The organism is Exiguobacterium sp. KKT215 (assembly GCF_055635335.1).
Map to the genome: position 1 here is coordinate 371342 of NZ_CM145756.1, position 113976 is coordinate 485317.

Sequence of the window (113976 nt, forward strand, 5' to 3'; positions counted from 1 at the left end):
TTCCCGCACATCCCGCTCGGTCCGCTCTATCCAATTTTCACGTTCATGCAAGAAATCGTCATGCTCATGATTCTTGTCGCGGTCGTTTGGGGATTCTACCGCCGTTACATCGAGAAGCTCGTGCGCTTGAAACGAAACTTCTTGGCCGGCCTCGCCCTCATCTTCATCGGTGGGCTGATGGTATCGGTCTTGTTCGGGAACGGGTTCTACCTCGTCTATAAGGAAGAACTTCCGATGTGGGGTGAACCGGTCGCGACGCTCATCGGTTCGGCGTTTGCTTGGGTACCGGGAGGGGTCGCCTTCGCCTTGTTCGTCGTCTTCTGGTGGCTTCATCTCTTGTTCTTGCTCAGCTTCATGATTTATATCCCGCAAGGCAAGCACGCCCACTTGATCGCCGGGACGCTCAACGTCTGGCTCGGACGGACGCACCAGGTCGGTCGTCTCGCTCCGGTCGATTTCTCGGCGATGGAAGAAGCCGAGGAGTCGGACGAAGAAGTCGTCTTCGGGGTCAATAAAATCGAAGACTTCAACCAAAAACAACTCGTCGATTTGTATGCCTGTGTCGAGTGCGGACGCTGTACGAACGTCTGCCCGGCGACCGGGACCGGTAAGATGCTGTCGCCGATGGACCTCATCGTCAAGCTGCGCGACCATATGAACATGAAAGGGGCCGCCGTCACCCGGAAGTCACCGTGGGCACCGGCGCTCTTGTTCCAAAACACACAAGGGGCCGAGATTGCCGCCGCGGCCCAAGACGGGCATATGCTCGTCGCCGATGAGTTGATTGGCAACGTCATCACCGAAGAAGAGATTTGGGCATGTACGACGTGCCGCAACTGTGAGGACCAATGTCCGGTCATGAACGAGCACGTCGACAAGATTATCGATTTGCGCCGTTACCTCGTCATGATGGAAGGCAAGATGGATCCAGAAGCGCAGCGTACAGTCGCCAATATCGAACGTCAAGGCAACCCGTGGGGGATGAACCGGAAAGAGCGCGAGAATTGGCGCAAAGACCGGGAAGAACTTGTCATCCCGACGGCAAAAGAGAAGAAAAAGGCCGGCGAAGAGTTCGAATTCCTCTTCTGGGTCGGGGCGATGGGCTCATACGACAGCCGTAGCCAAAAAGTCGCGCAAAGCTTTGCGAGCGTCTTGAACAAGGCCGGCGTCTCATTCGCCATCCTTGGTAACGAAGAGAAGAACTCAGGGGATACGCCACGCCGCATCGGGAACGAGCTGTTGTTCCAAGAGCTCGCCGAAGCGAACATCAAACTGTTCGAGAAGTATGGGGTCACGAAAATCGTCACGGTCGACCCGCACGCGTATAACACGTTCAAAAACGAGTATCCGGACTTTGGACTCACGGGTGTGAAAGTGTATCACCATACCGAGCTCCTCGCCGAGCTGCTCGATACGGGCCGTGTCAAACCGGACTTCTCCGTGAACGAGCGTGTCGTCTATCACGACTCATGTTATCTCGGACGCTATAACGGTATTTACGACGCCCCACGTTTCGTCTTGGAACGCATCCCAGGTGTCGAACTCGTCGAGGCGGAGCGGAACCGTGAGAACGGCATGTGCTGCGGCGCCGGTGGCGGTCTCATGTGGCAAGAAGAGAAAGTCGGGACGCGCGTTAACGTGGCCCGGACCGAGCAGTTGCTCGAGACGAAACCGACGGTCATCGGGTCGGCATGTCCGTACTGTTTGACGATGCTCTCGGACGGGACGAAAGCGAAAGAAGTCGATGAGACGGTCGGTACGTTCGACGTCGTCGAATTGCTTGATCGCTCCCTCGCTCCAATCGAAGTACCAGAACCGATTGTCCAATAAAAACAAGGCACGGTCCGCGGACCGTGCCTTGTTTGTCGTTAGTGCATCTCGGAAGTGGCCAATAAGGAAGACGTCAGGTGTGATAGTCCTTGCGTCGTCTCATTGATGGCCGAAATCGTCTCGACCATTTGGCCGAGGTCTTGCTTGTTTCGTTCGAACGACATGACGTAATTGCCCATCTCGTCTTTGACGGTCGAGAAGCCAGCTTTGACGGCACCGAGTTGACGCATTGCCTCGTCGTTCGTTCGATGCATCTGTCCCATTTGATCGAGCAGGGCGGCGATGTTCGCTTCATTCTCATGGATGAGGACGTTGATTTGACTGCTCAGCTGTTTTGCATTCTCGGCAAGCGTCCGCACTTCGGTCGCGACGACGGCGAAGCCTTTACCGTGTTCACCGGCTCGGGCCGCTTCGATTGATGCGTTCAACGCCAACAAGTTCGTCTGGTTGGCAATCTGTTCGATGCTCCGAGTCATGCTGACGATTTCTTGCGAGCCGTCCTTGAGCGCGGTGATGCGATCGAGCGAGGCGTCGACGTACGTCGCTGACTGTTTGAACTCGGATTCCATCTGTTCGATTTGCTCGCCGTTCGTATGCGTCAAGCTCATCAAGTGACGGCTCATCTTCTCCGTCTGCTCGGTCTCGGACAACACTTGATGGGCTCGCTTGCTCGTCTCGGACATGGCGTGACCGGTCTGCTCCATCGTCGTCGCGACTTCCGTGCTGACGCGACTGACATCGTTCAATAGCGTCGCTCGGGCGACGTTTGCCGATTCAATCTCATCGAGACGCGCATCGACGTACTGCTCAGTGACGATTTGGGCGTCCAAGTTCATCGCATGGGACAATGCGAGGAGCGATTCGGTCAATGTGGCCGGGTCGTGTTGATACGTCTCGACGATTTTTGGGACGAGCAACGTGTTGAAGGCGGAATACGTCGCGAGGAACCAGACGACTGGCACCGCGTAGTGGTGATGCGTCTGTCCCATCCGTTTGCGCATCGCGAGAAACTTGTCATCGATGTTCCCGGTCAATAGGCTCCGGAAGTAGTCAGCGAACACTTTTTTAAGCCGCTCACGTGTCGACGAGGCGTTGGCGATTTGGACCATCTCAGGCTGCAACATCAAGTGGTCGAGGACGTTTTCGAGGACATCGTCTAACACGGACTCGACGAGCGGGGCCATGTCTTGAAGTCGCTTCACTTGCGACGCCGTATAACCCATATAATGGGTGCGCCCGTTCAAATTTGGATCGGTCGGTCGTGCGGTCTTAGCCACATCAGGGAAGCCGATCGACGCGGTGTAGGCGGTAGGTTTTGATTTACGGAACAGTGCCATGTTTCATTCTCCTTTTTCTCGTACAGCTAAAATAGCGTTCTATTCTATATCGGCAAATATGTGAAAAAACTGAGGAGCTGATGTGTGATTCGAGAGGTTCTCGAATGGAAGGGGGCGGGAAAGAAGGAAAGGAGAGCGATTCAATCATTTTCTAGAAATGAGGTATCTTTAATGAAAAACACGGTCGTGTTATTGACGATTGTCAGTGCCCTCAGCAGTCAAATCTTGCCTCAAATTTTATTTTTGTCCATCATGGCGGTCGAAGACGGCGTCGGACGATTAATCCCGTTCATGATTTTTTACGTGGCGAGTATGTCGGGACTGCTTCTATGGGTGTACATCATTGGTCGCCTTGGCTCGAAACAGACATTCTTACTGGCGCTGACCGTCTTGGTGACCGGACTCATCTGCTTTTTGCTGCCGTTTGGCTGGGCGATCGAATTGAGCGCTTTTCTTGTCGGTGTCGGATCGATCGGTGTCGGGTCGATTATGACGACGATTTTGTCACAGCTGAAGGAACTGTCCACCACAGACGAGTCGACGGATCAGAAAGGGAGTTCGCTCCCGCTCGTACTCGCACTCGTTGCCTGGATCGTCATTTTCTCTTATGTGCTGACTCGATCATATGACGAGGCTGTCATCCTCTTCCTCGTCAGTCTGATCCTGCCTTGGCTGTTCGTGAGAAAGTTGCCGCTCGAGAAAACGGCGACGTGGGCATGGGCGACAGGGAAGTTCGTGCTTGCCTTCATCACCGTCACCGTGTTCACGTTGGTGAGCCGTCTCCTCAGCCTGTTGGAAGGGGCGAGCGGGTATGTGGAAATCTTTTTATTGATGATTATTTTGCTCGGCTACGTCGGGTGGGTATTGTTCCAGGAGCGGACGAGAACGTACGTCAGTGCCACCCGGACGCGCCAAGTTCAACTGCTCGCGTTCGTCGTCGGGTTGTTCGGCGGCTGGACGTTGATTGGCGCCGTATTCATCAGTCTGGCCCTATATTCGTTTCAAGTGCTCTTATTCTACGTGTTCATGCCGTTCTTGGCGGGCGTCATCGGCTGGATATTATTGAACCGTGTGTTCGACGTGGCGCGTCATCCTTACTACGTCCTGCTCGTCACGTCGCTGCTATTCTTCCTCGGATTCTTGGAGCCGCTCGTGTTCATCCCGGTCCTGTTTGTGAGTGGGTACGTCCAGACGATGTATGCGAGTGCGGGTCATGTCTATCTATATGCATCGTATGGGGACAATAAAGAGTTCGCCTCGCTGCTCTTGCAACTATGGAAACGGTTCGGGATGGTCGTCGCGTATTCCGCGCTCATGGTTGGATTGCTCGGCTACGGCCTATATACTGGCCAGTCCGTCAATGCAGAGTTGTCCTTCAAAGTCCCGCGCGGTTGGATGCTCGGGGTGCTCGGTTTGACGTGGATCTTCAACGTCGGATTGATTACGCTCTATTGGTTACGCATCCAAAAAACCGTTGAAACTTCAAAATAATTTCCTCTAGCTTTTTCATATCGGTTTTGTTTATAATGAGGAGTGATGTTTAACTAGTGACGGAAAAGGAGTGTCCTTTAATGAATAAATCGTTGATCGATTTCGTTTACGAAATTCTTCAAAAGACTGGCGAGCAACCAGTGTCATTTGATGAGATTCGTGAGCTGATCAGACAAAACTATACGTTCGCAAGTGAAGAGGAGGAGCTCGAGAAAATCGCGCAACTCTACACGGACATGAACATCGACGGACTATTCGTCAACTTGGGAGCTAACCGTTGGGCGCTTCGTGTTTGGTATCCGTTCGATAAGTCAGACGAAGATCTCGTCATCGAAGCACGCCAGCGCGGTGAGCTCGATGAGTTCGAAGAAGAGATCGATGAGACGGATGAAGGCATCGTCGACATTGAAGACGACCTTGACGTCTTTGCAAAAGGTGAAGATTTTGACGCATCTGAGTTCGATGCTGAGGATGAAGCCGAAAAAGTGGAAGGCCTTGACGAGTTCGAGGACGAAGACTTGGACGACGACCTCGACCTTAAAGACGAGGATGATTTATAAGAGACCGCAAAAAGCCGGGCATTTGTCCCGGCTAGGCGTGTCTCTTTTTCTTTTTTGACAGTTGAAAAAAAGAAAAAATAATGACTTGACGACTGCATCGTCTCTGACGTAAATTAGTCATGGGCTAGTTTAGCACGTAACGATGCAGCAAAAGTGTCCTCCATTTCAGTGGGGGCACTTTTGCTTTTTTTGTTTTTTCGTTTCCCGTTGTGGCATTTAAGAGAGGAGAATGATGATGACAAAGTATATTTTCGTAACAGGTGGGGTAGTATCTTCACTCGGTAAAGGGATCACAGCCGCTTCACTCGCACGTCTACTCAAAAACCGAGGTTTGAACGTGACGATTCAGAAGTTTGACCCGTATATCAATATCGACCCAGGAACGATGAGCCCGTACCAGCACGGAGAGGTGTTCGTCACAGATGACGGCGCTGAGACGGACCTTGACCTCGGTCACTACGAGCGCTTCATCGACATCAACTTGTCGCAAAACGCCAACGTGACGTCAGGTCGCATCTACTCGACGGTCTTGAAAAAAGAGCGTCGTGGCGATTATAACGGGGGAACGGTCCAAGTCATTCCACACATCACGAATGAGATTAAAGACCGCGTCTTCCGCGCCGGTCGCGAGACGAACGCAGATGTCGTCATCACAGAGATTGGTGGAACAGTCGGGGACATCGAGTCGCTTCCGTTCATCGAGGCCATTCGTCAAGTGAAAAACGATATCGGCAAAGAGAACGTCATGTACGTTCACTGTACGCTCGTCCCTTATCTCCGCGCTGCCGGTGAGATGAAGACAAAACCGACCCAACATAGCGTCAAAGAGCTCCGCAGTTACGGGATTCAGCCGGATATCATTGTCCTCCGTACCGAGCACGATATCCCAGAAGAGATGCGGGAAAAGATTGCCTTGTTCTGTGATACACGTAAAGAAGCGGTCATCGAGGCACAAGATGCGTCGACGCTTTACGAAGTGCCGCTCAACCTTCAAAAGCAAGGAATGGACCAACTCGTCAACGATTACTTCGGCTTCAACACGCCGGCCGCTGACATGACGGCTTGGAAAGAGCTCGTGCACACGGTCACGCACCTCGAGAAGAAAGTCAAAATCGCTCTCGTCGGAAAATACGTCGAACTTCGTGACGCGTACATCTCGGTAGCAGAATCGCTCAAGCACGCCGGTTACGCCTTCAACGCCGACATCGATATCGATTGGGTCAACGCTGAAGAGGTGACGGCAGAGAATGTCGAGACGCTTCTCGGAGACGCAGACGGGATTCTCGTCCCAGGCGGATTTGGAGAACGCGGCATCGAAGGGAAAATCGAAGCGACGCGTTATGCGCGTGAGAACAACGTCCCATTCTTCGGGATTTGCCTCGGCATGCAGCTCGCGACGGTCGAGTTCGCCCGTAACGTCTTGAAGCTCGACGGTGCCCACTCGGCCGAAATCGATCCGACGACGAACTATCCGATTATTGATTTGCTTCCAGAACAAAAAGATATCGAGGACCTCGGCGGCACGCTCCGTCTCGGCCTCTATCCATGCAAGCTCGAGCCAGGTACGAAAGCGCACGCCGCTTACAACCAAGAGCTCGTCTACGAGCGCCATCGTCACCGTTACGAGTTCAACAACGAGTACCGTGAAGCGTTCGAGGCAGAAGGGTTCAAGTTCTCAGGAACGAGCCCGGACGGCCGTCTCGTCGAAATCATCGAGATTCCAGAGCACAAGTGGTTCGTCGCGTCACAGTTCCACCCAGAACTCATTTCGCGTCCAGAGCGTCCGCAACGCTTGTTCCACGATTTCATCCAAGCCTCACTCGGCGAGTGAGTGGCAGGTCACAGTCTATGACTGTGGCCTTTTTTCTCGGGCAAAAGGCTGATGTGCGCAACAGCTTCAGGCGGATACATGTTGCCCGAAATCCGGGTACACTAATAGTAGAACAGGGAGAGGGCGATGCGACATGCGAGAACGAACTATGATTTATGCAGGATACGGGGGAGCGCTCGTCACGCTCAGCCTGTTGCCGTTCGTCGTCTTGCCGACGCTATTATTGCCGTATCAACTCGGGTGGACCGGGATTGTATTGCTCGCACTGTCGATTGGTCTATTGCGGTCGATTCGCGAGGGCTCGAATACGTACTTGAAACAGATGCTCAAAGTCACGTTCACGTTATTTTTGTTGTTCGTCTTCGTATACTACGTCTCGTTTGGTCTCGTCTTGTACGACTCGTACGGGCTCGAGCGGTTGCTCGAACAGTATGGCGACCAGGCGATGTGGGTGTTCGCCGCCTTCAGCTTCTTGCAGCCGATCGCGCTTCCGGTCCCGGAGGCGGTCAGTGTCCCGATCGGCAGTGTCGCCCTTGGGCCGCTTCGGGCGGCCTTAATCGGGAGCGTCGCGACGACGCTCGGCATCCTCGTCATGTACGGGCTCGCTCGGTTCGGGCGGGAACGGGTGATGCGGCTTATCGACGCCGACAAGCTCGCGACGTATGACCGATACGTGGACAAGTACGGACTTGGTGTGTTGCTCGTTTTGTTCATCATTCCGATCTTGCCTGACGAGATCATTTGTCTCGCGGCTGGGTTCAGCCGGGTGCCATTTCCTCGATTCGTTTTGATCGCCATCGGCGCGAAGCTCGTCACGTCGTTCGGTCTCGCCTATTCGGTCTCGCTCGGCGAACTGTTCATCACCGGTGCGAGTCCGTTCGCCGTCGTCTCGGTGACGGCGAGTCTCTTGCTCGTCATTTTGGCGCTCGTCTGGCGGAAGCGGAAAAAAGGGAATTCGAACTGATCCCTTGAAAGAGTAGACAGCACAGATAGAGAGGACGAGGGTATGATTTGTGATGAAGAGTTACTGATTCGACCAATTGAAGTTCGCGACTTGGATCGGTTATGGGAATTGATGTATAAGGATGAGGCACCAGAATTTAAGAAATGGGACGCGCCGTATTTTGAACATCGGGCGCAGACGTACGAGGTGTACTGTCAGAATGCGGGCGAACACGTCGGCCGTGACGACATGTGGGTCATCGAGGTCGATGGGACCGTCTATGGAACGGTTTCCTTCTATTATGAAGACGCCGGACAGAATTGGCTCGAGGTCGGGATCATCCTCCATCAAGCCGACCGCTGGAATCGTGGCATCGGCACGTGGGCGCTCAAGCTATGGGTCGGCCATCTGTTTCAGACGTTGCCAACGGTCCGGGTCGGATTGACGACGTGGTCGGGCAATGAGCGGATGATGAAAGTGGCCGAGAAGGTCGGCATGCGACTCGAAGGTCGGATTCGTCAGGTGCGCGTCGTCGACGACGTGCGTTACGACTCGATTCGCATGGGCATGTTGCGAGAAGAATGGATGACAGAAAGCGCTAAGTCTCGGTAGAGGCTTAGCGCTTTTCACGTGTGGAACAATTGGCGGTATTGGAGCGGGGTCATTTGTTTGTACGTCTTGAACGTGTTGATATAGGCCGTGCATGAGGCGAAGCGATATTTCTCACCGATGGTACAAATTGGAAAATTCGTTCCGAGTAAATCGGCGATGGACGCATCGATGCGTCGGCGCCGGATTCGTTCGGGTACACTCTCGCCGACTTCCTGTTTAAACAGGGCCGACAAATAATTGTTCGATAACCCGATTTGTCGGGCGATCCACGGGAGCGATAGTTCTGGCTCTTTCAAATGCTCTTCAATCAAATGGATGGTCGTCGTGACGTTCGGGTTCGTCGACACGGGAGGGGATAGAAACGCCATCATCTTCGTCAAATGGTCGACAATGACGGGAATGGCATAGATAAAGTCGAGTGTCGTCGTCAGTTCATCGATTAAGATGAGAAGAGCGCTCGTATAATTGAGCGCGGTCTGAACGTTTGGGTTATCGACTGGAATCAGACGGATGACGTGGTAAACGAGGCCACGGTAGTAAAAACGGACACTCATGTACTCATCGGAGACCGGAAGTTTCAATAGGTCGAGCGTCAGCGTCTCGAGCAGCTGCTCGGCCCGAATCGGATGGGCGCTGCGGAGCGCACTCACGATCTGTTGATCAAGCGTATAAAAGTTATCCACATGCTGAAAATCATCGAACAAATTTTTGTCACGATGCAGATGATTCAGAAATTGGCGTTTGATTTTGTTTTCCACCGGATGAGTCACTTCTTTCGTCGTACAGTTCGGAACTGTTTATTTATCGCGTGGAACGTTCCGTTTGGTCGCTTGTTTCAACTCGGCGATTTCGCGAGCGAGCGCTTCTTCACGGGAACGTGTGGATGATTCGAGGTGGTGTTCGAGTTCCTTACTTTTTTGTCGATACGTTTCAGCGACTTCTTTCGTACGCTGTTGATGCTGATTGAGTTGTTTGTTGTACGCATCGAGATCAATTGGCTTTTTCGTCATACATCATATGCCCCTTTCAAAAGACGGTCAAACAGACAGGCGCGGTGCAAGCGAGGCTTGGCCCGCAGTTTCATCGAGGAAACGATTCCTGTCCTTAGCTTACGAAGGGGGTGAAAGGTTGGAAAGTTAGGTCAACACGAAAGAAGTGGTGAAAAAGATGAAAAATGTGACGAAATTGTGTCCGTAGCATATCCCATTTCTCACACTACTCGATGAATTGCACAAACCACAAAAAAACCGCAGACATGAAGTCTGCGGTTGAAGGCTTATTTGACGGCTTGGTCTTTGATTGGGAACCAGCCGGCACGTGTTGTGATGGCGTTCCAGAGCGGAGCCGGGACGGCGAGTTCGGCTTGTTTGTTCAAGTCGAGTTCGGTCTCGATTTCGTCTTCACGACCGTCTTTCACTTTCTCGAGCCAATCCGGGTCGATGATGAGTTCGCGGCCGAGCGCGGCGAGGTCGATGACGTTCAGTGCGTCTTCGACTTGACCTGGGCGCTGGAGCTGTCCGACTCCGATGAGCGGGACGGCACCGTTGATGCGTTTAGCGATGCGATCAATCGACCGCTCCGTCACGTTCTCGTTCCGCATTGAACCGATATTGAAGTTCCAGAGCGAGGCGTGGAGGTAGTCGAGATTTTCTTCGAGCAACATATCGATCAATACGTCCGTATCGTCGAGCGTGATGCCTGGCTCTTCGACTTCTTCAGGCGAGAAGCGGTAGCCGATTAAGAAATTGTCCGCGCCTTCAGCTGCACGTTTGACCGAGCGAATGACTTCACGCGGGAATGTGAGGCGTGCGTTTACGTCGCCACCGAAGCGATCGTCGCGTCGATTCGAGTGAGGTGAGAAGAACTGTTGAATCAAATACGTGTTCGCCCCGTGAATCTCGACGCCGTCAAAACCGGCCTCAATGGCACGACGTGTCGCTTCGCCGAACGCCTCGATGATGGCTTCGACTTCTTCAGTCTCAAGGGCGCGTGGTGTGGCGGCACCTTCACGGACCGGTGCGATGGCGCTGGCGCTTACTGGTTGTTCGTTCGGAACGAGTTCCGGAGGAGACATGCGTCCTGCATGGAAGATTTGAAGAATCGCTTTCGCGCCTTCCGCTCTCAAACTTTCAGCGAGCTGACGAAGCCCAGGGATGAACTTGTCGTCATTCACACCGAAGGCGTTCGGGAACCCTTTGCCGTCTTCGGTCACGTAAGCACACGCCGTGATGGCGAGGCCGACGTTCTTCGCTCGCTTGCGGTAATAGGCAAGTTCGTGTTCCGACACTTCACCCGTCGGTGCTGACGAATAATGGGTCATCGGCGCAAGTACGAGCCGATTGTGGAGCTCGACGCCGTTTTTGAATTGGAAAGGTTGTAACATGCGTTTCATAAAAAAACTCCTCCTTGTTGGTGATACCTTGAAGTCTAGTCTTCTCATTTTGAAATTGCGAGCGGGACGCTTTCTGAGGAGCAGGTTGCACACTCCGTGAGCGGGTCGATGGTTGAATGCTAGAAAATGGGGTATAATACAGGAGAAAAGTTGATAACCGGTTGGAGACTACAGAGAGACCACGACATGGGGGGCGAAGCCTTGTTTTGTTGTGGTCTCTTTTCGCATACATCGAACCGGATTCATTATAGGAGGGGACAAGATGGAAATCAGAAATTTCTCAGCAAAAGAACGTGCCAAACGATATGAACAGTTAACGGGTGAACGTCACGACGTGCTCGTCGTCGGCGGAGGAATCACCGGTGCCGGAATCGCGCTCGATGCCGCGTCTCGCGGAATGAAGACGGCCGTGCTCGAAATGCAAGACTTCGCAGCCGGAACATCGAGCCGTTCGACGAAACTCGTCCACGGAGGGTTGCGCTACTTGAAACAGTTCGAAGTCGCGCTTGTCGCCGAAGTCGGAAAAGAACGCGCCATCGTCTATGAGAACGGGCCACACGTCACGACGCCAGAACGCATGCTGTTGCCGATGCATAAAGGCGGCACGTTCGGACCGCTTTCGACCGCGGTCGGCTTGATGGTGTATGATTTCTTAGCGGGCGTCAAACGCGCCGAGCGACGTTTGATGTTGAAGCCGGATGAAGTCATTCAAAAAGCGCCGCTCGTCAAAAAAGACGGTCTTGTCGGTGGCGGTTATTACGTCGAATATCGGACAGATGATGCCCGTATGACGATTGAAGTCGCGAAAGAGGCGGCCAACCACGGCGCTCTCCTCTTGAACTATTCGAAAGTGACTGGTCTAATCTATGAGCAAGGCAAAGTCGTCGGCGTCCACGTTGAAGACCAAATCGACGGCAAGACGTACGATGTCTATGCGAAGAAAGTCATCAACGCGACCGGACCTTGGGTCGACGTGCTCCGCGAACAAGACGGCTCGAACAAAGGGAAGATGCTCCGTTTGACGAAAGGGATTCACCTCGTCATTGACCAGTCGAAATTCCCGCTCAAACAAGCCATCTATTTCGATACACCAGACGGCCGGATGGTGTTCGCGATTCCGCGTGACGGCAAAGCGTACGTCGGGACGACAGACACGTTCTTCGATAAGGATAAAGCTCACCCACGCATGACGACCGAGGACCGCGACTATATTTTAGAGGCAATCCACTATATGTTCCCAGACGTGAACGTGACGGCAGATGACGTCGAGTCGAGCTGGGCCGGGATTCGTCCGCTCATCTATGAAGAAGGCAAAGACCCGTCTGAAATCTCACGGAAAGATGAGGTTTGGCAGTCTGAAAGCGGCTTAATCACGATCGCCGGTGGGAAGTTGACCGGTTATCGCAAGATGTCAGAGACGGTCGTCGATTTGGTGGCGAAACTGCTCAAGCAAGAAGAAGGCATCGTCTTCCTCGCTTCGCGCACGAAACATATGCCGATGTCGGGAGGCCATGTCGGCGGTTCGAAAGGGTTCGATGACTTCTTGACGAAGAAGAAGGCTGAACTGAAAAACCTTGGTCTCGATGACGTCAAAGCCGAGCAACTCGTCCGTCTCTACGGATCGAACATCGATCGTGTCATCGAACGGATGGACTCGAACGCGTACGACCTTCCAGAGTACGTCTATGCACAACTCATGTACGGCATCGAAGAAGAGTCGGTCGTTCGGGCCATCGACTTCCTCGTCCGCCGCACCGGAGCGATGTTCTTCGACATCGACTTCGTCCGCAACTATAAAGACGGCGTGCTCCGTTGCATGGCCGATGTCTTCAAATGGTCGGATGCTCGTCTCGCTGAAGAGCGGGCCGAGATCGAGAAAGAGATTGATCTCGCGGTCGTCCCTGTCACGGTCGACTAACGAAATAAAAGGAACCTCGCCGCGGCGAGGTTCCTTTTCATATGCCTAATTCTTCATAATACGCCATGATGCGTTCGTCGAGCGCCTCGACGATGTCCGGTTCGCCGAACAAATACAGATAAAGATACGTGCCGTCCTCACGATCCACTTCTGTTTCGAGTGTCAGTGTGGTCGGTCGTCCTTTAAAGATGACATCGATTGTGCCGAGGGCGTGCACGTTCGCTTCGTCGAGTTCCGGATCAGAAGCCAGCTTTTTGATGCGGGCGATGTCACTGTCTGCGATTGGCTCATCGAACGTCTCGGATAAGACGGCGAACGTCTCCGGCAATTCCTCGAGATCGGTCTCGACGGCAGCGGCGAGCGGTATCTCTTCTTGGTCTTCCCCGAAAACGTTCACGACGAGTGCGACCATACTTCCAAGTGCCAAGACGAACAATATGTATAACAAATATGGTTTCATGATTTCGCTCCTGTTCGTTTCATGTTTTCAGTATATCAGCGTACCGGGTGTTTAGAAATAGGGAGACAATGGTATTGAAAAAGATGGAAAAGAGAAAGGCGGGGGAGTTACGATGAAACGAGCATGGGCAATCGGTGGCGTCGTCCTCATCTTATTTCTCGGTTGGCAGTTCGTCGATACGAATCGGCTGTTTGCCGACGTCTACTATACGAAAGTGCCGAGCACAAACGTCACCGACCAAGGAAAGAGACATACGTATGAAACGATTGGCTATGATGAAGACGGCAAGAAACGACCAATCACGTTCGAGGCACCGATTCGGCTGGCCGAAGGCGATTTTTTGAAACTGTATGTGAAAGACGAGCAGACGGTGACGGCCTACGAGCCGGTACCTGAGTCGGAAGTACCGGCCCAGTTAAAGGACGAACAGACCGAAGAACCGGTATCGATACCGTTGCCTTGATTTCAAAATAGGTCCGTCGCCAAACGAAATCGGATTTGGTATGGTTAGACTAGTGCAAACTATGGAGAGAAGGTAGATGGATGTCACGGATGTTGATCGCAGACGACCAAGACGGGATTCGGTTGATGTTAGCGCAAGTGTTCCAAAGCCTCGGCATCGAGGTCGACACGGCGAACGACGGACAGAACGCTTGGGAAAAGCTCGAACAGAACGGATACGATTTAGTATTGCTCGATATGAACATGCCGCGCATGTTCGGTCATGAAGTACTACGCAACATGCGCCAACGGAACATCGACACCCCGGTCATGATTATGACCGCGTTCGGGGAAAAATCGACGCTCGAAGAAGTGCAACGACTTGGCATTACCGCGCAATTTGAAAAGCCGTTCGATATTTATCGGATGATTGAAAAAGTGAAGGAAGTCCTCAAAATCACGTAATTCGTCACGAAGATGACATATGTAAACGCTTGCGCAGAGCCATTTCTATGCCCGAATAGCATAGGCACAAGTTTCGACGTGTGTTATAATGGGAACGAATTGCACGGGGGCATTTTTCCCAAAGTGCACAATAGCGAACAGACAGGAGGATGTCATTATGCCATTAGTATCAATGACAGAAATGCTTAACAAAGCATTCGAAGGCAAGTATGCAGTAGGCCAATTCAACATCAACAACCTCGAGTGGACGCAAGCGATTCTTCGCGCTGCGGAAGACGAGAAATCACCAGTTATCCTCGGTGTATCAGAAGGTGCAGCGAAGTACATGGGTGGCTTCACAACAGTTGTTAAAATGACTGAAGGTCTCATGCACGACTACAACATCACTGTTCCAGTTGCAATCCACCTCGACCACGGTTCATCTTTCGACAAGTGTAAAGCAGCAATTGACGCTGGTTTCACGTCTGTTATGATCGACGGTTCACACCACCCGATCGAAGAGAACATCGAAATGACGAAACAAGTCGTTGAATACGCACACGCTAAAGGCGCTTCAGTTGAAGCGGAAGTCGGCACAGTCGGCGGCGAAGAAGATGGCGTTGTTGGCGGCGTACAATACGCTGACCTCGACGAGTGCGTACGCGTCGTGAAAGAAGCGAAAGTTGACGCTCTTGCGGCAGCACTCGGTTCTGTACACGGAGAATACCAAGGCGAGCCTAAACTCGGCTTCAAAGAGATGGAAGAAATCGCAGAAGCGACTAAAACTCCACTCGTTCTTCACGGCGGTTCAGGTATTCCTGAGCACCAAATCAAAAAAGCAATCGAGCTCGGTCACAGCAAAATCAACGTTAACACAGAGTGCCAACAAGAATGGACTCGTGCCGTACGTGAGAAGCTCAACACGGACTCGAAAGTATATGACCCACGTAAAGTCATCGGCCCTGGTGTCGAAGCGATCTACAACGTCGTTACTGGCAAAATGCGTGAGTTCGGTTCAAGCAACCAAGCATAATCCTGTCACATCAGTCGGCTCTCTTTGCGAGAGCCGGCTTTTTTTATTGAAACGTAAGCGGTTAGGGTACCGTATATAGATGAAAAGGGGGAGTTTGCATGAAGTATCAAGAACGTTCGACAGAATCATTTTGGCGCATTTTTTATATCGTCGGTCCCATCATTATAATTGGTATGACGTTGGCCTTTGCCGCGCTGCCGGTCATTCTCATCCTCATGAATCCGAAACCGTGGTTGATTCCGCTGTTGTCACTCACTGTACTCGGCGGTTACGGCGTGTATCGTTTCTTGCAACTGTTTCGCCAGCTGTTCTGGAAAGAGCGGCACCAGTCGCACTATGAAGTGACCGCGACATATATTGAGGGGACGACGTATCGGCACGAGCCGGGTGAGTCAGTCGAGCAATCGTTCCCGCTCGACGCAATCAAGCAAGTCGTCTTCTTCCCGGCCATCGTCCGAAAGACAGAAGCGGCCATGCCGCATCCCTATAGACGACGGACGATCGAGTTGTGCCCGATGCTCGCCATCATGACTGACGAGGATTCAATGGAAATCTTGTTCGACCAACGCGATCTCGCCGCGTTCGAACAGTGGATTCAGTATTTTATCGAAGATAGCGTGCCAGTTTTCTATACACCGAAACGGCTCTACTGGATCGGGGCGAACATCGCGACACGGCGGGAGCGGTTCGATATGCTCCGTCGACCCGAAGAAATCATCCCGTTCACGTATACAGGCAATCTCGTGACCGACGAAGAGACCGCGGTCGGACTTTGGATCGAGACGCATGGGTCGGAGCGCTTAAAGGAAGGGCCGTATCAAGCGTATGAGACAAAACAAAAAAACGTGAAACGATGGACGGCAGTGGGGACGCTTGTTGGCGTTGGTTTACTCATCGGATCGATGTTCGCCATCGCCGGCTTGACGTAAAGGGTGTAGCAATTCCATGACAATTTCCTCATAATAAGAAGTGTAAGCGATCACAACACCATTCGAGGAGGAATTGTACATGCGTTTTTTCATTGATACGGCAAACGTGGAAGACATCAAGAAAGCTCATCAGATGGGCGTCATCGGGGGAGTGACGACGAATCCATCGCTCGTCGCCAAAGAAGGCGTCGATTTCCATACACGGCTACGCGAAATCTGTGAGATCGTCGGGGATCTCTCAGTCAGCGCGGAAGTTATTGCGCTCGACGCAGCGGGTATGGTGGAAGAAGGAAAGGAACTTGCGGCCATCGCGCCGAATATTACTGTCAAGGTACCGATGACGCCAGCAGGGATGGAAGCGGTCAATACGTTTTCACAGCTCGGCATCAAGACGAACGTGACGCTCATCTTTAACGCCAACCAAGCGCTACTCGCGGCTCGGGCCGGCGCGTCATACGTCTCGCCATTCATCGGTCGTTTGGACGATATCGGTCAAGATGGTCTCGACCTCGTCGAGACGATTGCCAATATCTTTGCCATCCATGGTATCGATACAGAAATCATCGCAGCTTCCGTTCGCCATCCGGTCCACGCGACGAAGGCGGCTCTCCTTGGAGCCGACATCGCCACGGTACCATACAAAGTCATCGAACAGATGATGAAACATCCGCTCACTGACAAAGGGATCGAGCAATTCTTAGCGGATTGGAACAACGCTCAATCCAAATAAGTTTGTCGCAGAAAGGTTTGATCTTCGTGGAAATTCTCCATATCGTAGGACAGCAAAAACTTGAAGGAACAGTTGACATTAGCGGTGCCAAACAGAGCGCCTTGCCTTGTCTCGTCGCAGCACTTTTGACGGAAGAACCGGTGACGATTGAGAACGTCCCCGTCATTGAGGACGTCGAAGTGATGCTCAGTCTATTACAAGAACTCGGCGTCGCGATTGAACGGGACGGGGAGCGGATGACGCTTCATGCGAAAGATGCCGTCGCCATGCCGCTGCTCGGCTCAGCGACGCGTAAAGTCCGAGCCGCTGTCTATTTGCTCGGGGTGTTTGCGGCTCGTTTTGGGAAAGGGGCCGTCGGGCTTCCCGGTGGATATGCGATTGGTCCACGACCGATCGATTTACATTTGAAAGCACTCGAACGTCTCGGCATTAAAGTCGAGAACGAGTCGGGACTTTATCATGTGAACGCCGAAAAGCTGGAAGGAAATCGAATTTATCTCGATCTCCGTTCGTTCGGGGCGACAGTGAGCGCCATGCTCGCGGCCGTGCTCGCTAACGGGACGACCGTCATCGAGAACGCGGCCATCGATCCGGAAATCGTCGACGTCGCGACGATGCTCACTTCGATGGGGGCCCATGTCATCGGGGCGGGCACCGACGAGATTCGCATCAAAGGGGTCGACAAGCTCCACGGCTGTACACACACGCTCATTCCCGATCGGTTAGAGGCTGGGACGTTCATGATTTATGGCGCGGTCGCGGGTGAAGTGACGGTTCGAAACGTCATTCCGACTCACTTAGAAGGCGTCATTCAAAAACTACTGGATTACGGGGCCGACGTCGAAGTCGGGGAAGAGACGATCACGGTGCGGGCGAACGCCTTTAAACCGATTGATATCCGTGTCTTCCACTATTCGGGGTATCCGACCGACCTGCAGCCGATCATGTCGGCCGCACTGTTGAAAGCGGACGGAACGAGTATCGTCACCGACAAGCTGTACGCCCAACGCTTCCGCCATATCGCGGAAATGCGGCGCATGAACGCACAGATTACGCTCGAGGACGCTTCGGCCGTCATTCGCGGCGGGACAACGCTCGCCAATGCGGAAATGGAATGTGCAGACGCACGGAGCGGGGCAGCCCTCGCCTTAGCTGGGCTTCAAGCGAGTGGCGAATCCACGGTGATCCATGCGGAAAAATTGAACGATTCATATGTCGATTTCGTCGGCAAACTAAAACAACTCGGCGCGCTCGTCTGGGTCGATGAGGTGTCCGAGTAAAAAGGGGAGAATTCGGGTGGAACGTAGTTTATCAATGGAATTGGTCCGAGTCACAGAAGCGGCAGCGCTATCTTCGGCTCGTTGGATGGGTAAAGGCTTGAAAGAAGAGGCGGACGATGCGGCGACGACCGCGATGCGTGAAGTGTTTGATACGATTCCGATGAAAGGGGTCGTTGTCATCGGGGAAGGCGAGATGGATGAGGCACCGATGCTCTATATCGGTGAAAAAGTCGGGAACGGCTATGGCTCGCGCCTCGACGTCGCTGTCGATCCACTCGAAGGGACGAGCATCGTCGCGACGGGAACATGGGGAGCGCTTGCCGTTCTCGCGGTCGCTGACGCCGGTGACCTTCTTCACGCGCCGGACATGTATATGGACAAGATTGCCGTCGGTCCGGAAGCGGCCGGATTGATCAGTCTCGACAACTCGATTGAAGAGAATATCGCCATCGTCGCCAAGGCGAAGAACAAGAACGTCGAAGACGTCGTCGTCACGATTTTACATCGTGATCGTCACGAAGAGATGATTCAACGTGTCCGCGCGACGGGTGCTCGTATCAAGTTGATTCCTGACGGAGACGTGGCCGCGGCCATCAACACGGCGTTCCCGAAAACGGGTGTCGATTTGTTGCTCGGTTCGGGTGGTGCGCCGGAAGGCGTCATCGCGGCCGTCGCGATGAAATGTCTCGGCGGTGACTTCCAAGGTCGCCTGCTTCCTGAAGACGAAGCCCAAGAGAAACGTTGCCAAGACATGGGCATCGCCGATACGGGCCGGATTTTGCTGTTAGACGACCTCGTCAAAGGTGAAGATTGCATCTTCGCGGCGACGGGCGTGACGGACGGGGAACTCCTCCGCGGCGTCCAGTTCACCGGGCAAGGCGGTCAGACGCACTCGGTCGTCATGCGAGCCAAGTCAGGAACGGTCCGCTTCGTCGAAGGCATCCACTCCTTGAAGAAAAAACCGAAAATGGTCATGAAACCTTAATTCTCTCGAGCTGTGGACATTGCGTCCACAGCTTTTTTGATGTGTTCCTACATATTTATTATGCGTTAGAACGGGAATAGAGAGTCAGGAGGTGTATACAAATGATCGAAGTGGAATCGCTCGTCAAAACGTTCGGGGACGTGGCGGCCGTCGATGGGATTTCGTTCTCGGTCCAGAAAGGAGAGATTTTCGCTTTCCTTGGACCGAACGGGGCTGGCAAGTCGACAACCGTGCAAATGTTGACGACGCTCGTCCGACCGACCGAAGGGAAGGCGCGGGTGAATGGATTCGATGTCGTCAAACAAGAGAAGGACGTCCGCCTGTCGATTGGCGTCGCCCTGCAAGAGACCGGAATCGACAAAGTGTTGACCGGGCGGGAACTGCTCGTCTTGCAAGGCCGGTTGTTCAAGATGACGAAACAAGAGGCGGAGACGCGCGCCGAGGAACTGCTCCGTGTCGTCTCGCTCACGGAAGCGGCCGACCGGAGAAGTGGCACATATTCGGGCGGGATGCGGCGTCGGCTCGATTTAGCGCTCACGCTCGTCCATCGACCGACCGTCTTGTTTTTAGATGAACCGACGACCGGGCTCGACCCGGCGAGCCGCATCGAGATTTGGAACGAGGTGAGACGGCTCAACGAGGAGTTCGGCACGACGATTTTCTTGACGACTCAGTACTTAGAAGAAGCGGATGAACTGGCCGACCGGATCGCCATCATCAATCATGGGAAAATCGTCAGTGAAGGGACGGCTGAGACATTGAAACGACTCGTCGGCGGCGAGACGATTGCGATGACGTTCCACAGCAATCAAGAAGCGTCTGCAGCCGCTGCGTTGTTCGGTCATACGGCGACCGGGCAACACGTGGCGTTCGAGCTCGTCAATCATACGCTGATGGAAGTCGTGCGCCAGCTCGATGAACGGTCGCTTCAACCGGAACGTCTGACCGTGAAGCAACCGTCGCTCGATGACGTCTTTTTGAAAGTGACCGGTGAGTCATATGAAGGAGGTGTGCCCGATGTGGACTGAGACATGGCTCTTCACGAAACGGAGCCTCATTACGACGATTCGGAATCCGTTTTCGTTCATCCCGAACTTGATTATTTCCGTCTTCTTCCTACTCGTTTACACGAGCGGATTATCGAGCGTCGCATCGCTTCCTCAGTTTGATGGGAGCGCCTATTTAAACTTCATCTTGCCGGTCTCCATCGTGTCCGGGGCGGTCGGTGGGGCCGGGGGGACGGGACAAGCGCTCGTCCGTGATATCGAGAGCGGCTACTTCGCCCGCTTGCTTCTGACTCCCGCGACGCGGACGGCGATCGTGCTCGGCCCGATGATTGCCGGGATGTTGCAACTGCTCGTCCAGACGCTCCTCATCTTCGGGGTAGCGTTCTTGCTCGGTTTGTCGATTCCGGTCGGTCTGCCTGGATTCTTGTTCACGGTGCTGCTTGCCATCGGATTCGGCCTTGGTTTTGCTGGTTACTCGGTCGGTGTCGCGTTAAAGACACGGAACGCTCAGGCTGCACAAGCCGGGACGCTCTTGTTCTTCCCGCTCATCTTCTTGTCGACGACGTTCGTCCCGAAAGAGTTGATTGAGGCAGAATGGCTCAAAGTAGCGGCGACGTTCAATCCGACGACGTACATCTTTGAAGGGATGCGTGCCGTCTTGACGCAACCGACGATCGACTGGAGCGCGTTATCGGCCGGACTTGCCGTCGCCGGGGCGATGAGCGTCATCATGGTCGTGTTCGCGGCGACGAACGCACGCGGTGCCTTGAAACAAAAATGACGAGCGGGGTTCAGCCCCGCTCGTCCTGGTCGATCATGAACGTCACAATCAAAAAGAGAATAAAACTGATTAACGAGACTGTGCCCCCGACGATGAAATACACAAGGGTGACGGTCTCATTCCATTGGAACGGGTTCATCGTGTAGAACCACATCCCGCTCGTCAATCCGATTGATCCGATGACGGCCGTCCACCCGTGAATCGTGACGAGCAGTTGGTTCCGGACCGCATATAAGCGATAGAAGACTCCCCAGGCGAAGACCGATAGCCAACCGGCGAGCAGAATATGGGCGTGGATCGGACGAAAGGCATAACTGCCGGCGCCCGACATATGCGACCCGAGCGCCGTCCCGATGACACCGAACAGCGCGGCGAGGCGAATCAAGCGAAGACTCCAAATCTTTTCCATGGCATAGAACAACTCCTTCAGCGTGATGGCTTTATCGTAACGAAGCCAGATGAACGGAAGATGAACGAACGTAAAAAAACGACCCAGTTCCTATGAACCGGGTCGTTTGGTCGTTTAAATTAGAGGTATGATCCTGCACCGACATAACGTGGTGCCCAGTAACCTGATGTGAAGCTCGCGTATTTCACGCCGCCTGTTTCAGAGTTGATCATTTGTGTTTTGCTGAGTGCCATTCCAACGTGTTGGATCGTGCTTCCGTTGTGTGAGAAGAACACGAGGTCGCCGGCTTGAATCGCTGACTTCGAAACTTTTTTCGAGTTAGCGTATTGCGAGCGTGAATCACGTGGGATCGATTTGTTGATGGCTTTCTTGTAAACGTGACCTGTGTAACCTGAGCAGTCAAAACCAGAAGTTGTCGTTCCGCCGTAACGGTAAGGTGTACCGAGGTACTTCTTCGACTCAGCGACAAGTTTTGTACGAGCGCTTGATGCAGAAGCAGTTGTTACTTTCTTCGCAGTCGCTGTCTTCGTGTTTGCTTTCAAGTACGTGTAAGTAGATGAAGCTGAGATATAACGGTGAGACCCTTTGTAGTTGATTTTGTAGAATGAACCAACTTTGCCAAGGTATGTATAGCGTTGGCCTTTGTTCATCGTTGTCGTGACTTTCGAGCTGAGCGACGGTGCTGTGCGGATGTTCAAGCCGTTAACTTTCGAGTAAGCGAATTTACCAGTAGCGGCTTCTGCTTGTTCACCTGTTGTGAAAGCAAGACCCGAGAAAGCGAGAGTGGCAGCGACAATAATAGATGCGAAACGCTTTAACATAGTGTATTTCCCTCCGTTTTTTAAAATAAAACCCTAAGTGGCTGTATATGATCGATGTGTGTTAACAAGATTAGAGCACAAGTTGCGGATATTACCCGGTTTCCTGTGCAAATAAACTATATCATGCGCAAGACCGATGGCATTTTTCAATCACAAGACAAAAACAGTTTTCTTGTAACATATTTGAAACAATATGCGAGAATAGAGACTTATTTGTTACATACATAGTAAAAAGGTTGTTATGTTTTCAACAACAGGGGAATAGACTGACATAAAGCCGTTTTTCAAACAGTGACGGTTTGACTGAAGTGTGATTAGATGAATGAGGAATGAACGTTTACTTTTGAAATATAGAATCATGAAAGACAGGTGACTTGAATGAGTCAAACGACTGAACCGGCTAAAAACTACACGCTTCGGGAACTCGAGACGAAGACGTTGAAAGAGTTATATGAGATTGCGAAAGAAGTGAACGTGCCTCAGTATCGCGAGGCACGTAAACGTGAGCTCATGTTCCGGATATTGAAATCACAGGCAGAATCAAAAGATCTTTATTTCCTCGAAGGAATCCTAGAGATTATTCCGCCTAACCCACAGTCGCAAAACGATGGCGGTTTTGGTTTCCTACGCCCCATCAATTACTCGCAATCGTCTGAAGACATTTATATCGCGGCTTCGCAAATCCGCCGCTTTAACCTCCGTAACGGCGACCTCGTGACGGGGAAAGTCCGGAAACCGAAAGAGAATGAACGGTTCCAAGGGCTTCTCAGCGTCGAGGCGGTCAATGGCGAGACGACGGATTCGACGCGCAACCGGGATTACTTCCCGGCGCTCACGCCGATTTACCCGGAACAACAGATGGTGCTCGAGACGGAGCCAAACCATTTGTCGGTCCGCGTCATGGACATGATTGCTCCCGTCGGCTTCGGGCAGCGAGGGTTGATCGTCGCACCGCCTAAGGCAGGGAAGACGTCCCTCTTAAAAGAGATTGCCAATTCGATCACGACGAACCATCCGAACGTCGAGTTGATTATTCTGTTGATTGATGAGCGGCCGGAAGAAGTGACGGACATTCAACGTTCGGTGCCTGGTGCAGACGTCGCCTACTCGACGTTTGACGAGACACCGGAAAACCATGCTCGCATCTCGGAGCTCGTTCTCGAACGGGCGATGCGCCTCGTCGAACATAAGAAGGACGTGGTCATCTTGCTCGACTCGATCACGCGTCTGACGCGGGCGTACAACTTGTCCGTCCCGCCGAGCGGACGGACGCTCTCCGGCGGGATTGACCCGGCCGCGTTCCATAAACCGAAGAAGTTCTTCGGGGCGGCCCGTAATATCGAGGACGGCGGCAGTTTGACGATTCTCGGCACGGCACTCGTCGATACGGGTTCGCGCATGGATGACGTCATCTATGAAGAGTTCAAAGGAACGGGCAACATGGAGCTGCACCTCGACCGCAAACTGGCGGAACGTCGGATTTTCCCGGCCATCGACATTCGTCGCTCGGGAACGCGCAAGGAAGAATTGCTGCTCGGCAAAGGCGAACTCGACTCGCTTTGGACGATTCGTCGCACGATGAACGAGTCGCCAGACTTCGTCGATCAGTTCTTGCGCCGGGTCCGCGAAACGAAAACGAACCTCGACTTTTTTGCGGCGCTTGAGGCCGATAAGAAAAAGAGTCGACGCCCGGTGAAAAAAACGAAAACGGACTTGTAAATCCTTGAACCGGGTGCTATTATATTCTAGTGAACTTTCTCTAGGTTGAAAGAATACTTAGGGCAGAAGGAGTTGAAAAGCAATGAAACAAGGAATCCACCCAGAATACCGTAAAGTCGTATTCATGGACTCGACGACTGAGTTCAAATTCATCTCTGGTTCGACTCGTTACTCTAACGAGACAATCACGATGGAAGATGGTAACGAATACCCACTCATCCGTGTCGATGTATCTTCTGATTCGCACCCGTTCTACACAGGTCGCCAGAAATTCGCATCTGCGGACGGTCGTATCGAGCGCTTCAACAAGAAGTACCAACGTTAATCGTCAACTTGTATGCACACCGCCTAGGGATTGCCCTTGGCGGTTTTTATTTTTTTTAGATAGAAGTCAACCCTTTTTCTTCAAGAAAAAGATGGGTATAATCGGGAAGCGATTAACGAAGGAGAGGGCGAAGTAGAATGATGCATGTGACGAACCGTTACGGTTGGATAGAAGTGATTTGTGGGAGTATGTTTTCTGGGAAATCGGAGGAACTGATCCGCCGTGTCCGTCGGGCGCACTACGGGAAAATCCCTGTCCAAGTGTTCAAACCGGCAATCGACGATCGGTACCACGAAGAGAACGTCGTCTCCCACAGCGGCAACTCGGTCGTGGCCGTGCCGATTCAATCGAGTCAAGACTTATACGATGCGGTGCGTGAAGAGACGCAAGTCATCGCCATCGACGAGGTTCAGTTCTTCGACGAAGGGATCGTCGACGTGATCGAGCAATTGGCGTCAGAAGACAAACGTGTCATCTGCGCAGGCCTCGACATGGACTTCCGAGGTGAGCCGTTCACGATGATGCCAGAGCTGTTGTCGCGTGCCGAATTTGTCACGAAGCTGCAGGCCATCTGTCTATCATGCGGGGCGCCAGCTTCTCGGACGCAACGATTGATTGACGGTGAACCGGCGCGTTTCGAAGACCCGGTCATCTTGGTCGGCGCTTCCGAGTCGTACGAACCGCGTTGCCGTCATTGCCACGACGTCCCGAATAAACCACGCCCAGTCCGCCATACAGTGGCCGACTGACGTCGACGGACCGCCCTTGGCGGTTCGTTTTTTGCTATAATGAAGACAGTTCGATTTGACGGAGAAAGGACGGATCATCATGTTTGACCGTTTGAGCGTATTAGAAGAACGCTATATGCAATTAAATGAGATGCTCGCTGACCCTGAAGTGCTCAGCGATGCGAATAAATTACGACAATATTCAAAAGAACAGTCGCAACTCGAAGAAACGGTGCAGGCGTACCGTCACTATAAAGAGACGAGCACGGCGTATAAAGAAGCAAAAGCGATGCTCGAGGACCGCACACTCGATGCTGATATGCGCGAGCTCGCCAAAGAAGAGATGTCACTCCTCGAGCCGGAAGTGAAGGCGCTCGAGGCGAAATTACGCGTCTTGCTGTTACCGAAAGACCCGAACGACGACAAGAACGTCATCGTCGAGATTCGCGGGGCAGCCGGCGGAGACGAGGCGGCACTGTTCGCAGTCGACCTATACAAGATGTACACGCGTTTCGCCGAGCGGCAGAACTGGAAGGCCGAATTGATTGACGCCAACTATACAGAACTCGGCGGTTTCAAAGAAGTGACGTTCCTCATCAACGGGACGGGTGCCTATTCGAAACTGAAGTTCGAGAACGGGGCGCATCGGGTCCAACGTGTCCCATCGACCGAGTCGGGCGGACGCATCCATACGTCGACGGCGACCGTCGCCGTGTTGCCGGAAGCAGAGGACGTCGAAGTGCACATCGATATGAAAGACGTCCGTGTCGACACGTTCACATCATCGGGTCCAGGCGGCCAGTCGGTCAATACGACCCAATCGGCCGTGCGCTTGACGCACATCCCATCGGGGCTCGTCGTCTCGTGTCAGGACGAGAAGTCGCAACATAAAAACAAAGACAAGGCGCTCAAAGTACTCCGAGCCCGCCTGTATGACAAGATGCAAAGCGAACACCTACAAGAACTGTCGGCGCAACGCAAATCGGCCGTCGGGACGGGAGACCGCTCAGAGCGGATTCGGACGTATAACTTCCCGCAGAGCCGTGTGACCGACCACCGCATCGGGCTGACACTCCAAAAGCTCGACCGCGTCCTCGCCGGGGAACTTGAAGATATCATCGACGCCCTCGTCATGGACGAACAGGCCCGTCTGATGGAGGATGTCGATTGATGCGGATCGCGGCGAGGCTGAAACAAGCGGAACGGGAGCTCGAGGCCGCTAATCGTGATGCCTCGATGGCGGAGTGGTGGCTCATGCACGTCCTTGACGTCGATCGGACGGGACTACTCATCCGTTTGTCCGATGAATTGACGACGGAAGAGGCGAAGTCGTTTGACGCCGGGTTCGAGCGTCTCTTGGCAGGTGAACCGGTCCAACACTTGATTGGTCACGCCCCGTTTTATGGACGGATGTTCGAGGTCAATCGTGACGTCTTGATTCCGCGTCCGGAAACGGAAGAGCTAATTGAATGGGTCGTCGAGCATGTGCATAATGTCTCCGACGATGAGATCGTCGACATCGGGACGGGCAGCGGCGCAATCGCCGTCACACTCAGTCTCGAGCTAGGTGTCCGTGTCCAAACGGTCGATATTTCCCGGGAAGCAATCGCTGTCGCCGAGCGTAATGCAGCGTCCCTCGGGGCGGATGTGTCCTTCCATGAAGGAGATTGCCTCGCGCCGATTACCGACAACTCGATTCGCGTCCTCGTCTCAAATCCGCCTTATATCGAGGCGGACGAACTGCTCGATGAGACGGTCGCGGGCTTCGAGCCTCACCTCGCCTTGTTCGGCGGAGCGGACGGGCTCGACTTTTATCGAACGATCATCGCCGACTCGATGCGCGTCTTGTGTGCCGATTGGCAATTGATTGCATTTGAAATCGGGTATAATCAAGGACAAGTTGTGAAATCGTACCTGTCCGAACGTTATCCTGAAGCAGAAACGGGTATTTTAAAAGATATAAACGGCAAAGACCGAATCGTCTACGCCGTGAGGGAAGGGATTGCGCATGGAAACGAATTGGATCAAGCCGACAGAAGTTGAGGAAGGGGTACGTCTCTTGAAGGCTGGCGAGGTGATTGCCATCCCGACGGAGACTGTCTACGGACTCGCCGGAGATGCGACGAACGATGTCGCCATCAAAAAGATTTTCGAGGCGAAAGGAAGACCGTCGGATAACCCGCTCATCGTCCACGTCGCCACGGTCGAACAGGCCGAACATTTCGCGCAAACCATCCCGCCGGTCGCGAGACTCTTGATGGAAGCGTTTTGGCCCGGTGCCTTGACCATCATCTTACCGTCGAACGGTCGGGCGTCGTCACTCGTGACGGCTGGTCTGGATTCGATTGGATTGCGGATGCCGGACCATCCGGCCGCACTTGACTTGATCCGCACGTCCGGTCTTGGACTGGCAGCACCAAGTGCGAACCGCTCGGGACGTCCATCACCGACGTCGGCCCGGCACGTGGCAGATGATTTGACCGGTCGGATCGCGGGTATTATGGATGGGGGACCGACAGGCATCGGCGTCGAGTCGACCGTAATCGATTGCACGGCAGAACCGGCGACGATTTTACGTCCGGGCGGCGTGACGAAAGAAGCGATTGAAGCGGTTATTGGCCCGGTCATTCTCGATGCCAACTTGAGCGATGAAACAGCTGCGCCACGATCACCAGGAATGAAGTACACCCATTACGCCCCGAGCGCACCCCTGTATTTAGTCGAAGGGGGACGTGAAGACCTCGTCCGTGTCGTCATGGCGCGGCAGGAAGCGGGCAAGCGAGTTGGCGCACTCGTGTTCGATGAAGCGACGACCCCGGCTGACGTCACCCTCTCTCTCGGGACTTCGATGGAGACGGCGGCCCAGCGGCTATACGAGGCGTTGCGTAAATTTGATGAGACGGATGTAGAAGAGATTTACGTGAATCGGATTGAACCGACGGGAGTCGCTCTTGCCGTTTATAACCGCCTCTACAAGGCGGCTGGCGGTAAAGTCATCCGTCCATAGGAAGAGGCTTAAGGACATAGAGGAGGATCACGCGATGTCGATGAAACGCGTATTATTCATATGTAGTGGGAACACATGCCGAAGCCCGATGGCGATGGCCCTGCTCCGTTCGAAAGTGACGGGGGACGAGTTCGATATTCGTTCAGCCGGACTTCGGACGATGCAAGGGTTTGATGCATCAGAAAATGCACTCCAAGTGTTGCGTGAACGAGGAATTGAGCTCGAGCACGTGACGCAAACGTTTGACGACGTCCTCGGACGCTGGTCGGACGTCATCTTGACGATGACACGGGCGCATCGTGAACAGATTCGGGACACGTATCCGGATTTGGCCGATCGCACATTCACATTATATGAGTTCGTCACGGGACTCGAGCGCGATATTAACGACCCGTTCGGAGGGTCGATGAACGTCTATCGCCAAGTCCGAAACGAACTCGAACCACTCGTGAATCGACTTGTGCTAAAATTGACGAATGACGGGTCAAAGGTGACGAAACCACCGAGACGCCTACCAAAGAAGACGGGGGAATGACGGAATGAAAATCGCAATCGGCGCCGATCATGGCGGATTCAATTTGAAGAAAGACATCATCGGATTATTGGAGGAGCTTGGACACGAGTATAAGGACTTCGGGACACACTCGGCCGAGTCAATCGATTATCCGGACGTAGCCATTCCAGTCGCCGAAGCAGTCGCGGCCGGTGAGTTCGACCGTGGCATCTTGATTTGCGGGACTGGAATCGGCATCGGCATTGCCGCCAACAAAGTGAAAGGCATCCGGGCGGCACTCGTACACGACTCGTTCAGCGCAAAAGCGACGCGTCAACATAACGACTCGAACATCATGACGATGGGCGAGCGCGTCATCGGACCGGGTCTTGCACTCGACTTAGTGGCGACATGGCTCGATACGGACTTCGAAGGCGGACGCCACTCGAACCGTGTCGACAAGATGAGCGCTTACGAAACGAAGTGACGACGATGAAGGCGGAGCTTTTGAACTTATTGACGGAGTTGCATGAACGGTTTCCGTTAGATGAGGAAAAGATGCTCGTCATCGGTTGTTCGACGAGCGAGGTCGTCGGCAAGACGATCGGGAAAGCGGGTTCGATTGATGTGGCGTCGGATTTAATCGAGGCGTTCCTTGCGTTTCGGGACAAGACCGGCGTCCATCTCGCCTTTCAAGGCTGCGAACATATCAATCGCGCCCTTACGATCGAGCGACGGACCTTGAAACAGTTCGGGTTGACGGAAGTGACGGTCGTCCCAGTCCGCGCGGCGGGCGGGGCGATGGCCGAGAAGGCGTACGAGCGTTTCGACGCCCCGTGTGTCGTCGAATCGATTCAAGCGGACGCCGGCATCGATATCGGCTCGACACTGATCGGCATGCATTTGAAGCCGGTCGCGATCCCGGTCCGGTTGTCGGCGAAGCAGCTCGGTGAGGCGTACGTCACGTTCGCCATCACGCGACCGAAATTGATTGGCGGCCCACGGGCCCACTATCCAGCAAAATAAAGAAAGCCGGTCTGCGCGACCGGCTTTCTTTTGCGTTATAACTCTTCACTGAACAAATATGAGATGACCATCGGGAACCGATCGCGCCAAGCGAGCTCGTTATGGACACCTTCCTCGATGACCTCGAAGCGGATATGTTCGACCTTGTCGCGCAGCAGGGCGTAGACCCGCTCGCTCGACTCGAGATACATCTCGTTCGTCGGACCGTCCGCTGACGGCTGTTCGACTTCTTTGCGGCCGACGTCCATATACAGACGTTCGACGCCGTTCAAATCACTCGCGTCAATCAATTGCTCGAGCTCGGTCTGGTTGAACCAGAACGCCGAGGACAATGAAGCCACGCGCTTGAAGACATCGGGATAGACGCAAGCGGCGTAAATCGAAATCAAGCCGCCCATCGAGCTGCCCATCATCGCCGTCTCGTCCGGCTTCGTCCGATAGTTCGCGTCAATCATCGGCTTCAACTCTTGGGCGATGTATTCAATGTAGGCCGATCCTTGTCCACCGAGCGTCACGTCTTGACCGAGCAAGCTCTCGCCGATGTACGGGTTCTCCCACGGACCGTACTCGTCGAGCCGCATCTCGCCGGGGGCGCTGTCGATGCCGACGATGATGATGTCGCGCTTCGAGGCGTCCATATACTCGCCGGCGCGCCAGCTCATCTTATAGCTCGCGTCCTCGTCGGCGAACACGTTCTGTCCGTCATGCATATAGAGCACGGGATAACGTTTGTCCGTCGTGTCGTAATCGGCCGGCGTATAAATCCGAATCGTCCGCTCGCGCTCGAACGGGGTGATGGTAATTTGTTTTGTCTCAATCATAAGTAGCCTCCTCTGATCGTCTTCTTTCATATGATACCCGACTTGCCCGTGGATTAGACGATACCCAAAAAAAGAAGCATATGTTACGATGGGGGTGTTGATTTTTAGACATTCAGAGGGGGTTTCAACATGGTAAACACGACGAAGTTGAAAGTACAGGATGCGGAATTGTTTGAAGCGATGCAACACGAGCTCGGTCGCCAACGCGAGAACATCGAACTCATTGCCTCGGAGAATTTTGTCTCAGAAGCAGTCATGGAAGCGCAAGGCGGCGTGCTCACGAACAAGTACGCGGAAGGTTATCCAGGCCGTCGCTACTACGGCGGTTGTGAGTTCGTCGACGTGGCCGAGAACTTGGCCCGCGACCGCGCCAAGGAGCTGTTCGGTGCAGAACACGCCAACGTCCAGCCGCACTCGGGTGCCCAAGCGAACATGGCCGTTTACTTCACAGTCCTTGAAGCCGGTGACACGGTGCTCGGCATGAACTTGTCGCACGGTGGCCATTTGACGCACGGAAGTCCGGTCAACTTCTCAGGCGTTCAGTACAATTTCGTCGAATACGGTGTAGACAAAGAGACAGAACACATCGATTATGACGTTGTCGCAGCCCTCGCGAAAGAACATAAACCAAAACTCATCGTCGCTGGTGCCTCGGCGTACCCGCGGACGATCGACTTCGCCAAGTTCCGTGAAATCGCCGATAGCGTCGATGCCTACCTCATGGTCGACATGGCCCACATCGCAGGTCTCGTCGCAGCCGGTCTTCATCCGAACCCGGTCGAGCACGCGCATTTCGTGACGACGACCACGCACAAGACGCTTCGTGGTCCACGCGGCGGTATGATTCTCTGTAAAGAAGAGTTCGCCAAGGCAATCGACAAGTCGATTTTCCCAGGGATTCAAGGTGGTCCGCTCATGCACGTCATCGCAGCGAAGGCCGTGGCGTTCGGGGAAGCGCTCCAACCTGAGTTCAAAGAGTATCAGGCACAAGTCATCAAGAACGCACAGGTGCTCGCGCAAGGGCTAGAAGAGGAAGGGCTCCGCATCGTATCGGGCGGTACGGATAACCACCTTCTCCTCGTCGACCTCCGCGGCATCGACATCACCGGGAAAGCGGCCGAGCATGCGCTCGACGCAGCCGGCATCACGGTCAACAAGAACACGATTCCATTCGATCCGGCATCACCGTTCGTCACGAGCGGGATTCGTCTCGGGACGGCCGCGATGACGACGCGCGGATTGAAAGAAGACGATATGCGTGAAGTCGCTCGCTTGATCGGACGCGTCTTGACGAACCATGAAGATGAAGCAGTGCTCGCGGAAGCGCACGAAGCAGTTCGCGCGTTGACGTCGAAGTTCTCGCTCTATCCTGAACGAGACTGACGAATGGACGTACGGACACTCGCAGATCGGGAACTTGCGGAACTGCCGCTCATCGATATGACGGAATGGCTCGTCCGAAAAGGCGAGCATGACCCGACGTTTCGCCTCGTCGCGAACGAGTTCGGGGTCGTGACGACGCTACTCGACCACGGGTATTATATCGAGGCAAGTGAACGGATTGTACCGCTTCTCGGAATGAAAGTGCCGGCGGCGTTTCATCGGCTCGGTCTTGCGCTCGAAGTGAAGGCGAACGGAAAGAAGGCGGCCAAGCGCCGCTTTCGTTCGTTCTCGCCGGCTGTCACCGGTCATGCGGACTTGTCGGCTTGGCGTAACGCCTTCAAATGGAACAAATCGTGGCTCGGTCTGCCGCTCGTCGTTGGTCTCGGTCTGGTCGCACTCATCTTTTGGCCGGATTCGGAGCCGCCGCCCGTGACGCCGACCGCATCAAACGAACGGGTCGAAACGGTGACGGAGGACGAGGCGCTCGCGAAACGGTTAGAAGAGCTCGAGCAAGAAGTTGCTCGACTCGAGGAAGCGAACGAGGCGCTCCAAACCGAGGACGAGACGACCGAAGCCCCTGAGGCACCGGCCGTCATCCCGCTCGGCGAAGTCGAAACGCTCGTCTCGGACAAACGGTACGAGGAAGCCGATGCGCTCCTCATCGGCAAGGCGAAAGCCGGTCAGGAACAGGCCGTCGGGTTTTATCGGTTGCTCGTCGACAACAAGCTCGGCGAAGCAGAGATCGCCGATTATGCCGCCTATGTCGACACGTATCCAGAGTCGGGATATAAGGCGGACGTCTTATGGATGAAAGGCATCGCTGAGAAGAAGGCCGGGGACGACACATACCGGACGACGCTCGCCGAAGTCGCCGCCATGGACGGGACGTATTGGGCCCCGATTGCCAAATCGGTGCTCGAGGAAGAATGAGGTCGCAGCCGTGCTGTGACCTTTTTCTCATCAAATTTTAATCTGTTTCACCGCTCTTTCTCAGCTCGCTCCCGTACAGTAAAGAAAAAGGATAAGGGAGAGGGACATATGCGCTCAACTAGCAGAGGAAAGATTGGAAGATTGATTCGAGGAGTGGCCGTCGGTGCGCTCGCATTGACACTCATGGCGGCAGGTGTCGCCGGGTTCTTATTATTCACCTTGACCGGTAACGCGTGGCTCGACCAAATCGCTCAAGTCGGGACTGATTTGGCGTTTCAGGCGGAAGGGATTGAAACGACGTTTGACCGGATGGGCGATTCACTCGAATTGCGCATCGAACAAGCGATTCCAGAAGCAGTTCGTCCGTTTTTTGACTGAGGAATCCGGGAACACTTAGAATGATGCGTCGGGCGGACTGCTCGGCGTTTTTTTTAGAAAGGATGAATGGAATGCCTACGATTCTCGTCGTTGAAGACGATGCTAAAATTGCCAGATTACTCGAACTTGAACTCATGCATGCCGGTTATCAAGTCGAGGTCGCCCATGACGGGCGGGCCGGGCTCGACCGGGCGCTCGCCGGTGGGATTGACCTGATGTTGCTCGATGTCATGTTGCCGCAGATGAGCGGACTCGAAGTCGTGCGCCGCGTCAAAGAAGAGCAGCCGCTCCTTCCCGTCTTGATGGTGACGGCACGCGGGGACCGCTACGATAAAGTGAGCGGGCTCGACCTCGGGGCCGATGATTACATCACAAAACCGTTCGAAATGGAGGAGTTGCTCGCGCGGATTCGGGCGTTCTTACGGATGCGTCAACACGTCCAAGTCGATACGAGTGAACGGGTCCTTTCCTATGAGGGGCTGACCGTCGACGTCAATCGCCATGAAGTGGTGTGTGAGGGGCAAAACGTCGACCTGACCCGAAGGGAGTTCGATTTGCTCGTCTATTTGCTCGAACATCCAGAACGCGTGCTCACGCGCGATCAACTCGTCGAGCACGTCTGGGGCTTCGATTATTACGGGGACACGAACGTCGTCGATGTGTACGTCCGCTATGTCCGGAAGAAACTCGGTGGCTCCTGGATTCAGACGGTCCGAGGCGTCGGCTATATGTTGAAGCGTGGTGAATAATATGAAGCTACGGACGAAGATCGCCTTGGCGATGGCGGGGTTCATGTTGTTTTTACTCATCACCTCGTTCGGTGTCGCCTGGCTCGTCTCGCGGCAACAGATCGTCGACGCCCGCTATGATGTCTTGCGCCAAGCACTCAGCTTGCTCGAGGAAGACGAGCGGAACCAACAAGCCGTCTTGTCGTTGCACGAGGACAGTGTCGTGCTCGAACGGCAAGCGAACGGCGATTGGGGCATCATCGGCGGCCAGGCCGAAGAGAGTTTACGTTTTCCCGTCAACTTCGGAGAACCGGCGCTCGTCGATGATTGGTTCGTCATCGCGACGTCGAACGGGCTCGGCTACGCGTTTCAAGACGCGGCCGTGAGCGAGACCCTCCAGACGCTGGCCACGATTTTTCTCATCATCTTCTTGATTGCAGTGGCGATGACGTTCCTCGGTAGCCTATGGATCGTCAGGCAAGGTCTCGATCCACTCCGCCGTCTCGAGTCGACGATGGAACGGATCACCGAGTCGGGTACGCTCGAGACGATCGATGTCGGGACGAACCGAGACGAAGTCTCGACGCTCGCGACCGGCTTCAACCAGATGATTGACCGGGTCGAAGGGTCGATGGAGCAACAGCGCCGCTTCGTCGCCGATGTTTCACATGAACTGAAGACGCCGCTCACCGTCATCGAAGGGTACGCCAAACTGCTCCGGCGCTGGGGACAGAGCGACCCGGCCGTTCGTGACGAGGCCATCGACCACATCTTGACCGAATCGCGGCAAATGCGCGAGGACTTGATTGAACCGATGCTCGAATTGAGCCGTTTCTCTTCGCTCAAAGAAGTGGAGATCGAGGTGATCAGATTGACTGAGCTGGCCGAACAATTGACCGAACGGTTCGAACGATCGCACGGTATCCACGTACCGATCGAGGCGATGGGGGAGTGGCACGGTCATCGTGATTCGTTGCAGCGGCTCGTCGTCATCTTCATCGATAACAGCTTGAAGTATGCGACTGACACACGCGTGACGATGACGCCGGACCGCATCGAAGTACGCGACCATGGGACGGCGCTCAATGAGGAGGACCGGGCACGGTTATTTGACCGGTTCTATCGACTCGATGAGGCACGGGACCGGAGCGGCAGCGGACTTGGTCTTGCTATCGCCAAAGAAGTGGCGGATTTGAACGGGTGGACGGTCGGCAGTTATGCGAATGCGCCGGACGGCAGCGTCTTCTACGTCACAAAATGACAAAACTTTCGCAGATTCTCATCATTTTCTAATGGAATCCTCGTGGTGCTCTAAGGTCACCGTTCTATGATGAAGATGTAGAACAAGTTCACCACATGAAACGAGGAGGAAACATCATGAAACTAATCGGATGGATTTTAGGAGTCGGGTTGGCGGTACTAGCCGTCGCCGGAATCGGGTTGTATGTCGCGAACGACAAGACGGACACGGTCATCGTCCCACGCGCGGTCGATAGCGTGAACAGCGGAACCGATGATGCCGCAGACGATGCGCAAGATGATGCGAGTCAAGAAGCAGCCACTTCGTCAGAAGGATCAGCATCGAGCGATACGCCGGTTCGTTCGGTCGATGACGATGATTATGAATTGTATGGTACCCTCGTCAGCCTATCAGACCGTGACGTGACGATCAGCTTCAGCGGTAAAGAATCGACGTATCCGCTCGCGGCCCGTCATGAGATTGACGACGACACACCGAAAGCCGGTGACCGCGTCAAACTCGAATTCAATCAAAACGAAGAAGTGAAGGAAGTCGACCGTGAAAGTGACGACTTCGACATTTACGGCACGTTCGTCAGCCTGTCGGATCGTGACGTGACCATCGAACGTGATGGCAAGTCAGAGACGTTCAAACTCGCGAGCCGCTACGAGCTTGACGACGAGGCGCCAAAAGCCGGTGACCGGGTCAAACTCGAGTTGAACCTTCAACAGCAAGTGAAAGAGATTGAACGCGACGATGACCGGGATGACCAAGACGATCAAGATGATCAAAACGACGATCAAAATGATGACGACCAAGATGACGACCGTGACGATGATCAAGATGATGATCGCGACGACGACTAAAAAAATGCCACGCAAGTGGCATTTTTTGTTTATTCTTCTAACAAGAGTTGTAATTATTATTGTATGATAAGGTGAAAATGAAAATTTTAGGCGATTCAAACCAAATAAATGTGAAAGGAGGGGACGGGATGAAAAACGTCATCGGACTGATGAGTATAGCCGTCATACTGTTAAGTGGATGCGGGACGAATGAAATCAATGCGCTCAATTTACGACCGCTGTCGACGTATGCGATTCAACAAGACCAAGACATTCCGTTGACGTCTGCGTTGAAGACGCGACTGTTGAATTACTGTGAGCGGCAACCGACAGACGTGTTGCCGACGCGTCGGGCCGAATTGGCGGCCATCACATTCCGCCACCCCTTCTATGACGAATTAGGTAGCAAGACCGTCAAATATTGGCGGAGCGGGGACGAGCATTACGTCTCTTGTTTGAACAGCAACGAACAAAATGAGCGCGTCTTCCGTACCGATGGAATCGAGGCGTTCGAGTCCGCGGCCGGTTCAGGGCCGAGGGAGGTCGATGTCGGGAGCACGTTATCGTTCATTCCTGAACCAGACGTCACGACCGTGGCGCGCGCCTTCGCGGTTAACGAGACGCATGAGACGATTGTTCCCGGTTCGGTCTTCCGGTATCACACACCGGACCGTGGCGCGCTTCACGTCACCTATCACGTCTATCAAGGCGGTGCCGAGGCGGGACAGCTGATTGAACCGGGACTGTTCGTTTTCGAGAGTGGCAAGAATGAAGGCGTGGCGTTCTTGACCCAGTTGGCCGATCAACGGATTACCCTCCAGATGGGTACAGCACAGGCGTGGGATCGCACCGTATTACCCAGTTCGCTGTCGAGTGAGTACGTGCAAATTGACTCGATGGAAGCCGTCTTCAATTTAGATGCCGAAGGACGTAGGCTCTTGAAACGAATCGTGCTCGCGGATGAGCCGATCGAAGACGTCTCGGAGCAGGATTCGGCCGTCTTATCGACTCGTTATGATACCGTAATCGAGGTATGGGGGGCCGTTCAACGACCAGGAGCCGGTGAATTGACGATCACATCGGAGCAAAAAGAGGCGATGCGGTTGGCGACGTACGAGACGGAGACGAAGACGGCCCACCTCGGAGGCCCGAACACGCGCGAACTGTTCGAACTTTTGTCCCGCGTGAAGACGACGAGTGCCGCACCGACGGGCGAACGACGTGGGACGCTCGTGTTATATGAGCAGTTGACCGAGCAACGGTTCGACGTTTGGACCGAGGAAGGGAAAGATACCCTTCAACTGATGGACGTCGAGTCGAAGCGGGTCTATTTGATTGATCAACTGGAATTAGAGGGATTGCTAGACACTTACATATGAGCTAAAACAAATTCTTTTCCCGTTTCATGACACTTTCATGTCGTGAGACGGGTTTTTGTTGTCAAATTGACACTATGTTTTCGTGAAAAACTATCCTATAATTTTTTTTGCGAAGGTTCAACATTACATACACGAATCCGATACATCCATAAAACACACAGCACTAACCTTCTCGTCATTTGAATATAAGAAAAGGGGGAGCAACGAGACACAACTCCATTCAACCATCATCGTCCGTCACCACGTTTTGTCAGTCATCAGGAGAGGAATAGGTAGTGAAATTGAAAAAGTTAATTATGTCTCTAACGGTAGTGTTGTTGATTGTTAGTCTGAACATGTCTAAAACGGGGGCACAAACCATGAACCCACTCGACGGTGTGAAGAACTATCAAGTGTATTATGGCCATCCAACGGCAGCGATTTTGAAAGATATGCAAAACTATGACCTCGTCATCATTGAGCCACTCCATTACACGAAAGCGCAAGTGGAGCAAATCAAAGCACGCGGGACAAAAGTACTCGGATATATTAGCGTCATGGAAGTCGCGACATGGAACACGGGTCTCATGTCAAAACTTCAGTCAGGTGACTTCTTTACGCGTAACGGACAACGTGTCCATTACTCGGAATGGGATTCGTACTTGACGAACATCGCCTCACCGCACTTCCAAGGGTTGCTCCTCACGGAAATCCAGAACCAAGTCGTCGCCAAAGGCATCGATGGCGTGTTCATGGATACGGTCGGTGATATCGATAACGAACATTTGAACAATCCGACCGTGCTCAAGCAGCAACGTGACGGACTCGTCAACTTCTTGAAGCAAGCACGGGCCCGCTATGGTGAGATCGCCATGGTCCAAAACTGGGGCTTTGACACGTTGGAAACGTCAACGGCACCTTACGTTGACGGCATCATGTGGGAGAGTTTCAACGCCGACACGATCAAGAGCGACGCTTGGTCACAAAACATGATCAAGAAATTACAAGCGGTCGACGCGAAGCATTCGGTTAAGACGCTCACGATTTCGACACGTCTTAGCGCGGACAGCCACAAGCTCGCTAAAGATTCTGGATTCATCCACTTCCACGAAGCGGATGCTTACGTGAACTGGAACGCAGGTCTCGTGACGCGCACACAGGATACGGCGCCGGCACCGGTCGCAGTAGCACCGACGACGAAGCCAGCTGAAACGACAACGACGAAGCCAGCTGAAACGACAACGACGAAACCGGCTACAACGACAACAACGAAGCCAGCTACGACGACAACGACGAAACCGGCTACGACGACAACGACGAAACCGGCTACGACGACAACGACGAAGCCAGCTGCGACGACAACGACGAAGCCAGCTGAAACGACAGCCACGAAACCGGCTGCGACGACAACGACGAAACCTGTGACAGAAACGGCGACAAAGCCAGTCACAAAGCCAGTCACAAAGCCAGTCACAAAGCCAGTCTCAGCTCCGAAAGCAGATGCCTCGACGGACAAACCGACCGAGTCGAAACAAAAAGCAAAAACTGACTGGAAGCAAGAGAAGAAAGACAAAAAAGAGAAGAAGAAGGCGAAAAAGCATGCCAAAAAACATGCTAAAAAGCATGCCGCCAACCACAGCTCGTCTAACGACCATCACGCCGCCAAAGGAAACATGTGCGGAAAAGTGAAACACAAGACGGCCGGTTTCCTAAATTTCTTCAAATTCTAAACCATGTGTCACCTGAACCCCGAGGGATCGATTTCGTTCCTTCGGGTTTCGTCTGACCTCTTAAAAAACAGAAGTTGACCCTACCTTTCTCAGAAAAGTTAGGGTACAATGCTCAAGAGAGATTGAGAGAGGAGTGAAGCATGATGGGCAAAGTACACGTTTATGACCACCCATTGATTCAGCACAAGATGACGATTATGCGTAAAGTAGAGACGGGGACGAAGCAGTTCCGTGAACTCGTAGACGAGGTTTCGTCACTCATGGCATATGAAATTACACGCGACCTTCCGCTTACCGATGTGGAAATTGAGACACCGGTCTCTGTATCGACACAGAAGATGATTGCCGGCAAGAAATTGGGAATCGTCCCAATTTTACGGGCAGGCCTCGGCATGGTGGATGGCTTCCTCAAAATGATGCCGAACGTCAAAGTCGGTCACATCGGTTTATACCGTGACCCAGAGACGCTCGAGCCGCACGAATACTATCTCAAGTTGCCGACGGACGTCACAGAACGTGACTTCATCGTCGTCGACCCGATGCTCGCGACAGGCGGTTCAGCAGCCGACGCGATTGCCGCGCTTAAAAAGCACGGTGCCAAGTCGATCAAGCTCGCTTGCCTCTGTGCAGCCCCTGAAGGTGTGGAACGTGTTCAAGCCGAACACCCGGACGTCGAAATCTATCTCGCTGCACTTGACGAGAAGTTGAACGACCACGGCTACATCGTACCAGGACTTGGTGACGCAGGTGACCGTCTGTTCGGAACAAAATAAGCATGAACCCGATGAGAGGATCCTGGTGATCCTCTCTTTTTTGTGGGAATGTGCACCAATCGATTCAAATTAGTTGAGACGATCGAAGAGACGGCCGATAGTAGAAGAGGAAGAGACCGTAAGTCGGTCCGATGTCGGGATAAGGGAAGAGACACGATGAAGACTAAATTCTCGCTACTGCAAAGATACTTACTCATCTCCTTGATGGCATTGTTTTTGACGAGCGTCTGGAGCTATAGCGCGTTTCAGGACATCGAGCAGGAAAATCGACGGATTGTCGAGGAAGCCATCCCGATTTCGAACGCTGCCTCGGAGCTGTTTCGGTTACTGCTCGACCAAGAGCTGTCGGTCCGGGGCTATACATATAACCAAGACGCGCAGTCGCTCGAACAGTATGAGGCGACGAAACAATCATTGGAGGAGACGATTCGTATTATTCGTGAACTCGACGAGCGTCATCCGATCATGCAGGAATTGATTCAAGACGAGGCGTTGCCGCTCATTCAAAAAATGGAGGCGTTCCATGCGTCGCAAATCGAACTCATCGAGGCGGGTGACGTCATCGCCGCGAACGCGCGTCGCTATAGTGGCATCGATTATATCAACCAGTTCCGAGACGTCGATGCGGCCCTTCGTGAAGACATCGACAACATTATCCAACAAGCCACGCTTCGGAGTGAAACTGCCTCGAATTCAGCGAAATGGGTCATCTTCATCGTCGTCGGCATCGCATTGTTGCTGTTGATGACGTTCATGCATACGTTCCGGCTCGAGCGCAGCAAACAAGCGCTCATCCATCGCTCGCTCCATGACGCCTTGACCGGGATTTGGAATCGTCGAGCTTTTGACGAGAAGTTAGAACGGATGTGGGACGAAGCAACCGATACCGGAGACGTGCTTGCGCTCCTCTTGCTTGATATCGATGCGTTCAAGACGTATAACGACACATACGGCCATTTGGCCGGAGACGCTTGCCTCGAACGGGTGGCGAACGCGATCGACAAGGCGGTCGGGGAAGACGGCATGACGGCCCGCTATGGAGGCGAAGAGTTCGCGGTGCTCCTGCGGCCACGCCACGCGCGCCAACCGAAAGAAATCGCGGAACGAATTCGGCAAGCGGTGCTCAAACTGAACATCGCGCACGAAATGTACACACCGTTGCGAAAAGTGAGTGTCAGCATCGGCGTCGCCGAACATGCGCCAACGCCAAGTGGCGATAAGACCGACTTGATTGAGGCGGCTGACCAAGCCCTCTATCAGGCGAAGCAGAGTGGGCGCAACCGCGTCTCGGTCGGCCAGGCCACGAACGTAGGTTAAAATCGGCTACAAAAAAAGACGACCTTCCCGATTCGAACGGGAGGGTCGTCTTTCGTATAGGTTTATTGTTCAATTAATCCTTCTTGGATAAGGAAGTCGCGGGCGACTTTCTCCGGACGTTGTTTCTCGACGTCAGCAAGATAATTGAGCTCTTGCATCGTCTCGTCCGTGATTTTCCCGCTCAGCAAGTTCAATACGTCCGCGAGCTCAGGATGCTCGGCGAGCGTCTCTTCGCTGACGATTGGGACCGCGTAATACGGCGGGAAGAACTGTTTGTCGTCCTCGAGGACGGTCAAATCAAAGCGTTTAAGCAAGCCGTCGGTCGAGAAGCTGTCGATGGCGTTACTCTCATTGTTCATGAGTGCCGTATAGCGGAGTCCGCCGTCGACCGGTTTCACGTCTTGGAAGTTGAACGGGTACGCCTCTTTCAATCCGAGGTAGCCGTCTTCCCGGTTCGAGAACTCGATTGTCGGACCGAAGACGAGCTCGTCACTCACCGCAGCGAGATCTGAGACGGTCTTTAAACCGTATTTGTCGACGTCTTCTTGTTTGACGGCGATGGCGTAGGTGTTATTGAAGCCGATCGGGTCGAGCGTGCGGATATCGAAACGTTCGTTCACTTGTTTCACGACTTTGTCGTAGACGACGTCCGGGTCGTTCTCGACTTCTTGCTTCAATACATCGACGAACAATGTGCCCGTATATTCGACGTACGTATCAATCTCACCGGTCCGTAGGGCACTGAAAGCGACCTGGGTGCCACCGAGGTTCAGTTGACGTTTCACATCGAGGTCGGTCTTGTCCTCAATCAAGTCGGCGACCATGTTCCCGAGAATCAATTGCTCGGTGAAGTTTTTCGAACCGACGACAATCGTATCGTCTTCACGGGTGAAGGCGTAAATCGAACCGGCGAGGAGAAGCGTGAACGCCGTCGCGATGACAATGAGTGGCTTTGTCACTTTCTTCGCAGAACGACGTGTTTTCTTCTTCATCCGTCCATCCGCGAGGACGATGCCGTTCGGGGCTACTTTATACTCGATGCGACTGACGATGAAGTCAATCAACAAGGCGAGCAGTCCGGCCGGGATGGCACCGGCGAGGATTTGATTGTTGTCGACGGTCTGGATTCCGGCGAAGACGAGGTAACCGAGACCACCTGCTCCGACGAACGCCGAGATCGTCATGAGCCCGACAGCCGTGACCGCCGAGATGCGAATCCCGGCCATGATGATCGGGAGTGCGAGCGGCAGCTGGATTTTACTCAAAATCTGGCGGTCGGTGAGCCCGATCCCTTTGGCCGACTCAAGCGTATCGCCCGGGATGCTCGATAGTCCCGTATACGTGTTTTTCACGATCGGGAGGAGCGAGTACAAGACGACCATGATGATGGCCGGGGTCGATCCGATTCCGATGAACGGGATCAAAAATCCGAGGAGCGCTAAACTCGGTACGGCTTGGACGACGCTCGTCAGACCGAGAATCGGCTTGGCGAGACGCGGGATCCGTAAGATGAGAATCCCGAGTGGTACCCCGAGTAAGACGGCGAGCGAGACGGCAAAGACCGTCAGCTGTAAGTGTTCGAGCAAGAGCGTCCCGATTTGGTCGGTGTTGCTCGTGAAGTAATTGAAAAACGATTGAATGGCATTCATATAGTTTCCTCCTCTTGCATGAATTGCTCACTGAGGACGGAAAGCAAACTGCTGCGTGTGATCAAACCGTGAAGCATCGAACCGTCGACGACCGGGAGATACCCTTGGTCGCTCGTGTTCATGACGTCTAAAATGTCGAGGAGCGAGTCCTCGATTGAGACGAAAGCATAGTTCGTGTTCATGACTTCCTCGAGCCGCTTCGTCTTGTCTTGGATGCCGTGGACATCTTTCAATTTGATGAGTCCTTGAAGGACACGATCACGGTCTGTGATCAACAAACTGTCGACCTTGCGGGAGCGCATGATTTCAATCGCTTGAAGCACCGTCCGCTTCCCGCTGATCGATACCGGGTCGGTGATCATGATGTCTTTCGCTTTAATGAATTCAGGGCTGTTCCAAATCCGATTCTTCCCGATGAACGACTCGACGTATTCGTCTTTCGGGTTCCGGAGAATTTGTTCCGGAGTATCGAATTGGACGATTTCCCCGTCGCGCATGATACAAATGCGATCGGCCAGCTTGATCGCCTCATCCATATCATGGGTGACGAACACAATCGTCTTTTTCACTTCTTCTTGAAGATTGAACAGTTCTTCTTGGAGATCGTTTCGAGTGACAGGGTCAAGGGCGCTGAACGGTTCATCCATCAAAATGACTTCCGGGTCGTTCATGAGGGCACGGGCAAATCCGATACGCTGCTGCTGACCGCCGCTCAATTCGCTCGGATAGCGATCGATGAATTGGTCCGGGTCGAGGCCGACCATGCGGAGGAGGTGTTCGGTGCGCGCATCCATGTCTTGTTCGGCGTGTCCTTCGAGACCGGCGATCAATTGAATGTTTTCGCGAATCGTCATATGCGGAAAGAGGCCGGTCTGTTGAATGACGTAGCCCATCTGGCGACGCAGTTCAATCGGGTCCATCTTCCGGGTATCCTGTCCGTTGACGATGATCGTCCCTTCCGTCGGCTCGATCAAACGGTTGATCATTTTGAGCGATGTCGTCTTCCCGCAGCCGGAGGGGCCGATAAAGACGACGAGTTCACCTTTGTTGATGGTGAGGTTCATCTCTTTCAAGACGGTCGTGTTCTTGAATGTTTTTTGCACTTGTTTAAATTCAATCATGCATTCACCCTTTTCAATAATTATTTTCACATAACCTTATATGCCCGTTGTCGAAGGATTGTAAACATTATTTTTGAAAAAAGCGTTTAAAGGTCGGATAAAGCGGGGATTATTACTTCTATTTTTTTTTATAAAAGGAGAAAAAAGAGGAACAGCACCCGGATCAGCGGGCCGTTCCTCTTGATTGGTCAGGATGGCATCGCTTCGACGAGCAGGTCCGCCAAGTGGACGGCGCGCATCGATTCAGTCCCATGCTCTTGAATCCCGAGTTGCATCTGCATGTGGCAACCCGGATTTGACGTCACGATCGTTTGTGCTGCCGTGGCGTTCACGTGCCCCATCTTCATCTCGAGGATGTCGTTGGCGATATGGGGCTGCAGAATGTTGTACACACCGGCCGAGCCGCAGCAGTGGTCGGCGTGCTTCTGCTCGATATAGACGGCCCCTTCGATCGCCTGGAGCAATACCCGCGGGGCGAGCGCGCCTTTTTGGACGTTGCGCAAGTGACACGAATCTTGATACGTGATGAGTTGCTCCGGCAGGGCGAGCGGGACGCGGTCGAGGAAGCCGACCTCAAGCAAGATTGACGCGAAGTCTTTAATCTTGGCCGTGAATCGTTCCGCACGTTCGGCCCATTCTGGGTCGTGCTTCAACAGATGGTCATAGCCGACGAGGAACGCGCCGCAACCGCCGGCATTCGTGATGATGTAGTCGACGTCCTCGGCCTCGAACGCCGCGATGTTCTGTTTGGCGAGCGTGACGGCGCCCGCCTGTTCGCCGGCATGACCATGTAAGGCCCCGCAACACTGTTGCGTTTTCGGGATAACGATGTCGCAGCCCGCCGCTTGGAGCAGTTTAATCGTGTTGGCATTCGTCTCATAGAACATCGTGTCCATCAAACAGCCGCTGAAGAAGGCGACTCGGGCCGTTGTCGCTCCCGTCGCCGGGATTTGCTCCGGACGTCGACGTCGCTCCGTCTTCGGTGGGACCGTCGGTAAAATCGTCTCCATCTTCTGGAGCTGGTCCGGGAACCAGTCGAGGATGCGGAGCTTGTGAGTGAGCGTCTGGACGCCAGACTGTTGATAGAAGCGGAGAAAGCCCGTCGCCGTCTCCATCTTCGCCTTATTCAAGAACAGCCCGTCAAAGACGACTTTTCGGACGAGCCGCTCGCGGACCGGCATTTGTCCCGTCGCACGTTTATGTTCGGTAATGGCGGCGCGTGCGTCCTCGAGCAAGACGCTATAGCGTACCCCGGCCGGACATGCCGGCTCACAGGCGAGACAACCGAGACATTCGTTGAGCGTCTTTTCGACGCCCTCATCCGGTTCAATCAATCCGTCGACGACACCTTTCATGATGGCGATGCGACCGCGCGGGGAGGCGGACTCGTCTTTCGAGCGGATATACGTCGGGCACGTCGGCAGGCAAAAGCCGCAACGCATGCAGCCGAGCATCTCTTCATAGTCGAGCTTCTCGGTCATGCGGGTGGCGAGTTCGGGCGTCTGCTTCATGATTTACCTCCTTGGACGATGCGTTTTTTCGCCGCTTTGGCGAACATCTTCTGCGGGTTCATGATGCCGTGCGGGTCGAAGGCGAGCTTGATGCCTTTCATGACGTCTATCCCGGCCGGACCGAGCTTCCATTCGAGATACGGTGCTTTCATCGCCCCGACCCCATGCTCGCCGGTGATCGTCCCGCCGAGGTCGAGTGCGGCGGCGAAAATATCGGCGAACGCCGCCTCGACACGTTCCATCTCCTCATGATTCCGGGCATCGGTCGCGACTGTCGGATGCAGGTTGCCGTCCCCGGCATGACCGAACGTGGCGATTTGAATGTCATACGCCCGTCCGATCGCTTCGATGCGCCGGACCATCTCGGCAATCTCGCTCCGTGGCACGGTCGCATCCTCTAAAATCGTCGTCGGGCTGAGCCTGGCGAGGGCGGACAAGGCGATGCGCCGGGCGTAGCGAAGCGTCTCGGCATGTGCCTCGTCTCGGGCCACTTCGACCGACAAGGCACCTTCTTCTAAACAGACAGCATGCATCGCTTCGATATCTTGTCGGACGACGTCACGCGGGCCGTCCTGTTCTAATAGAAGGAGAGCGCCGACGTCCGTCGGCAATCCGATGTTCGCGTACGCCTCGACGACCTCGATTGTCTTCTTGTCCATGAACTCGAGTGTCGCCGGGATGACGCGGTTCTCGATGATGCGGCTCACCGTTCGGGCCGCGCTGTCCAAGTCCTCGAAATAAGCGAGCATCGTCTGTTTTGTCTCGGGGAGCGGGATGAGCTTGAGCGTCGCTTGCGTAATGACGGCGAGTGTCCCTTCCGAGCCGACGAGGAGACGCGTCAAATCGTACCCGGCCACGTCCTTGGCGAGCTTGCCGCCCGTATGGAGGACATCCCCGTTCGGGAGCACCGCCTCGAGCGCGAGCACGTAATCGGCCGTCACACCGTATTTCAATCCGCGTAACCCACCTGAGTTCTCGCTGATGTTGCCGCCAATCGTCGAGATTTTCATCGAGCTCGGATCCGGCGGGTAGAACAGTCCTCTCGCCTCGACGGCTTGTGCCAAATGGGCGGTAATGCAGCCCGGTTCGACCGTCACTGTCAAATTCTTCTCATCAATCTCGACAATCTTGTCCATATGACGGAAGTCCATGACGACACCACCGGAAAGCGGCGTCGTGCCGCCGGCAAGATTTGTCGCCGATCCGCGTGGGACGACCGGGATCCGGTGTTCGTGGCACAGCCGCAACACGGCCTGCACGTCCTCGGTCGAGCGGGGGGCGACGATCGCGTCTGGCATCGCTTGATAGTTCGGCGTCGCGTCAAATGAATAGGCGAGTCGGGTCGTCGAGTCCGTGAAGACGACATCGGCGCCGATCTCCTCGCGTAGTTGGGTCATCCAATCCATTCTAGTTCCTCCTCACACGCATCAACATGCATTCGATGCGGGCGTCGGTTTCGAAAGTCACAAAATCGACACATTTTTAGATAGCGCTTACATCGTAATCGTAGCCATTCGAACTGGTATTGTCCACCCATTTCGGGTTGATAGGAAGGGCTTTCCAGGCGATTGACCGCTCGGAAAAGGCGGTGTGATATTCATCACTACAAATTCGTCAGAACCCCTCGACATGACAAAAAGATAATCGGTATACTGATACAGGACGATGTAAACGATTTCAAAATCGGGTCAACGTTTGTTTCAAAACCTTTTGTGAACGTAAGCCGTTTTGCATTGTAATTTCCAAAACGTGAAGGTATAACTGAACTATTCTTCATCTGATTCGTAATGTGAAATGTTATAAAGTCAACATTTTTATTTCACCGTTTCTTCATACTTTCTTAAAATTTGATGATTTTAATTTAGTTTGTGAACTGCGTAAAAGCCTTGATACGACTTGATTTAAAGCGCTTTTATAATTGTGAAATCAATTGACTTCTTATGCCATTTCCAGTACTCTGAACTTGTGTGACTTTTGATGGTCACGCGAGTGTGAATCCGATGGAGAAGATGCATGGCTTGGCAGCTCGAAAGGGGGATGGGGATGACGAAAAAAGACAATCGTTACCTATCTTATGCCTCGCTCGCCTCTCAAATCTCGACCGCGCTCGCTGGACCGATCGTCATCGGTTATCTCGTTGGCCAATACGGTGCGAGACGTGAAATTTGGGGCACGTTTGGTTGGAATGTGTCAGTGCTTCTCGGAATGGCTTTCGGGATCACGGCGCTAGTTCTCACCCTTCGAAGTTTACTGACAGGAGAGGACGAATGAACTTACAACAAGTGCAAGCAGACAGAAAAGCACAACAGCAGTTGATGAAACGCTATACGAAGTGGTTTATCGGATGGTTCGCCATTCTCCTCATCGGAGCGCTCATCGTCCCTATGTACAAACCGGTATTTCTCGGCTTGTTCTTAGGCGGGGTCGCCAGTCTCATCATTCTACATATGCAGAATCGAAGCGTCATTCGGATGTTTGACGTGATCGAACATGGACGACGCCCGAAGTCGCACGGGACTGTTTCAAGGATGGCAGTCGGTGCACTAGCCGTGATAGTCGGTCTCTTTTATGAGGATCGAGTATCGCTGATAGCGGTGGTAACTGGTCTAATCGCCGGCCACATCATACAATTTGGCGAGTTCACACTTGCCCAGCTCAGCAGGAAAAGAGGTGAATACTAATGGGTCATGAGTTTCCCACATATTCTCTACAACTCGGAGATTATACGTTATATGGGAGCTGGACGAACGTCATTACGGTGCTGATCGCATCACTACTCGTATTTACGTTTGCCGTTTGGGGAACGCGACGCTTGGCTATGAAGCCGACTGGTAAGCAGAACTTAATGGAATTCTTCGCAGAATTCACACGCGGGATTATCTCGAGTGCGATGGACTGGAAGACAGGTGGCCGTTTTATCGGGTTTGGAATGACGTTGATTTTGTTCATTCTCTTCTCAAACTTAATGGGTCTACCGTTTAACGTCATCTCTGGTCACTATCTATGGTTCAACTCACCGACGGCCGATCCTTACGTCACGTTGGCATTGTCGACACTCGTCGTTGCAATGTCGCACTATTACGGCGTGAAGCTACACGGTTTGAAGCACTACTCGGCGGAATTCGTGAAGCCGGTCTGGTTCTTATTGCCGATCAAGCTCATCGAGGAGTTCGCGAACACCTTGACGCTCGGTCTGCGTCTTTACGGTAACATCTTTGCCGGTGAAATCATGATTACCATCATCTTGGGACTCGCAATTACCGCAGAAGGGGCACTTAACCCGCTCGGTGCTGTGTTCGCAATTCTCCCAATGATTTTATGGCAAGGTTTCTCAATCTTTATCGGGGTTATCCAATCCTACATTTTCCTGACGCTTGCAATGGTGTATATCGGGCATAAAGCTTCTGCCGAGCATTAATTCGGGCAGGTCTCGCCAAAGCGTTGAACAAAAAAACTATTTACTTAACTTTTAGGAGGAATATACACAATGGAACAAATGAATCTTCTCGCAACAGCACTCGTTATCGGTCTTGGAGCACTCGCGGCTGGTATCGGTAACGGTCTCATCGTATACGGAACAGTACAAGGACAAGCACGTCAGCCAGAACTCAAAAACGAACTTCGTCAAACAATGTTCATCGGTATCGGTTTGGTTGAAGCCCTCCCGATCATCGGTGTGGCTGTCGGTTTCCTTCTCCTCAACTCTTGATTACGAGTTAACGAGAACAACGTAAGAGGGAGCGTGTCTCCCTCACTTATTTAGTCAAGAGGAGGGTATGCATGGATACGATGATGATTGCAGCTGGTGCTGGCGGCGAAGGCCTCCGCATCCTGGATATGATCTTTACACTTTTCACATTCCTCGTACTCTTGGCCCTGTTGAAGAAATTTGCTTGGGGACCACTCCTTGGAATGATGAGACAGCGTGAAGAGTATGTAGCGAACGAAATTGAGCTCGCCGAAAAGAGCCGCAAAGATGCGGAAACATATGTAGTCGAACAACGTGACGCGCTCAGCGCCGCACGTACAGAATCGAAAGAAATGCTTGATTCAAGCCGTCGTCAAGCAGAAGCGGAACAAGCACGCTTGGTGGAGCAGGCGCGTTTGGAAGCCGAACAAATCAAGATCGAGGCGGGTAAAGCGATCGAACGTGAGCGTGAGCTCGCGAAGCAATCGCTCCAGACCGAAGTCGTCACACAGGCGCTCTCGGCCGCACGCCACGTCCTTCAGTCAGACCTCAAAGGCGACGAAGCGAAACAACGTGCCCTCGTTACAGACTTCCTGTCTAAAGCGAAAGGTGCTAACTGATGAACACATCGTTAGCAAAACGCTATGCCAAAGCGCTCTTCGACTTAGCGCGGGAACAAGGCACGCTCGACCAAGTCGAAGCGGAAGTGCGTCTGCTCGATGAAGTGCTCCACGCGACTCCTGAACTCACGGATCTCTTAACGAATCCGGCAATCAGTGACAGCGAGCTTGCACAGCTTTTAACACATAGCTTTGGTGACATGACAGATATCGTGCTCAACACACTTCTCGTCATGGTCGAAAACGACCGTGCGAGCGAAGTTCGCGGCTTGTCGCGCTACGTCCTTGATTACATCAACGACTACCGTGGCATCGCCGAAGGGTTCGTCACGAGTGCTTACCCGTTGTCGGCAACAGAGTTGAAAGAAGTCGAACTCGTCTTCGGTCAGAAGATGAATAAGACGCTTCAATTGAAGAACGTCGTCGATGAAGACGTCATCGGTGGACTCCGTGTCCAGATCGGCTACACGACGTATGATGACACAATCGAAAACAAACTAACACGCCTCGAGCGTGAATTGTTGAATGCGTAAGAAATAGGGGTGAATTCAATGACGATCAAAGCTGAAGAAATCAGCGCCCTGCTAAAAGAGCGGATCGCTTCGTACGGTTCTGAAATCGAAGTCAGTGAGACAGGTACAGTCATTCAAGTAGGTGACGGTATCGCTCGTGCATACGGACTCGATAACGTTATGGCGGGGGAACTCGTAGAGTTCTCTAACGGCGTAATGGGCTTGGCGCAAAACTTAGAAGAAGGTAACGTCGGGATTATCATCCTTGGCGACTACAAAGGCATCAAAGAAGGCGACTCGGTAAAACGTACGGGCCGCATCATGGAAGTTCCAGTCGGTGAAGCGCTCCTCGGACGCGTCGTCAACCCACTCGGACAACCAATCGACGGTCTCGGACCGATCGTGACGGACACATACAACCCGATCGAGCGTAAAGCTTACGGCGTTATGGCCCGTAAGTCAGTTCACGAACCGCTCCAAACTGGGATTAAGGCGATTGACGCCCTCGTACCAATCGGTCGCGGACAACGTGAGCTCATCATCGGTGACCGTCAAACTGGTAAGACTTCGCTCGCAATCGATGCGATCATCAACCAAAAAGAAGAAAACATGGTCTGTATCTACGTCGCAATCGGTCAGAAAGAATCGACTGTCCGTGGCGTAGTTGAGACGCTCCGTCAAAACGGCGCCCTCGATTACACGATCGTTGTTTCGGCATCGGCTTCACAGCCAGCCCCACTTCTTTACCTCGCACCATTCGCTGGGGTATCGATGGGTGAGTACTTCATGGACCGCGGACAACACGTCCTCGTCGTATATGATGACCTCTCGAAACAAGCGGCAGCTTATCGTGAGCTCTCGCTTCTTCTCCGTCGTCCTCCAGGCCGCGAAGCCTACCCAGGGGATGTCTTCTACCTCCACTCACGCCTTCTTGAGCGTGCGGCGAAGTTGAACGACGAACTCGGCGGCGGTTCATTGACAGCACTTCCGTTCATCGAGACACAAGCGTCGGATATCTCGGCTTACATCCCGACGAACGTTATCTCGATCACAGACGGTCAAATCTTCCTTCAGTCGGACCTCTTCTTCTCAGGGGTACGTCCTGCGATTAACGCCGGTCTCTCGGTATCGCGTGTTGGTGGTTCGGCTCAAGTGAAAGCGATGAAGAAAGTTGCCGGTACGCTCCGTCTTGACCTCGCGTCATACCGTGAGCTCGAAGCGTTCGCCCAGTTCGGGTCGGACCTCGACAAAGCGACACAAGCGAAGCTCAACCGTGGACAACGTACCGTTGAAGTCTTGAAACAAGACTTGAACGCACCGCTCTCGGTCGACAAGCAAGTCATCATCATCTACGCTCTCACGAAAGGTCATCTCGATGACGTCCCAGTCGAAGACATCCGTCGTTTCGAAAAAGAAATGAACGCATGGCTCGACCAAAACCGTGCGGACCTCTGCCGTGAAATCCGTCAAACAGGAAACCTTCCTGCTGACGAGGCGATGGTCGATGCACTTACGGAATTCAAAAAGACGTTCTCGCCATCGGTTTAATCCGGTGACGAGCGTCTATTAAGGTGGTGAATCGAAATGGCATCATTACGTGAGATCCAGATGCGGATCACCTCGACCCAAAGCACAAAGCAAATCACGAAAGCGATGAACATGGTGTCGGCCTCGAAATTGAACCGCGCTCAAGGGAGCAACGCTAACTTCAAGCCGTACATGACCAAGTTGCAGGAAGTCATCTCGTCGATTGCCGGCGGTACTTCAGGCGCAACACACCCGATGCTTCAAGTCCGTCCCGTCAAACGGACCGGCTATATCGTCATCACGTCAGACCGCGGACTTGCTGGTGGATACAACGCCAGCGTCCTTCGTGACGTGTATCGCGAGTTGAAAGCCAAACACGGTTCAACAGACGAGTACCGTCTGTACGTGATCGGGAAGGTCGGCGTTCAGTTCTTCAAGGCACGCAACATTCCGGTGTACAGTGCCATGACAGGATTGAACGACCAGCCATCATTCGTTGAAGTCGCAGAGATCGTCAAACAGACGGTCGGCGCGTTCAGTGAAGGCGAGATTGATGAATTGAAGCTTTGCTACAACTCATTTATCTCTGTCATCAGCCAAGAAGTGAAGATTGATCGATTGCTTCCGCTTGGGAATATCGAACAGACCGCATCTAATGTGATGTATGAATACGAACCAGAAGAAGAAACGATCTTAGCAGCGCTTCTTCCGCGTTACGCGGAAGGACTCATCTACGGCGCGCTCCTCGATGCGAAAGTATCGGAGCACGCGGCTCGGATGACGGCGATGTCGAACGCGACAGACAACGCGGATGAACTCATCCGTGGACTCAAGCTCAAGTTCAACCGCGCGCGTCAAGCGGCGATCACACAAGAAATCACAGAGATTGTCGGAGGTGCGGCTGCGCTTGAATAAGCGCACGCCCTCTAGATTGTAGGAGGCTAACACGATGAACGAATACGGCATGAAAGGCCGCGTAGTCGCAGTCATGGGCCCAGTTATCGACGTTAAGTTCGACAACCACTTACCGAACATCTATAACGCCCTTAAAGTCACGCACGTGGCTGAATCGGCACAAGATGTCAGTGTCGACTTGACGCTCGAGGTGGCGATTCACCTTGGGGATGACACGGTCCGTACGATTGCGATGGACTCAACGGACGGCGTTCGCCGCGGCATGGAAGTACTTGACTTAGGTTCACCGATTTCAGTACCGGTCGGAGAAGAGACGCTCGGTCGTGTCTTCAACGTACTTGGTAACCCGATTGACGATAAAGAAGTGTCACCGACTGTCCGTCGGTCACCGATTCACCGTCTCGCACCGACGTTCGATGAGTTGTCGACAAAAGTTGAAATCTTGGAAACAGGAATCAAAGTCGTCGACCTTCTCGCACCATACATCAAAGGTGGTAAAATCGGCCTCTTCGGTGGTGCCGGTGTAGGTAAAACCGTTCTCATCCAGGAACTCATCAACAACATCGCGCAAGAGCACAGCGGGATTTCTGTATTTGCAGGAGTCGGTGAGCGTACGCGTGAAGGAAATGACTTGTTCCACGAGATGACGGACTCAGGCGTTATCAAGCAAACGGCGATGGTCTTCGGTCAGATGAACGAGCCGCCTGGCGCGCGTCTTCGCGTAGCCTTGACGGGTCTTACAATGGCAGAATACTTCCGCGATGAGCAAGGACAAGACGTTCTTCTCTTCGTCGATAACATCTTCCGTTTCACACAGGCAGGTTCGGAAGTATCGGCCCTTCTCGGTCGGATGCCATCTGCCGTAGGTTACCAGCCAACACTCGCAACGGAAATGGGTATGCTTCAAGAGCGAATCACGTCAACAGCTAAAGGATCGGTCACATCGATTCAAGCGGTTTACGTACCAGCCGATGACTATACTGACCCGGCTCCAGCGACAACGTTCGCTCACCTTGATGCAACGACTAACTTGGAGCGTCGTCTTTCGGAGATGGGGATTTACCCAGCCGTTGACCCGCTCGCATCGACTTCACGTGCCCTCTCGCCTGACATCGTCGGACCTGAGCACTACGAAGTAGCCCGTAACGTCCAGCAGACGCTTCAGCGTTACAAAGAGCTTCAAGATATCATTGCAATCCTCGGTATGGACGAGTTGTCTGAAGACGATAAGCTCACGGTTCACCGTGCCCGTCGTATTCAGTTCTTCTTGTCACAAAACTTCCACGTGGCTGAGCAGTTCACAGGCCAAAAAGGTTCGTACGTACCAGTTAAAGAGACAGTTCGCGGCTTCAAAGAGATCCTCGATGGTAAACACGACGATCTTCCAGAAGATGCATTCCGTCTCGTTGGTCCAATCGAAGACGTCATCGAAAAAGCGAAGACGTTGGTCTAAGACCTACACGGAAGGGGGAAACTAGACGATGAATACTCTTCACGTCAACGTCGTCACCCCGGATGGTGCAGCCTATGAGGGCGAGGCACGGATGGTCGTCGCCAAATCGGTGACCGGTGAACTCGGTATCTTACCGAAACACATCCCGATGGTGACACCGCTCGATATCTCAGTTCTCAAACTGCGCCACGAAGATGGTGGACGCACGCTGATCGCACTCAGCGGCGGTTTCATGGAAGTTCGTCCCGACACGGTGACGATCTTAGCTGAAACAGCCGAAATGGCGGATAAAATCGACTACGACCGCGCTTCTGCGGCGAAAGTTCGTGCCGAGCGTCGTCTTCAAGACACGAAGCTCTCGGACCTCGAATTCCGTCGTGCGGAGCTCGCGCTCAAAAAAGCGATTAACCGTTTGAGCATTCGCGATATCAAAGAATAACCGACATCTCTCCTGCAGCCGCAGGGGAGATTTTTTTGTGGATGGACCGAATGAATCACGTTCCTTCTATATATATAGGTCCAAAGCATCAAAAGTTTTACGACCAAATAGTGGAAGACAGACATCTCTTATCCGATAATATAGGTGGGAACTACGGTAAAGGAGACAATGGGATGAAAGTTTATGTTGCGCGCCAACCGATCTTTGATCAAAAATTACGCGTCTGTGGCTATGAACTGTTATATCGCCGCAGCGAGAAAAATATATTTGAGCATGTCGATGACGCACTTGCGACCGCCGATGTGATTCATAACGCCTATCTCGTTTTCAACTTCCGGGAGTTGACTGAAGGGACGAGGGCGTTCATCAACTTTCCGCAAAACTTGATTGAGAGCGAGGTCCCGGCTTTACTGCCAAGGCAGACGCTCGTCGTCGAGGTGCTCGAGCATGTCGAACCGACGGAGAAAGTCTTGGCGGCGTTACGTTCGTTACGTCGGAAAGGCTATACGATCGCCCTCGACGACTTTGTGTTCGAAGAGAAGTATCGGCCGCTCATCGGACTCGCCGATATCATCAAAATCGACTACCAGGCGACACCGATCGACCAACAGAAGCGGCTCATCGACGCCCTCGGCCATCGCGTCGAATTTCTAGCGGAGAAAATCGAGACACCGTTTGAATATGAGATTGCCAAGAAGCTCGGCTATCACATGTTCCAAGGCTACTTCTTCAGTCGTCCGACGGTCGTCCACGGTGCGGAGGTCCATCCGCTCCGGCATACGCTCGTCGAAGTGCTGAAGGAACTCGATAAGCCGGAACCGGACTTCCGACGTATCGCCAGCCAAATCGAACGAAGCGTCGACTTGTCGTATAAGATGTTGCGCTCGGTCAACACGGTGTATCAAAAGGGACGTCACACGATTCAATCGATTGAACAAGCCGTCGCGCGCATCGGGCTCGATGAGATGCGGCGTTGGTCCTACTTGATGTTGTTGCGTGAGTTGCAGACGTCCGAATCGAAAGAATTGATTAAACAGAGTGTCATCCGCGGCAAGATGATGGAACTGATTGCGGCCGAGACGCTGCCGCACGTGACGGCGTTCGACGCGTTCATCACGGGTATCTTCTCGTCGCTTGACGTCATCTTGAACGAGACGATGCATACGCTCGTCTCGGAGCTTCCGGTCGAACCCGTTGTCAAAGCGGCGCTTCTCGGGGAAGACAACGAGTTGCGCGGTTTGCTCGATACGGTGCTCGCCTATGAGCAATTGACGGTCGACGTCGATGAGACGATGCCGGACTTGTCTCGATACTATGTCGAAGCCATCCGTTGGAGCCAAACTTATGATGCTGAAGTGAATAATGTTTGAAATGTTGAAGGGACGTCAATTACTGTACTAAGGCCATGCGCCGATTGACGTTCCTTTTTTGTATGCGGTTTTTGGAGAGAAAGCGAGTTGATCGGATGAACCCATTCAACCACTCACTTGAACGCTAAGTCTTTTTTTCTCTGACGCGTCATGCTATGATTAAAAATGGTACGAATTTTTGAAAAGAGGGGAATCGTCGATGCTGAACACCGTATTATCGCTCGTCATCTACGTCGTAGCGATCTACGTCGCTTGGTGGGCGCTCATGCCGGTCAAATGGGACCGCTTGCTCAATCAAGTGAGGAGTCCGCAAGCTGCTGTCTTGCGCGTCCTCGTGGCCGTCGTCTTCGGTTCACTGATCGCCCAGTTCTTTTTGGAGTATATCCGATTGGCTCAGGCACTCGCACCATTACAGTAGGCAGGGAAATGATTACTAAACTGTAATCCTGCTGTAACGTATCGTATATGTTTATCGTGATAGGATAAATTCGTCTGACATGACGAAATTTTTCATCAGAATTTTATGGTTGCTTTTATTATTATTTTTCTCTCTGATGAAGCGTCACGTAATACAAACCATCATAGTAATCGACACAACCACATCCGGTAACGGATATCGACGTATAAAACAAAAAATCAACGAAGTTGGAGGACAAAGAGAGATATGAAGGATTTGATTGTAGTCCGTGGAGGACGTAAATTGTCAGGTACTGTGCGTGTTGAAGGAGCTAAAAACGCCGTACTCAAAACATTGGTTGCCACTTTATTAGCAGGTGAAGGAAAATCGGTACTTCAAAACGTGCCACGCCTCGCTGATGTGTACACGATTAACAAAGTGCTTCGTCACCTCGGTGCAGAGGTTTCATTTGACGAAGCGAGTAATGAAGTCACTGTCGATGCGTCGGGCACAATCAAAGACGAGGCGCCACTTGAGTACGTCCGTAAGATGCGTGCTTCAATCCTCGTCATGGGTCCTCTTCTCGCTCGCCTTGGCCACGCACGTGTTGCGATGCCAGGCGGATGTTCAATCGGCTCACGTCCGATTGACCTCCACTTAAAAGGCTTCGAGGCGATGGGTGCGAAGACGGTCATCGGCAACGGTTTCGTCGAAGCTTCAGTTGACGGTCGCTTGAAAGGTGCGAAGATCTACTTGGACTTCCCATCTGTCGGCGCGACAGAGAACATCATGATGGCTGCCGTCCTCGCAGAAGGCACGACGATCATCGAGAACGTCGCCAAAGAGCCTGAAATCGTTGACCTCGCCAACTTCTTGAACGGTATGGGCGCACACGTGCGCGGTGCCGGTACAGAAACGATTCGTATCGAAGGTGTCGATAAGCTTCATGGCGCCGAGCATTCAATCATTCCTGACCGTATCGAAGCCGGTACGTTCCTTGTCGCAGGAGCCATCACAGGTGGCGACATCGAAGTCATCGGCGCTGAGCGCGAGCACCTTCGTCCGCTCATCTCGAAGATGGAAGAAATGGGCGTCAAGTTCGAGGATACAGCAGAAGGCATGCGTGTCATCGCACCGGATGAGTTGAAGCCGGTCGACGTGAAGACGATGCCACACCCTGGTTTCCCGACAGACATCCAAGCCCAAATGATGGCGCTCGTCTTGAAAGCAGGCGGCACATCGGTCATCACAGAAACAGTGTTTGAGAATCGCTTCATGCACGTGGAAGAGTTCCGCCGCATGAACGCAGACATCAAAATCGAAGGCCGTTCGGCCATCATCAAAGGTGGCGTTCGCCTCCAAGGTGCTGAAGTCGTATCGACTGACCTTCGTGCCGGTGCTGCTCTCGTCCTCGCTGGACTCATCGCGGACGAAGAGACACGCGTGGGCGATCTCTACCACATCGACCGTGGCTACGTTGACTTCCACAAGAAATTGCAAGCTCTCGGTGCTGACATCGAGCGCATCCAAGGGAACGTTGAAGTTGCCGAAGAGATGGTTAAGAACTAATTAATAGACTCATAGGAGCGAGGAGAGACTCTTCTCGCTCTTTTCAATGAAGTAATGAACGGAGGAACCTACACACCATGTTTTCAAAAGATATCGGGATTGATTTAGGAACAGCAAACGTCGTCATCCACGTCAAAGGTCGAGGCATCGTTCTCGACGAGCCATCGGTCGTTGCCATTAAACGTTCGACAGGAAAAGTACTCGCTGTCGGGACAGAAGCGTATCAGATGGTCGGACGTACACCTGGTGACATCGTCGCCATCCGTCCACTCCGTGACGGCGTCATTGCCGACTTCGCGACAACCGAAGAGATGCTTCGTCACTTCGTCGAGAAGATTCAAGTCCGCGGTTTCTTTGGCGGCATCCGCATGCTCATCTGTACGCCGGCGAACGTGACACCGGTCGAAGCGAAAGCCATCCGTGAGGCGGCCGAGAAGGCCGGCGCGAAAGAAGTCTTCCTCGCCGTAGAACCGAAAGCGGCAGCCGTCGGTTCGGGCATGGACATCTGGAAGCCGGTCGGTCATATGATCGTCGACATCGGTGGCGGGACGACAGACGTTGCCATCCTCTCGATGGGCGATATCGTCTGCGGCGAAACGATTAAAATCGCCGGGGACCGGTTCGATACGGACATCCTCCGCGCCATCAAAGACAAGCATAAGCTCGTCATCGGTGAGCGGACGGCCGAGCAAATCAAGAAAGAGATTGCGACGGTCTTCCCAGGCGGACGTAACGAGACGATGGATATCCGAGGTCGTGACATGGTGCGTGGGCTTCCGCGTACGGTAACCATCACGTCGGAAGAACTCCGTGAAGCGATGGCCGAATCGGCAAATGAAATCGTCGAAGCAACGAAGCGCGTCCTCGAACAGACGCCTCCGGAACTTGCGGCCGATATCATCGACCGCGGCATCATCATGACAGGTGGCGGCTCGCTCCTCCACGGAATCGACCAGCTCGTCGCCGAGCGTGTCGGATTGCCGGTCATGATCGCCGAAGAGCCGACGCTCAGCGTCGCGCACGGCACGGGCATCATGCTCGAGCACTTGGATCGTTTGAAGTAAGATCATCTAAAGGCACGACGTCAGTAGGCGTCGTGCTTTTTTTGCGTTCAACACTGTCCGAATTTCCTGGAAATGGATAGACTAAGGGAGGGAGGGCTGCAGATGGATCCATTGATTGAGCGATTGACGGCGAAAGGGGTCGAGGTCACAAAAATTGAAGACCGAGGCCAGGAAGCGCGTCAGACATGGGTGGCGCACTTCATACGACCGGAACAGCGGACACGTCTTTCCCCTTACCTGTGGGAGGATATCGTGGCAGGGACTGAAGGCTGTCTCGTCGGAACGACTGCTGAGCATGCGTTCGAACGAGCCAGGAAGTGGAAAGCGATGCTTTTTTTTCAACACTCGAACGATGTGCTCGAGCTTGATTTGACGCAAGCGAAACCACTCACTAGGAAAGACTTGATTGTCGAAACAATGGACTATGCGGATGTCTATATCGTCGACCCGGTTTACACGTGGACGTATGTCATCCCGCACGAAGCGGACTGGGGACCGTATTTTCTCACCAAATTAAGGGCTAAAGGGGATCATTAAATGACACGACCACTCACACTCATTACCGGCGTCAGCCGGACGCAAGGCATCGGGGCAGCCATCGCGCGAAAACTTGCTACGTCAGGTCATGACTTGTATCTCACGCACTGGAGTCCGTTTGACGGCACGGAAGGTGTCGGGGCGGAACCGAATTTCATTGACGGCTTCGTCAACGAATTACGGGCATTAGGAGCCCGTGTCGCACATGAAGCGTATGATTTGGCGTCTGGAGACGCAGAAGGGCTGCTCAATCGCGTCGAAGCGGCGATCGGTACTCCAAGCCGTCTGGTTAACAATGCGACGTATGAGCGGCACGTGAGCGTCGATACGTTCACGACCGAGACGCTTCGTCGTCATTATCTCGTCAACAACGAAGGAACGCTCGGTCTGACGTTCGCCTTCATCGAGCGATACAAACGAGCGGGGCATACGGACGGACGCATCCTGTTCATGGTGTCCGGCGGAGCGGATGCATCCAATTTGGCTTATATCGCCACGAAAGGCATGTTGATCGCCATCACGCCGGCGCTCGCCAACGGGGCAGGGCAGTACGGGATCTCCGTGAACGCGCTCGACCCGGGCCCGACCGATTCGGGTTGGATTGATGATGCGCTCCGCGAACAACTCGTACCGCTGTTCCCGTATGGACGCGTCGGGACACCTGAGGACACGGCCCGCTATATCGCGTTCCTCATGGGGCCGGACGGGGCGTGGGTCAACGGGCAACATCTTCACGTCGACGGTGGCTTCGTCGGACGATAAAAAGAGCTTCTCCCAATTCAAGGGAGAAGCTCTTTTTAATGCCATGTATAGTCTTTGTCGACGAAGAGTCGAGTGGACAAATCCGTTTGCGGGAACGGCTTTTCTTTCGCATCTAACCAGTCATGGTAATCGCAAAGACAGGCGTCGTCTAAGTGAAGGGAGTAGCCGTTATTGATCGTCTGAACCGTGATGCTCAAATCGTACTCGGCGAGCGTCTTCTTCAACCGGTAGACGAGGTTATAGACGTTGTGGAGCGCCCGCTGAGGCTCGTCAATCTCTGGATAAAGCGTCTCGGCGATGAGCCATTTGTTCACGACTTTATCGCGGTGGAAAATCAAGTAGGCGAACAGTTCCTCCGTCTTTTGTGTCGGCCATTTGACGAGGTCGCCGTCTTGCGTCTTGACCGAGAAGTGGTCGAGACATTGAATCGTACACGTCCGGTGATGCTCGGTCGACATTATCTCCTTGTATCGTTTCTCGACGCGAGGAATGAGGTCGTGAATCATCTGTTCGGTAATCGGTTTGAGCAGATAGTGCGTCGCTTGCAGGTTGAACGCATCGACCGCGTATTGGCTGTGCGCCGTCGTGAAGACGACTTGAGTCGTCTCGGGCAAACGTTTGGCGAAATCGAGACCGTTCATCTGGGGCATCTCGATATCGAGAAAGACGAGGTCGACTTCCTGGTTTGCTAAAAATTCAAGTGCTTGGAACGGATCGTGGAACGACCCCATCCATTTCAAGTTTGGTTCAGCTTGGATGAGGCGTTCCATCATCCTTAAAATATGGTGCTCATCTTCAATCAAAATCGTGCGCATGTTGCTCGTTCATCCTCTCTCGTTTTGGGAGTCGGATATGCACATGCGTTCCGACCCCTGGTTCAGAATTTAATTTAAATGTGGCATCTGATATGAAGTCGATCCGATTCTTGACATTCGGGATACCAATTCCATTCGATTTTCTCAAGTGCGGTGTCGGATTGAACCCGATGCCGTTGTCGGCAATCCGGATATCGATTGCATCATCTGAGGACTGGATCGACAACATGAGCCGTTTGATACCTGGTTGCTTCATCAACCCATGCTGTACCGCGTTCTCGACGAGCGGTTGCAATAACAGCGGTGGAATCGAGGCGTTGAGGACGGATTCGTCGATATCTTTCGTGATGGTGAACGCATCATTGAAACGAGTCTGTTCGATCATCAGATACGAGTCGATGACGTCGAGTTCTTGCTTGAGCGAGATATCGTTCTCGGTGCGCCCGTTCTCGAAGATAAAGCGGACGTATGTGCTCAAATGGCTGAGCAAACGTGCCGCCTCGGTCGGTGCCGTGTAACAGAGGGCGATGACGTTACCGAACGTGTTATACAAGAAGTGCGGTTTGATTTGCGCATTGAAGAATGAAATCTCACTTTGGTTTGCGAACGTCTGCACTTCACGCTTTTGCCGTTTATCCGTCGACAAGTGAATCGGGAGCAGCGTGAACATGAGCAGGAAGTAAATGAGTGACATGACGCTCGTATACAGTTCTTGATTCGGGTGCTCAATCAGAACGTTAATCAACTGGCCGACATAGCCGATGATGAGCGAGATCGTGAACACGAGAAATTCGAACGGATAGCCGTCGTCTTTTCGTTCGAACAGCCAATTGATGTTCAGTCCGGTCCAGAAGAATGTGATGAACAGGACATACACCCAAGGAAATTGGTCGAATATCGCGTGTGCACCTTCAGGCAACACCAAGGCGATGAGGCTGAACGCATAGAGCGGGTAGGACGCGTACTTCAAAAAGTGTCGAAACGGGACGCGTTCGAGACGTAACGCAAAATTGATTAACATCGCGACGCTCAGTAATGCGGTAATCAAATTTAATTTATGGGCTAAAACGTAAGACATCATAGGGACGATTTCGAATACGATCATTTGATCACTCGTCATAAGCGAGACGCTGACGAGGAAAAAGAAAGCAGCTCCATATAAATAGAGCGATTCCTTACGATGGAACAGCCAAACAATCGCATAGAAAGAAAAAATGAGGAGCGAGATGAGGATGATCACGAACTCATAACTGAAGTATTGATTATGATAGGTCATCATATTGCTCGTTGGACCGATGAGCAGACTGTCGGAAATACCAGTCGAGAGCTCATTTGTCTCAGCCGTTTGAATCGTCAAACGAAACGTCGGCGTCTGCGTATCTAACAGAACGAGATAGGCATGTCTAGGGTCTTGATCTGTCGATGCGTAGACGGGTGAGACAGCTTCTCCATCAATGAGGAGGTTGACATGTGGGTGGTTACGCGGGACACGCAAAGCGTATTGTCCCGGGGGCAATGAAATGTCGGTTTCATAAGTCGCCGTCTTGTGCGGCGTCACATGCGGGAGTTGTCGATACGATTCGCGGTCGACTCGCTCGAGCAGGCTCGATTGAAAGCGCCACGTCCCATCGAGACGCATGAGTTGGTCGGTCACACGAGAATCGGTCAAATCGGCCGTTCCTTGTGTGACGGTGACTGAGTCGTCGATCGTCTGTCCACGCGTCAAGGCGAAGCCGCCAGCGAGCGCGAAGATGATAATCAATACGACCAGCCCGATCGATTTAGGGGTCATCTGCATATTCCCTTCGTGATTTGTGAGTTTCTTGTGAGAAACGAACGATATACTGACACTAATCGTTCACGTATAAAGTGACGAATGTTTTCTTATCGTACACGAAACTGACTTTTTTGAATAGCCGAACATACGAAACTACCCAATCCGATTAATCATCGATATGAAAGAAGGCTATATATGAAACGCTGGATTGAACAACAAATTAGCCGCCAAGTCCTCACCGTGTTTTACGTATTGATCGCCTTAATCACGTTGACGTCACTTGGCACATACTTTTATACCCAGCAAGCGATCCGCGAAACCACGGTCGAACTCGAACGGATCAGTGAACAGCGGGCCCGGGCAACCGATTTGTTCGAGACGTGGCAATCGATGCAGTACGAGATGCGCGGCCACGTCCTGCTCGGAGAAGATGCCCTGTTGGCGGAAGTGAAACAAGCCCAGACCCGCATCGATGACCAGACGAGCTGGTTTGAACAGAACGCCGAGACAAACGAAGAGACGACGTTCGCGGAAGAGGCGCGTTTGCTCTTTACCATCTATACGACGCGCGTCATGCCTGGTCTCGAACGTTACGTTGTCGCCAAAGCGAATGGCGAAGTCGATGAGCCGTTCTTACAGATGGCGACCGTCGGCCAACTCATGCCGAAGAATGCGACGTCGACCCAAACGCGCTTCAAACTGAATACGAAAAGCGCGGCCGATATGAGCGCGAGCATCGTCGATATGGAATCGGTGTTCACCGATTATCGGGCCGACCTCGACTTCCAAGAAACGGGTCTCCGGGAACAATTGTCGGAGCAACTGGCCAAAGCCCAATGGATGTGGCTTCTCATTTTGCTCGGCGCGTTGTTCATCCTCTTCGTCAGCCTCCAACCGTATATCGTACGCTTGACGAATCAACTGCAGGCACTGATCACGAACAGTGAGCGGCTCGCGGTTGACCCGCATGCGACGCTCATCCCGATTGAACCGCTCCAAAACGAGGTCGGTCAACTATCGAAATCATTCACGGAGATGTCGAGCTCGTTGATTCATCAACATGATGAACTCGAGAAAGAGCGCGAGAAGACGGCCCGCATTTTGCATACGATGCGCGACGCCATCGTCTTCGTTGAGACGGACACAAATAAACGTTTCGCCAACGAGGCGTTGTTCGAACTGTATGAGCAACCGTTCCCGTTCGGCGACCGTCAGAGCCTGTATCCGATTGACGCGTTTTATGAGCCGTTCATGGATCAAATCGATGATCAGGACGGTCTCAATCGCTTCACACACCGGGCTAAAAACTGTGGAATCTTCGATGAAACGTTTACGTATTCGATGCAAGGGGGAAGACGTATCATACGGATGTACGCCGAACCGATTGAACTGCAGGACGAACGTTTCGGCGTGATGTTTGTGTCACGGGACATTACGAAAGAGATTGAGATTGACCGCTTGAAGACGGAACTCGTCGCGACGGTCTCACACGAACTTCGTACCCCGCTCACATCCATTCTTGGTTTTACCGAACTTCTTGAACACCGACACGTCGACGAAGAGAAGCGGAAACGCTACTTGAGTATGATTCATAGCGAGACGACCCGGCTCGAGCGGCTCGTCAGCAATCTGCTCGACGTGCAGAAGATAGAGTCCGGTAACGCGCAGCAAGACTTCAAAGTCGAGAGTTTGTTCGAACTATTGTCCGATATTCTTGAGATTCATGCCGGTTCGACCGAGTTGCATGCGTTCCATTTCGATTGTGATGAAACGATTCGCGTCTCCGGGGACCCGGCGCAACTGCGTCAAGTGTTCTCGAACATCTTGAATAACGCCATTAAATATTCACCCGACGGCGGCAATATCGCCGTCAACGTCTCGTGCGATGACGATGTCATCCGGATCGCCATCGAAGACGAAGGCATGGGGGTGGCGCCCGCAGATGCCGAACGACTGTTTGAGAAATTCTACCGTGTCCAAAACGAACAGAGCCGCAATATTGGAGGCACCGGCCTTGGGCTTGCGATCTGTAAGGAGATTATCGAATCACATGGCGGGACAATCAGCGTCCGTTCTGAACTTGGGAATGGGACGACCATGACGGTCGAACTCCCGATTGTCGCTTGACGAAAACCACTTCACATTGCGAAGTGGTTTTTTTTTAGTTTTTTTCAAAAAACGGTGAATGAAACATTCGTTTGGTACGATATACAGAGTGAAGACTTTGAACGATGAAAGGAAGACGAACCATGCTACGCGGATTATATACGGCGGCGGGCGCGATGAACGCGCTCCAACGTCAACAAGAGATTTTGAGCAATAACCTTGGAAACGTCCGGACACCTGGATTCAAGGCATCGAACGGCGTCGTCCGCTCGTTCCCAGAAATGTTGCTCGCCCAAGTGAGCCACCCAGGAAATTCGGGTTCACGCGTGCAAGGCGAGGTTGGCACGTTGTCGACGGGCGTGTATTTGCAAGAGACGATGCCACGTTTCTCGACGGGAAGCATCTCCGAGACGGGGAGCCCGACCGACGTATATATGAAGGTACCGGCTGACGCGACGGGTGCCGCTATGTTCGCCGTCGAACAGAACGGTGAGACGCTCTATACGACGAACGGACGCTTCGCGGTCGATGAGGAACGCTTCTTGCGTTCGGCAGATGGTGGGTATATCCTCTCAGACGCCGGCGAACGGATTCAATTGCCGTCAAGTGAGTTCACGTTGTCAGGTGACGGACAAATCACGTCACTCGGACAGAACGTGGCGACGCTCGGTGCCGTCCAAATCGATGACTTGACGACACTCGAGCAAGTCGGGAACGACTATCGGGTCAATGGAGACGCACCGCCTGCTGCGAACGTTCAGTTCCAACAAGGATTTATCGAAGAGGCGAACGTCGATCTCGATCGGACGATGGCCGATTTGATGACGACGTACCGTCAATTCGAGGCGAACCAAAAAGTTGTCCAAGCGTATGACAAGAGTGCCGAGCGGGCGATTGAAATCGCTCGGATTCGTTAAGGAGGAAGCCCATGCAATCGATTTATAACTCGGTGTCGTCGCTCACGCAGCTTCAGCGCCAGCTCGATGTGACCGGTCACAACATTGCCAACGTTGACACGGCCGGCTATAAGCGGGAACAGACCCATTTCGCCTCGCTCTTGTCGCAGGCGTATGACAATCAACCACGCGCCGAGCTTGAGGTCGGGCGCGACACGCCGAACGGGATTCGCATCGGCGTTGGCGGCCACGTCGCCGACATTAGCCAACAGTTCAATATCGGCCAGATTCGCAAGACTGACCGTGGCCTTGATGTGTTCTTGAAAGCGAGCCGCCAGTTCTTCGCCGTCGAGACGGAGAATGGTGTCGGATTGACTCGGAGCGGGAACATGCAGCTGTCGGTCGGTGAGACGACGACGCTCGTCGACGTGAACGGAAACGCCCTCCTGGGTGCGGATGGGAACCCGATCGTCATGCCGAATGAGGCGACGGCGCATCGCGTCCGTCAAGATGGGATGGTCGTCGCTAGCGTGAACGGTGTCGAGCAAGAGTTCGGCCGTCTCGATATCGTCGAGGTGCGTAACACGTCAGCGCTCCAACCGCTCGGCAACAACATCTATGCGGCTGACTTGGCGGCGGACGTTGACCGTCCGCTCGGCAATCTGTTGATTGAAGGGACGCTCGAATCGTCGAACGTCGATTTGACGAAAGAGATGACCGACATGACGATCACGCAACGTGCTTACCAGATGAATTCACGGGCGTTGTCGATGAGTGACCAGATGATGGGACTCGTCACGTCACTCCGTTAATCACAGACCGTTCTTCTTCGGAAGGGCGGTTTTTGCGTTACACTGAATAGGAGGAGGGATGGACATGCGAATTGTCGTGGCGATGGATTCGTTCAAAGGGTCGTTGACGAGCGTGGAAGCGAATCGGGCGGTTTGTCGGGCACTCGCTGGACACGATGTCATCGAGGTGCCGATTTCAGACGGAGGCGAAGGATTTTTAGATGCGTGGCTCCTGACACATCCACATGCCGAGACCATCACGCAAGACGTCATGTCGCTTGACGGGACGATGCGACAAGCGCGGTACGGTTGGTTAGAACTGACGCGAGAAGCAGTCATCGAAGTCGCCGAGGCGTCTGGGCTCACACTTGTCGATACACTCGACCCATGGCGCTACAGCTCCTATGGGACGGGGCTGCAAATTCGGCATGCGCTCGAGCGCGGGGCGACACGCATCACCGTCGGCCTCGGCGGGAGTGCGACCGTCGACGGAGGCAAAGGCCTGCTCGAGGCGCTCGGCGTCCAATTCTTCGACGAGTTTGGACAGATCATTGGGCCGTTCCCACATCAACTCGAGCACGTCGCTCAAGTCGATTGGACAGGACTCCTCCCGGAAGCACGTCAAGTCGAGTGGCGCATCGCCTCGGACGTGACAAACCCGTTGCTCGGACCAATGGGGGCGGTGGCCGTGTTCGGACCACAGAAGGGACTGGCCAAACAAGACGTCGTTAGCTACGAGGAACGACTTTCCTCATACGCCCGTTGTTTCGAGCGTGATGTGACGGGACGACCGGGAGCGGGTGCGGCCGGCGGTATCGGCTTCGCGCTCTATCAGCTCGGGGCGACTTACGTGAGCGGAATTGAGGAGGCCGTGCGGTGGTCGAATCTAGAGGAGACGTTACGGACGGCCGACTGGTTAATCACGGGGGAAGGTCGCTTCGATGAGCAGTCGCTTCACGGGAAAGCGCCTTACGGGTTGGCACGTCTTGCCCATACGTACGACGTACCGACGCTCGTCTTCGCCGGACAATCGGAACTGATTGCCGTCCCGGACGTGGGGATTCAGGCCGTCTTCCCGATTGTTTCCCGGGTGATGACGCTCGAGGAAGCGATGCAGCAAGCGGCAGCGCTCTTGACGGACGCCGTCAGCCGAGCGTTCCGGTTAATCGACAAAGACGCCTGAACCAACTTCGGTTCAGGCGTCTTTGGGTCACGAGCGTTCTTTTAATAGGTCACGAATCTCCGAGAGGAGCTGTTCTTCACGCGACAGTTCCGGCTCCGGTGTCTCTTCGACCGCTTTTTCTCGCTTCAGACGGTTCAGCACTTTGACCATCATGAACAAGGCGAAGGCGACGAGGAAGAACTTGACGATTTCTTGCAGGAAGTTGCCATACGTTACCTTCACGCCGAGCACCGACACCGCGAGCGTCGAGAAGTCGATGCCGCCGATGAGGATGCCGAGGAACGGCATGAAGATGTCATTGACGAGCGACGTGACGATGGCCGTGAAGGCGGCCCCGAGGATGAAGGCGACGGCCAGGTCGATCACATTGCCTTTGATTGCAAACTCTTTGAATTCTTTCCACATAAAAATAAACCCTCCTAAATGATGAATACTCTTATGGTAGCACAGCATAGGCGGAAGCGGGCAGTATTTTTCACAGAAGCGTCGCCCTTGCCCTAGGCCGGGCGCTTGTTCGACGTATGGTAGATACGTTACACTTATATAGAACTCATGCAATAGTTTTAATACCAGGTACTAATATGTTATGATTAATTCAGCTGAAAGGATGTATGGACGTGGCGAACGAAGAACAGAACGGCTCGGAACAGACCGAGTCCAAAGAGCGGACGGAGCGGAAGCGATTATCGAACCATCGACGTTTCCCGATCTTGTTACGCGTCATCGTTGTCCTGCTGTTGGCTTTCGTGATGCTTGCGATTGGGGCCATCATTGGGTACAGCGTGATTGGCGGAGGCGAGTGGAAGGACGTGTTCAACATCGACACGTGGCGCCATATCACCGATTTTTGGCTAACATCATAAGGGTGGTGGAACCATGTACACGATTGAACAGATTAAAGAAGTGATCCCGCATCGGTACCCGTTTTTGCTCATCGACCGAATTCTTGAAGTCGAAGAAGGCACACGGGCCGTTGGATTAAAGAATGTGACGGCGAATGAAGAGTTCTTCAATGGACATTTCCCGGACTATAACGTCATGCCTGGCGTCTTGATCGTCGAAGCGCTCGCGCAAGTAGGCGCGTTCGCGATGCTCAAGCAAGAGTCGAACCGCGGCAAGCTCGCGTTCTTCGCAGGCATCGATGGATGTCGCTTCAAACGTCAAGTCGTCCCGGGCGATCAATTGCGCCTCGAGGTCGAAATCTTGAAAGTGCGCGGACCGATCGGTAAAGGACGCGCCGTGGCGACAGTCGATGGAGAAGTTGCTTGTGAAGCGGAACTCACTTTCGCCTTGAAGTGAGGAGAGAACGAGATGCGCGTATTGGTGATTGCCTTGATTCTCGGATTGGCGACCATCGTCGGTTGCCAACAAGTGCAAGATGACCCGGCCGAGGAGAACGTCGTGTTTGAACAGGACGTCGATGATGCGATGATCGACAAACGGGCCGGCCAATCGGAATCGATTGCGGTCTCGCTCGAGCGGACGAACAGCTCGACGATGCTGTTCACGATTCGGATGCTCGAAGACCGTCGCCTCGATCCGACGACAATTATCAGTTACGAAGTCGAGGGCACGCGTGTCCCGATTCCGTTCGGTGAACTTGTCGCGGAACGCGAAGGGGATGTGCGGACGTACGTCTATCAAGCGGATTTGAACCCCGATCTTTTCGTCACCGAGACGTTGCCGCTCTTCCATATCGGAGAAGAGGGCGAGGCCGAGGTGTCGATGCCGCTCGAGGTCGTGAATTCGACAAATGAATGAACGGACGGATGATTTTTTTGTCGAAAATCATCCGTTTTTTTATACAGTTTTTCTGGCAATCGTCCGATACATATAGTAAGGACGATTGGAGGGAATCATTATGAAACGAAATAAACCACAGTCGCTGCAGAAACGGATCTTGGCGATGATGTTGGCGTTCATCACGCTACTCATCGTCACATTCGGCGTGTTGCAGTACGTCAGCACGAAACATACGGTGCAGAGCTCGATGCAGGCCGTCCTGTTGGCGGATGGGGCGCGCATCAGCGAGGCGATTGACACGGAGGCGTACGCGGCCTTTATGCAAAACCCGACAAAAGATGAACGGTTCGAGCAGTTTCGAGAACAGCTCGATACGTATCGCACGCAAATCGGGGCGATGTACGTCTATACACTCGCGGCCGACGGGGAAGAGCTTCAAATCATCGTCGACGGTATGAGCGCGAGCGATGCGGTCGAAATCGGCACGCCGACGACGGCGACGTCTTTCGAAGATGCTAAAGCGGCGTTTGAGGGTGGGACCGTCACGACGCCGATCGTCGAGGACCCGGAATATGGGGACTATATGACCGTGCTCGTCCCGATCAAACAAGGTGGGGACGTCATCGGTGTCCTCGGAATCGACAAAGGGGCGAGTGATGTCGCGGCGGTGACGGAAGACGTGCTCCAAGAGAGCTTGCCCCCGATTCTCATCGGGCTCGTTATCTTGCTCGGGGTGGCTTCAGTCATCATTTGGCGCTATCTCGGTTGGAAACTCCGACCGCTCCGTGAGCTTGAAAGGGTCGCGACTCATATTGCGAGCGGCGACCTAGCGACAGCGGCCAAAGAGATGGACAACATCCAACTGAAAGCGAACGATGAGATTAAGCGGCTCACTGCCTCGATGGACCAGATGACGAAGATGCTCCGCGATTTGATTTCCGGATTGCAGACATCTGCCCAGACGGTGCGGGACGAGAGCGGCAACGTGGCGAGCATCTCGGAAGAAGTGAACGACGCCTCGAGACAAATCGCGTTCACGATGGAAGAAATTGCGGGTGGCGTCGAGAATCAGAGCGTGCTCACGATGAAGCTGTATGGGCATATGAACGAGTTTTCGGGACTCGTCGACCAGACGGCGCACGACGGAAACGGCGTGAGTGAACAGGCGGAAGTGGTCAGCCGTGTGACGGCCGAAGGGCTCCTCCTCATGGAGGACGCCGTCGGGAAAATGACGAACATCCATCTGCAAGTACGCGAATCACAAGGTCAGGTGAAAGACTTCGAGCAACAGGCGGACGAAGTGACGGCACTCGTCACGATGATCCGTCAAATCTCGGAACAGACGAATTTGCTCGCCCTGAACGCGGCCATCGAGGCGGCCCGCGCTGGGGAGCATGGGAAAGGGTTCGCCGTCGTCGCCTCCGAGATTCGGAAGTTGTCGGACAGTGTCGCCCAATCGGTCAGTGAGATCTCGGAGATCGTCGGCAGCGTCAAACGGAACTCGATCGCGCTCGGTGAGACGTTCACGGACAGTATGCACGCCGCCGAGGACGGCAAACGGACGCTCGAGGAAACGAAGCGCGCCTTCAATGAGATCGAGCAGAGCGTGCGGGAGATGCAGCGCCTGACGAACTCGATGCAAGGGCAACTCGGACGCGTCAAGACGAACCAAGACGACATCAAACGCGGTCTATCGGATATCGCATCGATTTCGGAAGAGAGCACGGCCGGGAATGAGGAAGTGGCCGCCTCAACCGAACAGATGTCGGCGACGAGCGAGACGATGAACCGGCTCGTCAAAGACTTGTCGCATACGGCCGAGGACATGCAGCGCATGAGCCGGCAGTTCAAGTTGTAAACAGTCTCAAGTCAGACAGACCTCCGTTGCGTCCGGTATACTAGGCGCAAGGGAGGTTTTTTCATGCAACGTGTCTCAAGTGAACTCACACAATTCCGCGGCAGTCACTATGACTTTGGCCGCTTTCAAGGACAATACATCAAGCGCAGCAAACTGCTCGAGAACCGGACCGACCAGTGGAAGCTCCGCGTCCCGCGCTTTGAGATTGACGAGCGCGAGGCGAAGCAGGCGTTCGACCGGTTCGCTCCGAAGATTTGGGAAGAACTGCTCGGCCTGCAGGATGAGCTCGAATTGACGCTCGCCGACACGCTCCTTCACTTCGGTCATTTCCGGGTCAATAACCCGGTCAGCGGCTGTTCGATTTTGACGGGGGACAACTTCCTCGTCCGCAACTATGACTATCACCCGATGACGTACGATGGACGCTATAACGTGTTCCAGCCAGATGAGGGTTACGCCGTCATCGGTCCCGTCTCACGTGTCACCGGCCGGATGGATGGGATGAACGAGAAAGGGCTCGCCATGGGTTATAACTTCATCAACCGCCGGCGGCCTGGAGATGGGTTCGTCTGCCAGATGATTGGCCGAATGATTCTCGAGACGTGCGCCACGGTCGAGGAGGCGGTCGATCTGCTTCAAGAGATTCCGCACCGCGGCTCGTTCACGTATGTCGTCCACGACAAGTCGTCGAAGACACGCGTCATCGAAGCGACACCGCGCGACATTCGCGTCCGCGAGTCGAATATCTGCACAAACCATTTCGAACTGCTCCAACACGAGAACCGTTACCATCTTGATGATTCAACACGCCGGATGATGGAAATCAAGATGTATCAACATATCGTCCAGGACGCCGAGAGTGCGTTCCGGCTCATGAACGACTCGGACAAAGGCGTCTTCTCGGAGCTGTACAAGAGCTGGGCCGGCACGATTCACACGGCGGCTTATTTCCCGGAGACGCTCGAGACGTGGTTCGCCCTTGGTGGCGACCGCGACCCGGTCATCTTTGATTTTCAGGAGTGGCTCGACGGCAAAGATTTCGATTTACATGCCCTCGATGGGGAAATCGCGACCGACATCGAGTTCGCGAACACGGTCCAACTTTGGCGGTAACGAAAACAAGCAGCGACTCATGATGAGTCGCTGCTTGTTTTCGTTCGTCTGGCGCACGTTAGGCCGTACTGAATTCTTTAAAACCGGGAATACTACAAGCAGGAGGGATTCAGATGAAACGAATCGGATTATTAGCTATCATGCTCAGTTTGATTGTCGTCCTCGGCGGCTGTGTGCCGGGCGACGGGACGTACACGACCGACCCGGCTGGATTCTTTTGGGGCGTCTGGCACGGTTGGATTGCACCGGTGTCACTCATTTTAGGATTGTTCAATGATACGTATCGCATCTACGAAGTGAACAACACCGGTTGGTTCTATGATTTGGGCTTCTATATCGCCATCATCAGCGGGTTCGGCGGGATTGCCGTAACGCGCAAGAGTCGGGGCTAAACTAGACGAGACATCGTCTAGTTTTTTTATTGACCCACTTTAGCAAAAACTGAATTTGCATATAAAAAATCATGCTATATTTTTTTAAGGTTAATCAGATATTTCCAAAAGGAGACAGAAAGATGTTTATAAAAGTAAAAAAAAGTTGTGCGATTTTAATCGCGATGATATTACTGGCGGCAGTCATTTCACCTCTGCCTATACAAGCCGTAAACGTATCAGAAACGACAGCAGATTTGCGTGTTATAGAAGGGACTACAGATCAACCGAATCAGCATGTCACGATTGTAGCTGATGAAAAACTTGTCGAGACGAAGAGTGACGCCAATAAAAAGTTTACATATACGTTTCTGAAGTCACCAGTAGGCACAATTGCCGTTTATCAGCGGAATAGCGATGGTTTTGATCAGGTCATTCAAATGATTGAGCGAAGTGAACCTAAACCTCAAATGAAACCTGCAGCTCCGCAAGAAGTGACATACCTCGGGATGATTGATAACGAGTTCGTGTTCATTACACACCCAACTCATACAATCCATGCGACATACGAGGGACGGGCAAAAGAAGGAGTGGGTACGTTAAGAATACCAAAAAATCAAGCGGACTCTGTTAGTGTCTATGTGAGTAGTCCGGAAAAGGCATCGACCCCGATCAAAACATATAAAGAAACAGCTGCGAAGACGGATATCATTCGTTTAGACGCTGCCCCACATGAGACGCTACGCGTATCTGGGACGACGTTGCCTTATGTGAAAGTAGTCGTGAAAATCGGCTATGATGAAGAAATTGTACAAGCCGATGGGACGGGTAAATTCGATTTCCCATTCAAAGGTTGGGAAATACGGGCCTATCAAGAACAGGGATACTCGATTCAACCGGCACATTTGATGAATAAAATGCTTGGTGGAATTCACGGATTCACAATGCCCGCTTTCAAAGCAACGCCAGATCGTCCCTTATTTATCATCGAAGAGTCATTCACGCAATTTCGGGGAGTGACGTTCCCAGGTGCAGTGATTTTAATTGATGGCGATGGGTGTGGCATCAGTTATGAACAAGGGCAGTTTGATTGTTATTACCCACAAAACGATCGAGTCGATCGGACGCTTACGATTGAAAAAGATGGCCAGACCATTTTCACGAAGCAAGTAAAAGTTAAACGTAAAGTCGAAACAATCAAATTTGAAACACAATCGTTTGATCTCGCAGAAGCACGATTGATCGGTAAAGCGACACCAAACCAAAAGTTTGTCGTGGCCTACTCGGATCCAAAAGCTGGAAATGCTCAAGTTCGTGTACAGGCAAAAAGTGATGAAGCGGGTAACATTGTCTTTTCTTTACCTAGACTATACGGACTGAACTATATGGTCTCTTATTTGGACGAATATAATTATTCTCATCCAAAAGTAGAGCTTCGTGCGGAGGATAATCGCCCCGCTCCGATTCCAAATTTCAAACTTGAAAGTGATCGTATGGTAATTGGAATTCCACCATTTCATTACCCGAACAAAACGATAGCATTTGAGACGAAGATCGAAAAGTCGGACGGACGTTCGATTGTTGAGAAAGTAGATTTGAAAAATCCGACGGTTCCACTTGAGCTAAATGACAAGTTCATGATTCGGACGCTCCTTCAAGATGGACGCGTCTCGGAGTGGGTCGAAGGAACGTTTGATGCGATTCAAAAGCCATTGATTCAAAAACTGACGAATCATACGAAAGTGTTGAAAGGGACGACGGAACCGAACGCTAAGCTTCAGTTTTCGAAAGGGGTCACAAAAGAAGTGACGGCAGATGCCTCTGGGAAATTTGAGTTCGCCGTCAACTTAGAGAAAGTCTCGACGTTTAACGTCCTCGTTCAAGTGGCGGGTAAAGCAGATCAACGCTTCACGTATGCAGTAGAGGACACGATTCGACCAACGCTTAAAATTTACGACCTGATTCCGCAAGAAACAGAAGTACTCATATTCGACGCAATCGAATACGTCGGCAACTTTGAGATTGAATACTACAAAAACAAAACGTTGGTCCGAAAAGAAAAAGTTACTCCGATTCGACCGTATAAACCTCATCAATCTGGCTTTTTAATTTCAGGAGAACTGCCGGTTTCGAGGTTGAAAACAGATGGAATCACGCATCTCATCATCCGAGCTGAAGACTTGGCAGGAAATACTTCGCTCGGAAATAAAGTTACAATCAAAGACATGGTTGCACCTCGAGTAACGCTTCAAAAGTATGTTTTGCCAGGTGAACGACTCATCTATGGAAAAACAGAACCAGGGGCCAAAGTTACGTTCACTTATCGTAGTGATAAAGAGAAAGCCGTCTCAGTCTCGAAAACAGGGGATTTTGTCATTAAAACGACAGACCCTATTTATTCATTCATTAACGGCGTTCGTTACAGTAAAGTGAAAATCACGTCAAAGGATGCAGCGGGTAATTTGTCATATGCGAATGTAGGGCCAGTCGGTGACAAAATTCAAGACATTCGTATGAATGGGGATCAGCGAATTTGGTTTTACTCCCCATCAGACAATATGATTCAAAAACAGTATGAGTTCACCGTGAACGGGCAAACTGTCAGCCATAAACACATGGGCAATGTGGTCACATGGTCGAATGATATTGAATTACCTGCCGACGTGACAGTCAAACTCGTCAATCCGGATAAAACGATTAAGTATGAAGTCAAGAAGACGGTCACAAAACCGTATAGCGGCAAAAATGTATCCGCCGTTAAATTCCAAAAAGCATCCCGTCACATTACAGGCGTGGGAGAGCCGCAGGCAACGCTTGAAGTGTGGAATGGTACGACTAGAGTTGGTCAAACGAACATCGATGCAACAGGTAAATTCAGTTTCTATCTAGTCCGTATGTACAAAGAAGGCGAAAGCTTAAAGTTCGTGACCATTCCTAGACTTGGACAAAAAACGTCAGTTACACTCAAGGCGAAAGATAACACGGCACCAACCAAGCCGACAGTCCATGCAATGTCGGCAGCGTCAACGAAAGTCCAGGGGAAGACAGAAAAAGGGGCAACCGTCCTCATTACGTATAACGGGCGGACCTATACGACGAAAGCGAACAGCTCTGGTTCATACGCCTATTCGATTAATAAATGGCTACCAGGAAAAACCGTTTCGGTCCGTGCAAAAGATACTACTGGAAATGTGTCGACGGCAACTGTACAAACCATCAAGTATGCGTTCAAACAATTCAGTGTGAATACTGTACGAACGAGTCACACCTATGTGACCGGAAAAGGACATCCGGGTGCGACGGTACAAGTGTATGGTAGAGATTCGAATATTGGAAAGGCTGTCAAAGTTGATTCGAAAGGGAACTTCAAAGTTTATGTGAATAAACAACGTCAAAGCAGTATGTTGACCGTTGAAATGACACGCTCGAGTTATATGACGAAGCGTATCAATACTATCGTTGCTAAATAACAAAGAAACCTCTCGAGATTTCACATTCGAGAGGTTTCTTTTCATTTTAAACAGCAAATGGAATAAAAATTCTTATAAAGTGATGATTAGAAATCATCGTGCGGCTTCCGCCCCGTCACGGCAACCGTATGATAATCACGTGAGTCAGGACCGCGAGTCTCGACGACGTCGGTCAGACCAAGCGCGGAAGCGGCGGGGATGAACTGTTCCCGCACGATGGATGCGATGCCGTCCCACGTCACGTCAGCTTTCCCGTCACAGTACGTGATGACGAACAACCCGCCCGGTGCGAGGACACGTTCGATTTCGGGAAGCACCGCAGGCACGTCTTCCCAAAAGTAGAGGGTATGGATGCTGAAGACGCGGTCAAACTGTGCGTACGGGAACGGGAGCGTTCCGAGGTCGCCTTCGACGACATCAGCTCGCCCGGCTTGCACGTCCGTTCGATTTCGTCGGAGCGCCGAGCGGACGATAGTCGGGGAACGGTCGAGTCCGGTCACATGCACGTGCTCAAAGCCACGTAATATCTGTGCAAGCGCGTCGCCGGCCCCACAACCAAGGTCGAGAACGCGATTGTCGGGCTGAATCTGAAGTTGCTCAATCGTCCAATCGACTTCGACCCGGTGTTGCCAGACCATCTTCTCGCCGATGTACGTCCCGACGATGCCGCGCGGGTTCTCGTATTGACTGTCAATCCATGTTTGGAGACGTGTGAAGCGCATCGAACCATTCCTTTCCGAATCCAGTAGATGTAGATTGAGTGTAGCACAACCATTTTGGGAAGGGAGTTGAATCGATGCGTTCCTTTTGGATTTTCGGCAATCAGTTGTCGCACGAACTCGAGCTATTCAATCACGTTAAGAACGATGACGTCATCGTCATGATCGAGGCGACATCCCGGGCGATGTGGCGGCCGTACCATAAACAAAAGCTCGTCCTCATCTTCTCGGCGATGCGTCATTTCGCCGAGGAGCTGCGCGACAAAGGCTACACGGTCGACTATCATGAGGCCGACTCGTTCCAGGATGCATGGGACGACCACTTCAAACGGTATGAACCAGAAGAGATTCATTACACGGCCGTCACCGACGCCGCGATGGAGAAAAAGCTGCGGCAGTTCGGTCAGAAGCAAAAGCTCGTCGAACACTCGGACGTGCCGCTCTTCTATTTAACGAAGAAGGAAGCGCTCGACACGATTGGCAACGCGCCGTGGCGGATGGATCGTTTCTATCGCCAGATGCGGAAACGGTTCGACGTGTTGCTCGAGGACGGGAAGCCGCGCGGTGGCAAATGGTCGTTCGATGCGGATAACCGCCAGCCGCCGAAAGACGGGCTGACGTTCCCGGCACCGATCCATTTCCGACCGGACGTCATCACGAAAGACGTCATCCAAAAAATCGAGACCGACTTCGCCGACCATCCAGGAGACATCACTCCGTTCGTCTGGCCGGTGACACGCAGTGAGGCACAACGGGCGCTCGCTCGTTTCGTCGAAGCACGTCTCGAGACGTTCGGTCCGTATCAGGACGCGATGCTGTCGGACAATCAAGACATGTCGCATAGCCTGCTGTCGGCGGCCATCAACATCGGGCTACTGACACCGGACGAGGTCGTTCAAGCGGCCATTGCGTCGGATGCGCCGCTCGCCTCGGTCGAAGGATTCGTTCGTCAAATTCTCGGCTGGCGGGAATATATGCGCGCCGTCTATGTGGCGACGATGCCGGGCTACGAGTCGGTCAACACGTTCAAACATGAGCGTGACTTGCCGAGCTATTTCTGGGACGCCGAGACGGACATGCACTGCGTCCATCAAAGTGTAAAACCCGTCATCGAGCGGGCCCATAACCATCACATCCAACGGCTCATGGTGCTCGGCAACTTCGCGACGCTGTTCGAAGTGTCGCCACAACAGACGAGTGACTGGTTCAACGAGATGTATATCGATGCCTACGACTGGGTCGTGCTACCGAACGTGCTCGGGATGGCGCTCCATGCCGACGGCGGGCGCCTCGCGACGAAGCCGTATATCGCCTCGGGAAAATATATCGACAAGATGAGCGACTACTGTAAAGGTTGCAAGTATAATCCGAAACACACGACCGAAGAGGACGCCTGTCCGTTCAATGCACTCTATTGGCACTTCATCGACAAGCACGAGGAGCGGTTCGCGAAGAACCAACGCATGAAGATGATGGTCCGTAACTGGCAAGGGCGGGACGATGCCGTCAAAGCCGACATTTTGGCGAAGGCGAGACAGACGCTCGACGAAACCGACTCCTTATGAGTCGGTTTTTTTACGTCATCTTCACAAACTTTTGCATCTGCTTCACGGCCGCTTTACATTCATCCGTTACGATATGACTTGTGAGACCCCTCATGCCAAGTGAATAGCAACCGGTAGAACATTCGAGAGACCAACAGAAGCCCGTACGTCGATGACGTCCTGTTTCTGTTGGTCCTTTTTTTAGGGAAGGATGATTCAAGTGAATGAAACGCTCCGCACGATCGGACAAGAGAAGATGATTGCCTCCATCAAATCACCGAAACAACTCGAGAAGTTCCTGCAGTCGGACGTGACGACGACGTTCCTCATGATGGGGACGCTCAGCACGCTCGATCGCTACGTCGCCCATTTGAAGCGCGAGAATCGGACCGTGTTCCTGCACGCCGAACGCATCAACGGCATCAGTCTCGACCGTGACGGCATCGACTATTTGGCGAAACGCGTCGGCGCCGACGGGATTGTGACGACGAAGGCGTCTGTCATCCAACATGCCAAACGGGCCGGCCTGATGACGGTGCAGCGCCTATTCCTCGTCGACTCGGACGCCATCTCGTCAGGCATCAAGATGGCGAAAGACCAACAGCCGGACGCGCTCGAACTGATGCCGGGTCTCATTCCGAGTGTCATCGAGCACGTCGCGGAACACGTCTCGTTGCCGATTGTGACGGGTGGGATGATTCGAAAACCGATTCACGTGCATGAAGCCTTGTCCCACGGGGCGTTCGCCGTCTCGACCGGGGATGAGCGATTATGGGCGTCGCAAGGAATGAAGGAGGATATCATATGAAATCGATTCAACTGCAGAATATCAAAAAGTCATACGACGAGACGGAAGTCATCCGTGGCATCGACGTGACAATCGAGGCCGGTGAGTTCTTCGCCCTCGTCGGACCGTCGGGTTGCGGCAAGAGCACGATGCTCCGAATGATCGCCGGGCTCGAGTCAATCACGAGCGGGACGCTCCGCATCGACGGCGTCGCCGCGAACGACTTGAAACCGAGCGAACGCCAACTGTCGATGGTGTTCCAAAACTATGCGCTCTATCCGCATATGACCGTCGAGAAAAACATCACGTTCGGGTTACATACGAAAGGACTGACGAAGCTCGAGCAGCGCGAACGTTGCTTGGAAGCGGCCGAGACGCTCGGACTGACCGACTATTTGAAGCGAAAGCCACGCGAGCTGTCGGGCGGGCAACGGCAACGGGTCGCACTGGCCCGGGCCATCGTCACCGAGTCACCGATCTGCCTCATGGACGAGCCGCTCTCGAACTTGGATGCGAAACTTCGGGCCAAAATGCGCTCGGAGATCCGGCAGCTGCAACGCAAGCTCAAGCTGACGATGATTTACGTTACGCACGACCAAGTCGAGGCGATGACGATGGCCGACCGGATGATGCTGTTGAACGATGGCGAGGTCCAACAAGTCGGTCAACCGCTCGATTTGTACAATAAGCCGGCGAACACGTTCGTCGCCTCGTTCATCGGTTCACCGCCGATGAATTTGACGCCGGTGCAGCGGAATGACAAGGGCTGGGTCGCCTCGGACGGACGCCTGTTCCATCCGAACACTCTGACGCGAGAAGATACGGCGACGCTCGGCATCCGTCCGGAACAAATCACGCCGGCGAAAGAGGATGTCACGTTCTATGCCGAACTGAAGAACATCGAGGTGCTCGGCACAGAGACGATTCTCGCCTTCGATATGGGTGGCGTCGAATGGCTCGCCAAATGGCCAGGACAATGGCCGCTGTCGATCGGGGAGAAGATTGCCTGTCACGTCGACCCGAAACAGATATCTTTGTTTGATACGAACGGCAATCGTATTGAACCGCGGCAACCGAAACTGTTCGAGGCGTTGGAGGTGTTCCAATGACGGTCGCCCTTCCGAGACAACGCGTCCGGACCCGATTATCGGACGCGACGAGCGGGCTCCTCTACTTGTCCCCGTCGATCGCGTTATTTGGGATTTTTCTCGTGTATCCGCTGTTCCGGACGATTTACTTGAGTTTCTTTCAAACGGACACACAAGGGACGCCGCTCAGTTACGTCGGCGGCGAGCATTACGCCAAGCTGTTCACGAGCGCCTCGTTTTGGCAAAGCATTCAGGCGACGGTCGGCTTCGTTCTGTTGACCGTCCCGCTCACAATCATCATCGCGCTCGGTCTGGCGCTCCTCGCCAACGAGAAGCTGCGCGGGATTGGCATCTTCCGGACTGCGTTCTCGGCGACGATGGGAATGAGCGTCGCAGCCTCATCCGTCATTTGGATGTTCATGTACAACCCGTCCATCGGCATCTTCAACCGTTTCTTGGAAGCGATCGGAACGAGCGGGGTGCAGTGGCTCCTCGACCCGCAGTATGCGCTCCTATCCGTTTCGCTCGCGACCGTCTGGATGAACATCGGCTTCACATTCTTGATTCTTCTCGGCGGGCTGCAAAACATCGACCGGACGCTATACGAGAGTGCGGACATCGCCGGGACGGGGTATTGGACCCAGCTCCGAGCAATCACCATCCCGATGCTGTCACCAACCCTCTTCTTCGTCGGCATCATCTCGCTCATCAATGCGTTTCAGACGTTCGGGCAGATTGATTTGCTGACGAAAGGTGGGCCGACGAACTCGACGAATGTCATCGTCTACGCCATCTATAAGGACGCGTTTATCAACTATAACGTCGGTGGGGCGAGTGCGCAGGCCGTGCTCTTGTTCTTGACGGTCCTCCTGTTGACGTGGCTCCAGTTCAAGCTCGTCGAAAGGAAGGTGCATTACCAATGACGCTCCGGAAAGTAGTCACGTATACGCTCCTCGTCTTGAGTGCCATCGTTATGCTGTTCCCGATCGCCTATGCGTTCTCAATCAGCCTGATGGACGGGAGTGAGGTGTTAAAAGGCAACCTCATCCCGCGCGACGTCACGTTCGACAACTATGTCGCCGCGTTCGAGCGGATTCCGCTTATGACGTACTTATGGAACAGTCTCGTCGTCGCACTCCTCGTCATGGTCGGTCAAGTCGTCTTGTCGAGTCTTGCCGCCTTCGCGTTCGTCTTCATCAACTTCAAAGGGAAAGGGCTCATCTTTATGCTCTTCCTCGCGACGATGATGGTGCCGTGGGAAGCGACGATGGTACCGAACTTCTTGACGATTCAGTCGCTCGGCTGGCTCAACTCGGTGTGGGGGCTGTCGGTGCCGTTCTTCGCGCTCGCGTTCGGAACGTTTTTGCTAAGACAACAGTTCAAAACGATTCCGTACGAGATGTACGAGGCGTCACAAATCGCCGGCATCAGCCGCTTCCGTTTCTTTTGGAGCGTCGTCTTGCCGGTCTCGAAGACACCGCTCGTCACGTTGTCGGTATATAGCTTCTTGACGACATGGAACATGTACTTATGGCCGCTCCTCGTGACAAACACGGAGCAGGCCCGCACGGTTCAAATCGGGATTAAGCAGATGCAGTCGAACGAGGTCGCCTCGGATTGGGGCGTCGTCATGGCGGCGGTCATCATGATTATCATCCCGACGCTGATGCTGTTATTCGCAGGACAAAAGCAGTTACAGGAAGGCTTGACGCAAGGTGCGATCAAATAATAGGGGGAAACGTTCATGAAAAAGAAAGCATTATTCGCAGGGTTGGCCAGTTCGGTATTATTGCTCGGGGCATGTGGCAGTCAAGAAGCGGAAGAGGCAGCGGCGACCACGACGACGGATGGGAAGACAGAAGTCGTGTTTTGGCACGCGATGAGCGGGGACTTAGAGACCGCACTCAACAACCAAGTCGACGCTTTCAACGAGTCACAGGACGACTATGAAGTGAAACCGGTGTTCCAAGGCACGTATGAAGAGGCGCTCACGAAGTTCAACGCCGTCGCAGGGTCAGCGGACGCACCAGCCATCATGCAGACGTTCGAGGTCGGCACGAAGTATATGATCGACTCGAACAAAATCACGCCGGTCCAGGAGTTCATCGACAAAGAGGACTTCGATACGGGCGTCTGGGAAGAGAACATCTTGAGCTATTATCAAGTCGACGGCAAGCAGTACTCGATGCCGTTCAACTCGTCGACACCGGTACTCATCTACAACAAAGACGCGTTCGAAAAAGCAGGCCTCGACCCAGAGAAAGCGCCGCGCACGTATGACGAGCTGAAGCAAGCGGCGAAGGCACTGACGACCGACGGGCAGACCGGTTTCACGATGCTCAACTACGGTTGGTTCTTCGAGCAACTTGTCGCCGCGCAAGGCGGGCTCTATGTCGACAACGACAACGGCCGTAGCGGGGCACCTACGAAAGCTGTCTTTGATGGGGAAGAAGGGCAGAACGCCTTCAACTTGATTAAAGAGATGTATGACGAGAAGACGTTCATGAACGTCGGTCAAAACTGGGACGACATGCGTGCCGCTTTCCAATCCGGAAAAGTTGCCATGTATCTCGACTCGTCGGCTGGGATTCGTACCGTGGCGGACAACGCTGACTTCGAGGTCGGGGCGTCGTATTTGCCGGTGCCGAACGATGCCGATCGTGAAGGTGTCATCATCGGTGGGGCCTCGCTCTGGATGGGTGACGGGATCGCCGACGAGACGAAGCAGGGCGCATGGGAGTTCATGAAGTATGCGGCGTCGAAAGAAGCACAGGCCAAATGGCACGTCGAGACGGGCTACTTCGCCATCAACCCGGAGGCGTATGACGAGCCGATCGTCAAAGAGATGTGGGCCGAGTACCCGCAACTGAAAGTGACGGTCGATCAATTGAGTGAGACGAAAGCCTCGCCAGCGACACAAGGCGCCCTCATCTCGACGTTCCCGCAGTCACGTCAAAGCGTCGTCAACGCCATGGAGAGCCTATACCAAGGCGTATCGGTCGAAGAGGCATTGAAGCGCGCGGCCGATGAGACAACTTCCACCTTGGGACAATGATATGTTGATTTACGCACATCGCGGCTATAGCGCCAAGTATCCGGAGAACACAATCAGCGCGTTCAAGGCGGCGTTTCCTCACGTCGACGGCATTGAGCTCGATGTCCAATTGACGCGCGACGGACGCCTCGTCGTGATCCATGACGAGACGGTCGACCGGACGACGAACGGAAGCGGCTTCGTCAAAGATATGACGCTTCGGCAGCTCCGCTTGCTCCGGACGGAGAGCGGGGAACGGATCCCGACGCTCGAGGAAGTACTCGTCTTGATTGAACCTTCCGACGTCACGCTCAATATCGAGTTGAAGACGGATCAATTTGATTATGAAGGAATCGAGTATTTGACGTGGCTCGCCGTCACCGAGTTCAAGTTAGAAGAGCGTGTCGTCTTCTCCTCGTTCAACCCGGACACGCTCGTCCGGTTGCGGGACGTCGCCCGCGAGGCGCGAATCGCCGTCTTGACCGGGGACGGGCATCCGAATCTGGTTGAATTTGTGGAACGAGTCGGAGCCGAGGCGGTTCATGCTCAACCGGCATTTATCGGGACGAGAGATGCGGCGATGATTCGCGAACAAAATCGGTTGCTTCGCCTGTATACCATCAATGACCCGAGCGAGTTGCCGGACATGACTGGTGTCGACGCCATCATGACGGACGAGGTCGAGCGGTTCCAATCGAGGTTGCGTCATTGAAGTGAGGCTGGATATAACTCAATCGATATGTAAGAAAGAGGCCAGCTGGCGCGACGTGTTCGCATCAGCTGGCCTCTTCTCATGGCAATTCTCTAAATTTAGTATTCTTTGTTCAACGTGGTAAATTCATCTTCTTTCAAAGGTGAATCGTCTTTTGAATTATGTCCATAATAGGTGACGACGTACTCTTTCTCTTGATTGGTTTTGACGAAAAATTCATACTCGACTCTGTTTTCGTCCTCGAAATTCAAGCGATATAAGTACCCAAATTGATTCATGCTGAACTCGACATCATAGGCGCTCTGATCGATTGAAAAATGCTCAGTTAACGTTTCGTTCAAAAAAGTTTCTCGCTGATCTACCTCATGAAGAAGGAAAAAGACACCTCCTAACAGGAGTAATGCAAAAGCGAGTTGAAACTTAGGTGTAGGTTTGTTAGATGCCATCTACATCAGCCTTCCTTAAATGAAATCAATCAACTGCTACCGCACGAAGCACGAGTATATATGACAAAGACCGCTCAATGAAGCGGTCTTTGTCATGTCTTCTTCGGCGAATCACTAAAAGCAAAATACAACCCGATGCCAATTGCGAGTCCAATCAAGTAGTGATCGAGCGCGATGGCAGTCGAGACACCGACGCCGAGGGCGAGCGGAAAGGCGTAGCTGCCGGTCGTTTGTTTATTGGACATGGAGCATGTCTCCTTTGTCCAATTACTACGGGCGCCGCCTCAAAAAGTTTCAAGCCTTCTTCTTCGTCCCTTGGAACGCGAAGAACATCGCGATGCCAATCCCGAGTCCGAGCCACCAGTTGTCGAACAACAGCCCGAAAATGAGAATAAAGGCGACGGCGACCGGGAGTGCCAAAAAGCCACGTTGACGTTTCATGCGAATCATCCTTTCTACGTCTCTCTTCTCGTCTGTTCCCGCTTTAAAGGTGATTCATTCAAAAAAGACGGTCCTGTCAGTCGGACGTCTCCCGTTCGGCGAGTGACGTCGCATGCGTCGAACTATTGGGATATAAGTAGATGGAGAACGTCGTGCCTTCCCCGTACACGGAGTCGGCATGGATGCCCCAGCCGTGCGCTTCGGCGATCCGTTTACAGATGCGTAGGCCGAGACCGGTCCCTTTGATCGGACGGTGTGCATCCGAGTCGACCCGGTAATACTCATCGAACACATACGGGATGGCGTCACTCGGGATGCCGATTCCGGTGTCACGGACCGACAGGACATACGTGTCGTCTTCGGTCGTCAGCTCGACGTAGACCGTGCCGCCGTTCGGCGAATACTTGATCGCGTTGCCGATCAAGTTATGGAGTAGTTGCAACAGCTTCTCCTGATCGGCCTCGAGAGTCATGTCATCCGCGGACAAGATGACGTCATGCTGGGGGGCTGTCGCCTTATAGTGTGCGACGATATCCTCGAGCAATGGTCGCAAGTCGAACGTCGACAACGACAATAACTCCACGGAATAGTTCACACGCTGGTAGTCGAGGAAATTATCGACGAGCCGCTCGAGTCGCTCGGCCTCCCGTTTGACGAGCGTCAACATCCCATGTGTTTTCTCGTCGTCGCCATGTTGGTACATGAGCAGTTCCGCGTAACCATTGATGGCCGTGAGCGGGGAACGGAACTCGTGGGACAGTTCGGCCAGGAAGGCGTCTTTCTGCTCCTCGAAGCGGATCGAGTCGGTGATGTCTCGCCACATGAGGAATGCGCCGCGCGGCGTATGTGTGAAGTTCACGATGACTTGCATCGTGCGCTCGCCGATGCGGAGCGACTTCGCATCCATGCTCGGGCAACAGCCGAACCGGTTCGTCATGAGTTCTTCCCAAAACAGCGTTACATCGTTCATATCTGCGCCGTTCCGCTCGAACGCTTCGTGGAAGAACCGGGTCATGTCTTCTGGGCGCGAGAAACGCTGGTTGACCATCGAGGGACAGATGGCGCGAAGCTGTTCGTTCGAATACAGATGGTTCCGTGTGAAGTCGATATAACAGACCGCATCTTGAACTTCTTCGACAAGTGAATGAATCGGTAACGACTGGGGTGCGTGAATCTGGTTCATTCGTTTAGCCGTCGAGTGCCCATGGTACCGGCGAGCCGGATAGAATGACTTTCGAGTCATCGCGCGAACCTCCCTTCGATATAAAGCTATATATATATACGTAAAGTAATATCGACATACTCCTTTATTATACGATATTCGCCGATGATTCCCTATACCCCCCATAGACCTAGCTAGAAATGGGTCACAACCGGGATAGTCGGACGGAATGCGCACGATTCTAGGAAAAAACACCTTCCTCGTATGTTAGAGGAAGGTGGTAGGATTAGAACAACGTATACGGGTTGACGCTATTGGCAGCCGTCGAGCTGCTGTAGACGTATTTATTTTTATGGATTTCGAAATGAAGGTGGCTTCCGAACGAGTTGCCGGTGTTGCCGACCGTTCCAATTTTCGCGCCTTTGGCGACTTTTTGTCCTTTGACGACGTTCAAACGATCCATATGGGCGTAGACGCTCGTGTACGCTTGACCGTTGATCGTGTGCGAAATCATGACGTGGTTACCGTACGCTCCATAGTTGCGGGCGACGATGACTTCACCGTATGCTCCAGCTTGGACTGTCGTGCCTTTCGCGGCCGCCAAGTCGATGCCGTTATGGAACGTGTAGCCGTATTTGCCGCTCGCCGGGCCATACCCTTGCGTCAACGTGCCTTTCGCAGGAATCAAGAACTTGCCCGCTGTCGCTGTTTGGAGTGACGTGCTGCTATATTTTTTAACATATGTACTCGAGACGTATTTTGTACTGCCGTTATAATTGATTTTTGTCCATGAACCGGTCGCGCCGAGATAGGTGAACGTTTGGCCGAGTTTGGCACTGCCGACTTTTTGATAAGACGTCGATGGGCCGCTCCGCACGTTCAAAACATTCGTCGTGACTTTGACTTTATACGATGTAGCTGCCTCTACCGGTGTCGAAGCGGGAAGTGTCAAGCCGGAAACAAGAAGGGCGCCTAATGTGATCGTCATCAGTTGTTTTTTCATAGTATGGTAAATCCTTTCAATTATGGAACAATGCGACAGAACAATGATAATTACCTTATAAAAAAATTTTACCATCAAAAAATAGATTCTAATATGTCATTTATATTTCAAAAAAGTATAATCGTTATGAAAACGATTATGTATTAGAGAAAGTCCAGTCATATCAACGAAAATGAGACATACAACGTTTTGTTGGTAAAAGGATATGTGCCTAAAATTCAAAAAAACTCCGATTTCTCGCTGTTTAGCTTTTGAAAAACAGGGTAATTTTAATTAGTTTAGCCTAGATAAAAAAAGGCTAATGAGAATCAATCTCTTTTGTCAGTTGTTTCCTTGAAATGCTTCGTCCCATACATAAGAAAAACCGAGGCATGTGCCCCGGTTTCACTTGCCTGCTCTTACTGAGAAGGCGTGACCACGTTCCGACAAACGTCTCGATTAAGGTGCCGACAGTTCTTCCTCGGTGACCCATTTATGGTTGGTCACTTCTTCGCCGGATTCTAACGTGAAGTCGACCATATAGACCGTCGTCTCTTCGACAGAATCGATGGTAGCAGTCGTTCCGCCCATACCGCTCATATGCTCGGCATTGACTTCAACCTCGTCGCCGACCTCGTACGGGTCGTCCTGTGCACCTTCAATCTCTTCATGAATGATCCATTTATGGTCTTTGACGCGCTCGCCTCCGTGCATCGGGTCGTACGAGATACTGTAGGCGACCGTATCGTAGGCGCCGACGATGGTCGCTTCCGCGCCTTCCATGCCAGGCATATGGGCCTCTGTGATGACGGCCGTGTCGCCGACCGCGAACGTCGGGTTCTCTGCTGACTTCAAGCCTTCGGGGACGTCACCAGACCCGGACATGTCCATTCCTGAATGGTCGTTCCCGTCCATCGTCTCTTCCATTTGATCATTCATGTTCGTATCATTATTCGTCGTGTCGTTTTCACCACAAGCAACGAGTAAACCGCTCAGTGAGAGTGCCATCGTCATCATTCCGAGTTTCTTATTCCATTTCATTCATATTCCCTCCAAGTAAAGTGTGATTAGTCTACTTTCAATTGTCCCATCATCCCGTTTTCTTCATGCTCCAGGATGTGGCAGTGATACATAAACGTCCCTGTCTCTCGAAACGTCATTTCAATGTTCACTTTCTCGCCCGGTGCGACGGCGACCGTATCTTTCCAGCCACGTTCGTTGTCAGGCGGAGGCTTGCCGTCCCGTTCAAGTATCCGGAATTGGACGCCATGGACGTGGAACGGGTGGGTCATCCCGCCCATCATGTCCTCTCGGTTATAAATTTCCCACACCTCGGTCGAGCCTTGCCGGACGTTAATGTCAATCCGGTCAGGGTCGAACTGTTTGCCGTCAATCGTCACCATATTGCCCATCCCGAACAACGTGAGGCGTCGGTCGGCCTCGCTCGACTCGTTAGTGACAGGGGCTTCCGTGAAAGCTGCCGTCCAATCACCGTCTTGCTCGATGTGGTCGCGCACCGTGAACGTCGTGAACGGGATCCCATCTGCTTGAAGAGCGATGTCGTCCTCGAGAGACAAGTCGGAAAAGTCGATTAAAATCTCGGCCCGTTCACTAGGTGTGAGCGTCAACGTCTCAAGCGAAACCGGTTGGTCGAGCAACCCGCCGTCAGTCGCGATTTGAGTGAACGCCTCCCCGTTCGATAGGGAGAAGTCGAGATTCCGGGCGTTAGAGCCGTTGACGAGACGGACGCGTAACGTGTTCGTCGTCACGTCGAACGTTGTATTGATCGCTCCGTTCGCAATCAACGTATCACCGACCGTCCCATCGATGTTCATCTGGCGGTCGTAATCGAGTTGTCCGTCGGCTGTGAAGAGACGGTCTTGAACGATGAGCGGGATGTCATCAACACCGTATTCATTCGGCAACCCGGTCTCCGCTTGGTTCGTCACGTACAAGAGTCCGGCCAAACCAAGGTATACTTGTTCGGCCGTCGCGCCCATCGGATGCGGGTGAAACCAGAGTGTGCCCGGTTCTTGGTCGATATCGAGACGAACTTGTCTTTGTTCACCCGGGGCAATCGATTGATGGGGTCCGCCGTCTTCGGCTCCCGGGATGACGAGACCGTGCCAATGGAACGAGGTCGGTTCATCGAGCTGATTGATTGTATTGATATAGACGGTCTTTCCAGCTGGTAATTCAATCATCGGTCCGAGCAAATTCCCGTTATAGCCGAGCGTCTCGGTACTGACACCTTGATTGAAAAATCGGTGCTCGCCACGTTCGGTACGAACCGTATAATAGAGCGCCTCGTCCGTGACACGGTCAGGTCGTAGCCGTTCCGGGATGGGGAGTCGTTGATTCGGTTCGTTCGACGCGACGAGCTCGACGGTACCCCCACGTCCCATCCCGCCGTTGCCATGCATCATGCCACCATCGTTTCGATCTCCCATGAATGAACCGTTTCCCATCATCCAGTTTCCAGGAGCAAACGTGAACAAAAGCAAGAACAATCCAATCACGATACTGACTATAACCATCCCAATGACCCATTTCGTTACGCGGTTCATAAGGCATCATCCTTTCGGTTAAAAGCGAGAGCCTATTTAGTTATACCAACAAGTTATGAAATATTTGTTAAACGGAAAATAAGTTTTTATATACTATATAGGGGTATATGGTATACATAGGAGGTGGTCAACGTGGAACATTCACACCACGCGTCATCTCATCATGAACACGGGGAAGCGCATGACTCGCATACCGGCGGACATGAAGGGATGATTGAAGAGTATAAGCGTCGATTTTTCGTCTCGTTAGGGCTGACGATCCCGATTCTCATCTTGTCAGATATGATTCAAGAGTGGGCCGGTTTCGAACTCACGTTTCCTTATGAAAAGGAGACGCTATTCGTGTTGGCGACGATTGTGTACGTCTACGGAGGGTGGCCGTTTTTGAAAGGGAGCATCGATGAATTGCGTCAACGAAATCCGGGGATGATGATGCTGATTGGACTTGCCATCAGCGTCGCGTACTTCTATAGTGTTGCCATCGTGTTCGGATACGGGCATGGGCATGACTTCTTTTGGGAGTTGGCGACGTTAATCGTCATCATGTTGCTCGGGCACTGGATTGAGATGCGCTCAATCATGGGTGCGTCGAACGCGTTGCAACAGCTCGTTCGTCTATTACCGAGCGTGGCACACCGCATCAACGGGAGTGACATCGAGGACGTTCCCGTCTCGGCGCTCGCTGCTGGGGATTTGATTCTCGTCAAACCGGGCGAGCAGATTCCTGTCGACGGGGAACTGCTGAAAGGGCGGACGACGGTCGATGAGTCGATGTTGACCGGTGAATCGATGCCTGTCGAAAAAGAGACCGGGGATGTCGTCATCGCAGGATCAATCAACCAAGAAGGTAGCATGACGATTTCGACGACAAGCACGGGAGAGAGCACATACTTGGCGAAAGTCATCGACTTGGTCAAAGAAGCGCAGGAATCCAAATCGAAAACGCAAAACCTAGCCAATCGGGCCGCCAAGCTCTTGTTTTATGTCGCCGTCGGATCGGGAGTTCTGACGTTCGCCATTTGGGTCGCTCTCGGATATCCGGTCAGTATGGCTGTCGAACGAATGGTCACCGTCATGGTCATCTCATGTCCGCACGCGCTCGGTCTCGCGTCTCCGCTCGTCGTGGCGGTCTCGACAGCCCTGTCGGCGAAACGCGGACTGTTGATTCGGAATCGGACTCAATTCGAAGAGGCGCGTCATCTCGATGCGGTCATTTTCGATAAGACGGGAACGTTGACGCAAGGCGATTTCGGGGTGACGGACATTGAAGCCGCATCTGCTCATACAGAAGAGGACGTGTTACGTCTGGCCGCCGCGGTCGAGACGGCCTCGCAGCATCCGCTCGCACGAGGCATTCTTCGGGAAGCGGAAGCACGCAAATTGACGTTGCCTGAAGTCGTCGATTTCGCTTCGATCACGGGGGTTGGATTAGAAGGACAGGTAGAGGGAGGTCACGTTCAAGTCGTCAGCCCCCGCTATATTCGGGAGCATGAGCTCTCAATTGACGAAACGGCGTTCGACCAGTTATCAGCCGCCGGGAAGACCGTCGTCTTCACGATTCGAGACGGAGACTTGGTCGGTATGATCGCCTTGGCGGACATGGTTCGCGATGAAGCGAAAGAGACGGTCCGAGCGTTGAAAGACCGGGGCGTCCGTTCGATCATGCTCACTGGTGACAACCGAAAAGTGGCCGACTGGGTGGCGTCGCAACTTCATATCGAGGAAGTGTACGCCGAAGTGTTGCCGGATGATAAATCACGGCAAGTGCAAACCGTCCAAGCCGACGGCAGCAAAGTGGCGATGGTCGGGGACGGCATTAATGATGCACCGGCTTTGGCCCAAGCGGACGTCGGCATTGCCATCGGGAGCGGCACCGACGTCGCCGTCGAAACGGCCGATATCGTTCTCGTCCGGAGCAACCCGAAAGACGTGCTGTCGATTCTCGACTTGTCTCGCAACACATACAACAAGATGATTCAGAATCTGTGGTGGGCCGCCGGCTATAACATCGTCGCCATCCCGCTCGCGGCCGGTGTGTTGGCCCCAATCGGCATCATCTTGTCACCGGCCGTCGGTGCCGTGCTCATGAGTCTCAGTACCGTCATCGTCGCGCTCAATGCCCGGACGCTCAAGCTTTAACAATTCTTTCATCTTTGGTCTCTATAATGAGGAGGATGCTAAAGATGGAGGGAACTATTATGAAACGAAAGCTACTCGTACCGATGTTTTTGACGACTGTATTTCTTGCCTCGTGTGGGGGTGCGACACCAGCGAGCGAGTCGAAGGAACCGGTCACGGAAGAAAAAGAGACGTCGACGGAACAGGTGCCGGACCGCTGGACAGCGACAAAAACAGGCACCGCGGTCTCCCATATTCACGGTGCCGGCTTTTGGCCAGACGGGCGTCCGGTCATTGCGACGCATACGGGACTGATGGAATTCAGAGAAGACGGCTGGTACGAATTGTCGTCGAACCGTCACGACTATATGGGCTTCGAGCTCGTCAAAGACGGATTCTATGCGAGTGGTCACCCGGCACAGGATTCGCCGTATAAAAATCCCCTCGGTGTCGTCCGTGGGACCGATAAAGGGGAGACGCTCGAGATTCGCTCGTTAGAAGGTGAGGCCGATTTTCACTATATGAGTGCGGGTTTCGAATCCGAGAGCCTCTACGTGTATTTGGAAACGGCGACCAGTGAACTCGAACCAGGTTTTTATCGGTCGCTCGACGGCGGTACGTCGTTTGAGCCGATGGAGATGGATGGCATCGAAGGTCGAGGCATCGCCGGCATCACGGCCGATGCAAGTGAACCGAAACGCGTCTTCGTCTATGGTCCGGACGGCATCCTCGTCTCAGACGACGGGGGAGACACGTTCGAGCCGTTCCTGGAACAGAAGAATATCGTCACGATGGCATCGACGAAAGGGAAATTGGCGTCAATCACGAAAGACGGTGCCTCGTTCGATCTTGTGGTCTCGGATTTGACCGACGAGACGGAGACGACCGTTGAGCTGCCCTCGCTGAACGCGGACAGCGTCCCGATCGAACTGGTCAGCCAAAACGGGCGATTTTTGCTAGCGACATCGGATAACAGTGTGTATGTCTTTGAAGACGAGGAATGGACGCAACTGTTGCAAGCAGGGAAAGTGAAATGAAAAAAATCCGGCGCCTGAGCTCAGGTGCCGGATTTTTTTAGTGGAGCGGAAGCGTGATGGTGAACATCGTCCCAGATGAATCAGAGGCGACGGTCAACGTACCATCATGCAACCGGATGATTTGATGGGCGATGGCAAGCCCGAGTCCACTGCCACCCGTACGACGGGAACGTGATTTTTCGACCCGGTACAGGCGATTGAAGATGTGAGGCAGATCTTCTTGAGGGATACCTTTCCCATCGTCTTGAATCGTGAAGTGAAGTGCTTCATCCGTAAGTTGCATATCGAATCGGACGTGGCGTGCCTCGCTATGTTGAATCGCGTTGTGGGCGATGGAGCGGAACACTTGTAAGATGCGATGTCGATCTAACTGTAAGACGACGTCCTTGGAGGAGCAATCGGTGCTACTAGCAAACGCGATCGGTGTCACTCGGAACATCGTGGTGAGCACGCGTTGCAAATCGTCACAGAGCGCATCGACGGCCACGGGTTCGCGATGCAACGTGAACGTGTTCTCGTCCAACTGGGCGAGCTGGAACGCGTTCTCGACGAGCTCGGTCAACGCTTGGCTCTCTTCGAGAATCGTCTGAATCGACTGTTCTTTTAACGACTCTGGCGTCTGCGGTTTGGATGCGATTTCGGCATATCCTTGCAGATACGTGAGCGGCGTTTTTATCTCGTGGGCGAGGTCCGACAAGAACTGATTCCGTTCTTTCCGGAGACGAGCCAGTTCAAGCGACATTGCTTCAATTGAGCGGGCCAACTCGCCGATCTCATCTTCTCGGGACGTCGGCAGGGTTAACGTTTCGGGATTCGTCAACACATCCTCGGTTGCTCGGCGCAACAGCTGAATCGGGTTTGAAATCAACCGGCTCAGCAAGACGAACGTCATGATGGTGATGACGAGGGCGATGCCGGTGATATAAAGAAACCGGAGCTGGAGCCGATGGCTGATGCCATGAATAATCTCGGTCGGTAGAAACATATACACATACCCGTAGCGGGTGTCGCCTTCCATTGCATCAATCGGGGTCCGTACCGCGAGATACGGTTCGTTCTCCCAATCGTCTTCGAGGATGGTCGTCATATTGCCATCGCCTCGGTCCGCTTCCGTTTGGACGAGCACCGAGAGCGGGTCGGGGAAGCGGTTGGATGTCTGTAGAATCGAGTGGTCGGGAGCGGTGATGGCGACTTTCGTATCGGTCTCGCTCTCCATCGTCGCGACGTGGCCAATCGTCTCTTCATCAAAACTCATCGCCAGTACGCTCGCATGGCTTTCCGCTCTCGATTCGAGCCGGTCGATTTCTTCGACGACACGTTCACCGAGGAGCGTATGGTAGAGCAATAAGAACAAGACGCCTTCAATCAATAACGTCGTCAATAAAAAGATCAGGCTGATTCGGAACGGGAGGCTATTACGTCGGAATGTCATGAGTCCGACCGCTCCTCGGTCCAGCGATAGCCGCGTCCCCACACCGTCTTCAAATAATCGTCAATCGGGAAGCCGGCCTCACCGAGTTTGTCGCGAATCATGCGGATATGGGCATCGACCGTGCGCGGGTCCGACTCGGACGAGTAGGGCCACACCAAGTCGTATAAATCCATCCGGTTGTATAGCCGGTTCGGATGTTGCAAGAACAGTTTCAAAATGGCCGTCGCTTTCGGCGTCATGACGACTTCTTGTTCTCGATAGAGGATCCGTCCGCTCGCTTCCTCATAGCGCAGCTGTCCGTAGCTCACATTGCTGACACGGCTCCGTCGCAACACCGCACGAATCCGTGCCAGGAGCACATTTCCTTCGAACGGCTTCGTGACATAATCGTCGGCACCTGCGTCTAACCCACGGATTGTGGTCTCACTGTCCGAGCGGGCCGTCAACAAGACGACGGGCAGTTCGGCATCGAGCGCCTTGATTTGGCGGCACAACGTGATTCCATCGACGCCGGGCATCATGATGTCGAGCATCACCAAGTCCGGACGTTCGGAAATCCGTTCCATCGCTTCTCGTCCGTCAGCGGCCTCGATACAGGTGTAGCCGTCGCCTTCTAAGAATAGGCGGAGCAACCGTCTCATTTTCATTTCGTCATCGACAATCAAAATTTTCATATGTGGTCCTCCTATGATTCTGAGCCGTCTCGTCTACGTAACGGTTTCGAGAGAAGGGGAACGTTCTCCTTGTCCCTCAGGGCAGTTCGGGCGATTGAAGAAAGCGTCGGACGAGTGCGGGTTCGTCGAACGGCACGGTCTCGTCTCCGATGCGCTCGACGCGGTCATGCCCTTTCCCGAATAAGACACCACAGTCGTAGCCGTCCATCCGTTCGCAGAAGAACCGGATGGCTGCTTCGCGTTCGTCGAAACGTGCAAGCTCGGCAGATTGTCCCGTCGCCAAATCGTCAAGGATTTGTTGCGGATTTTCGTGACGTGGGTCATGGACCGTCAAGATCATATCCGCGCCTGAAGCAACGACGACCTCTGTCATGATGTTTCGCTTCATTCGGTCACGTTCGCCGGCAGCACTGAGCAGCACGAGTACACGAGGGTAGCGGGCCGTCAATGCCGTCACGACTTGTTTGATGGCGTCCGGCGTATGTCCATAGTCGATATAGACCGATTGTTCGATTCCGGTCACTCGTTCGAGGCGTCCGCTCGGCAACGTCAACTTCTTAACATGAGGAAGGACCTCTGCCAACGGAACCCCGGTTTGCAGGACAATGCTGATGGCGCACAACGTGTTATCGAGGTTATAGTCCTCATGGAACGGGAGAGGTAAGTGCATTTTCTCGTCGCCTAACTGGAGCATGAACTGCTCGTCTTTGTGATACCCAATCAAGTCCGCGGTAGTCGAGTGACGACTGAATAAAAATGAGTCGGCGATGGATGGTGCCATCGACAACATGAGCGCTTGATGCGAATCATCTTCATTGACGATCCCACATCCAGACTCCGTCAACTGTGCAAACAACTGGGCTTTCGTGTAGGCGTACGTCTCCATCGTCCCATGATAGTCCAAGTGATCGTGGGACAGGTTGAGGAATGAAGTCGTCTCGAACTCCAAGCCGGCAATCCGTGCCTCCGCGATGGCTTGGGATGAGACTTCCATCATACAATCGGTGACACCGGCCTCGACCATGGCATGAAGGTGGCGATTGATGGTCAACGGGTCAGGCGTCGTGTTCGGTGTCTCAAACGTCTTCCCGGCGTATGTGATGCCGAGTGTGCCGATGAGTCCGGCTGACATGCCGACGTGATCAAACAATTGATGGGCGAGCGCCGTCGTCGTCGTTTTTCCGTTCGTCCCGGTGACGCCATGCAGACGAAGTCGCGTCGAGGGATGGTCATAAAACGCACTGGCGAGTTCGGCGAGGGCATGTTTCGTATCTTTACAATAGATGACAGGTACCCGGGCCTCAATCGGACGTTCGGCGACGATGGCGACCGCCCCGTTATGAATCGCCTCGTTCACGTAGTCATGGCCATCATGGCGATAGCCTGAGATACAAACAAATAAAAAATTTTGTTTAATTTCTTTTGAGGAGAAGGAAATGCCCTCAATCATCGTTTCGGCAGGGTTGTCTAAATACGTCCATGTCACGAGCTGTTTCAGCTCTGTCAACAGATCTTGCAAGGTTTTCAACACTTCGAATTTCTCCTTTGTCGGCAAAGTCCATTTTGACAGTATAGCCCTTGTTTGTGAAAAAGAAGTGAAATGAGAGGAGGTCTCGTGTCGTGCATGAGGTCTCGATGTTTTAACAAAAATGGATTAGGCAATCGATTATGTAGACAGACCATCAGCAAAGGAGGAGTAGACGATGAAACCTTACGCAAAATTCGGAGTGATGATTCTCGTGTCGACATTCCTCATGTATTGGCTCATGTATTTGAACGTGTTCCAACTCGACCACGTCTTCTTCAGTCAGACACGTTTGTATATGGCGCTCATCATGGGCTCGGTCATGGCGTTCGTCATGTTGTTGTTCATGTGGGGCATGTACAAAAACAAGAAGTTGAACGCAGTCATCTTAGGTGTGAGCGCGCTCGTGTTCGGGCTCTCGCTATGGCTCGTCCGGAGCCAGACGACGGTCGATGACGTCAGTTGGATGAAGGCGATGATCCCGCACCACTCAATCGCCATCTTGACGAGCGAGCGGGCCGAGATTGAAGACCCACGCGTGAAACAGTTGTCGGAAGAGATCATTAAAGCACAAGAACGGGAAATCGCCGAGATGAAGCGGTTGATTGAAGAGTTAGAAAAAGAAGAAGAGGAAGCAGCAAAAGAAGCTAAATCGACAACAACAGCGACCGAGTGATGCGGTCGCTGTTGTTATGTGTCGGGATGAAGTTGGGCCTCAATCAGTTCGACGGCGATCGTCAGCGCTTGAATACGCCGTTTCGCGAGTGACAGTTGTGACTTGTAGCGCTCAGGGGATTCTTTCGCCTCGAGCGTTTTCACGGTCTCGTGCAGTTTATGGAGAATCGAATCGATTTGACGTTTCGCTTCCGTCAGTTCTGTCGTTGAATAATCCATGTGACCTCCTAAATGATTTTTCCCCAGTATACATAAGAAAAACCGAGGCGATTGCCCCGGTTCAGCGTATTTGCGGTATATATTTTCTAGTACGGCGGTTTGTCGAGCGCGGTGCGACGAGGAAGAAGATTCCTAACATCACACCGACCCCAAGTCCCCAAAGACTGTTGAACAGAAGCATCAACACGATCCCGAAGACGAGTCCAATACTCACATCACCCATACGGTCAAACATTTGTAACCACCTTTTCTGTGTTTGCTAGACTAAAGGTTTACCCACAATTGAGAAGTGAACCACCTGGGAGGCTAGCACATCTCCCTTTTGTTATACGTGATTTTTCTGACCAGGTTTCGTTTTATAGAAACTATAGACGACACTGACCAAGATGACGAGGACGATTGCGCCAAGCGACATCCAAATCGGCATTTTGTATACGTCGCCCAATACCATCTTCGCTCCGATGAAGACGAGCATGAAGCTGAGTCCGTGCTTCAAGTAGTAGAAGCGGTCAATCAAGTTGGCAAGGACGAAATAGAGGCTACGGAGTCCAAGAATCGCCATGATGTTCGCATAGAAGATGATATACGGGTCACGCGAGTAGGCGAAGCTTGCCGCGACCGAGTCGACGGCGAAGACGATATCCGACAGCTCGATGAAGATGAGCGCGATGAACAGCGGTGTGAAGAACAGTTTGCCGTTGATGCGTTTCGTGAACTTACCAGACGAGATGTCTTGCGTGATCGGCAAGCGGCGCTCGAGCCAACGAATCGTCTTGTTCTCCTCGAGCGACTCGTCCTTACCGATGTTCTTGAACATCATCCATCCTGTATAGATGAGGAAGGCACCGAACACGTAATAGACCCAACCGAAGTTCTCTAAGAGCGAGACGCCAGCCACGATAAAGACGGCCCGGAAGAAGATTGCCCCGAGAATGCCCCAGAACAACACCTTATGCTGATACTTGAGCGGAATCGCGAAGTAGGCGAACACGAGCGAGAAGACGAACACGTTATCGATGGCGAGTGCCTTCTCGATGAAGTAGACGCTCGCATATTCTGTCGCGACGGTGCTGCCTTGCGAGTAGAACAACCAACCGCCGAACGCGATGGCGATCCCGATCCAGACGAACGTCCATGTCCATGCCTCACGGAGCGAGACTTCGTGTGCCTTGCGGTGGAACACCCCGAGGTCAAGCGCGAGCATGAAGATGACGAGTGCCAAAAAGGCGATGAGTAATGTCAACAATAATTCCTCCTTTTTAAGTTCGTGTGAACTCTATATGTTTAATTTAAGGTCATAAGAACTTAAAGTCAAGAGGGTAAACCGCGATTCCACAAAAAAACACTCCGAATCGATTTCGGAGTGTGCAAACTTAACGCTGTTCAGAGCGACGTGACCAGATGACCCGGACGATGAAAGCGCCTAGTCCGAGAAGGATGACGGCGAGGACGCCATACATGACATGCGAATACGTCTCGATATGGCCGAGCCACACTTGCCAATTCTCCCCGACGTACACGCCGACAAAGATGAGCACCGTGTTCCAAATGAGCGTCCCGAGTGTCGTCAGCATCAAAAATTTGACGAACGGCATGTTCGACATGCCGGCCGGAATCGAGATGAGGCTACGGACGACGGGGACGAATCGACCGAAAAAGACGAGTTTCGGTCCAAAGCGGTCGAACCAGCGATCGGCCATGCGGACGTCATCCACTTTCAAATAGAGACGTTTGCCGTAACGCGCGACCCATGACTCGAGACGCTCCTTGTCGAAAAATAATCCGACGCTATACAAAACGATGGCTCCGATGACCGCACCGACCGTCGCGGCGAGAATCATCCAGACGGGTGTAAGCGTGGTCGTCGTCGTGAAGAAGCCGCCGAATATTAAAATGAGCTCGGACGGGATAGGTGGGAAGACGTTCTCGATAAAGATGAGGAAGAGCACGCCCCAATAGCCGAACTGCTCAATCATTTGTTGAATCCATTGTTCCATGAATCGGTTCTCCTTGCGTATTGTGACATCTCTGTCTACTTTACCCGACGGCAAGGAGCACGCCCATACGACTTGAGGTTGAATTTTGACTCAAATCGCACCGACGACCGCGTGTGGGATGTACGGTTCTTCGAGCGAAGCCATCTCTTCTTGTGTCAACATGACGGCCAACGCACCGACCGCCTCGTCCAAATGACGCTGCTTCGTGGCACCGACGATTGGCGAGGTGACCGTGTCTTGTTGCAAGAGCCAGGCGAGAGCGACTTGTGTCCGGGTAATTCCCCGCGTCTCAGCGATTGCGGCGACCCGCTCGATGATGAGCCGGTCGGCGTCCATCGTCGCGTCATACTTCGAACGTTGAATCACGTCCGTCTCAGAGCGGTGGGTCACGGTCGACACGTCGCGTGTCAGGCGCCCCGAGGCGAGCGGACTGTACGGTGTGACCCCAATTTTCTCTTCCCAGCAGAGCGGCAGCATTTCACGCTCTTCTTCCCGATAAATCAAGTTCAAATGGTTTTGCATCGACACGAACCGGGTCCAGTTGTTTCGTTCCGCCACGTGGAGCGCTTTTTGGAACTGCCAGGCGTACATTGCCGATGCACCGATATAGCGGGCCTTCCCGGATTTGACGACGTCATGGAGCGCCTCCATCGTCTCTTCGATCGGTGTGTCATAGTCCCAGCGGTGGATGATATACAGGTCGACGTAATCGGTGCCGAGCCGTTTCAAACTATGATCGATTTCCGACAGAATCGCCTTCCGCGACAAGCCGCCACCGTTCGGACCGTCGTGCATTCGACCGTGAACTTTTGTCGCGAGAACGATCTCGTCCCGGTTCGCATAATCCCGAAGCGCACGTCCGACGTATTCCTCGCTCGTGCCTTTCGAGTAGATGTTTGCCGTGTCAAAGAAGTTGATACCGAGGTCGAGTGCTTGTTTGATGATCGGACGGGTCGCCGCCTCATCGAGTACCCAGTCATGAATCCATCGGTTCGCGTCGCCAAAGCCCATACAGCCGAGACAGAGCCTTGAGACATCGAGTCCCGTATTGCCAAGTTTTACGTATTCCATGAAAATGCCTCCTTCAAAGTTGATACGTGGAGAGGAACCGTTCGAACTCATCCACGGTGCTGTCGTCGTTGACGGTCAATCGTAATTCGGTATGGGTGCCGATCGGAAGCGCTAGCGCCTCGACAAGTGCCTCTGGCGTCGGTTCAAGTCGGAATGAATCGAGCCGAATCACCACGTTATGGGCAAGTGCGAAATGCGCACAACGGGTGAGCAATGTCGCGAAGCCACGTTCGACCGTCACGTGATACGTCTTTTCCATGTCGATTCCCCTCCTTTGCCACCAGTATGACGCGAGATGTGGGGCGGGCGTTAGCGCGTTCATGTCGTGTTTTTGCCTAATCCTCTCAACAGGTTGGACAGGGCTCGTCCAAGAAAACGATCTGCCGTATACTGAAGGGGAGAATCCAGAGGGAGGGTGAACGACATCGAGACACGGCTGCAACTGATTGACGTCATCACACGACACATACCGGGGGACGGGGTGCATCCGACGATCGTCCCGGCGATGACGTTCATTCATGAATCGATGGTGACCGAACCGATCACACGTGTCAATGAACCGTCATTTTGCCTAATCCTGCAGGGGGGGAAAGAGATGTTGTTCGGTGACGAACGGCTCGTCTACGAGGGCGGGCATTACCTCGTCGCCTCGGTCGACTTGCCTGTGACGGGACAAGTGACGAAAGCGAGCGCAGACGTCCCATACGTGGCGTTGAAACTCGAGTTGACGATTGACGACTTGATCGATGCCGTCGGGCACGTCGAGCTGACCGAGCCGCGTGAACCGAAACGAGGCATGTATATCGCCGATGCCGACGAGGCGTTGTTTGATGTCGCGCTCCGTCTCGCCCGTCTCGTCGACACACCGGATCATGTCGCACTCGCGCCGCTCTATAAGCGCGAACTCCTGTATTGGGTGGCGCAAGGGTCGAACGGGGAGATGCTGCGTCAGTTGGCGTTCGAGGGGAGTCAGGCGTTCCGGATCAAACGGGTCATCGACCACATCATCGCGAACTTCAACGAGACGATTCGGAGTGAAGAACTGGCCCGCATCGCCAATATGAGCGTCTCGACGCTCCACCGTCATTTCAAGGAAGTGACGGCGATGAGCCCGCTCCAATTCCAAAAACAGTTACGGCTCCAAGAGGCGAGACGGCTGTTGCTCATGCAGGCGACGGACGTGGGCGAGGCGGCGTTCCAAGTCGGCTACGAGAGTCAATCGCAGTTCAGCCGCGAGTATGCCCGGTTGTTCGGGCTGTCGCCACGGGCCGACGTGCGGCAACAACGACAGCTTTGACAAAGGAAATGCGCGAGCGGTATGCTTGAGGAGAAAACGACATACATCAGGATTGTTACTGGATTGCCAGGCAAAACCTAAACTGGGCGCACATGTTGCGTCTGGTTTAGGTTTTTCTTGTATTCAGGACAAAAAGGAGGACATTATGCGACACATCATCTTTCTAGACGTCGACGGCACGCTCGTCGATGACCACGGCAATATCCCGGAATCGGCCAAAGAGGCCGTCCGCCAGGCGCGACAGAACGGCCATCTCGTCTTCTTGTCGACCGGGCGCTCGAAGGCCGAGCTGTTCTCGGACATTCTCGACGTCGGCTTTGACGGCATCATCGGGGCCGCCGGGGGCTACATCGAACTCGAGGAAGAAGTGTTGTACCATCAACAAGTCTCCGTCGATGATTTGAGCCACCTCATCTCCTTCTTCACGGAACAAGGCATCGATTTCTATCTTGAGTCGAACGACGGCCTGTTCGCCGGCGGCAACGCCAAGGCACGGGTGGCGACGATGATTGACGAGTTGATGGCGAACAATCCGGAGGCGAGTGCGACGATCGAGCGCGGCTTGAAGCCGTTCCATGACGCAATGATGGAAGGGGTCGACCTCGTCCGTCCCGATGTGAACAAAATCTCGTTCCTCGGCTCATCCGTGCCGCTCGACGTCATCCAACAAGAGTTCGCATCCCGCTTCACCGTCATCCCGAGCACGGTCGCCGTATTCGGTGCCAACAGCGGGGAGCTGTCCATCCCGGGCGTCAATAAAGCGACGGCGATTGCGACGCTGCTCGAACATCTAGGTCTCGAGCGAGCGCAGACGTTCGCCTACGGGGACGGGTTGAACGACATCGAGATGCTCGAATACGTCAAGGTCGGTGTCGCCATGGGCAATGCCAAACCCGAGGTCAAGCGTGTCGCCGACGATGTGACGGACGCCTGTGACCAAGACGGGCTGGCCAATAGCTTCAAAAAGTATCGACTCATCTGAAAAAAAGCCAAGCAACCTCTCTTCAGGTTGCTTGGCTTTTCGTCGCGACATCGTTCACGACATCGGCGAGGGTCACATGCTTCAATACCGATTCCATCGCCGATTGGGCGTGGATAAAGATCGGCTCGATCGTCGCTTGGATATGTTGCCCGACAGGACACGCCAGGTTTGGGTTGTCATGGATACTGAACAGCTCGTTCTCCTCGACGACACTGACAGCGCGATAGACGTCATAGAGCGAAATCTCGGTCAAGTCTTTCGTCAGTTTGGCTCCGGCGACGCCAGGCTTCACTTCAATCAAGTCGGCCTTCTTCAACATGGCCATGATTTTTCGGATTAGGGCCGGGTTCGTGTTGACACTGCCGGCCAAAAAGTCAGACGAGGTGACGCCGTCCTGATTGACCTCGATCAACGTCAAGATATGAATGCCGACCGCGAAACGGCTACTGATGGACATAGGCCACCACCTTTCTGCACAAGTCATGTAAGTGAATTGGTTACATCTTCAGTATAACAGGGAACAAACAATTGACAAACGAAGATGCTGTAACTATGATGATTACATGTAACTGATTTAATTACAGGTTAAAAGGAGGAAATGATTTATGAAATACTTAGTCACAGGTGCAACCGGGAAACTCGGTTCGAAAATTGTTGATGTGTTGCTCAAGTCAGTACCCGCAAGTGAACTCGCGGTCAGTGTCCGCAACCCTGAAAAAGCAGAAGCACTGAAAGCGAAAGGCGTCGATGTGCGACACGGCGACTTCGACCAGCCAGAGACACTCGATGAAGCGTTCAAAGGTGTCGAACGGCTGCTCATTATCTCGGCGGACGGGGACAACGACACACGCATCCGTCAACATGCGAACGCCGTCGAGGCGGCCGAGCGCGCAGGCGTATCGTTTATCGCCTATACGAGTCTCGCCGACGCGACAGAGAGCCAAAACTTGATGGCACCGCCACATGTCGAGACGGAAGGCGCAATCGAGCGGACGGGGATCCCGCACGCGTTCTTGCGCAACAACTGGTACTTAGAAAACGAACTTGGCAGTATTCAAGGTGTGCTCGCCGGCGCACCTTGGGTAACGGCGGCCCGTGACGGGAAGGTCGGTTGGGCGCTACAAGAAGATTACGCTGAAGCGATTGCGAACGTCCTGATGGCGGACGATTTCGAACAAGACATCTTCGAATTGTCAGGTCCGCTCCATACGCAAGCCGAACTCGTCGAGGCGCTCAGTGAAGTGCTCGGGCGTGAAGTGACCCTTCAAGAAGTGAGTAACGACGCTTACGCTGGCGTCATGCGCGGCGCCGGGGTGCCGGAAGGAGCGATTCCGATCGTCGTCGGCATTCAAGACAGCATCCGCAACGGCTCGCTCGAAGTCGAGTCGAACGATTTCGAGTTGGTGCTCGGTCGTCCGGTGACACCGCTCAAAGAGGCGCTTCAAAAGCTCGTCTCAACGTTATAAACGGTAGTGACGTCACGTTTTCGATAATCGAGAACGTGACGTTTTTTGATGATTGCTAGCGATTGATCTTCACATATTTGTACACAAGTCATCCCCATCCCGTATACTAGAAATAAATGGATAATCAGAAGTGTACATAGGAAGGATCAATCACATGAAAAACATGATGTTTCTAATCGGGGTTGTCCTCGGATTAGTTGTACTTTTTGGGCTCAGATATGAATTCAATGTCATCGGGGATATGGGCTTTAGAATCGCGGCCATCCTTATGCTCGTATCGGTACTCATCATTCGGTCGACTGCAAAAATTTCATTCTTCAGCCATTCATAAAAACAGACCGCGAATCCACATTCGCGGTCTGTTTTTTAGTTCGCTCGGGCTTCGAGCTGACCGGTCACGTCTTCTAACGTGCTCGCGGTCGAGGCGAGGCGGTCCGACATTTGGCTCAACTCTTTTTGGATGGCGACTTGTTCTTCGGTCGCGGCGGCGACGTGCTGAATCTGTTGCTGCAGTTCGCTCGCCGCTCGTTTCGTCGTCGCAAGGCGCGCCTCGAGCGTCTCCATCTGAGACGTCACGCGTTGACGTGTCTCTTGAATCGAACTGATTTGACCGTCGATTTCAGAGACGTCTTCGGTCAGGCGATGGAACACGGCCGTCACATCGGCCGAGACGGTTTGACAGTTCTCGGTCGCGCGTTTGAATAACTGTGCCGAATCGCGGACGACGATCGTATCGTCCATCAGTCCGCCGAGGACACGGGTCATCTCGGCCGCATAGTCGCGGGACTGAACGGCGAGCTTGCCGACTTCAGAAGCGACGACGGCGAAACCACGCCCGGCGTCACCGGCCCGTGCGGCTTCAATCGAGGCGTTCAAGGCGAGCATGTTCGTCTGGTCGCTGATTGTCTCGACGTGCTGCAGGATGGCTTGAATTTCGGTCGATCGGTTCGACATCGTCGTGACAACGCGTTCGAGTCGTTCTGATTCGCTAATGATTTCTTCGACTTTCGTCTCCATCCGTCGCATGTCGCCGTCCCCGGCGATGGCGTCGGCCGCAATCCGTGACGAAGCGGCAGCTGTTTGGGCCATCCGTTCTTGGATGAGAGCCGTGAGGGAGCGAATCGATTGAATCTCCTCGGCCCCGTGGTTCATCGACGTCTCTTGCTCGGTCGCGTGGGCGACGATCGGATCGACGGTGACGGCGATTTGTTCCCCGGACTGGAGCGACTGGTTGGCTGCCGTCTCGAGTTCGGTCGCATGTGTCTTCAATGTCATGACGAGTTGACTCGCGTCGGTGACGGCCTGCTGTAACAGACGGCGCGTCTCATCTTCTTGTGCTTTGACACGCGACGACTCGAGGTTACGGAAGTGAATCTGCGCGATGAGCACGGCGCTCAGTAAGATGAGATAGATCGCATGGACGAGCAACAGGCTGAACGGATAATCCGCTGTTCCACAAATGATTTCAGGAACCAAGAAATATCCAGCGAGATGTTGCACGGCGAAGATGATTGTACTGTAGACAATCAAATCGATGCGGCGCATGAACGACAAAATCGCCAAGACGACGAAAATCGAGAAATGATATTCGACGAGCCCTTGCCCACCGGCGACGGTCGAGATGCTCGCGAACGTGAGCGTCAGCATCATCAAGTACGGGAAAAGATGTGGTTTTACGCGCTGGCTGACGACCATGGCGATCAATAGTACGATTGGGACTGCAAACAGGACCCATGTCGCGATGGGATATGCGTAGCCGACGGCACCGTTTCGGAGCACGGTGTACGTATAGGCGAAATCGGTGAAGCGGTGGAGCAGATGGACGATGACAGACGTCAAGACGATGACGAATGTGGTGACGAGCATCAAGTGATTGCGTTTTTCAGAACTCATACAGATTCCTCCTGATAATAGGTCGATATAGCTACTCCATTATCGTCCGATTGGCACGAATGTTTATCGATTTTGCACATCGATGCAAAAAAAAGAGAAGCCGAGGCGCTTCTCTAATCTGACGTGAGTCCGAGCCACCGTTTGACCGGTTCGCGGAAATAGTAGGTGACACCAATCAACGTGACGAAGACGAGGGTGGCGATGACGATCAAGGTGATGCTTCCCGAGGCGAGACTCGCGCCGAGAAAACTGTAGGCGAGTGTCCCGGGAATCATGCCGAGTACGGTCGCCAGGATAAACGACTTGAATTTGACTTTGGCAATGCCGCCGGCGTAACTGAGCAAATCGAAGCTGACGAGCGGGATGAGACGCAAGACGAACACGTATAGGAAGCCACGTTGCTCCATCTGCGTGAACAGCTTCTCCGACCATGGATAGCTCTCGACCTTGAGCACGGACCTGCCGAACAGTCGGGCCATGACGTAACCGGTCACGGCCGCCGCCGTCGCCCCGAACAGGATGTAGAGGACACCCGGCCACACCCCGAAGGCGAGACCGGCCCCGAGTGACAGTACCGACGTCGGCAAGAAGATGATTGGGCCAATCGCATAGATGAGGAAAAAGACGACAGGACCCCACCAACCGAACGACAGGACGATGTCACGGACGTCAGACGGGCGAAGCTCATAATGGAAGTGCGTGATATAGAAGATGCTCCCGAACACGGCGAGCATGAGACTGAGTTTGAGCCAGCGTGGCACGGGAATCATTCCTTTCGTATCGATCATTCTTTTATTTATCGTAGCGCATTTTTCGTTCAAATGAAGGTGAGCCAGCTTACAAATGGGTGCCGAATGTGCTGATGAGCAGGTAACGGCGCTGAAAATGGAAACTTAGGTCAACGCATGTGCGATCACGCTTCACGTGAAGCTGCTTTCCTACGATAAAGCAGATAGGAGGGATGATCATGAAGAATTTAAATATGTCTAAAAAATTTACGGTGCTCATCACCGTGTTCATTGCAACGCTCGTCATCATCGCGGCGCTCAGTCATGTCTTGATGGGACGGATGGCCGACGCGGGGGAAGAACTATATGAAGAGCGGTTGCTGCCGATTCGGGCGCTCGGTCAGATTCGGACGGACAACCGTGCGCTTGATAGCCATTTACTTGAACTGATGCTTGCCACAGATACGTCGCGGAATGAAGAGTTACAGGCGAATATCACCGAACGGCGCGATAGCATCGGGACGAACCTCGAACTGTTCAACGAGACGTTCGCTTCAACCGATGCCGAGATGCAAGGTCGAGTCGACGACTTGAACGCCGAAATTACAGCGTACCTTGAAGGGACCGAGCTCGTGCTTCAGCCAGTGCTTCGGAATGAGAACACGGCGGCGTACCGTGTCTATACGAATGACTTGCGACCAATTCGTCAAAATTTGGTCGAGACTGCCACGGTCGTCATGGATGGAATCAATCAAGAAGCCGAGACGGCCAGTCAGACGATGCAGGAAAATCGTGCTCAGTCAGTGCTCGTCTTCTGGGTGCTCGTCGCCATCGGGGCGCTCGTCTCAATCGGGCTCGGCATCTACATTACGCGTCTCATCGTGCGACCGGTTCGTGAGTTGAATGGACTTATGAGCCGCGCTGGAGAAGGGGACTTGACGGTCGACAGCACCTACACGTCACGTGACGAGATCGGGTCGCTCGTCGTGTCGTTCAATCAGATGAAAGACAACTTGCGTGACTTGATTAGTAACGTCACGGCGACAGCCGGGCGCGTCGCGACGTCATCGGACGATTTGAAATCGAACGTCGAAGAGACGACGAAAGCGACAGAGATGGTCGCCGTCACGATGGAAGAAATCGCGTCGGGCTCGCTTCGTCAATTGACGCGGGTGAAAGAATCGAGCAGCACGCTCACCGAACTGACGAATGGGATTCATCACGTCTCGAATAGCGCTCAACACATGACCGAGTTGTCGGACGGGGCACTTCAGAAAGTCGGGACCGGCAACGAGTTGATTGAGACGCTCGAGTCCCAACTCGAGGCGATGAACGAGAAAGTGAAGGCGTTGCAGACGGTCATCGGTCAACTCGACGTCCGCTCCCAAGAAATCGGTAGCATCACCGGTACGATTTCTGGCATCGCCGAACAGACGAACTTGCTCGCCTTAAACGCGGCCATCGAAGCGGCCCGGGCTGGCGACCAAGGACGCGGATTCGCCGTCGTTGCCTCAGAAGTCCGCAAACTTGCTGAAGAGTCGGCGATCGCGACGAAACGAATCTCTGGTTTGATTGGAGATACGCAGACGGAGACGAAACAAGCCGTCCAGACAATGCACGTCGTCGAGAGCGAGATGGGTCACAGCGTCACGAACGTCCAACAGGCTGGGCTAGCGTTCGAGGACATCAAGCGGGCGATTGAAGAGGTCGGTCAAAAAGTCGAGGAAGTGTCAGGCTCTGTCCAAGAGATGGCGGCCGGAGCGACCGAGATTTTGAAATCAGTGAACGAGATTCAAGGCATCACGGAGACGACGGCGACTGACACCGAGAACACATCGGCGGCGACGGAAGAACAGATGGCGTCGATGGAAGAAATAACAGCATCGGCCCAAGAACTGTCGAATATGGCAGACGAGATGCGTCAAATGACAAATAAATTTATCGTCTGAGGCGATAAAATAAGTTCGAACAGCTAAATCAATCAAGGCGTGATAATGCATTTTCGTATGTTTTCTTGTAGTTGCTGAAACGTCACGGCATAACCTAAGAACTTGTAACTCTATAGACGTGTGCAAGTTCAGAGGTTATGCCTTTTTTCATGGATAAACGCCAGAAAGAGAGTTCCTACTATCCGGAAACATTTAAACGAATAGGGAGAGTCCTCATTAAAGATAGGTGAGACATCAAACGAACAAATGTCTTGATTGCAGCGTAAGCGTCATATAAAACCCGTACTAGTAAACTGGTGCGAGTTTTATATGGCGCTTATTTGTTAACTGAACAAATTTTAAAAAATTAAATTAATTGTTATTAGATTCATATATAAATATGATTAATTTATATAATTGTTTACTAAACATTATTTATTTTATAAGTTGAATACGTTAGAATCAGAGTGTGGTGAAACTGATGAGGAGGGAATGGCTATGAAAGATATGATGAAACTGTCTGAAGCATTTACAAACACTTTTCACGAGGACTTCGAACGGGTATTTTTTGCCCCTGGGAGAATCAATTTGATTGGAGAGCATATCGACTACAATGGGGGACACGTCTTTCCTGCGGCGTTGACGTTCGGGACATATGCGTTGGTACGACGTCGGACGGATCGACAGTGCCGTTTTTACTCGATGAATTTTCCGGAAGCTGGAGTGGTCACTGTGCCGTTAGGTGAGCTTGATTACCAAGATGCACACGGGTGGGTGAATTATCCGAAAGCGATGCTCCGTTACATGCTTGATGGACGTGAACCGTCGTTCGGGTTGGACTTTCTGTATTTTGGCGATATCCCTAACGGTGCGGGCTTGTCTTCGTCGGCTTCGATTGAGTTGGTGACGGCGGTCGCTCTGAATGCGGTGTATGATTTGAAATTTGACCAACTTGATCTCGTCAAATTCGGACAACGCGCCGAGAATGAATACATCGGGGTCAACAGCGGGATCATGGACCAATATGCGGTCGGTATGGGCAAGAAGAATCAAGCGATGTTACTCGATTGCGATACGCTTGAATGTACGTATGCGCCGTTTGAGTTTGGGGATGTATTGGTCGTCATTATGAATACGAATAAGCGGCGTGAACTGGCCGACTCTAAATACAACGAGCGGCGACAAGAGTGTGACACGGCACTAGAAGTTCTCAATCAAGAATTGAATATCCGTGCGCTCTGTGATTTGGACAGTGACACACTAGAAGAAAGACAAGATCGATTTGAAGATGAGACCATCTATCGCAGGGCAAGACACGTCGTCAGTGAAAATGAGCGTACACGTGAGGCGCTCCACGCGCTTCAGGCCGGTGACGTCCATCGCTTCGGAGAACTGATGGATGCCTCTCATCGATCGTTGGATAAGGATTATGACGTGACCGGTGTCGAGTTGAACACATTGGTCGAGAGCGCATGGAGACATGGGGCGATTGGGGCGCGCATGACGGGCGCTGGTTTTGGAGGTTGTGCCATCGCTTTAGTACGGGAACATGAGATTGCTCGTTTCATCGACGAAGTGAGTGCGGACTATGAACATCAAATCGGATATGCGCCGACTTGCTACGTCGCTTCTATCGGGGAAGGAGCCCATGAAATCAAAGGAGGGAGCATCTCATGAGTATTCTCGTTGTAGGGGGCGCCGGTTATATCGGCTCTCATGCGGTCTATCAACTGATTGATCGAGGCGAAGATGTCGTCGTCGTGGATAATTTGTCGACGGGACATCGCCGAGCGTTGCATCCGGATGCGACGTTTTATGAGGGGGATATCCGAGATAAAGCCTTTTTAGACAAGGTGTTCTCTCAAGAGCAGTTTGACCAAGTGATCCACTTTGCGGCAAATTCGCTCGTCGGCGAGTCGATGGAGAAACCGCTCGATTATTATGACAACAACGTCTATGGGACCCAGGTGTTGTTAGAGACGATGGTGAGACACAGTGTGCTTGAGATCGTTTTCTCTTCGACGGCAGCGACGTATGGCGATCAGGAAATCATGCCGATTGCCGAGTCGGCCCTGACACATCCGACGTCGACGTATGGTGAAACGAAGCTCACGATGGAGAAGATGATGGGTTGGATCGGGAATGCCCATGGACTGCGCTATGTGGCTCTGCGCTATTTCAATGTGGCAGGGGCAAGGTCGGGAGGAGAGATTGGTGAGGACCATCATCCCGAGACACATCTCATTCCGCTCATTTTGGAAGTGGCGAACGGGAAACGGGACCACATCTCCATCTACGGAACGGATTATCCGACAGAAGACGGGACATGCATCCGTGACTATATCCACGTCGAAGACTTGGTAGATGCACATGTGCGTGCTCTCCACTATTTGCGTGACGGTCAGAAGAGTGACGTGTTCAATTTGGGATCGAATACGGGCTTCTCTGTCAATGAGATGATTCAGGCGGCCCGTCAAGTGACGGGACACGCGATTCCTGCTCAGGCGACGACACGCCGAGCTGGCGACCCCGCACGTCTCATTGCCTCTGCGGAAAAAGCGAAGCGAGTACTGGGGTGGGCTCCTGAAAGAACCGATATCACCCGTATCATCGCAGATGCATGGGCATGGCATGCCGCCCACCCTGACGGATATCGTGAGGTGGGACGATGAGTGCGCTTGTGAATGGACTCGTGGCGGCAACGCTAAAAAGTGGACTCATCCAGGAGCGGGATGTCATCTACGTGAAGAACCGGTTGCTCGCCATGACGGGGGCGACACCGAGCGATGAGACGACGAACGGTCGAATCCCGGAGCTCGTCGACCGATTGGTGGACGAGGCGGTGCGGAACGGTTTGACTGAGGACGGCCGGTCACAGCGGGATCGATTCGCGGCAGACATGATGGACCAATTCATGCCACGCCCCTCGGAAGTAGAACGGGTGTTTTACGACAAGTACGCGACGGACCCGGTCATGGCGACGGATTACTTTTACCGGTTGTCGACGGACTCGAACTATATTCAGACAGAGCGAACGAAACAGAATATCTCTTATCAAGTAGATACAAGATATGGAATGGTCGACATCACCATCAACGTGTCGAAGCCAGAGAAAGATCCGAAAGAGATCGCGCAACAGAAGAGCGTGAAGAAAGAGGGGGCCCCGTACCCGAAGTGTCTCCTCTGTGTGGAAAATGAAGGGTACGAAGGGCGTTTAGATCATCCGGCGCGAGCCAATCATCGGCTTGTGCCGCTCGAACTCGGAGACGAGGAATGGTATATGCAGTACTCGCCTTACGTCTATTACGACGAACACTGCATCTTATTGTCAGGTGAGCATCGAGATATGCGGATCGACCGTTCGTCGTTCGTCCGTCTGCTCGACTTTGTAGAGAAATTTCCGCATTACTTCGCGGGATCGAATGCCGACCTGCCGATTGTGGGCGGCTCGATTTTATCGCACGACCATTACCAAGCAGGACGATACACGTTTGCGATGGCAGAGGCGCGCGAGACAGGCCGATTCTCTTTTGAGGAATTCCAAGATGTGAGCGGACACACGTTGCTTTGGCCGTTGTCGGTCATTCGGTTGCGTAGCCAAAATCAGAACAGCCTCGTCGCATGCGCGGATCGTGTCTTGTCGACTTGGCGCAACTATTCGGACGAAGCATGTCACATCTTGGCCCACACGGACGCCCCGCATAATACAATCACACCAATCGCGCGAAAAAAAGGTGAGTTCTTCGAGTTGGATCTCGTTCTTCGAAACAACCGGACGACATCGGAACATCCACTCGGACTCTTCCATCCCCATGCAGATGTTCACCATATCAAACGAGAAAATATCGGATTGATCGAGGTGATGGGGCTTGCTGTACTGCCGGCGAGGCTCCAAGCTGAGATGGACGAAGTTAAGAGATTTATTGTAGGAGAAACGGACAACGTACAAGATCTCCATCAAGAGTGGGCTTGCGAATTGAAACGAGCATACGATGGAAGGGAGAATATCGAACGCTTCATCGAAATGGCCGTAGCCGAAAAATTTGTAAAGGGACTTGAGGACTGCGGCGTCTTTAAGTTGGACGAAAATGGACAACGAGGACTTCGGCGCTTTATTCAAGTAATTCAATCACGGGACTAAAGGGAGGCGGACAGGTGAAGACTTGTCTGCCTTTTACTTTATGGTTGAAACAAATCCGTCTGTTTAGTAAAATTAAATCACATTTTACTCAATACTGGAGGAATGATTACTTTGACAAGCATTCGTGAAGTGGCGAAGAAGGCGGGCGTTTCGATTGCGACTGTATCCCGCGTATTGAATTCGGATGAGAAGTTATCCGTCAGTCAAGAAACACGTGATAAAGTGCTGCAAACAGCGAAACAATTAAAATACAGCCCACGGGAGAAGAAAACACATAAGAACCGGATCGCGACAGTTGGGCTCGTGACCACGGTCAATGAGATTCAAGAGATTGATGATCCATATTTCCGAGCGATTCGACGCGGTATTGAACAAGAAGCCGAACGGCTGAAGGTGAGTGTCAACCGGGTGATCCGTCTGTCTGATAAAAAAGCGGACTGGGAAGGATTGAACCATCTCGGAGGAATCCTCGTCCTCGGTACGGTCGACCCGAAAACATTGGAGTCGCTCTATAACGAGAATCCTAATATTGTCGTCATCGATGACTCGCATGCCGACGCGCGGTTTGACGCCGTATATTCTGATTTCAAAAGCGCGACCATAGCGAGTCTAGAACATCTATACGAAAACGGACATCGCAACATCGCCTATATCGGAGGGCAGCGTGTCGTCATGAACCAAGAGGGTGACGTCTATTTCAATGAGGACGAGGATCGATATCAGGCCTATGTATCTTGGATGAACGACAAAGGGTTGCAGCATCTCCGCTATGGGCTATTAGGGGGATGGAGCACGTTGGAAGGACTGCGTTTAGGTGAACAGTTGACGGAGCGTGGCGACACGACAGCGGTGTTGGTCGCGAGTGACCCGATGGCCGTCGGTGTGTATCGCGCTTTTCAAAAACAAGGATACAGCATCCCAGAGGACATCTCGATCTCTAGTTTCGACGACATTGAAATCGCTGAATTCTTGACACCTTCGTTGACGACCGTGAAGGTAGAGACCGAAGAACTTGGGAA

Annotated in this window: 116 protein-coding genes (2 of these 116 only partly in view); 81 read left to right on the top strand and 35 right to left on the bottom strand. The window is 53.1% G+C overall.

Going from position 1 to position 113976, the window contains the following annotated elements; translation table 11 throughout:
- Positions 1 to 1830: the 3' portion of a (Fe-S)-binding protein gene (locus tag ACZ2GZ_RS02095; RefSeq protein WP_021066085.1), read on the top strand. The gene continues 300 nt to the left of window position 1, outside the view; only the last 1830 of its 2130 coding nucleotides appear in the window; the start codon falls outside the window, past its left edge; it ends in the stop codon at positions 1828 to 1830.
- Positions 1831 to 1868: 38 nt separating this feature from the next.
- Here ACZ2GZ_RS02095 and ACZ2GZ_RS02100 read toward each other — a convergent pair whose 3' ends face one another.
- A complete protein-coding gene (locus ACZ2GZ_RS02100) occupies positions 1869 to 3167 on the bottom strand; it encodes a methyl-accepting chemotaxis protein (RefSeq protein WP_214714464.1) in 1299 nt (432 codons plus the stop codon).
- Positions 3168 to 3338: 171 nt separating this feature from the next.
- Between ACZ2GZ_RS02100 and ACZ2GZ_RS02105 the strand changes: the two genes are divergently transcribed.
- From ACZ2GZ_RS02105 to ACZ2GZ_RS02125, 5 genes are all read left to right on the top strand, one after another.
- Positions 3339 to 4658 (top strand): hypothetical protein, encoded by a 1320-nt coding sequence (locus ACZ2GZ_RS02105; RefSeq protein ID WP_214714462.1) that lies wholly within the window; start codon positions 3339 to 3341, stop codon positions 4656 to 4658.
- An 80-nt stretch (positions 4659 to 4738) separates the two neighbouring features.
- Positions 4739 to 5218, top strand: a complete 480-nt coding sequence (rpoE, locus tag ACZ2GZ_RS02110; RefSeq protein ID WP_029594652.1) for a DNA-directed RNA polymerase subunit delta — start codon at positions 4739 to 4741, stop codon at positions 5216 to 5218.
- A 235-nt stretch (positions 5219 to 5453) separates the two neighbouring features.
- Positions 5454 to 7049 carry a CTP synthase gene (locus ACZ2GZ_RS02115; RefSeq protein WP_021066089.1) on the top strand — a complete coding sequence of 532 codons (1596 nt, stop codon included), beginning with the start codon at positions 5454 to 5456 and terminating at the stop codon, positions 7047 to 7049.
- Between the two features lie 133 nt (positions 7050 to 7182).
- On the top strand, positions 7183 to 8013 hold the full coding sequence (locus tag ACZ2GZ_RS02120) for a TVP38/TMEM64 family protein (RefSeq protein ID WP_214714460.1): 831 nt from the start codon (positions 7183 to 7185) through the stop codon (positions 8011 to 8013).
- 42 nt (positions 8014 to 8055) lie between these two features.
- Positions 8056 to 8604, top strand: coding sequence for a GNAT family N-acetyltransferase (locus ACZ2GZ_RS02125; protein ID WP_214714458.1), 549 nt, complete (start codon positions 8056 to 8058; stop codon positions 8602 to 8604).
- Between the two features lie 14 nt (positions 8605 to 8618).
- Here the strand turns inward: ACZ2GZ_RS02125 and ACZ2GZ_RS02130 are convergent, their stop codons facing one another.
- From ACZ2GZ_RS02130 to ACZ2GZ_RS02140, 3 genes are all read right to left on the bottom strand, one after another.
- Positions 8619 to 9287 carry a helix-turn-helix transcriptional regulator gene (locus ACZ2GZ_RS02130; protein ID WP_214714456.1) on the bottom strand — a complete coding sequence of 223 codons (669 nt, stop codon included), beginning with the start codon at positions 9285 to 9287 and terminating at the stop codon, positions 8619 to 8621.
- 114 nt (positions 9288 to 9401) lie between these two features.
- Positions 9402 to 9614, bottom strand: coding sequence for a hypothetical protein (locus tag ACZ2GZ_RS02135; protein ID WP_214714454.1), 213 nt, complete (start codon positions 9612 to 9614; stop codon positions 9402 to 9404).
- A gap of 266 nt (positions 9615 to 9880) precedes the next feature.
- Positions 9881 to 10996 carry an NADH-dependent flavin oxidoreductase gene (locus ACZ2GZ_RS02140; RefSeq protein WP_214830273.1) on the bottom strand — a complete coding sequence of 372 codons (1116 nt, stop codon included), beginning with the start codon at positions 10994 to 10996 and terminating at the stop codon, positions 9881 to 9883.
- Between the two features lie 262 nt (positions 10997 to 11258).
- On the opposite strand from ACZ2GZ_RS02140, the gene ACZ2GZ_RS02145 reads away from it, so the two are divergent.
- Entirely contained in the window at positions 11259 to 12914 is a 1656-nt protein-coding gene (locus tag ACZ2GZ_RS02145; protein WP_214798688.1) for a glycerol-3-phosphate dehydrogenase/oxidase, read from the top strand.
- A gap of 37 nt (positions 12915 to 12951) precedes the next feature.
- On the opposite strand, the gene ACZ2GZ_RS02150 is transcribed toward ACZ2GZ_RS02145, so the two are convergent.
- Positions 12952 to 13374, bottom strand: coding sequence for a hypothetical protein (locus tag ACZ2GZ_RS02150; protein ID WP_029594659.1), 423 nt, complete (start codon positions 13372 to 13374; stop codon positions 12952 to 12954).
- 112 nt (positions 13375 to 13486) lie between these two features.
- On the opposite strand from ACZ2GZ_RS02150, the gene ACZ2GZ_RS02155 reads away from it, so the two are divergent.
- From ACZ2GZ_RS02155 to ACZ2GZ_RS02195, 9 genes are all read left to right on the top strand, one after another.
- Positions 13487 to 13837 carry a YxeA family protein gene (locus ACZ2GZ_RS02155; protein WP_029594660.1) on the top strand — a complete coding sequence of 117 codons (351 nt, stop codon included), beginning with the start codon at positions 13487 to 13489 and terminating at the stop codon, positions 13835 to 13837.
- A gap of 80 nt (positions 13838 to 13917) precedes the next feature.
- Positions 13918 to 14280 (top strand): response regulator, encoded by a 363-nt coding sequence (locus tag ACZ2GZ_RS02160; RefSeq protein WP_058764844.1) that lies wholly within the window; start codon positions 13918 to 13920, stop codon positions 14278 to 14280.
- 157 nt (positions 14281 to 14437) lie between these two features.
- A complete protein-coding gene (gene fba, locus ACZ2GZ_RS02165) occupies positions 14438 to 15292 on the top strand; it encodes a class II fructose-1,6-bisphosphate aldolase (RefSeq protein WP_021066099.1) in 855 nt (284 codons plus the stop codon).
- A gap of 98 nt (positions 15293 to 15390) precedes the next feature.
- Positions 15391 to 16221, top strand: coding sequence for a hypothetical protein (locus ACZ2GZ_RS02170; RefSeq protein ID WP_214830275.1), 831 nt, complete (start codon positions 15391 to 15393; stop codon positions 16219 to 16221).
- 79 nt (positions 16222 to 16300) lie between these two features.
- On the top strand, positions 16301 to 16951 hold the full coding sequence (fsa, locus tag ACZ2GZ_RS02175; protein ID WP_021066101.1) for a fructose-6-phosphate aldolase: 651 nt from the start codon (positions 16301 to 16303) through the stop codon (positions 16949 to 16951).
- A 26-nt stretch (positions 16952 to 16977) separates the two neighbouring features.
- Positions 16978 to 18231: a UDP-N-acetylglucosamine 1-carboxyvinyltransferase gene (gene murA, locus ACZ2GZ_RS02180; protein WP_470295431.1), complete on the top strand. Its 1254-nt coding sequence runs from the start codon at positions 16978 to 16980 to the stop codon at positions 18229 to 18231.
- A 16-nt stretch (positions 18232 to 18247) separates the two neighbouring features.
- The gene (gene glpX, locus ACZ2GZ_RS02185) at positions 18248 to 19216 is read left to right on the top strand and encodes a class II fructose-bisphosphatase (RefSeq protein ID WP_029594665.1); all 969 of its coding nucleotides are present in this window, start codon (positions 18248 to 18250) and stop codon (positions 19214 to 19216) included.
- Between the two features lie 101 nt (positions 19217 to 19317).
- Positions 19318 to 20244, top strand: coding sequence for an ATP-binding cassette domain-containing protein (locus ACZ2GZ_RS02190; RefSeq protein ID WP_214714448.1), 927 nt, complete (start codon positions 19318 to 19320; stop codon positions 20242 to 20244).
- Positions 20234 to 21004, top strand: a complete 771-nt coding sequence (locus ACZ2GZ_RS02195) for an ABC transporter permease (RefSeq protein ID WP_131471449.1) — start codon at positions 20234 to 20236, stop codon at positions 21002 to 21004. Before ACZ2GZ_RS02190 ends, ACZ2GZ_RS02195 begins: the two co-directional genes overlap by 11 nt.
- A 10-nt stretch (positions 21005 to 21014) precedes the next feature.
- On the opposite strand, the gene ACZ2GZ_RS02200 is transcribed toward ACZ2GZ_RS02195, so the two are convergent.
- Positions 21015 to 21413 (bottom strand): hypothetical protein, encoded by a 399-nt coding sequence (locus ACZ2GZ_RS02200; protein WP_131471447.1) that lies wholly within the window; start codon positions 21411 to 21413, stop codon positions 21015 to 21017.
- 119 nt (positions 21414 to 21532) lie between these two features.
- Positions 21533 to 22234: a C40 family peptidase gene (locus ACZ2GZ_RS02205; RefSeq protein ID WP_131471445.1), complete on the bottom strand. Its 702-nt coding sequence runs from the start codon at positions 22232 to 22234 to the stop codon at positions 21533 to 21535.
- A 378-nt stretch (positions 22235 to 22612) separates the two neighbouring features.
- Between ACZ2GZ_RS02205 and rho the strand changes: the two genes are divergently transcribed.
- The 9 genes from rho (at position 22613) to ACZ2GZ_RS02250 (ending at position 29532) form a co-directional block, all read left to right on the top strand.
- The gene (gene rho, locus ACZ2GZ_RS02210; protein WP_021066108.1) at positions 22613 to 23953 is read left to right on the top strand and encodes a transcription termination factor Rho; all 1341 of its coding nucleotides are present in this window, start codon (positions 22613 to 22615) and stop codon (positions 23951 to 23953) included.
- 82 nt (positions 23954 to 24035) lie between these two features.
- On the top strand, positions 24036 to 24278 hold the full coding sequence (locus ACZ2GZ_RS02215) for a type B 50S ribosomal protein L31 (protein WP_021066109.1): 243 nt from the start codon (positions 24036 to 24038) through the stop codon (positions 24276 to 24278).
- Between the two features lie 137 nt (positions 24279 to 24415).
- A complete protein-coding gene (locus ACZ2GZ_RS02220) occupies positions 24416 to 25027 on the top strand; it encodes a thymidine kinase (protein ID WP_021066110.1) in 612 nt (203 codons plus the stop codon).
- A 79-nt stretch (positions 25028 to 25106) separates the two neighbouring features.
- Positions 25107 to 26177: a peptide chain release factor 1 gene (gene prfA / locus ACZ2GZ_RS02225; protein WP_029594669.1), complete on the top strand. Its 1071-nt coding sequence runs from the start codon at positions 25107 to 25109 to the stop codon at positions 26175 to 26177.
- Positions 26177 to 27049, top strand: a complete 873-nt coding sequence (gene prmC, locus ACZ2GZ_RS02230) for a peptide chain release factor N(5)-glutamine methyltransferase (protein ID WP_214714504.1) — start codon at positions 26177 to 26179, stop codon at positions 27047 to 27049. Before prfA ends, prmC begins: the two co-directional genes overlap by 1 nt.
- A complete protein-coding gene (locus ACZ2GZ_RS02235) occupies positions 27015 to 28013 on the top strand; it encodes an L-threonylcarbamoyladenylate synthase (RefSeq protein ID WP_214714446.1) in 999 nt (332 codons plus the stop codon). The genes prmC and ACZ2GZ_RS02235 overlap by 35 nt, the downstream gene beginning before the upstream one ends.
- A 34-nt stretch (positions 28014 to 28047) precedes the next feature.
- On the top strand, positions 28048 to 28548 hold the full coding sequence (locus ACZ2GZ_RS02240) for a low molecular weight protein arginine phosphatase (protein ID WP_021066114.1): 501 nt from the start codon (positions 28048 to 28050) through the stop codon (positions 28546 to 28548).
- Between the two features lie 4 nt (positions 28549 to 28552).
- Positions 28553 to 28993 (top strand): ribose 5-phosphate isomerase B, encoded by a 441-nt coding sequence (gene rpiB, locus ACZ2GZ_RS02245; RefSeq protein WP_021066115.1) that lies wholly within the window; start codon positions 28553 to 28555, stop codon positions 28991 to 28993.
- A complete protein-coding gene (locus tag ACZ2GZ_RS02250) occupies positions 28990 to 29532 on the top strand; it encodes a TIGR01440 family protein (RefSeq protein ID WP_087576458.1) in 543 nt (180 codons plus the stop codon). The genes rpiB and ACZ2GZ_RS02250 overlap by 4 nt, the downstream gene beginning before the upstream one ends.
- Before the next feature lie 35 nt (positions 29533 to 29567).
- Here ACZ2GZ_RS02250 and ACZ2GZ_RS02255 read toward each other — a convergent pair whose 3' ends face one another.
- The gene (locus tag ACZ2GZ_RS02255) at positions 29568 to 30353 is read right to left on the bottom strand and encodes an alpha/beta hydrolase (RefSeq protein WP_029594673.1); all 786 of its coding nucleotides are present in this window, start codon (positions 30351 to 30353) and stop codon (positions 29568 to 29570) included.
- A 129-nt stretch (positions 30354 to 30482) separates the two neighbouring features.
- Here ACZ2GZ_RS02255 and glyA point away from each other — a divergent pair, with 129 nt between their 5' ends.
- The 10 genes from glyA to ACZ2GZ_RS02305 all read left to right on the top strand — a co-directional run bounded on the left by glyA (position 30483) and on the right by ACZ2GZ_RS02305 (position 41035).
- Positions 30483 to 31736 (top strand): serine hydroxymethyltransferase, encoded by a 1254-nt coding sequence (gene glyA, locus ACZ2GZ_RS02260; protein WP_214714444.1) that lies wholly within the window; start codon positions 30483 to 30485, stop codon positions 31734 to 31736.
- A 3-nt stretch (positions 31737 to 31739) separates the two neighbouring features.
- On the top strand, positions 31740 to 32666 hold the full coding sequence (locus ACZ2GZ_RS02265; RefSeq protein WP_029594674.1) for a hypothetical protein: 927 nt from the start codon (positions 31740 to 31742) through the stop codon (positions 32664 to 32666).
- Positions 32667 to 32774: 108 nt separating this feature from the next.
- Positions 32775 to 33044, top strand: a complete 270-nt coding sequence (locus tag ACZ2GZ_RS02270; RefSeq protein ID WP_144060654.1) for a hypothetical protein — start codon at positions 32775 to 32777, stop codon at positions 33042 to 33044.
- 71 nt (positions 33045 to 33115) lie between these two features.
- On the top strand, positions 33116 to 33793 hold the full coding sequence (locus tag ACZ2GZ_RS02275; RefSeq protein WP_214714442.1) for a response regulator transcription factor: 678 nt from the start codon (positions 33116 to 33118) through the stop codon (positions 33791 to 33793).
- Between the two features lies 1 nt (position 33794).
- The gene (locus ACZ2GZ_RS02280; protein ID WP_029594677.1) at positions 33795 to 35033 is read left to right on the top strand and encodes a sensor histidine kinase; all 1239 of its coding nucleotides are present in this window, start codon (positions 33795 to 33797) and stop codon (positions 35031 to 35033) included.
- Positions 35034 to 35149: 116 nt separating this feature from the next.
- Positions 35150 to 35878 (top strand): hypothetical protein, encoded by a 729-nt coding sequence (locus ACZ2GZ_RS02285; protein ID WP_242678953.1) that lies wholly within the window; start codon positions 35150 to 35152, stop codon positions 35876 to 35878.
- Between the two features lie 128 nt (positions 35879 to 36006).
- Positions 36007 to 37236, top strand: a complete 1230-nt coding sequence (locus ACZ2GZ_RS02290) for a hypothetical protein (protein WP_029594679.1) — start codon at positions 36007 to 36009, stop codon at positions 37234 to 37236.
- A gap of 359 nt (positions 37237 to 37595) precedes the next feature.
- On the top strand, positions 37596 to 38945 hold the full coding sequence (locus ACZ2GZ_RS02295) for a glycoside hydrolase family 191 protein (RefSeq protein WP_051627669.1): 1350 nt from the start codon (positions 37596 to 37598) through the stop codon (positions 38943 to 38945).
- A 143-nt stretch (positions 38946 to 39088) separates the two neighbouring features.
- A complete protein-coding gene (upp, locus tag ACZ2GZ_RS02300; RefSeq protein WP_021066126.1) occupies positions 39089 to 39718 on the top strand; it encodes a uracil phosphoribosyltransferase in 630 nt (209 codons plus the stop codon).
- A gap of 156 nt (positions 39719 to 39874) precedes the next feature.
- Positions 39875 to 41035, top strand: a complete 1161-nt coding sequence (locus ACZ2GZ_RS02305) for a GGDEF domain-containing protein (RefSeq protein WP_029594681.1) — start codon at positions 39875 to 39877, stop codon at positions 41033 to 41035.
- Between the two features lie 62 nt (positions 41036 to 41097).
- On the opposite strand, the gene ACZ2GZ_RS02310 is transcribed toward ACZ2GZ_RS02305, so the two are convergent.
- From ACZ2GZ_RS02310 to ACZ2GZ_RS02325, 4 genes are all read right to left on the bottom strand, one after another.
- Positions 41098 to 42684 (bottom strand): ABC transporter permease/substrate-binding protein, encoded by a 1587-nt coding sequence (locus ACZ2GZ_RS02310; RefSeq protein WP_029594682.1) that lies wholly within the window; start codon positions 42682 to 42684, stop codon positions 41098 to 41100.
- On the bottom strand, positions 42681 to 43805 hold the full coding sequence (locus ACZ2GZ_RS02315) for an ABC transporter ATP-binding protein (protein WP_029594683.1): 1125 nt from the start codon (positions 43803 to 43805) through the stop codon (positions 42681 to 42683). The genes ACZ2GZ_RS02310 and ACZ2GZ_RS02315 overlap by 4 nt, the downstream gene beginning before the upstream one ends.
- A gap of 188 nt (positions 43806 to 43993) precedes the next feature.
- Positions 43994 to 45316 (bottom strand): (Fe-S)-binding protein, encoded by a 1323-nt coding sequence (locus ACZ2GZ_RS02320; protein WP_051627670.1) that lies wholly within the window; start codon positions 45314 to 45316, stop codon positions 43994 to 43996.
- Positions 45313 to 46713: an FAD-binding oxidoreductase gene (locus ACZ2GZ_RS02325; RefSeq protein ID WP_051627773.1), complete on the bottom strand. Its 1401-nt coding sequence runs from the start codon at positions 46711 to 46713 to the stop codon at positions 45313 to 45315. Before ACZ2GZ_RS02325 ends, ACZ2GZ_RS02320 begins: the two co-directional genes overlap by 4 nt.
- A 616-nt stretch (positions 46714 to 47329) precedes the next feature.
- Here ACZ2GZ_RS02325 and ACZ2GZ_RS02330 point away from each other — a divergent pair.
- The 16 genes from ACZ2GZ_RS02330 to ACZ2GZ_RS02405 all read left to right on the top strand — a co-directional run bounded on the left by ACZ2GZ_RS02330 (position 47330) and on the right by ACZ2GZ_RS02405 (position 60169).
- Entirely contained in the window at positions 47330 to 47587 is a 258-nt protein-coding gene (locus ACZ2GZ_RS02330) for a hypothetical protein (protein ID WP_251128686.1), read from the top strand.
- Positions 47584 to 47997, top strand: a complete 414-nt coding sequence (locus tag ACZ2GZ_RS02335; RefSeq protein WP_029594687.1) for an ATP synthase subunit I — start codon at positions 47584 to 47586, stop codon at positions 47995 to 47997. The genes ACZ2GZ_RS02330 and ACZ2GZ_RS02335 overlap by 4 nt, the downstream gene beginning before the upstream one ends.
- Positions 47997 to 48734, top strand: coding sequence for a F0F1 ATP synthase subunit A (gene atpB, locus ACZ2GZ_RS02340; protein ID WP_021066134.1), 738 nt, complete (start codon positions 47997 to 47999; stop codon positions 48732 to 48734). Before ACZ2GZ_RS02335 ends, atpB begins: the two co-directional genes overlap by 1 nt.
- A 78-nt stretch (positions 48735 to 48812) precedes the next feature.
- Positions 48813 to 49025, top strand: coding sequence for a F0F1 ATP synthase subunit C (gene atpE / locus ACZ2GZ_RS02345; RefSeq protein ID WP_024370837.1), 213 nt, complete (start codon positions 48813 to 48815; stop codon positions 49023 to 49025).
- A 71-nt stretch (positions 49026 to 49096) separates the two neighbouring features.
- Entirely contained in the window at positions 49097 to 49624 is a 528-nt protein-coding gene (atpF, locus tag ACZ2GZ_RS02350; RefSeq protein WP_029594688.1) for a F0F1 ATP synthase subunit B, read from the top strand.
- Positions 49624 to 50157, top strand: a complete 534-nt coding sequence (locus ACZ2GZ_RS02355; RefSeq protein WP_021066137.1) for a F0F1 ATP synthase subunit delta — start codon at positions 49624 to 49626, stop codon at positions 50155 to 50157. Before atpF ends, ACZ2GZ_RS02355 begins: the two co-directional genes overlap by 1 nt.
- 18 nt (positions 50158 to 50175) lie before the next feature.
- Positions 50176 to 51684, top strand: coding sequence for a F0F1 ATP synthase subunit alpha (gene atpA / locus ACZ2GZ_RS02360; protein ID WP_021066138.1), 1509 nt, complete (start codon positions 50176 to 50178; stop codon positions 51682 to 51684).
- 36 nt (positions 51685 to 51720) lie between these two features.
- Entirely contained in the window at positions 51721 to 52578 is an 858-nt protein-coding gene (gene atpG / locus ACZ2GZ_RS02365) for an ATP synthase F1 subunit gamma (protein ID WP_021066139.1), read from the top strand.
- Positions 52579 to 52612: 34 nt separating this feature from the next.
- The gene (gene atpD / locus ACZ2GZ_RS02370) at positions 52613 to 54031 is read left to right on the top strand and encodes a F0F1 ATP synthase subunit beta (RefSeq protein WP_021066140.1); all 1419 of its coding nucleotides are present in this window, start codon (positions 52613 to 52615) and stop codon (positions 54029 to 54031) included.
- Positions 54032 to 54059: 28 nt separating this feature from the next.
- Positions 54060 to 54470 (top strand): F0F1 ATP synthase subunit epsilon, encoded by a 411-nt coding sequence (locus ACZ2GZ_RS02375; RefSeq protein WP_021066141.1) that lies wholly within the window; start codon positions 54060 to 54062, stop codon positions 54468 to 54470.
- Positions 54471 to 54643: 173 nt separating this feature from the next.
- Positions 54644 to 55840 carry an EAL and HDOD domain-containing protein gene (locus tag ACZ2GZ_RS02380; RefSeq protein WP_251135247.1) on the top strand — a complete coding sequence of 399 codons (1197 nt, stop codon included), beginning with the start codon at positions 54644 to 54646 and terminating at the stop codon, positions 55838 to 55840.
- Between the two features lie 199 nt (positions 55841 to 56039).
- The gene (locus ACZ2GZ_RS02385) at positions 56040 to 56258 is read left to right on the top strand and encodes a DUF1146 family protein (protein WP_021066143.1); all 219 of its coding nucleotides are present in this window, start codon (positions 56040 to 56042) and stop codon (positions 56256 to 56258) included.
- Between the two features lie 246 nt (positions 56259 to 56504).
- On the top strand, positions 56505 to 57806 hold the full coding sequence (gene murA, locus ACZ2GZ_RS02390) for a UDP-N-acetylglucosamine 1-carboxyvinyltransferase (protein ID WP_021066144.1): 1302 nt from the start codon (positions 56505 to 56507) through the stop codon (positions 57804 to 57806).
- Positions 57807 to 57883: 77 nt separating this feature from the next.
- Positions 57884 to 58870: a rod shape-determining protein gene (mreB, locus tag ACZ2GZ_RS02395; protein ID WP_021066145.1), complete on the top strand. Its 987-nt coding sequence runs from the start codon at positions 57884 to 57886 to the stop codon at positions 58868 to 58870.
- A gap of 102 nt (positions 58871 to 58972) precedes the next feature.
- Positions 58973 to 59407: a DUF4275 family protein gene (locus ACZ2GZ_RS02400; RefSeq protein WP_058764794.1), complete on the top strand. Its 435-nt coding sequence runs from the start codon at positions 58973 to 58975 to the stop codon at positions 59405 to 59407.
- On the top strand, positions 59408 to 60169 hold the full coding sequence (locus tag ACZ2GZ_RS02405; protein ID WP_214714440.1) for an SDR family oxidoreductase: 762 nt from the start codon (positions 59408 to 59410) through the stop codon (positions 60167 to 60169). It begins immediately after the preceding gene.
- Positions 60170 to 60204: 35 nt separating this feature from the next.
- Here the strand turns inward: ACZ2GZ_RS02405 and ACZ2GZ_RS02410 are convergent, their stop codons facing one another.
- Both ACZ2GZ_RS02410 and ACZ2GZ_RS02415 read right to left on the bottom strand, forming a co-directional pair.
- On the bottom strand, positions 60205 to 60984 hold the full coding sequence (locus ACZ2GZ_RS02410) for a response regulator (protein ID WP_058764790.1): 780 nt from the start codon (positions 60982 to 60984) through the stop codon (positions 60205 to 60207).
- Positions 60965 to 62776, bottom strand: a complete 1812-nt coding sequence (locus ACZ2GZ_RS02415) for a sensor histidine kinase (RefSeq protein ID WP_058764788.1) — start codon at positions 62774 to 62776, stop codon at positions 60965 to 60967. The genes ACZ2GZ_RS02410 and ACZ2GZ_RS02415 overlap by 20 nt, the downstream gene beginning before the upstream one ends.
- Positions 62777 to 62956: 180 nt before the next feature.
- On the opposite strand from ACZ2GZ_RS02415, the gene ACZ2GZ_RS02420 reads away from it, so the two are divergent.
- The 4 genes from ACZ2GZ_RS02420 to ACZ2GZ_RS02435 all read left to right on the top strand — a co-directional run bounded on the left by ACZ2GZ_RS02420 (position 62957) and on the right by ACZ2GZ_RS02435 (position 67737).
- Complete coding sequence (locus tag ACZ2GZ_RS02420) at positions 62957 to 64888, top strand: sensor histidine kinase (protein ID WP_058764787.1); 1932 nt, start codon at positions 62957 to 62959, stop codon at positions 64886 to 64888.
- Between the two features lie 122 nt (positions 64889 to 65010).
- Positions 65011 to 65784 carry a flagellar hook-basal body protein gene (locus tag ACZ2GZ_RS02425; protein WP_029594697.1) on the top strand — a complete coding sequence of 258 codons (774 nt, stop codon included), beginning with the start codon at positions 65011 to 65013 and terminating at the stop codon, positions 65782 to 65784.
- An 11-nt stretch (positions 65785 to 65795) separates the two neighbouring features.
- Positions 65796 to 66575, top strand: coding sequence for a flagellar hook-basal body protein (locus ACZ2GZ_RS02430; protein ID WP_029594698.1), 780 nt, complete (start codon positions 65796 to 65798; stop codon positions 66573 to 66575).
- Between the two features lie 64 nt (positions 66576 to 66639).
- On the top strand, positions 66640 to 67737 hold the full coding sequence (locus ACZ2GZ_RS02435; protein ID WP_035385636.1) for a glycerate kinase family protein: 1098 nt from the start codon (positions 66640 to 66642) through the stop codon (positions 67735 to 67737).
- Positions 67738 to 67764: 27 nt separating this feature from the next.
- Here ACZ2GZ_RS02435 and mscL read toward each other — a convergent pair whose 3' ends face one another.
- A complete protein-coding gene (mscL, locus tag ACZ2GZ_RS02440) occupies positions 67765 to 68142 on the bottom strand; it encodes a large-conductance mechanosensitive channel protein MscL (RefSeq protein ID WP_029594700.1) in 378 nt (125 codons plus the stop codon).
- A gap of 206 nt (positions 68143 to 68348) precedes the next feature.
- On the opposite strand from mscL, the gene ACZ2GZ_RS02445 reads away from it, so the two are divergent.
- The 7 genes from ACZ2GZ_RS02445 to ACZ2GZ_RS02475 all read left to right on the top strand — a co-directional run bounded on the left by ACZ2GZ_RS02445 (position 68349) and on the right by ACZ2GZ_RS02475 (position 76292).
- Positions 68349 to 68600, top strand: coding sequence for a DNA-directed RNA polymerase subunit beta (locus ACZ2GZ_RS02445; RefSeq protein ID WP_029594701.1), 252 nt, complete (start codon positions 68349 to 68351; stop codon positions 68598 to 68600).
- A 13-nt stretch (positions 68601 to 68613) separates the two neighbouring features.
- Complete coding sequence (gene fabZ, locus ACZ2GZ_RS02450; RefSeq protein WP_029594702.1) at positions 68614 to 69036, top strand: 3-hydroxyacyl-ACP dehydratase FabZ; 423 nt, start codon at positions 68614 to 68616, stop codon at positions 69034 to 69036.
- 12 nt (positions 69037 to 69048) lie between these two features.
- Positions 69049 to 69498 carry a hypothetical protein gene (locus tag ACZ2GZ_RS02455; protein ID WP_029594703.1) on the top strand — a complete coding sequence of 150 codons (450 nt, stop codon included), beginning with the start codon at positions 69049 to 69051 and terminating at the stop codon, positions 69496 to 69498.
- Between the two features lie 100 nt (positions 69499 to 69598).
- Positions 69599 to 71338, top strand: coding sequence for a methyl-accepting chemotaxis protein (locus tag ACZ2GZ_RS02460; protein WP_029594704.1), 1740 nt, complete (start codon positions 69599 to 69601; stop codon positions 71336 to 71338).
- Positions 71339 to 71401: 63 nt separating this feature from the next.
- The gene (locus ACZ2GZ_RS02465) at positions 71402 to 72451 is read left to right on the top strand and encodes a C45 family autoproteolytic acyltransferase/hydolase (RefSeq protein WP_034779192.1); all 1050 of its coding nucleotides are present in this window, start codon (positions 71402 to 71404) and stop codon (positions 72449 to 72451) included.
- 113 nt (positions 72452 to 72564) lie between these two features.
- Complete coding sequence (locus tag ACZ2GZ_RS02470) at positions 72565 to 72843, top strand: hypothetical protein (protein ID WP_214714438.1); 279 nt, start codon at positions 72565 to 72567, stop codon at positions 72841 to 72843.
- 122 nt (positions 72844 to 72965) lie between these two features.
- Positions 72966 to 76292: an Ig-like domain-containing protein gene (locus ACZ2GZ_RS02475; protein ID WP_470295432.1), complete on the top strand. Its 3327-nt coding sequence runs from the start codon at positions 72966 to 72968 to the stop codon at positions 76290 to 76292.
- Between the two features lie 86 nt (positions 76293 to 76378).
- On the opposite strand, the gene ACZ2GZ_RS02480 is transcribed toward ACZ2GZ_RS02475, so the two are convergent.
- On the bottom strand, positions 76379 to 77014 hold the full coding sequence (locus ACZ2GZ_RS02480) for a class I SAM-dependent methyltransferase (RefSeq protein WP_214802218.1): 636 nt from the start codon (positions 77012 to 77014) through the stop codon (positions 76379 to 76381).
- A 74-nt stretch (positions 77015 to 77088) separates the two neighbouring features.
- On the opposite strand from ACZ2GZ_RS02480, the gene ACZ2GZ_RS02485 reads away from it, so the two are divergent.
- From ACZ2GZ_RS02485 to ACZ2GZ_RS02515, 7 genes are all read left to right on the top strand, one after another.
- Positions 77089 to 78576, top strand: a complete 1488-nt coding sequence (locus ACZ2GZ_RS02485; RefSeq protein ID WP_214802215.1) for a cryptochrome/photolyase family protein — start codon at positions 77089 to 77091, stop codon at positions 78574 to 78576.
- A 190-nt stretch (positions 78577 to 78766) separates the two neighbouring features.
- Positions 78767 to 79363, top strand: a complete 597-nt coding sequence (locus ACZ2GZ_RS02490; protein ID WP_029594711.1) for a glycerol-3-phosphate responsive antiterminator — start codon at positions 78767 to 78769, stop codon at positions 79361 to 79363.
- On the top strand, positions 79360 to 80451 hold the full coding sequence (locus tag ACZ2GZ_RS02495) for an ABC transporter ATP-binding protein (RefSeq protein ID WP_470295433.1): 1092 nt from the start codon (positions 79360 to 79362) through the stop codon (positions 80449 to 80451). Before ACZ2GZ_RS02490 ends, ACZ2GZ_RS02495 begins: the two co-directional genes overlap by 4 nt.
- The gene (locus tag ACZ2GZ_RS02500) at positions 80448 to 81353 is read left to right on the top strand and encodes a carbohydrate ABC transporter permease (RefSeq protein ID WP_470295434.1); all 906 of its coding nucleotides are present in this window, start codon (positions 80448 to 80450) and stop codon (positions 81351 to 81353) included. The genes ACZ2GZ_RS02495 and ACZ2GZ_RS02500 overlap by 4 nt, the downstream gene beginning before the upstream one ends.
- Positions 81350 to 82159: a carbohydrate ABC transporter permease gene (locus ACZ2GZ_RS02505; protein WP_214802209.1), complete on the top strand. Its 810-nt coding sequence runs from the start codon at positions 81350 to 81352 to the stop codon at positions 82157 to 82159. Before ACZ2GZ_RS02500 ends, ACZ2GZ_RS02505 begins: the two co-directional genes overlap by 4 nt.
- Positions 82160 to 82174: 15 nt before the next feature.
- On the top strand, positions 82175 to 83485 hold the full coding sequence (locus ACZ2GZ_RS02510; protein ID WP_214714426.1) for an ABC transporter substrate-binding protein: 1311 nt from the start codon (positions 82175 to 82177) through the stop codon (positions 83483 to 83485).
- A 1-nt stretch (position 83486) separates the two neighbouring features.
- Complete coding sequence (locus ACZ2GZ_RS02515; protein WP_214714424.1) at positions 83487 to 84176, top strand: glycerophosphodiester phosphodiesterase; 690 nt, start codon at positions 83487 to 83489, stop codon at positions 84174 to 84176.
- A gap of 98 nt (positions 84177 to 84274) precedes the next feature.
- On the opposite strand, the gene ACZ2GZ_RS02520 is transcribed toward ACZ2GZ_RS02515, so the two are convergent.
- The 7 genes from ACZ2GZ_RS02520 to ACZ2GZ_RS02550 all read right to left on the bottom strand — a co-directional run bounded on the left by ACZ2GZ_RS02520 (position 84275) and on the right by ACZ2GZ_RS02550 (position 89774).
- A complete protein-coding gene (locus ACZ2GZ_RS02520) occupies positions 84275 to 84622 on the bottom strand; it encodes a hypothetical protein (RefSeq protein ID WP_214714422.1) in 348 nt (115 codons plus the stop codon).
- A gap of 92 nt (positions 84623 to 84714) precedes the next feature.
- The gene (locus tag ACZ2GZ_RS02525; RefSeq protein ID WP_160327095.1) at positions 84715 to 84867 is read right to left on the bottom strand and encodes a hypothetical protein; all 153 of its coding nucleotides are present in this window, start codon (positions 84865 to 84867) and stop codon (positions 84715 to 84717) included.
- A gap of 49 nt (positions 84868 to 84916) precedes the next feature.
- Positions 84917 to 85063, bottom strand: coding sequence for a hypothetical protein (locus ACZ2GZ_RS02530; protein WP_021066172.1), 147 nt, complete (start codon positions 85061 to 85063; stop codon positions 84917 to 84919).
- A gap of 76 nt (positions 85064 to 85139) precedes the next feature.
- A complete protein-coding gene (locus ACZ2GZ_RS02535) occupies positions 85140 to 86306 on the bottom strand; it encodes a sensor histidine kinase (RefSeq protein WP_251128685.1) in 1167 nt (388 codons plus the stop codon).
- Between the two features lie 205 nt (positions 86307 to 86511).
- Positions 86512 to 87228, bottom strand: coding sequence for a peptidoglycan DD-metalloendopeptidase family protein (locus ACZ2GZ_RS02540; protein ID WP_058764770.1), 717 nt, complete (start codon positions 87226 to 87228; stop codon positions 86512 to 86514).
- Positions 87229 to 87666: 438 nt separating this feature from the next.
- Positions 87667 to 88248, bottom strand: a complete 582-nt coding sequence (locus ACZ2GZ_RS02545; RefSeq protein ID WP_131471402.1) for a YdhK family protein — start codon at positions 88246 to 88248, stop codon at positions 87667 to 87669.
- A gap of 26 nt (positions 88249 to 88274) precedes the next feature.
- Positions 88275 to 89774, bottom strand: a complete 1500-nt coding sequence (locus tag ACZ2GZ_RS02550) for a multicopper oxidase family protein (RefSeq protein WP_251130791.1) — start codon at positions 89772 to 89774, stop codon at positions 88275 to 88277.
- A gap of 282 nt (positions 89775 to 90056) precedes the next feature.
- On the opposite strand from ACZ2GZ_RS02550, the gene ACZ2GZ_RS02555 reads away from it, so the two are divergent.
- Both ACZ2GZ_RS02555 and ACZ2GZ_RS02560 read left to right on the top strand, forming a co-directional pair.
- Complete coding sequence (locus ACZ2GZ_RS02555) at positions 90057 to 91913, top strand: heavy metal translocating P-type ATPase (protein ID WP_370448607.1); 1857 nt, start codon at positions 90057 to 90059, stop codon at positions 91911 to 91913.
- 59 nt (positions 91914 to 91972) lie between these two features.
- On the top strand, positions 91973 to 92929 hold the full coding sequence (locus tag ACZ2GZ_RS02560) for a F510_1955 family glycosylhydrolase (RefSeq protein WP_131471400.1): 957 nt from the start codon (positions 91973 to 91975) through the stop codon (positions 92927 to 92929).
- Between the two features lie 37 nt (positions 92930 to 92966).
- Here ACZ2GZ_RS02560 and ACZ2GZ_RS02565 read toward each other — a convergent pair whose 3' ends face one another.
- The 3 genes from ACZ2GZ_RS02565 to ACZ2GZ_RS02575 all read right to left on the bottom strand — a co-directional run bounded on the left by ACZ2GZ_RS02565 (position 92967) and on the right by ACZ2GZ_RS02575 (position 96566).
- Positions 92967 to 94361 (bottom strand): sensor histidine kinase, encoded by a 1395-nt coding sequence (locus ACZ2GZ_RS02565; RefSeq protein ID WP_214714420.1) that lies wholly within the window; start codon positions 94359 to 94361, stop codon positions 92967 to 92969.
- Complete coding sequence (locus tag ACZ2GZ_RS02570) at positions 94358 to 95035, bottom strand: response regulator transcription factor (protein ID WP_058764760.1); 678 nt, start codon at positions 95033 to 95035, stop codon at positions 94358 to 94360. Before ACZ2GZ_RS02570 ends, ACZ2GZ_RS02565 begins: the two co-directional genes overlap by 4 nt.
- A gap of 76 nt (positions 95036 to 95111) precedes the next feature.
- Entirely contained in the window at positions 95112 to 96566 is a 1455-nt protein-coding gene (locus ACZ2GZ_RS02575) for a UDP-N-acetylmuramoyl-L-alanyl-D-glutamate--2,6-diaminopimelate ligase (protein WP_214714418.1), read from the bottom strand.
- 172 nt (positions 96567 to 96738) lie between these two features.
- Here ACZ2GZ_RS02575 and ACZ2GZ_RS02580 point away from each other — a divergent pair, with 172 nt between their 5' ends.
- Entirely contained in the window at positions 96739 to 97236 is a 498-nt protein-coding gene (locus tag ACZ2GZ_RS02580; RefSeq protein WP_029594728.1) for a DUF305 domain-containing protein, read from the top strand.
- Between the two features lie 14 nt (positions 97237 to 97250).
- On the opposite strand, the gene ACZ2GZ_RS02585 is transcribed toward ACZ2GZ_RS02580, so the two are convergent.
- The 6 genes from ACZ2GZ_RS02585 to ACZ2GZ_RS02610 form a co-directional block, all read right to left on the bottom strand.
- Positions 97251 to 97454 carry a hypothetical protein gene (locus tag ACZ2GZ_RS02585; RefSeq protein WP_470295435.1) on the bottom strand — a complete coding sequence of 68 codons (204 nt, stop codon included), beginning with the start codon at positions 97452 to 97454 and terminating at the stop codon, positions 97251 to 97253.
- Between the two features lie 61 nt (positions 97455 to 97515).
- The gene (locus tag ACZ2GZ_RS02590) at positions 97516 to 97689 is read right to left on the bottom strand and encodes a hypothetical protein (RefSeq protein WP_214720335.1); all 174 of its coding nucleotides are present in this window, start codon (positions 97687 to 97689) and stop codon (positions 97516 to 97518) included.
- Between the two features lie 90 nt (positions 97690 to 97779).
- The gene (locus ACZ2GZ_RS02595) at positions 97780 to 98697 is read right to left on the bottom strand and encodes a TerC family protein (protein ID WP_214802189.1); all 918 of its coding nucleotides are present in this window, start codon (positions 98695 to 98697) and stop codon (positions 97780 to 97782) included.
- Positions 98698 to 98827: 130 nt separating this feature from the next.
- A complete protein-coding gene (locus tag ACZ2GZ_RS02600) occupies positions 98828 to 99451 on the bottom strand; it encodes a DedA family protein (protein WP_021066186.1) in 624 nt (207 codons plus the stop codon).
- 90 nt (positions 99452 to 99541) lie between these two features.
- Entirely contained in the window at positions 99542 to 100522 is a 981-nt protein-coding gene (locus tag ACZ2GZ_RS02605) for an aldo/keto reductase (RefSeq protein ID WP_470295436.1), read from the bottom strand.
- 13 nt (positions 100523 to 100535) lie between these two features.
- Positions 100536 to 100781 carry a hypothetical protein gene (locus tag ACZ2GZ_RS02610; protein ID WP_021066188.1) on the bottom strand — a complete coding sequence of 82 codons (246 nt, stop codon included), beginning with the start codon at positions 100779 to 100781 and terminating at the stop codon, positions 100536 to 100538.
- A 156-nt stretch (positions 100782 to 100937) separates the two neighbouring features.
- Here ACZ2GZ_RS02610 and ACZ2GZ_RS02615 point away from each other — a divergent pair, with 156 nt between their 5' ends.
- Entirely contained in the window at positions 100938 to 101819 is an 882-nt protein-coding gene (locus ACZ2GZ_RS02615; protein WP_029594733.1) for an AraC family transcriptional regulator, read from the top strand.
- Between the two features lie 145 nt (positions 101820 to 101964).
- The gene (locus ACZ2GZ_RS02620; RefSeq protein WP_214835690.1) at positions 101965 to 102801 is read left to right on the top strand and encodes a Cof-type HAD-IIB family hydrolase; all 837 of its coding nucleotides are present in this window, start codon (positions 101965 to 101967) and stop codon (positions 102799 to 102801) included.
- 22 nt (positions 102802 to 102823) lie between these two features.
- Here ACZ2GZ_RS02620 and ACZ2GZ_RS02625 read toward each other — a convergent pair whose 3' ends face one another.
- The gene (locus ACZ2GZ_RS02625; RefSeq protein WP_021066191.1) at positions 102824 to 103258 is read right to left on the bottom strand and encodes an Rrf2 family transcriptional regulator; all 435 of its coding nucleotides are present in this window, start codon (positions 103256 to 103258) and stop codon (positions 102824 to 102826) included.
- A gap of 148 nt (positions 103259 to 103406) precedes the next feature.
- On the opposite strand from ACZ2GZ_RS02625, the gene ACZ2GZ_RS02630 reads away from it, so the two are divergent.
- Together ACZ2GZ_RS02630 and ACZ2GZ_RS02635 are read left to right on the top strand one after the other, a co-directional pair.
- Positions 103407 to 104267 carry an SDR family oxidoreductase gene (locus ACZ2GZ_RS02630; protein WP_214802180.1) on the top strand — a complete coding sequence of 287 codons (861 nt, stop codon included), beginning with the start codon at positions 103407 to 103409 and terminating at the stop codon, positions 104265 to 104267.
- 154 nt (positions 104268 to 104421) lie between these two features.
- The gene (locus ACZ2GZ_RS02635) at positions 104422 to 104598 is read left to right on the top strand and encodes a hypothetical protein (RefSeq protein WP_470295437.1); all 177 of its coding nucleotides are present in this window, start codon (positions 104422 to 104424) and stop codon (positions 104596 to 104598) included.
- 35 nt (positions 104599 to 104633) lie between these two features.
- On the opposite strand, the gene ACZ2GZ_RS02640 is transcribed toward ACZ2GZ_RS02635, so the two are convergent.
- Together ACZ2GZ_RS02640 and ACZ2GZ_RS02645 are read right to left on the bottom strand one after the other, a co-directional pair.
- Positions 104634 to 106160, bottom strand: a complete 1527-nt coding sequence (locus tag ACZ2GZ_RS02640) for a methyl-accepting chemotaxis protein (protein ID WP_470295438.1) — start codon at positions 106158 to 106160, stop codon at positions 104634 to 104636.
- A 113-nt stretch (positions 106161 to 106273) separates the two neighbouring features.
- Positions 106274 to 106930 (bottom strand): TVP38/TMEM64 family protein, encoded by a 657-nt coding sequence (locus ACZ2GZ_RS02645; protein ID WP_470295599.1) that lies wholly within the window; start codon positions 106928 to 106930, stop codon positions 106274 to 106276.
- Positions 106931 to 107127: 197 nt separating this feature from the next.
- On the opposite strand from ACZ2GZ_RS02645, the gene ACZ2GZ_RS02650 reads away from it, so the two are divergent.
- From ACZ2GZ_RS02650 to ACZ2GZ_RS02670, 5 genes are all read left to right on the top strand, one after another.
- Positions 107128 to 108837 carry a methyl-accepting chemotaxis protein gene (locus tag ACZ2GZ_RS02650; protein ID WP_470295439.1) on the top strand — a complete coding sequence of 570 codons (1710 nt, stop codon included), beginning with the start codon at positions 107128 to 107130 and terminating at the stop codon, positions 108835 to 108837.
- Between the two features lie 477 nt (positions 108838 to 109314).
- Positions 109315 to 110493 (top strand): galactokinase, encoded by a 1179-nt coding sequence (locus ACZ2GZ_RS02655; protein ID WP_470295440.1) that lies wholly within the window; start codon positions 109315 to 109317, stop codon positions 110491 to 110493.
- Positions 110490 to 111488 carry a UDP-glucose 4-epimerase GalE gene (gene galE / locus ACZ2GZ_RS02660; protein ID WP_470295441.1) on the top strand — a complete coding sequence of 333 codons (999 nt, stop codon included), beginning with the start codon at positions 110490 to 110492 and terminating at the stop codon, positions 111486 to 111488. Before ACZ2GZ_RS02655 ends, galE begins: the two co-directional genes overlap by 4 nt.
- Positions 111485 to 112957: a UDP-glucose--hexose-1-phosphate uridylyltransferase gene (locus tag ACZ2GZ_RS02665; RefSeq protein WP_470295442.1), complete on the top strand. Its 1473-nt coding sequence runs from the start codon at positions 111485 to 111487 to the stop codon at positions 112955 to 112957. Before galE ends, ACZ2GZ_RS02665 begins: the two co-directional genes overlap by 4 nt.
- A gap of 102 nt (positions 112958 to 113059) precedes the next feature.
- Positions 113060 to 113976, top strand: partial view of a LacI family DNA-binding transcriptional regulator gene (locus ACZ2GZ_RS02670; RefSeq protein ID WP_233004709.1) — the 5' portion only. It continues 112 nt past the right edge of the window; 917 of the gene's 1029 nt are visible here — the first part of the coding sequence; its start codon is at positions 113060 to 113062; its stop codon lies beyond the right edge, outside the window.

Bases quoted from the DNA above. Each gene is read 5' to 3' on its own strand.
- ACZ2GZ_RS02100 (WP_214714464.1), bottom strand. From the start codon at position 3,167: ATGGCACTGTTCCGTAAATCAAAACCTACCGCCTACACCGCGTCGATC.
- ACZ2GZ_RS02105 (WP_214714462.1), top strand. From the start codon at position 3,339: ATGAAAAACACGGTCGTGTTATTGACGATTGTCAGTGCCCTCAGCAGT.
- rpoE (WP_029594652.1), top strand. From the start codon at position 4,739: ATGAATAAATCGTTGATCGATTTCGTTTACGAAATTCTTCAAAAGACT.
- ACZ2GZ_RS02115 (WP_021066089.1), top strand. From the start codon at position 5,454: ATGACAAAGTATATTTTCGTAACAGGTGGGGTAGTATCTTCACTCGGT.
- ACZ2GZ_RS02120 (WP_214714460.1), top strand. From the start codon at position 7,183: ATGCGAGAACGAACTATGATTTATGCAGGATACGGGGGAGCGCTCGTC.
- ACZ2GZ_RS02125 (WP_214714458.1), top strand. From the start codon at position 8,056: ATGATTTGTGATGAAGAGTTACTGATTCGACCAATTGAAGTTCGCGAC.
- ACZ2GZ_RS02135 (WP_214714454.1), bottom strand. From the start codon at position 9,614: ATGACGAAAAAGCCAATTGATCTCGATGCGTACAACAAACAACTCAAT.
- ACZ2GZ_RS02140 (WP_214830273.1), bottom strand. From the start codon at position 10,996: ATGAAACGCATGTTACAACCTTTCCAATTCAAAAACGGCGTCGAGCTC.
- ACZ2GZ_RS02145 (WP_214798688.1), top strand. From the start codon at position 11,259: ATGGAAATCAGAAATTTCTCAGCAAAAGAACGTGCCAAACGATATGAA.
- ACZ2GZ_RS02150 (WP_029594659.1), bottom strand. From the start codon at position 13,374: ATGAAACCATATTTGTTATACATATTGTTCGTCTTGGCACTTGGAAGT.
- ACZ2GZ_RS02155 (WP_029594660.1), top strand. From the start codon at position 13,487: ATGAAACGAGCATGGGCAATCGGTGGCGTCGTCCTCATCTTATTTCTC.
- ACZ2GZ_RS02160 (WP_058764844.1), top strand. From the start codon at position 13,918: ATGTCACGGATGTTGATCGCAGACGACCAAGACGGGATTCGGTTGATG.
- fba (WP_021066099.1), top strand. From the start codon at position 14,438: ATGCCATTAGTATCAATGACAGAAATGCTTAACAAAGCATTCGAAGGC.
- ACZ2GZ_RS02170 (WP_214830275.1), top strand. From the start codon at position 15,391: ATGAAGTATCAAGAACGTTCGACAGAATCATTTTGGCGCATTTTTTAT.
- fsa (WP_021066101.1), top strand. From the start codon at position 16,301: ATGCGTTTTTTCATTGATACGGCAAACGTGGAAGACATCAAGAAAGCT.
- ACZ2GZ_RS02190 (WP_214714448.1), top strand. From the start codon at position 19,318: ATGATCGAAGTGGAATCGCTCGTCAAAACGTTCGGGGACGTGGCGGCC.
- ACZ2GZ_RS02195 (WP_131471449.1), top strand. From the start codon at position 20,234: ATGTGGACTGAGACATGGCTCTTCACGAAACGGAGCCTCATTACGACG.
- ACZ2GZ_RS02200 (WP_131471447.1), bottom strand. From the start codon at position 21,413: ATGGAAAAGATTTGGAGTCTTCGCTTGATTCGCCTCGCCGCGCTGTTC.
- ACZ2GZ_RS02205 (WP_131471445.1), bottom strand. From the start codon at position 22,234: ATGTTAAAGCGTTTCGCATCTATTATTGTCGCTGCCACTCTCGCTTTC.
- rho (WP_021066108.1), top strand. From the start codon at position 22,613: ATGAGTCAAACGACTGAACCGGCTAAAAACTACACGCTTCGGGAACTC.
- ACZ2GZ_RS02215 (WP_021066109.1), top strand. From the start codon at position 24,036: ATGAAACAAGGAATCCACCCAGAATACCGTAAAGTCGTATTCATGGAC.
- ACZ2GZ_RS02220 (WP_021066110.1), top strand. From the start codon at position 24,416: ATGATGCATGTGACGAACCGTTACGGTTGGATAGAAGTGATTTGTGGG.
- prfA (WP_029594669.1), top strand. From the start codon at position 25,107: ATGTTTGACCGTTTGAGCGTATTAGAAGAACGCTATATGCAATTAAAT.
- prmC (WP_214714504.1), top strand. From the start codon at position 26,177: ATGCGGATCGCGGCGAGGCTGAAACAAGCGGAACGGGAGCTCGAGGCC.
- ACZ2GZ_RS02235 (WP_214714446.1), top strand. From the start codon at position 27,015: ATGGAAACGAATTGGATCAAGCCGACAGAAGTTGAGGAAGGGGTACGT.
- ACZ2GZ_RS02240 (WP_021066114.1), top strand. From the start codon at position 28,048: ATGTCGATGAAACGCGTATTATTCATATGTAGTGGGAACACATGCCGA.
- rpiB (WP_021066115.1), top strand. From the start codon at position 28,553: ATGAAAATCGCAATCGGCGCCGATCATGGCGGATTCAATTTGAAGAAA.
- ACZ2GZ_RS02255 (WP_029594673.1), bottom strand. From the start codon at position 30,353: ATGATTGAGACAAAACAAATTACCATCACCCCGTTCGAGCGCGAGCGG.
- glyA (WP_214714444.1), top strand. From the start codon at position 30,483: ATGGTAAACACGACGAAGTTGAAAGTACAGGATGCGGAATTGTTTGAA.
- ACZ2GZ_RS02265 (WP_029594674.1), top strand. From the start codon at position 31,740: ATGGACGTACGGACACTCGCAGATCGGGAACTTGCGGAACTGCCGCTC.
- ACZ2GZ_RS02270 (WP_144060654.1), top strand. From the start codon at position 32,775: ATGCGCTCAACTAGCAGAGGAAAGATTGGAAGATTGATTCGAGGAGTG.
- ACZ2GZ_RS02275 (WP_214714442.1), top strand. From the start codon at position 33,116: ATGCCTACGATTCTCGTCGTTGAAGACGATGCTAAAATTGCCAGATTA.
- ACZ2GZ_RS02280 (WP_029594677.1), top strand. From the start codon at position 33,795: ATGAAGCTACGGACGAAGATCGCCTTGGCGATGGCGGGGTTCATGTTG.
- ACZ2GZ_RS02285 (WP_242678953.1), top strand. From the start codon at position 35,150: ATGAAACTAATCGGATGGATTTTAGGAGTCGGGTTGGCGGTACTAGCC.
- ACZ2GZ_RS02290 (WP_029594679.1), top strand. From the start codon at position 36,007: ATGAAAAACGTCATCGGACTGATGAGTATAGCCGTCATACTGTTAAGT.
- ACZ2GZ_RS02295 (WP_051627669.1), top strand. From the start codon at position 37,596: ATGAACCCACTCGACGGTGTGAAGAACTATCAAGTGTATTATGGCCAT.
- upp (WP_021066126.1), top strand. From the start codon at position 39,089: ATGGGCAAAGTACACGTTTATGACCACCCATTGATTCAGCACAAGATG.
- ACZ2GZ_RS02305 (WP_029594681.1), top strand. From the start codon at position 39,875: ATGAAGACTAAATTCTCGCTACTGCAAAGATACTTACTCATCTCCTTG.
- ACZ2GZ_RS02310 (WP_029594682.1), bottom strand. From the start codon at position 42,684: ATGAATGCCATTCAATCGTTTTTCAATTACTTCACGAGCAACACCGAC.
- ACZ2GZ_RS02315 (WP_029594683.1), bottom strand. From the start codon at position 43,805: ATGATTGAATTTAAACAAGTGCAAAAAACATTCAAGAACACGACCGTC.
- ACZ2GZ_RS02320 (WP_051627670.1), bottom strand. From the start codon at position 45,316: ATGAAGCAGACGCCCGAACTCGCCACCCGCATGACCGAGAAGCTCGAC.
- ACZ2GZ_RS02325 (WP_051627773.1), bottom strand. From the start codon at position 46,713: ATGACCCAACTACGCGAGGAGATCGGCGCCGATGTCGTCTTCACGGAC.
- ACZ2GZ_RS02330 (WP_251128686.1), top strand. From the start codon at position 47,330: ATGGCTTGGCAGCTCGAAAGGGGGATGGGGATGACGAAAAAAGACAAT.
- ACZ2GZ_RS02335 (WP_029594687.1), top strand. From the start codon at position 47,584: ATGAACTTACAACAAGTGCAAGCAGACAGAAAAGCACAACAGCAGTTG.
- atpB (WP_021066134.1), top strand. From the start codon at position 47,997: ATGGGTCATGAGTTTCCCACATATTCTCTACAACTCGGAGATTATACG.
- atpE (WP_024370837.1), top strand. From the start codon at position 48,813: ATGAATCTTCTCGCAACAGCACTCGTTATCGGTCTTGGAGCACTCGCG.
- atpF (WP_029594688.1), top strand. From the start codon at position 49,097: ATGGATACGATGATGATTGCAGCTGGTGCTGGCGGCGAAGGCCTCCGC.
- ACZ2GZ_RS02355 (WP_021066137.1), top strand. From the start codon at position 49,624: ATGAACACATCGTTAGCAAAACGCTATGCCAAAGCGCTCTTCGACTTA.
- atpA (WP_021066138.1), top strand. From the start codon at position 50,176: ATGACGATCAAAGCTGAAGAAATCAGCGCCCTGCTAAAAGAGCGGATC.
- atpG (WP_021066139.1), top strand. From the start codon at position 51,721: ATGGCATCATTACGTGAGATCCAGATGCGGATCACCTCGACCCAAAGC.
- atpD (WP_021066140.1), top strand. From the start codon at position 52,613: ATGAACGAATACGGCATGAAAGGCCGCGTAGTCGCAGTCATGGGCCCA.
- ACZ2GZ_RS02375 (WP_021066141.1), top strand. From the start codon at position 54,060: ATGAATACTCTTCACGTCAACGTCGTCACCCCGGATGGTGCAGCCTAT.
- ACZ2GZ_RS02380 (WP_251135247.1), top strand. From the start codon at position 54,644: ATGAAAGTTTATGTTGCGCGCCAACCGATCTTTGATCAAAAATTACGC.
- ACZ2GZ_RS02385 (WP_021066143.1), top strand. From the start codon at position 56,040: ATGCTGAACACCGTATTATCGCTCGTCATCTACGTCGTAGCGATCTAC.
- murA (WP_021066144.1), top strand. From the start codon at position 56,505: ATGAAGGATTTGATTGTAGTCCGTGGAGGACGTAAATTGTCAGGTACT.
- mreB (WP_021066145.1), top strand. From the start codon at position 57,884: ATGTTTTCAAAAGATATCGGGATTGATTTAGGAACAGCAAACGTCGTC.
- ACZ2GZ_RS02400 (WP_058764794.1), top strand. From the start codon at position 58,973: ATGGATCCATTGATTGAGCGATTGACGGCGAAAGGGGTCGAGGTCACA.
- ACZ2GZ_RS02405 (WP_214714440.1), top strand. From the start codon at position 59,408: ATGACACGACCACTCACACTCATTACCGGCGTCAGCCGGACGCAAGGC.
- ACZ2GZ_RS02410 (WP_058764790.1), bottom strand. From the start codon at position 60,984: ATGCGCACGATTTTGATTGAAGATGAGCACCATATTTTAAGGATGATG.
- ACZ2GZ_RS02415 (WP_058764788.1), bottom strand. From the start codon at position 62,776: ATGACCCCTAAATCGATCGGGCTGGTCGTATTGATTATCATCTTCGCG.
- ACZ2GZ_RS02420 (WP_058764787.1), top strand. From the start codon at position 62,957: ATGAAACGCTGGATTGAACAACAAATTAGCCGCCAAGTCCTCACCGTG.
- ACZ2GZ_RS02425 (WP_029594697.1), top strand. From the start codon at position 65,011: ATGCTACGCGGATTATATACGGCGGCGGGCGCGATGAACGCGCTCCAA.
- ACZ2GZ_RS02430 (WP_029594698.1), top strand. From the start codon at position 65,796: ATGCAATCGATTTATAACTCGGTGTCGTCGCTCACGCAGCTTCAGCGC.
- ACZ2GZ_RS02435 (WP_035385636.1), top strand. From the start codon at position 66,640: ATGCGAATTGTCGTGGCGATGGATTCGTTCAAAGGGTCGTTGACGAGC.
- mscL (WP_029594700.1), bottom strand. From the start codon at position 68,142: ATGTGGAAAGAATTCAAAGAGTTTGCAATCAAAGGCAATGTGATCGAC.
- ACZ2GZ_RS02445 (WP_029594701.1), top strand. From the start codon at position 68,349: ATGGACGTGGCGAACGAAGAACAGAACGGCTCGGAACAGACCGAGTCC.
- fabZ (WP_029594702.1), top strand. From the start codon at position 68,614: ATGTACACGATTGAACAGATTAAAGAAGTGATCCCGCATCGGTACCCG.
- ACZ2GZ_RS02455 (WP_029594703.1), top strand. From the start codon at position 69,049: ATGCGCGTATTGGTGATTGCCTTGATTCTCGGATTGGCGACCATCGTC.
- ACZ2GZ_RS02460 (WP_029594704.1), top strand. From the start codon at position 69,599: ATGAAACGAAATAAACCACAGTCGCTGCAGAAACGGATCTTGGCGATG.
- ACZ2GZ_RS02465 (WP_034779192.1), top strand. From the start codon at position 71,402: ATGCAACGTGTCTCAAGTGAACTCACACAATTCCGCGGCAGTCACTAT.
- ACZ2GZ_RS02470 (WP_214714438.1), top strand. From the start codon at position 72,565: ATGAAACGAATCGGATTATTAGCTATCATGCTCAGTTTGATTGTCGTC.
- ACZ2GZ_RS02475 (WP_470295432.1), top strand. From the start codon at position 72,966: ATGTTTATAAAAGTAAAAAAAAGTTGTGCGATTTTAATCGCGATGATA.
- ACZ2GZ_RS02480 (WP_214802218.1), bottom strand. From the start codon at position 77,014: ATGCGCTTCACACGTCTCCAAACATGGATTGACAGTCAATACGAGAAC.
- ACZ2GZ_RS02485 (WP_214802215.1), top strand. From the start codon at position 77,089: ATGCGTTCCTTTTGGATTTTCGGCAATCAGTTGTCGCACGAACTCGAG.
- ACZ2GZ_RS02490 (WP_029594711.1), top strand. From the start codon at position 78,767: ATGATTCAAGTGAATGAAACGCTCCGCACGATCGGACAAGAGAAGATG.
- ACZ2GZ_RS02495 (WP_470295433.1), top strand. From the start codon at position 79,360: ATGAAATCGATTCAACTGCAGAATATCAAAAAGTCATACGACGAGACG.
- ACZ2GZ_RS02500 (WP_470295434.1), top strand. From the start codon at position 80,448: ATGACGGTCGCCCTTCCGAGACAACGCGTCCGGACCCGATTATCGGAC.
- ACZ2GZ_RS02505 (WP_214802209.1), top strand. From the start codon at position 81,350: ATGACGCTCCGGAAAGTAGTCACGTATACGCTCCTCGTCTTGAGTGCC.
- ACZ2GZ_RS02510 (WP_214714426.1), top strand. From the start codon at position 82,175: ATGAAAAAGAAAGCATTATTCGCAGGGTTGGCCAGTTCGGTATTATTG.
- ACZ2GZ_RS02515 (WP_214714424.1), top strand. From the start codon at position 83,487: ATGTTGATTTACGCACATCGCGGCTATAGCGCCAAGTATCCGGAGAAC.
- ACZ2GZ_RS02520 (WP_214714422.1), bottom strand. From the start codon at position 84,622: ATGGCATCTAACAAACCTACACCTAAGTTTCAACTCGCTTTTGCATTA.
- ACZ2GZ_RS02525 (WP_160327095.1), bottom strand. From the start codon at position 84,867: ATGTCCAATAAACAAACGACCGGCAGCTACGCCTTTCCGCTCGCCCTC.
- ACZ2GZ_RS02530 (WP_021066172.1), bottom strand. From the start codon at position 85,063: ATGAAACGTCAACGTGGCTTTTTGGCACTCCCGGTCGCCGTCGCCTTT.
- ACZ2GZ_RS02535 (WP_251128685.1), bottom strand. From the start codon at position 86,306: ATGACTCGAAAGTCATTCTATCCGGCTCGCCGGTACCATGGGCACTCG.
- ACZ2GZ_RS02540 (WP_058764770.1), bottom strand. From the start codon at position 87,228: ATGAAAAAACAACTGATGACGATCACATTAGGCGCCCTTCTTGTTTCC.
- ACZ2GZ_RS02545 (WP_131471402.1), bottom strand. From the start codon at position 88,248: ATGAAATGGAATAAGAAACTCGGAATGATGACGATGGCACTCTCACTG.
- ACZ2GZ_RS02550 (WP_251130791.1), bottom strand. From the start codon at position 89,774: ATGAACCGCGTAACGAAATGGGTCATTGGGATGGTTATAGTCAGTATC.
- ACZ2GZ_RS02555 (WP_370448607.1), top strand. From the start codon at position 90,057: ATGATTCAAGAGTGGGCCGGTTTCGAACTCACGTTTCCTTATGAAAAG.
- ACZ2GZ_RS02560 (WP_131471400.1), top strand. From the start codon at position 91,973: ATGAAACGAAAGCTACTCGTACCGATGTTTTTGACGACTGTATTTCTT.
- ACZ2GZ_RS02565 (WP_214714420.1), bottom strand. From the start codon at position 94,361: ATGACATTCCGACGTAATAGCCTCCCGTTCCGAATCAGCCTGATCTTT.
- ACZ2GZ_RS02570 (WP_058764760.1), bottom strand. From the start codon at position 95,035: ATGAAAATTTTGATTGTCGATGACGAAATGAAAATGAGACGGTTGCTC.
- ACZ2GZ_RS02580 (WP_029594728.1), top strand. From the start codon at position 96,739: ATGAAACCTTACGCAAAATTCGGAGTGATGATTCTCGTGTCGACATTC.
- ACZ2GZ_RS02585 (WP_470295435.1), bottom strand. From the start codon at position 97,454: ATGGATTATTCAACGACAGAACTGACGGAAGCGAAACGTCAAATCGAT.
- ACZ2GZ_RS02590 (WP_214720335.1), bottom strand. From the start codon at position 97,689: ATGTTTGACCGTATGGGTGATGTGAGTATTGGACTCGTCTTCGGGATC.
- ACZ2GZ_RS02600 (WP_021066186.1), bottom strand. From the start codon at position 99,451: ATGGAACAATGGATTCAACAAATGATTGAGCAGTTCGGCTATTGGGGC.
- ACZ2GZ_RS02605 (WP_470295436.1), bottom strand. From the start codon at position 100,522: ATGGAATACGTAAAACTTGGCAATACGGGACTCGATGTCTCAAGGCTC.
- ACZ2GZ_RS02610 (WP_021066188.1), bottom strand. From the start codon at position 100,781: ATGGAAAAGACGTATCACGTGACGGTCGAACGTGGCTTCGCGACATTG.
- ACZ2GZ_RS02620 (WP_214835690.1), top strand. From the start codon at position 101,965: ATGCGACACATCATCTTTCTAGACGTCGACGGCACGCTCGTCGATGAC.
- ACZ2GZ_RS02625 (WP_021066191.1), bottom strand. From the start codon at position 103,258: ATGTCCATCAGTAGCCGTTTCGCGGTCGGCATTCATATCTTGACGTTG.
- ACZ2GZ_RS02630 (WP_214802180.1), top strand. From the start codon at position 103,407: ATGAAATACTTAGTCACAGGTGCAACCGGGAAACTCGGTTCGAAAATT.
- ACZ2GZ_RS02635 (WP_470295437.1), top strand. From the start codon at position 104,422: ATGAAAAACATGATGTTTCTAATCGGGGTTGTCCTCGGATTAGTTGTA.
- ACZ2GZ_RS02640 (WP_470295438.1), bottom strand. From the start codon at position 106,160: ATGAGTTCTGAAAAACGCAATCACTTGATGCTCGTCACCACATTCGTC.
- ACZ2GZ_RS02645 (WP_470295599.1), bottom strand. From the start codon at position 106,930: ATGATTCCCGTGCCACGCTGGCTCAAACTCAGTCTCATGCTCGCCGTG.
- ACZ2GZ_RS02650 (WP_470295439.1), top strand. From the start codon at position 107,128: ATGAAGAATTTAAATATGTCTAAAAAATTTACGGTGCTCATCACCGTG.
- ACZ2GZ_RS02655 (WP_470295440.1), top strand. From the start codon at position 109,315: ATGAAAGATATGATGAAACTGTCTGAAGCATTTACAAACACTTTTCAC.
- galE (WP_470295441.1), top strand. From the start codon at position 110,490: ATGAGTATTCTCGTTGTAGGGGGCGCCGGTTATATCGGCTCTCATGCG.
- ACZ2GZ_RS02665 (WP_470295442.1), top strand. From the start codon at position 111,485: ATGAGTGCGCTTGTGAATGGACTCGTGGCGGCAACGCTAAAAAGTGGA.